The sequence below is a fragment of the Streptomyces sp. NPDC059256 genome (genome assembly GCF_042753785.1).
Lineage (GTDB): Bacteria > Actinomycetota > Actinomycetes > Streptomycetales > Streptomycetaceae > Streptomyces.
The window spans coordinates 560,357-663,063 of the sequence record NZ_JBHYZO010000003.1; the positions used below are offsets into that span (position 1 = coordinate 560,357).

Below are 102,707 nucleotides of genomic sequence, written 5' to 3' on the forward strand. Positions count from 1 at the left end.
CGTACGCGACAATGGACGGATGACCACGTCTGCCCCCTCCTACCCGAAGCTCGCCATCGGTCCGCACGCGGTGACGCCTCCGGTGGTGCTCGCGCCGATGGCCGGGATCACCAACGCCCCCTTCCGGACACTGTGCCGGGAGTTCGCCGAAGGCGTCCGCACCTTCGGCGGTCGGACGGCGACCCCGGCGGAACCGGGCAGCAAGGGGCTCTTCGTCAGCGAGATGATCACCACTCGGGCGCTGGTCGAGCGCAACGAGAAGACCATGCAGCTGATCCACTTCGATGAGAACGAGACCCCGCGCTCCATCCAGCTGTACGGAGTGGACCCGGTGACCGTCGGCAAGGCCGTCCGCATGATCGTGGACGAGGACCTCGCCGATCACATCGACCTCAACTTCGGCTGCCCCGTCCCCAAGGTGACCCGCAAGGGCGGTGGATCGGCCCTCCCGTACAAGAGGCCGCTGCTGCGCGCGATCCTGCACGAGGCCGTGGGGAACGCAGGCGCCCTTCCGGTCACGATGAAGATGCGCAAGGGCATCGACGACGACCACATCACCTATCTGGACGCCGGACGGATCGCGGTGGACGAGGGGGTCACGGCCATCGCCCTGCACGGTCGCACCGCCGCCCAGCACTACGGCGGTACCGCCGACTGGGACGCCATCGCGCGGCTCAAGGAGCACGTCCCGGAGATTCCGGTGCTCGGCAACGGCGACATCTGGTCGGCGGACGACGCCCTGCGGATGGTGCGCGAGACCGGCTGCGACGGTGTGGTCGTGGGGCGCGGCTGTCTGGGGCGCCCCTGGCTCTTCGCCGATCTGGTCGCCGCCTTCGAGGGCGGCGGGGGACCCGCCGCGGCACCCACGCTCCGCGAGGTCGCCGCCGTGATGCGCCGCCATGCCGAGCTGTTGGGGGAGTGGATCGGCGATGAATCCCGTGGCGTGATCGACTTCCGCAAGCACGTGGCCTGGTACCTCAAGGGGTTCGCGGTCGGCTCCGAGATGCGCAAGCGCCTGGCGATCACCTCGTCGCTGGCCGAACTCGACGACCAGTTGGGGCTGTTGGAGCTGGACCAGCCCTGGCCGTTGGGGGCGGACGGACCGCGGGGGCGTACCTCGGGCAACAACCGGGTGGTGCTGCCGGACGGCTGGCTGAAGGACCCCTACGACTGTGCGGCACTCGGCGCGGACGCCGAGTTGGACACCTCGGGCGGCTGAGCCTCCCGGCCCCCTGCCCCGGCCCCCCTGCCCCTGCCCCGGCCCCCTGCCTCGGTTCCCGGCTTTATGGCACTCCGGGCCACACTCGGGTAGCGGACCGCTGGTCACCCCCAGACGCCCACGACCATCGATGGTGCGCTCGCTCCTTCCGCGCCGATTGTCCGGACCGAGCCCCTCCGGCTGCCGCTGTGGGGTTTGATGCCTGCGGTCGGGTGAGCGTGTGGGTGTGTCCCGGGCGGGGGTCGAGCGAGGCATGGCGGCGAAGCGGGGGCTGGGGCGCCGATTCGGGCGGCTGTGGGGCGCGTACGCCATCAGTGCGTACGGCACCTCGCTCGGGTTCGGCGCGTTCCCGCTGCTGGCGATTGTCGTGCTGGACGCGGGGCCGGCCCAGCTGGCCGCACTGTCCGCGGCCGGGCGGGCTGTTGGGGCGCTGGTCGCGTTGCCGCTCGGCCCGTGGGTCGAGTTCCGCCGCAAACGGCCCGTCATGGTGGCGATGGACCTGACCCGGTTCGCGGCGCTCATGAGCATCCCCGTCGCGTTCGCGCTCGGATGGCTCGGCTTCGCCCAACTCCTCGTCGTCTCCGTCGTCGTCGCTGCGGCCGACATCGCCTTCAGAGCGGCCAGCGGCGCCTATCTCCGGGCGCTGTTGCCCCCGGGGGACCTCCTCGTCGCGCACGGCCGGTTCGAGTCCACGACCTGGAGCGCGACCATGCTCGGACCGCCGCTCGGAGGGGTGGCGGTCGGGATGTTCGGCCCGGTGACGACCGTGGCCGCCGACGCGGTCAGCTATCTGTTGTCGGCGCTGGGCATCCGCAGCATCGGCGGGACGGAACCGCGCCCCGAACGGGCCGGTGCCCAGCGATTGCACCCGCGCGAACTGTTCGAAGGATGGCGCCACATCCTCACCCACCCGGTGCTGCGCCCGCTGTTCCTCAATGCGATCGCGGTCAACGGCCTGATCATGGCCTCCGAACCGCTGCTCGCCCTCCTACTGCTGCGCGGCCTCGGATACGCCCCCTGGCAGTACGGTCTCGTCTTCGCAGCCCCGTGCGTCGGCGGTCTGGTCGCCTCGCGCCTCGCCCATCGGCTCGTGGAGCGGTTCGGACCGTACGAGGTGTTGCTCGCCGCCGGAACGCTGCGTGCGTGTTGGCCGCTGGGTCTGGCGTTCGTCCAGCCCGGCGTCTTCGGGATCGCCCTGGTGATCGTCGTCCAGTTCGGCCTGGTGACCTGCTGCGGTCTGTTCAATCCGGTGCTGGCCACCTACCGGCTCCACCATGCCGACCCGGACCGGGTCGCCCGCACGCTGGCCGCTTGGTCGGTCAGCACCAGCCTCTCGATCGCGGCCCTGACCGCCGGGTGGGGGCTTCTTGCCGCCTTCACCGGTCCGCGCACCGCGATCGCCGCTGCGGGAGTCCTCCTCCTGGCCACCCCGCTGCTGCTGCCGCGGAGCAGGAGCGTGCTCCTGAGCGCCGAGGGGTCAGACCGCGGATCGGATGGATCGGATGGCTTCGATGGCGCGGGGGTGGTGGCTCCCGGTCCGGATGGTGGACCGACCTCCTCCGGGAAGGCGTGATTAACACCACCCTTGATAAGGGTTGCGCTCAATTGAGCGCACATATGATTCCCTCACCTCTCATAAGGGCGGCACTCAGTGCCACCCTCTCTGGCTTCATTCGCTGAAGTCGAATACCACCCAGCGTCGCCGAACGGGATGAACCGCTCGCACCGTGTGCCCGTGCGTTCAAGTTGTGAACACATGTTGGGCGGGCCGCTGTGTGCCCTTTGCTTGGCGGTCACTTTCGATCTGGTGGCGGACGAGTGGTTACAGCCGTATGACGGCCAAGTGGGCGTGCCCAAAAGCCTTTGATATGGGTATGTTCCTCGCCGTCAGGGCAGCCACCGAGCTTCGGGGAGAGTCGAGAGCCGTGCCGGAAAACCAGGATCGTCAGGACCTTCGCGGGCAGAAGTTCGTTTACGACTTCACCGAAGGCAACAGGGATCTGAAAGACCTCCTCGGGGGCAAGGGTGCCAACCTCGCCGAGATGACCAACCTCGGGTTGCCGGTCCCTCCCGGCTTCACCATCACCACCGAGGCGTGCAAGGTCTACCTCGACAGCGGAACGGAGCCCGCGGCGCTGCGGGACGAGGTGAGCGCACACCTCGACGCGCTCGAACAGCGCATGGGCAAGAAGCTGGGGCAGGCGAACGACCCGCTCCTGGTATCCGTACGCTCCGGTGCGAAGTTCTCGATGCCCGGCATGATGGACACCGTCCTGAACATCGGTCTGTCCGACGAGTCCGTGGTCGGACTCGCCCAGCAGGCCGGTGACGAGCGCTTCGCCTGGGACTCCTACCGCCGACTGATCCAGATGTTCGGCAAGACCGTCCTCGACGTCGACGGCGACCTCTTCGAAGAGGCACTGGAGGACGCCAAGTCGGCGAAGAACGTCACCGTTGACACCGATCTCGACGCGGCCGACCTCAAGAAGCTCGTCAAGCAGTACAAGAAGATCGTGAAGTCCGAGGCGGGCCGGGACTTCCCGCAGGAGCCGCGGGAACAGATGGACCTCGCCATCAAGGCGGTCTTCGAGTCCTGGAACGGCGACCGCGCACGGCTCTACCGCCGCCAGGAGCGCATCCCCAACAACCTCGGCACGGCCGTCAACATCTGCTCGATGGTGTTCGGCAACCTGGGCCCCGACTCGGGCACCGGCGTCGCCTTCACCCGCGACCCCGCCTCCGGCCAGCAGGGCGTCTACGGCGACTACCTCCAAAACGCCCAGGGTGAGGACGTCGTCGCGGGCATCCGCAACACCGTTCCGCTCGCCGAGTTGGAGTCGATCGACAAGGCGTCGTACGACCGGTTGATGCAGATCATGGAGACGCTGGAGAACCACTACCTCGATCTGTGCGACATCGAGTTCACGGTGGAGCGTGGTCAGCTGTGGATGCTCCAGACCCGTGTCGGCAAGCGCACCGCGGGTGCCGCCTTCCGGATCGCCACCCAACTCGTCGACCAGGGGCTGATCGATGAGGCTGAGGCGCTCCAGCGCGTCAACGGCGCCCAACTCGCCCAGTTGATGTTCCCGCGCTTCGACGAGGACGCGAAGGTCGAACTGCTCGGCCGGGGCATCGCAGCCTCGCCCGGTGCGGCCGTCGGCAAGGCGGTCTTCGACTCGTACACCGCGGTCAAGTGGTCCCGCTCGGGTGAGCAGGTCATCCTCATCCGCCGGGAGACCAACCCCGACGACCTGGACGGGATGATCGCGGCCCAGGGCATCCTCACCTCCCGGGGCGGCAAGACCTCCCATGCGGCCGTCGTCGCCCGCGGCATGGGCAAGACCTGTGTGTGCGGTGCCGAGGACCTGGAGGTCGACACCAAGCGGCGCCGGATGACCGTGAACGGCACGGTGGTCGAAGAGGGCGACGTCGTCTCCATCGACGGTTCCACCGGCAAGGTGTACCTGGGCGAGGTGCCGGTCGTCCCGTCCCCGGTCGTCGAGTACTTCGAGGGTCGGATGCACGCGGGTGCGGACGACGCCAACGAACTGGTCGCCGCCGTGCACCGGATCATGGCCTACGCGGACCGGGTGCGCAGACTTCGCGTGCGCGCCAACGCCGACAGCGCCGAGGACGCCCTGCGGGCACGGAGGTTCGGAGCCCAGGGCATCGGCCTGTGCCGCACCGAGCACATGTTCCTCGGCGAACGCCGCGAGATGGTCGAGCGCCTGATCCTCGCGGACACCGACGAGGAGCGCTCCACCGCCCTGGAACAGCTGCTGCCGCTCCAGAAGGCCGACTTCATCGAGCTGTTCGAGGCGATGGACGGGCTGCCGGTGACGGTACGGCTGCTCGACCCGCCGCTGCACGAGTTCCTGCCGGACATCACCGAACTGTCCGTGCGCGTGGCACTCGCCGAGTCGCGCAAGGACCACAACGAGAACGATCTGCGGCTCCTCCAGGCCGTCCACCGGCTGCACGAGCAGAACCCGATGCTCGGACTGCGGGGGGTGCGGCTCGGGCTGGTCATTCCGGGCCTGTTCGCCATGCAGGTGCGGGCCATCGCCGAGGCCGTCGCCGAGCGTCTGAACGCCAAGGGTGACCCGCGCGCCGAGATCATGATTCCGCTAGTCGGGACCGTGCAGGAGCTGGAGATCGTCCGGGACGAGGCCGAGAAGGTCATCGCCGAGGTACGGGCCGCCCGGGGTGTCGAACTGAAGTTGGCGCTGGGCACGATGATCGAGCTGCCGCGGGCGGCGCTGACCGCCGGACAGATCGCCGAGGCCGCCGAGTTCTTCAGCTTCGGCACCAACGACCTCACGCAGACCGTCTGGGGCTTCTCCCGCGACGATGTGGAGGCGTCGTTCTTCACCGCCTACCTGGAGAAGGGCATCTTCGGGGTGTCGCCGTTCGAGACGATCGACAAGGACGGGGTGGGGGCCCTGGTGCGCAGCGCGGTGGAGGCCGGCCGCGCGACCCGTCCCGATCTCAAGCTCGGTGTCTGCGGCGAGCACGGCGGAGACCCGGAGTCGGTGCACTTCTTCCACGAGGTCGGACTCGACTACGTCTCCTGCTCGCCGTTCCGCATCCCGGTGGCACGGCTGGAGGCGGGCCGAGCGGCTGCCCAGTCGAAGGGCAGCGACTCCCGCTGATCGTCTGTCCGCGCCGGCCCGTCAGCGGGCCGGCGCGGTGACACCGGGAGTGGGCGCGCCCGACTCAACGAGTCCGTGAATCCGTAAAGGCGCCGCGAGGCATGAGCGGTCGTCGTCCACCCGTCTCCGTGTGGGCGTGTGGTGGCCATGGAACCGCGGCCGTGGGCAGCCCGTGCGCTGGGGCGTTGAGATGCGTTGAGTGGCGTTGGATAAAGTTGACTCACGCCGCCCGGGGGGTGGTGCCCCAGGGGGCCGCCGCACCGCTCAACTTCACTTCTGTGCGCGCTTCTTTAACACATAGAGAGGGTGGACACGCCGTAGTGCGCGTCCACCCCTGGTGTTTCTTTCGACACATTCGTCAAGGCCAGTTGCTCCCGTGAATATGAAGATTTTGGCTGATCTTGACGGAACCTTATTTCTGTCGTTCGTTCAGCAAAGAACAGGAGGGGCGCGGCACGCGGATCCCCATCCACGTACCGCGCCCCATTACCCAAGCCGGACAGGGAGCCGCACCCTCTGTCACCCGCCGCCGGATGTGCGAAGCCCCCCACGGTCCTCGTCACGTCCATCGGAGACAGAAGGAACCTGCCCGACGCCGTACAGCCTTTCGTTTCGCACCCAACCCCGGCGAGACATTTCAACTCTGGCTGAAACTCCGTGGTAACCGGTTGTGATGGCGTGCATACTCAGTGATCGGGGCGATTGCGGGTGCAACAGTGGGGGTTCAGTGCTACGTATCCATTTCACTGGGGACGACCTCGCCAGAGTGCGAATGGCCGTCAGACCGGATGCGTTGTGGGAAACGATTCTGAGCTTTCATCGATTGAGAGAGCGGCGTCGTGCTCAGATGTTCGGAGAATGGCGGTCGGAAACGCGATCGCGGTTGAATGGTGAAACGAGCCTGCTGGCCGCGCTGGTGCCGACGCGCGGCTATTTCCCCGACTTTCTGACGCCTCCGGAAGGCAGCGGCGGCCTGGAGCCGGGACTTGAAGCGATACGCGCCACCGCGCCCGACAGACTCCAATGCGAACTGAACCGGGTGTCAGCAGCGCGGGTCGCCGACAGCGATCGGACGGCCGAGCGCGCGGCGGAGCGTCCCGCTGAGCGTTCCGGTCGGCTCGCCGCCCTCGCCCAAGGCGCTCCGGAGCAGCTCGCCAAGCTCATCTCCGTGCTCCGCAGCTACCACAGCGCCGCCATCGTGCCGTACTGGTCACAGATCCAGGCCCGCGTCGAGGCGGACCGGGCCGTACGGGGGCGGGCGCTGCTCGACGGCGGCGCGGCCGAACTGCTCGGCTCGCTGCCCCCCGTGCTCCGCTGGCGCGCCCCCGTGCTGGAGTCCGACTACCCCGTCGACCGCGAAGTCCATCTGAACGGTCGGGGGTTGCTGCTCCAGCCGTCCTTCTTCTGTCGCGGCACCCCGGTGGTCTACCGCGACCCCAAGCTCCCCCCGGTGCTGGTCTATCCGGTCGCCCACACCCCCGATCCCGCATTCGGCGAGACGAGCGGCTCCACCCTCGCCCCGTCGCTCGGCAAGCTCGTCGGGCACACCCGCTCGGCCGTTCTCCAGGCGATCCGCTATGGATGTACGACCAGTGAACTCGCCCGGAGGGCAGGTGTATCGCTCGCCTCCGCCAGCCAGCACGCCGCGGTACTGCGCGAGGCGGGCCTGGTCCTGACCCTGCGCCACGGCAATGCCGTACTGCATACGCTCACCCCCCTGGGCGCCGCCCTGCTGAGGGGAGGGGCGCCGGCGGAGGTGGCGGGCTGAAGGCCCCCGCCCGGTCAATCCGTACCCCCACACGAAGGTGGTCACGGGCACGGAGGGTCACGAAGGTGGTCACGGGCACGGAGGTCGGCACGGGCCGCTGATCCCGCTGCCGTGTCAGGGTGCCTTCGCCGCCCGCCCCGGTGCAGCCAGTCGAAAGCGCAGCCGACAGATGACGGCGGCCGTGTCCCGGCGCACCGCACGGGCCAGCACCGCACCCCGTTGGTTCTGGAGCAGCCGCTGCCACAGCCGGTCCGGCTCCACCTCCGCGATCAACACCGTCACCCGGGTGCCCGGGTGATAGCGGTAGATCTTGCTCACGTACTCCGACACCGGCCGTCCGATCGTGCGGCGCCGGGTGGCCAACTCCACCAGCTCCACCCCCGGGTTCCACCGCTCCCAGTCGCGCCGCAGGGTCCGTGCCGCGGCCCGGTCGTCCTCGTCCTGGTGGACCACGGTGACCGCGCGTACCTCGTCCCCCAGTGACACCGCCGCGTTCACCGCTTCCCGGGTCAGCCGCGACAGATGCGATACGGGAACGATCACCAGCGAGCGGGAGCGTTGCGGCGCCGCCGGCACCCGCCCGAGCTCCATCCGCTCGTCGAGGCTCCCGTACGCCCCGTGGACGCATTCGAACAGCACCACCAGCACGGGCAGGGCGATCAAGACCGACCAGGCACCCTCGGTGAACTTCGTGGCGCTCACCACCAAGGCGCTGACACCGGTGAGCACGGCGCCCAGACCGTTCAGCAGCGCTTTGAGCCGCCAGCCCGCTGAGCGATCGGTGCGCCAGTGGATGACCATGCCCGTCTGACAGATGGTGAAGCCCACGAAGACACCGATCGCGAAGAGCGGCACCAAGGTGTTGGTGTCCCCGCCGGAGAAGAACAACAGCACCCCTGCCACGGCGGCGAGCGCCACCACGCCGTGGCGGTGTACCTCGCGGTCCGCCTTCAACTGGAACAGGTGCGGCAGGTAGTTGTCCCGTGCCAGCAGCGACATCAGCACCGGCAGCCCACCGAAGGAGGTGTTCGCGGCCAGTGCGAGCAGCACCACCGTGGCGAACTGCACCAGGTAGAAGCCCCAGCCGTGGCCGAGTGAAGCGTCCGCGAGTTGGGCGAGGACGGTCACCCCCTCGACCGGCTGGAGGTGGAAGCGGCCGATCAGCACCGAGAGCCCGATCAGCATCATGCCCAGCAGCGCACCGAGGGCCACTTCGGTCCGCTGGGCGCGGCGGGCGGCCGGGGTGCGGAAGGACGGTACGGCGTTGGCGACCGCCTCCACCCCGGTGAGTGCCGAACAGCCGGAGGCGAACGCCTTCACCAGCAGGAGCGCTCCCACGGTGGTCGCACTGTCGCCGACGACGGACGCATGACCGGCCGCAGCCTCGGTGGACGCCGGTGCGCTGCGGAACAGGCCCACCACGATCAAGGTGAGGATCGAGCCGACGAAGACGGCCGTGGGCACGATGAACACCCGGGCCGAGTCGACGATCCCCCGCAGGTTCACTCCGGTGACCAGGAGGAGCACGGCCAGACAGAGCAGGAGCCGGTCGTCGTAGAGGGCGGGGAAGGCCGACGTCAGGGCCGCCACGCCGGCGGTGACCGAGACGGCGACGTTCAGCACATAGTCCAGCACCAGCGAGGCGGCGGCGACCAATGAGGTGCGGCGGCCCAGATGGGCCCGCGCGACCGCGTAGGCGCCGCCACCGTCGGGGAACGCGGCGATGACCTGACGGTAGGAGGCCACCAGTACGGCGAGCAGTGCGGCGATCGCCAGGGTGACGGGCAGGGTGTAGCCGAGCCCCACGCCGCCCGCCGTGGCCAGGACCAGGACGATGGCCTCGGGACCGTAGGCGACCGATGCCATCGCATCGAGGGACAGCGCGGCGAGACCCTGCACGGCGGTGAGCCGGTGTCGTTCATCGGGGACGGGCCGTGACGGTTCGGGCGGCCCTGCCGTGTCTGCGGAGTCGGCTGGCATGGACAGGGCGGTCATGGTCTGCGTACCTCCGGGGGTGGTGCCCTGAGATGGGGAGGGCAGCCCCAGCGTGGTGGCGTGTTCGGCGGCAGCCGCGCCCCTTTGTCGCGGTCTTGGCGCTCAGGGCCCGTGACTTCACACGACCTTGACGCGACGCACGCCTCTCATGGCACGGGGCGCATCCACGCAGCGAACGCAGCGAACGCCGCGAACGCAGAGAGCACAGAGAGCACAGAGAGCACAGAAGGCAGGGGCGCAGGGAGCGCAGGGAGCACAGGGGACGCGGTGACCATGGACACGGACACGGCAGGCGACATAGAGAGGGCAGGCAGCACAGGCGACTCAGAGAACACGCAGAGAACATGCAGACCCGACATCAGAGCGAGGGGAGTCCCTCGTACGCCACCCCCGTCAGTGTGGCGGACGCCGTCCACAACCGCTCGGCCGTTTCATCGTCCCCGGCCCGGGCCGCCCGCCTCGCCGGTGCCGGGGCACCTCGCCAGCCGGCGATGCGTGGGCCGGTGAAGGAGTCGGGCCGCACGCCGGGTGCGGTGGCTGCGTACAGGGTGGGCAGCGCTCCTGCCGCTGCCGGTTGGGCGAACAAGCGGTTGCCCAGGGACATCACGCCTTCCGTCACCCTGGCCCCCGCCATTCGTGGCCCCGCGCCTTGCAGATTGGTGTCGGAGTATCCGGGGTGCGCCGCCGCTGCGACCACGTCGGAACCCACCGCCGCCAGCCGCCGCGCCAACGCGTGTACGAAGAGCAGATTCGCCGTCTTGGACCGCGCGTACGCGATCCACCTGCGGTACGGGTGCTCGCTCTGGAGGTCGTCCAGGTCCACCCCGGCCAATCGGTGCATGAAGCTCGACACGCTCACCACCCGCGCGCCCGGTGTCGTCAGCAGCCTGGGCAGGAGAAGGCCGGTCAGGGCGAAATGGCCCAGGTGGTTCACCCCGAACTGCCGCTCGAACCCGTCGACGGTCCGCCCGAACGGAAGCGCCATCACCCCCGCGTTGTTGATCAGCAGATCGAGACGGTCGTACGGGTACCAGGCCGCGAACTCCCTCACGGACGCCAAGTCCGCCAGGTCCAGTCGATGCACCCGGACATCCGCCCCGGGCACCCGCTCACGCACCCAGGTCGCCGCCCGGGCACCCCGCTCCTCGCTCCGGCAGGCGAGGACCACCGCCGCGCCCCCACCGGCCAGCGCTTCGGCGGTGCAGAGCCCGATGCCGCTGTTGGCACCCGTGACCACCGCTGTGCGCCCCTGCTGATCCGGAATGTCGGCAGTGCTCCAACCGGCCATCGCGCCCCTCGCTTCCCAAGATCCTCAACCGCTGGTGAACACCGGGACGAACCCCGACGATCGGTGTGCGGCCGGCCCGCCGACCAGCCTGCCGTACGAGGGACGTTCGGGTAGTGTGACCCTCCCGTGCCATGAACGGACCGAGGAGGTGAGACGCATTACCGCTGTCGCCAGTCGGGTGCTCTCCACCCCGTGTCCCCGCCCCCTCGTCCCTCGACGTGGAATGCGCTGACGGACGGAGCGCCCTTCGGTTCCCCGAAAGGCTTTCATGTCCCTTCCGTCGTTCCCGCCCCTCGACGACATAGTCCGCACCCTGCGGACTGCCGGCTGTGTCTTCGCCGAGGACGAGGCGGACCTCCTCCTCTCCGCGGCCTCCGGGCCCGAAGCCCTCGCCACGATGGTGGACCGCCGTGCCCTGGGCCACCCGCTTGAGCACATCGTCGGCTGGGCGGCCTTCGCCGGCCTGCGGATACGGGTGGACCCCGGGGTGTTCGTCCCCCGACGCCGTACTGAATTCCTCGTTGAGCAGGCCATTTCGCTCACCCGGCCGCACGCCGTCGTCGTCGACCTGTGCTGCGGTTCCGGGGCCTTGGGCGCCGCGCTCGCCCACTCCGTACGACCCATCGAACTCCATGCCTGCGACATCGACCCGCGGGCCGTGCGCTGCGCCCGGGGCAATGTCCGGTCGGCCGGCGGGCGAGTGTACGAAGGGGACCTGTACGCGCCCTTGCCCGCGCGGCTCGGCGGGCGGGTCGGGGTCCTCCTGGCCAATGTGCCCTATGTGCCGACCGGTGAGATCGAACTGCTCCCCGCCGAAGCCCGGGTGCACGAGGCACGCATCGCCCTCGACGGGGGTACGGACGGGCTCGATGTACTGCGTCGGGTCACGGCCGAGGCGGCGAGCTGGCTCGCGCCAGGCGGCTCCATGCTCTTCGAGACCAGCGAGGAACAGCTGCCGACGGCTCTGGAGATCGTCAACCGAGGCGGTCTTGAACCCCGGGTGGCCGTGGATGACGACCGCTGGGCGACGGTCGTCATCGGTACGCAACAGGGGTGATCGCCGCGGCGGGAGGGCCGGATGGCGAGATGGATGGACGATGCAGCGGCCTGCTCCGTAGGGTCGCGACCGTGCCCGACATATCGCTGACCACGCTCGTACTGCTCTGCCTCGCCGCCGCGGCGGCCGGATGGATCGATGCGGTGGTGGGCGGTGGCGGGTTGCTGCTGTTGCCTGCCCTTCTGCTCGGTCTGCCGCAGACCTCGGCCGCCCATGTGCTCGGCACCAACAAGGCCGTGTCGATCGTGGGCACGACCGGTGCCGCGATCACCTATGCGCGCAAGGCACGGGTGCCGGTGCGGACGGCGGTACGGATCGGTCTGGCCGCGCTCGCGGGATCGATGGGCGGCGCGTTCTTCGCCGCCGGCATCAGCAGCGATGTGCTGCGGCCCGTGATTATGGTGGTGCTGCTGGCCGTCGCCGCGTTCGTCCTGCTGCGACCTTCGTTCGGGACGGCGGCGGACGGGGTGGGGCGGCCCGTGACCAGGGCGCGCACCATCACCGCGATCGTCCTCGTCGGCGGTGGCATCGGCTTCTACGACGGACTCTTCGGGCCCGGTACGGGCACCTTCCTGGTACTGGCGCTGACGGCCGTGCTCCATCTCGACCTGCTGACGGCATCGGCGACCGCCAAGATCGTCAATGTGTGCACCAACGGCGGGGCACTGGCCATGTTCGCCTACCAGGGCACGGTGCTGTGGCAGTTGGCGGCGCTGCTCGCGGTCTTCAACTTGATGGGCGGGATGTTCGGGGCACGGATGGCGCTGCGCAAGGGCAGCGAGTTCGTGCGCGGGGTGCTCCTCGCGGTCGTCCTGACACTGGTCGCCAAGCTCGCCTTCGACCAGTGGTCCGCCTGAGGTCCTCCGTGCTCAGGCCGGACGGACGCCGATGAGATGGGCGAAGGCGACCACGTTGCCCCGGTAACCGGTCTTCTCGCTGAAACCGCCGCCACAGGTGATCACCCTGAGTTCGGCGCGCTTCGTGGATCCGTACACCTTTCGGTCGGGGAAGGCGTCGGCCTCGTAGACCTCGATCGCATCGATGGTGAACACGGCGGTACGGCCGTCCCGGCGTGAGACCTCGATGCGGTGGCCCTTCTTGAGGGCGCCGAGAGCGTAGAAGACGGCCGGTCCCTGTGCGTTGTCCACATGGCCGGCGACGACCGCGGTGCCCTTCGCGCCTGGCGTCGTGCCCCCGCCGTACCAGCCGGCGAGGTTGCGGTCTGCCGCAGGCGGCACCTCAAGACCGCCCGCGCGGTCGAGGCCCAGCCGCATCAGGGGGGTGTCGACGTCGATGTCGGGGATGCGCAGGCGCAGCGGCGGTGACGGCGGCAAGGGGTCGGCGGCTGCGTCGGTGTGCGCCCGCGGACCAGCGGCGAACGCCTGAGCCGCGGAAGGCACCGGCGGAGTCAGATCCCGGGAGCCGTTCTGCACCAGATAGACACCGGTGCAGACGGCGGCGGCCAGCACCCAGCCCTTCGCCTTGGTGCTCATCGATCCTCCCGTGGAGCCCGGTCGTGGGTACGCCCCGTTCCCGGCAGGCTCAGGACCTGCCGGGAACGGGAAGCGGGGTGTGGTCGCGGCCTTGGCCGCAGCCGTCAACCGCCCTGGACGCCGCTCGCCCGGCGTCGCAGGAACAGTGCCCCGCTGACGGCGGCAGCGGTGAGTACGGCCGCTCCCGCCGCGATCTGTACGGTGTCGGGGCCCACGCTGCCTCCCACACCGGTCCTGACATGGCCGGTCGGCTGCTCCTGGTGCTGCCCGCTGGATTGCTCGTCCCTGCGGTGCTGCACGGTGACATCACCGCTGGCCCGCTTGCCGTTCTTGCAGCGCACGCTGATGCCGTACGTGCCGGCCTCGGTCCGCTCCGGGATGCGGAACTGGCCCTCCACGGTGTCCTTGTGCGTTCCGGGCGAAAGATGGAACTCACCCGCGCCGAGCGAACGGGCATCGCCCACCCCATGGCCGTTGCGACCGCAGGCGGTGGTGTTCACGGTGACGGTGGCGCCCGGTTCGGCGGTGGCCGGGAAGACCTCCAGGGACTCGTGGTCCCCGGCGTACGCGACGGGGCCACCGACGCATATGACGGCGGCTGCCAGTGCGGCACTGGTCAGCAGACGGGCGGTCGTGCGCATGGTCGTCCTCCGAGGAAACGCATGGGTGGGGTCGTCTCCTCCGAGGAAAGTCGGCCCTGGCGTCCCACGCCTGCTGATGGACCATCAGATCGGCTCCACCGGGCGGGTGTGTTCCCTCAATGGCGAGAGGAAAGTGCAGGTCAAAGCAGTCATCGTGGTCATCGCGCGGGGTCGCGCCGAATGGGTGATACGGGACGGTCAGGGAGTGCGCAGAGATTCAGCGGGCGGAGTGAGGCGCTGGCTCGGTCTTCGGATGGGGCGGGTGCCTGCTGGGGCGCCGGGGGCGTTTGCGTCTTCGAGCTGGCTGCGGACTCGGGGGTCGGGGCGCTCGGGGTGCTGGGTGAGGCTCGGAAGGGCTCGGGGTGCTCGCCATCGCAGGGTGATGTCAACGGCGCCCCTGCCTTCTACCCCGCCGTGCAGACCCTGAGGTGGCGGCTCTGGGGAGGGCCTTTGACCTGGTCCTACTCGGGAGGTGCGTCGGTCCGGGTGATGGGGTGTGTGGTCGTCATCACCGTGTTCGGGTGAAGGTGAGCTTGACCTCAACCGAACTTGAGGTATCACCCTCTCACTCATGGATCTCATCACCCGTGAAGCCTCCCGGACGTCCACCGCCGTCAAGACGCCCCTCAAACTCGTCGTCATCCTCGCCAGCAACCGGGAGGGACGGTTCGGCCCGGTCATCTCCGACTGGTTCCTGGAACAGACGGCGGGGCGTCGGGACTTCTCCGTCGAACTGGTCGATCTGGGCGCGACCGACATCGGCACGTACCTCGGCGCCAACCCCGCCCCACAGGTGGGCGAGGCACTCGCGGCGATCACACCGAGACTGGCCGAGGCTGACTCCTTCATCGTCATCACTCCCGAGTACAACCACTCCTTCCCCGCCTCCGTGAAGAGCCTCATCGACTGGCACTACAGCGAATGGCGGGCCAAGCCCGTGGGGTTCGTGTCCTACGGAGGTATGTCCGGCGGACTGCGCGCGGTGGAACAACTGCGTCTGGTCTTCGCCGAAATGCACGCCGTCACGATTCGCGACACCGTCTCCTTCCATCAGGCGAGCGCCCACTTCACCGACGACGGACGGCACAAGGACCCCTCGGGGTGCGAGGCCGCTGCGAAGGCCCTGTTGGATCAACTGGCCTGGTGGGCCGAGACCTTGCGGGACGCCAAGGCGGAGCACCCGTACGCCGGGTAGTCACACCGTTGGTAGTGCACAGGGGAAGGGCCGTGTCTGTGCCCGTTCCCGTGCCCGAGTTGAGTGGAGTCGATCGCTGGAAACGTCCGGGGCATCCCGAGGCATCGGGCGGTCGGCGAGTCGGCGAGTCGGCGAGTCGGGGGGCGCCCCAGGAGGTGGCCGTAAGGGCCACTCCGGGGACGCCCCCTGACTGTCGCACTCGACGCGGCTCCTTATGGTCTGACCTGCGTGCCCTTCCTTGCTCCCCGGCAGGAGGGCTACGGAGGTCCGACCCTGCCCCTGCCCCGATTCGACCCGACCCTGCCCCGATCTGATCCGACAGGGCGGGGGCGGTCAGAAGCTGCGACGCCTGGCGGATGTCTGGGGGCATGGCCAATGGACCTGTCGGTCCCTCAGGCGCGACGGCCGAGGAGTGCGAGCAATCGGGTCTGGGCGCCGTCGCCCGGCGGCGGCTCGATGGGCGGGGCGAACAGCCCCGTCTGGGAGAGCGCCGACGCATACGGCGTGACCTCGTCCAGTGCGAAGTGCACCAGCGCTGCGGGCAGTCGCTCCGGTGCGCCGATCGCCCGGGACAGATCCCAACTGTGCACCACCGCATCGGTGATCATCTGCGCGCAGTAGGCGACGGCAGGAGTCTCCCCGTACGACAGTCCGACCGTGCGTTCCAGCGCACCCGGTTCGGAGAACGCCTTCCGCGAAGCGCGGGCTGCGGCGTCCCAGACGGCGCGCGGGCGGGTGCCGAGCACATCGCCGTCGTACGCATCGCCCACCTCCGCGATGGTGGCTCCCTCGGTCACCAGTTCCGGCACCCAGAGTTGTTCCGAGGTCAGATGGTTGACGAGATCACGGACTGACCACTCGGAGCAGGGCGTCGGCTCACCCCACTGGTCGGCCTTCACCGCGTGCACCCGTTCGGAGAAGAGCGCGAGGGCCTCGGAGTGGCGCGTGAGGAGCGTTGTCACATCGATGTCCATGCGCTCACTGTTGCGGTCCACGAAGGGGGATGCGAGCGTGCCGGCGCGTGTCCCGACAGCTGTGACACGGCTGCCGAACAGCTCGGTCGACCGTGGGCAACGGAGCCGGGCGAAGGCCGCCAGAAGGCCCCGATGGGTGCTGGAGGCGTGGGGCGGCGGCCTGCGCAGGGACAGGGGGTGCGCAGCGGGTGGTCACCGGAGGGTCGGGGACCTAAGGACGGCGACCGTGGTCATTCGCCGCTCGCGACCAGCGCTTCCTGGATGCCTTTCTCCTTGGCGCCCAGATAGCGGGGGTCCGGCTCGAACGCCGCGTCCAGCGCCGCCTTGCCGGCTGCGAGCACCTCCCGCACCCCGCCGTAGTACCAGGTGGAGTCCTGCGGTTCGGTCACACCGATCCCGTACGACTCGACCCCCGCCGAGCGACAGAGCGTCACCGCCCGATGGATGTGGAAGTCCTGTGTCACCAGTACGGCTCGATCGACACCGAAGATCTTCTTCGCCCTGACGCACGAGTCCCAGGTGTCGAAGCCCGCGTAGTCGCTGACGATGCGGGCATCAGGCACCCCGCGCTCGGTGAGGTAGGTCCGCATGGCGTCGGGCTCGTCGTACTCGACCCGGCCGTTGTCCCCCGTCACCAACACCACCCTGACCTTGCCCCCGCGATAGAGCTCCGCCGCCGCATCCAGCCGGTGTGCCAGGTACTTCGTTGGCTTGCCCTTCCACAGCCCTGCCCCGAACACCACCGCCACATCCTGGCGGGGTACTTCGGCGACGGTGGTGACCCGACTGTCGGCGACCAGGTGCATCCAGGTGGCCGGGGCAAGCCCGACGACGGACGCGATCATGGCCGCCTGTACCAACCGACGTTGTGCCCGACGAGACCTCAAGAGCCCCGGCCGTGACAGCTTGCGCAGGGCTGACGGCTTGGCCCGATCGCTGAGGCCAGACGGGTTCCACCGGAGTCGTCGTTGCTTCATACCTGGTCAGACGACTCCTGACGGTCATTGGTTCACCGTCCCCCCAGGGAGGGAGGGGCTGCCATCGTGTCACCGGTGGGCGCCCAGGCCGCGGGTAGCAGCGACCGTACGGCCGCCGACGCATAGACCGCCGTGGCGAGCCAAGCCGCGGCGAACCCATCGGGATCGGCGGGCAGCAGCCGCCCGAGAGCATCGTGTTGTCGATCCGCGGCCGTGTCCAGCAGCGCCCGCACACACTCGGCACCCGTGGCGAGTCCCACCGATTCCAGTCGGCGCGGGAGTTCACCATCGGCGCTGGCCGCGGTGATAGACCGACCGCCCGCGACGGCACGATCCACCGCACGACGCAACAGGTCCAACTCGATCGGCAACTCGGGCGAGCCCGCTGGAAGAGAGGACGGCCGCACCTGGCCGCCGCCCACCCCCAATCGCTCGGGCGCAACGGAGTCGGGAGTCGGCGCGGGAGATGCTGCGATGACCCCTTCCCCATCCGCGTGGTCGGCCGGCGCACCGGTGGTGTCGACCGACGGTCCGGACGCGGCGCCGGCGCCGGCGTCGGTGGTGCCCGGACCTGCGGGCACAGCAGGTGGTGACCCGGCCGGGATGTGCGAGCGATTGAGCCGACGCAGCCCCAGATCGGCGCGGAACTGCTCACCGTCGTGCCCTGTCCAAGCCGCCGCCAGGGCCTGGACGGCCCCCGGTCGATCGGCTACCACGCGCACGATCATCCGCAGGGCCAGCCCCGGTCGGGACCTCAGCAGACGGAGGTTGTCCGCGTAGGCCAGTGCGGACCGCTCGTCGGGGGCCAGCAGACCCACCTGGGGCCCGTCGGTGATCCGCAACCCCCTGCCCTCGATGGTGCCGGCCACGAAGAGCAGATCGCCCCCTGCCGGGCGGGCGTCGGCCGGCTGCTCCAGCCAGTCGAGCGCGGCGGCCAACTGGTGAGCAGGAGGACGCTGCCAGAGCGCGTCCAGCGGCTGTTGATGCCAGCGGGCGCCCGAAGCACGCACCGATCGGACGCGGGACCCGCCACCGACCCTTCCGTCCGCCGAAACGGTGGGCCCGGTGAGGATCACCGAGCCGCCGTCGCCCCACTCCCGCAACGGGAGCGCGCACCCCCCTGGCACCGGGGTCTGAGCTGCCTGCGCTGCACGCTGGGCATCTCCCGGCGCCACATCGGAGATGGTCAGCAGGGTGCCGTCCGGTGCCAGCCCGTAGGTGACCGCCCCGGCGTACCCGGACGCCGTGACGATCGGCTCGGTGAACAGTCCGTAGAGCCTGAGCGGACCGGACGGCTGGTAGGAGCGACGGGCCGGGGTGATCGCCTCGGCGGGACGACGCAGCAGCCCGAGCAGCCCGGCCAACTCGGCGGACAGCTCAGGCAGTCGGAACGACGGGTCCTCCGAGCGGGCCTCGTCGAGCCGCCGTGCGATCCGCACCGCAGCGGCGGCCGGCAGATGCAGCCCGGCCAAGCGTCCCGAGTGCGCCGCGTGCAGCAAACCGGCACGATGGACCGCGCCGGCGCCACTGACCCCGCTGACCAGGACGGCGGTCGCCGCGTTCCGCAATGCGGCCATGGCCCGCGTCTGCGCGGGGGTCAACTCGCACGGGACCGTGCCGTTCGCTGCTGCGTCGAGCGAGGAACCGTCCCTCTCCTCGGGTTCCGTAGGCGTCTCGGGCCGCGGTGCCCCCTCCGCGACGGCGGTAAGGCGCTCCGGTGAAGGCGCCCCATGAGCCGCGGCATCGGCTGTCGGCTGCGCGTCGGGCCCGGTCCCCGTCGTGCCGTCGGCCAGTTCACCGGCCGGTCCTTCCCCGTCGGCTCCCGGCGTCGGTTCCAGTGCCAGCGGGGCGCTGGAGAGGAGCGTGGCGCGATGGAGACAGGCCGGGGCCAGTAGACAGGTGCACACGGCGTCGTCCGCGTGCGCCACGACTCCACCCGTGGTCCGCAACGTCACCGAAGTGTCCTCGTCCACGATGACGCGGACCCCGTCGGACGTCGTCTCCACCGGCCAGCCGGCCACCTTTCCCATGGCCCGGTCCACGCGTCCGCGCAGTCGAGGGGGCAGCAGGTCCAGCGCCTGTGCGGCCACCGCCGCAGAGACGGGTGGCAAGGGTGGGGATGCGGTCGTCATCGGTGTGTACCTCCCACACGTTCGCCGACCCAGCGGGCCAGCTCCAGAGGGCTCAGGGCGGCGACGGGCATTCCTGCCGCCACCAATCGACCCGCGGTGCCGGTCGAGTACCGAGGTCTGCCCTCGTCGTCGAGCGAGGCACAGCCGAGGACGTGGCACCCCGCGTCGACCAGCGACCGAACCTCGGAGAGCAGCGGACCGATCGGGCCGCCCTCTTCGAAGTCACTGACCAGAACGACCAGCGTCCGGGACGGCACGGTCACCAACCCGCGTGCGTGACGCAGTCCGCGGGCGATGTTGGTGCCGCCGCCGACGCTGACCTCCAACAACAGGCTCAGTGGATCGTCCACCTGGTCGGTCAGGTCCAGCACTTCGGTGGAGAAGGCGACGAAGTGCGTACTGAGTGCCGGGACGCCTGCCAGCACCGAGGCGGTCAGCGCCGACCAGATCGTGGATGCCTCCATCGACCCTGACACGTCCACCACCAGCACCAGACGCCAGTCGGTGGAGCGACGGGCGCGCGTACGGAAGACGGGGCGCTCGGGGACGACCGTCACCACACCGGTGTCCGTGTCCCGCCGGGCCGTGGTCAGATTCGCCCGCAGGGTGCGGGGCAGATCCAACGGGCCGCCCGGTCGGCTGGTGGGGCGAGGGTGAGTCAGCCCGGTGAGCGCGGGGCGCAGCCGGTTGGCGAGCGCCGCAGTCAACTCGGCCACCAAACGGGCCACCAGCGGACGCAGCCGGGCCAACTGCTGCTCGGGAAGCCCGCCCGCGTAGGACAGCACCGTACGCAGCAACTCGACCGACGGCCGTGCCGCTGCCGGGTCCATGGCGAGCGCTGCATCGAGACGGCCCGCATCCGCTGCCGCGGCCAGCACTTCCTCACGCACCCCCGGTCCGAACAGGACGGCCAACTCGTCCGACCAGGTGCGCACATTCGGATACGAGGCATCCGTACCGCCACCGCCGCAGCCCTCCCCGCTGCGGGACCCCTCGCCGCGTCCGCGCCCGTACAACTCGTCGAGCGCGGTCGCGTACCGCTGGGCCTGGCCGGTCAACTCCGCGCCACGGCCCAACAGCAGGCGCCATCGCTCGCTCGCGCCGAGGGCTCCTCCCTCCACGGCCGGGACGGGCTGCCGTGTCTCCCTACCGGCCGCTGTCGTACCGATGCCACGGCCGTTCTCCCGGTGACCGTCATCGCCGGCGCCGCGCATGGCCACCGGGGTTCCGGTCGACGAGGGGAAGCCCTTCGGCGCTCCTGATGCACCGCTGTGCGCAGGCGGCACCTCCCGTACCTCGCCCGGCGCACTCCCGGCGCCGGGCGAGGTGCGCCGCTTCGGTGGCACACCGGCAACCAGCAGGCCCGAGGCTGTCAGCGCCTCCCTGCCGGCCAGGTCGGCGAGTGCGAGTCGAGCGGACATCGCGGGATCCACCCCCCGCAGGGTGCCGACCTGCGCGCCCGTCCGGTCTTCGACGACCGAGAGCAGCCGGGAGCGGGCCGCCGGGGAAAGGACGTCGAACCCTGCTCTGAGCGCCGGCAGACGGTCCAGGAAGGCTCGGTCGGCAAACTGCTCCACCCGCTCCAGCAGTGGATCCAGCGCTCTGCCGGTCTCCAACAGAGGGCCGGCGGCAAGAAGGGCCCCGCGCAGACACTCCGCCAACTGCCCGCGGAGTTCCGGGGTGCTGGCGCCATCCGCACGGGAGGCGAGCCCCGTCCCGAACGCGTGCGGATCCCACTGCCCCAGCAATACCCGGGCCGCACCCGCGGCGCCGCGCATCAAGGGAGTGCCCCCGGCCTCCAGCCGGACGAGGGCGTCCGCCAGCCGCAGCCCGCCCCCCACGGAGGACGCCTGTCCGGCCAGGGCGACCAAAGCCCGCGCATCGTCGGGATCCGTCGAGCCCGCGAGCCCGTCCAACGCCCGGACCCCGGCCGCCGCCAGCTCCTCATGGGCGGCGGTCACGGCCTGCTGTTCCCAACCGACGTCCAGCCCCGGCACATGGCCCGAGCGGATGCGGTCCAGCAGGGTCATCCCGGCCAGCAGTTCGGGCAAGGTGCCGGTCGCCGGTAGTTGCTCGGCCGCCGCCGCCAACCGTTCCACGGCCAGAGCGGGCAGCACACAGCGCGTGGCCTCCGCCAGACCGTCCAGTGCCTCGGCCGCCGAGGGGCCGCCCTGTCGCCGCTCCTCAGCCCGCCGCTGCCGCAACACGCCCGCCGCGGCCTGTTCCAGGGTCACGCCGTGCATTCCTGCCACATCGAGCATGGCGGCCGTCGCAGGCGACCAGTCCACCACCCAGCGGCTGGTCAGCGCTGCGGCGTCGCCGACTCCGGCGACCGCGGACTCCTCGCCGTAGGGGATACGACAGACCGCGAGTCGACGCAGGGCGACCTCCCGCCGACGGTCCAACTCCCCACGGAGGACGTCAAGGCGCAACTCCCGACGATCCGGTTCCTCGGGGCGGGGCAGTTTCAACTCGCCCAGCAGGCGTTCCACCGCGGGTCCCAGACCCGAGCGCGGGGTGCCCGGAGCCAACCGCCCCCGACGCCTTCCGACGAGCACCTTCTCCATGGCGGCGGCCACCACGCGACCGCGCCCCAACAACCTTCCCTGGGTGAGCACGGTCTGCGCCGCCTCCGCCAACTCGCCGCGCCCGGCGGCCGGCAGCCCCCGCAGCGCTGCCAGGTCCCGGGCCACCCGCACCACCTCCCGGGCATCGGCAGGTCCGCTCGGGTGCCCGGCGCCCCTGATCTCCGCGCAGATCCGCACCGCCGTGGCGGTGAGGAGATCATCGAGAAGCCGTGGATCTCCTGCCGCGGCGAAGACGCCGTGCTGCCACTCGGGGTCGCGGATTCCGGCCGGGTAGCCGGATCGCTCGTCGAGCAGCGGATAGGAGTAGGGCACCAGTGAGGTGCTCACCTCCATGGCCTTCGTGGGCCCGTCATCGGTCGACGGCGGAGACAACTCCCAGCCCACCAGTGCGGGTGAGTGGAAGGACCCCACCACCGCCGCCGTCCTACGGCCCCGGAACTCGGCCAGTCGGCTTCGCATATGGGCCTCGCGCCGCAGATCGTGCCGGTCGACCGGACCCGCGTCCGAGCGCAGGGCCCAGCCCACGAGCAGGGCCGCCCGCCGCAGTGCCTCCGGGGTGCTGCCGGGAGCGGCCGACTCCACCAGCCGGTCCCACAGGTCGTCGCCGGGGCGACCGGAGGCCCGGGCGTGCAGGGCGGCGCTGAGCGCACCCGCCGAAGAGCCCTCCGGCGCGCTTCGCCCGTTCACCTCGGGCAGTTCTCGTCCGCTGCCGTCCCGGCCTTCGCGAGCCCCGAGCGGCAGATCGAACGGGACCACCGGGACATCGGCCTGCCGCGCCCAACGGATGGCCGCCAACTCGGGCGAGAATTCGGCGAACGGCAGGAAGACCAGCCCGTCGCCACTTCCGGCGAGCGCGACGGGAGGCACGGTCGCGGGGTCGGCGAGATGATCGATCCAGGGCGCGAACTCCACCGGCAACTCGATCAACAACACCTCCGGATCAGCCGCGGCCAGCAATGCCGGCACGGCCGCGGCCAGTGCGGGGGAGTGGTGTCGCACACCGATGAGGTAGGGGTCGCGACACCCGGCGAGAGCCGCCAACGCCCCCTCGGGCGCAGCGATCCGCCCCTCCTCCCCAACCGCCTCACCGTCCGCCCGGGGTGAGGCCGTCACACAGGGGTCACCCCAGGTCATCGCGGAGCTCCCACAGCGTCCGCCACAGTGGTGAGCCTGCCTCGGCCCGTCGGCGCACCGGACCGTCCCAGTAGCCCAGCAGACGGGCGTGGTCGGCGGGATCGTCCTTGCGCACGGTCCCCAGCAGATGCCCCGGGAGGGTGCGCACCACATCGCGGCCATTGCTCAGATAGGCGGCACCCAGCCCCATGGAGGCCGCCACGTGCACTGCTTCCGCCGTGGACATCACCGTCGACGGGCGCTCCACCTCCCACCCCTCGGCGCTCCGACCGGAGCGCAGGTCCCTGAAGGCGGTCACCAGCGCCTCCAACACCGTGTCGTCGACGCCGAAGGCCGCCCCGGAGCGGGCCAGGGCCGCGGTCGCCTGGCTGCGGACGAGAGCCGTCTCCGCGTCGAGATCGGCGATCGGGCCGACCTCCTCGAAGTTGAAGCGGCGCTTCAACGCCGCCGACATCTCCGAGACGCCGCGGTCACGGAGGTTGGCGGTGGCGATCAGGGTGAACCCGGGCACCGCGTGCACGGTCCCCTCGCCACCCTCCCCCGACAGCTCGGGCACGGACATGCGCCGCTCGGAGAGCAGCGAGACCAGGGCGTCCTGCACCTCGGGCAGACAGCGCGTGACCTCCTCGATGCGGGCCACCGCCCCGGTGGTCATGGCCGTCAGCACGGGGGAGGGGACCAGCGCTTCCCTGCTGGGTCCCTTCGCCAACAACAGGGCGTAGTTCCACCCGTATCGCAGCTGGTCCTCGGTGGTGCCCGCGGTGCCCTGAACGGTCAGGGTGCTGGCACCGCACACCGCAGCGGCGAGCAACTCGGACAGCATCGACTTCGCGGTGCCGGGCTCGCCGACGAGCAGGAGCCCCCGCTCTCCCGCCAGGGTCACCACGCACCGCTCGACCAGGGCGCGGTCACCCACGAACTTCCGTGAGACGACCAACTGTGAACCGTCCGCGGCCCGCAGTGGCTCGTCGCCCGAGCCGCAGATGAACAGCACCACCGACCGGGGGGTCATCCGCCAGCCGGGAGGTCTGGCCCCCTGGTCGTATCCGGCGAGGAAATCCAGTTCCTGTCGGTAGCGGTCCTCCGGCAGCTCCACCTGCCGTGGAGCGCCTGCCGTCCCCGCTCCCTCTGTCGTGTCGCCTTCGATCGCACTCATCGTCCACCCCTCCTGGCCTTGCGCCCCGTGAACTCCTCGAAACCTGGCACATCGCCGTCCAGGACCCGTCGCCACGCCGCCCGGAACAGCTCTCCCACCGTGTGGTCCGGGGCGAGGAAGCCGCTCGTCGCACGGGAGAGCAGCGCCTCCTTCCAACCCTCCACGGGAAGCCTCGGCGCCTTCTCCTCCAGCCAGGCACCGGGCAGGAAGAGCGACCGTCCGGCCCTCGCCCGCTTGCCGTCCACGACCAGGTCGGTCGCGGCCAGTTCCTCCCGCGCCTTCTTCAGACGGGCCGGCTTCCACCCCGTCCACTCCGCCTGGCTCCTGTCCGTCGGATCGGGGAGCGCCAGCAGCATCAGATACAGCACGGCCCCGTCCTCGCTGAGCGAGAACCGCTCGGCGACCGCCGGCACCAACTCCGGTGCGCTGCGCAGTGGGTCCTGCGCCGGGCCCGTCGGTCCGTCATCGGTCAGCAGTGCCATGAAGTCGGCACTGAGCAGTGTCCGCAGGGCCTGCAGCAAGCTATTCTCGCCGGCCGCGGCCGTCAGGAGTTGGAGGTCGGGATGGTCGGGGCCCGCGGCCTCGCCGGTCACCAGCGGAGCCGACCTCACCCACACCCCGTCCCAGTCGGGGTAGTAGTGCAACGGTGCGAGCACCAGGGCCTCCGACACCTCGAACAGGTGCTCACTGCCGGTTCGGCTGCGCGGAGGGTGGTTGTACGCCTCGCGCAACTGCATCGAGGTCGCGTTGCCCTTGGCGTCCCAGTTGACTCCCAGGTCGAGCAGGAGGCCCGGATCCGCCAGCCGCGTTCGCAGCAGGCGCAGCGTGACCGGCAGGACCTCCCGCAGTGGGTCACCGAAGGGGAGCCGGTAGGCGAGCCAGCGCAGCGTTCGTACGTACGACAGCAGTGTCTGGCCGGTGAGCAGCTTCTCGGGGGCGAGCGCCGTCAGCGAGCCCTCCTTCCACTGCTGCTCGGTGCTGCCGGTCAGCTCGGGCTGCGCCTCCGGATTGAGCGCGCAATCGAGCGCGCGGCCCGGTCCGATCTCCTTGACGGCACGGGCGACCAGCCAGGAGGGTGCCACCCGTCGCTTGCCCCAGGCGGCCAGCCAGGCATCGACGAGCTGACCCGTCTCGAAGCCGTCCGTCCACAGCGCGGTCACGCGCAGGGGGTCCACCGGCAACTGCAATGCGGTGAACCGTGTGCGGTCCCTCGGCGAGAGGTGTTCCAGCACCGCGCGACCCACCTTGGCGTCCGCGCTCTTGAGCCCCAGCGGTGCCAGGTACTCCGCGGGCAGGAGTCCCTCGCGACCGTAGTTGCCCAGACCCGGGAGTCCCAACTGGAGCAGGGCGCCCGTAACGGGACTCACCCCGACCTGATCGGCGAAGTCCCTCGCCCGGTCCGGGTGGTAGGGCAGGGGGCCGAGCTCCCGCACGGTGTCGATCAGCTGCCGTACCACGTCGGCCCGGACCGGATCGCAGGGCGAGCCCAGTACGTCCGATTCGAGCTCGGTGTAGCCGTCCCACGGGCCGAACGCCCCGGCGGGGTCGTACTCGACGCAGATCCACTCCGCGTACTGATCGTTGACCGCCGTGTTGGAGAGCACCAGCAATCGGCGCGCACCCGAGCGGAGCACCGTCCCGATGAAGTCATCGGTGTCCTGCTGGGCCGCTCCGTTCCACCAGGAGCGGAGCTTGGCGACCCGTATCCGTCCCTTCGGGTCGACCAGGACGGCGTCCCCGTCCGCCCGGACCGCGAGGGCGGCTTCGAGGAACTCCAGGAGCGCCTCCCGGTGCGCCGGCGGCGTCGCGGGCGAAGCCGCCCGCACGGCCATGGCTCCCAGCCCCTGACCGGGCAGGTCGAGCCAGCCCACCTCGGTCTCCTTGACCGGAATCCGGGCCCCGTCGGCTTCCGGTGCGAGCAGTTGCCCGACGGCCACCACCTGCCCCAACGCGGTGCTCTCGTGCTCCCCCCAGGAACGCCACCTGCCGTAGTAGCGACGGGTGCTCAGCAGCCCGCCGAGCGCCTCCTGGAGCGGGCCGTCCTGGGCGTACTTCGCCGTCGGACGGGTGAGCGGTTCGCCCTGGGCGACGCGCTCCGCGAGAGCGGTGATCTGCGCGGCCTGGCGTGCAGCCACGCCCAACAGGCTCGCCACACCGGCCAGCAGCCCCGGATGGGTGATCTCCGGCAGCAGCTTGGCGACGGCCTCTTCCGCCTTGTGGCCGGCGGCCACCGCCGCGAGCAGTTCCCCCGCACGCTTCTCGGTGAGGTTGCGCAGCGCGAGCGAGCCGCGCTCGTCACGGGGGCGCAGCGCGTGCCAGTAGCCGACGGGTGCGATGAGCCTCGTACCGCCCGCGTACTCCTGCTCGTTGGCGCCCTCCATCACGAAGGCCAGGCACAACCCGGCGGCGTCAAAGAATTCGATCTTGGTGTGGTAGCCGCGGGATTCGCGCGGATACAGTGCGGCGCCTCCGGGCAGTCGCAGCGGCGGCATCGGTATGTCGTTGCTCAGACGCTCGACGTCGGCCGACGGGCGCACCGGAACGGGCTTGCTGCGGGTGCCGTCCACCGAGCAGGCGGTGAGCGTACGAGCCGCGGGATCGAACCGCACCCACCAGCCGACCACGCCCCCGGCGCTGCCGAAGGGCGACGACTCCAGCCCCGGCCGCACCGGCAGCAGCCGGCAGGAGCGCTCCACGAGCACACAACCGCTGCCGTCGCTCAGAGCCGAGTCGAAGAAGGCTGGCACGGTGATGCGGCCCCGACGGGCCGACGCCGGGTCGTAGTCCCACCACTGCCCCTCGTGCAGTACCCACAGCGAGGTGCCGTCCGATGCGACCGGGCGCCACAGGTCCGCGAACGAGGTGTCGCCGGCGTGCACCGGACGGGCGCCGAAGGTTCGGCTTCCGTCCGAGAGCTCAAGCGATGGATGTTGGTGGGAGGGGTGGCTCTCCGGCAGCATTCCGTCCGGTTCGAAGGTCTCCGGACCACCCCCGGACCAGCGGGCTCTGCGTTCGGCATGGTGGCCGGTGACGGTGAGCCACTGACCTCCCACGTAGCGGACGAGCGGCGGGCCCAGCGGCTGGCCGTTCCGACGCGTGGGCAGGGAGAGGGTGTGAAGGTCCAGCACCTTCTCCGGCCCCACCGCCGCGGCCTGTGCGCCGCGCCGGACCACCAGCGTCGGCCAGGCGTCGGCCAGTTGGATCCGCTCCGCGTCCCGCTGCCGTGCGCTCGGCGTCTCCACTGGACCCAGCGCCGTCAGTGCCTCGTCGAGGGCGGGCCATCCCAACTCGTCGACGATGCCCGAGCGCAGGGTGTGGGCCAGTGCGGCGGCGGGGGAGAAGGCCGTGATCCGGCTCACTGCATCCGGCGCCGCGGACAGGGCGGACCAGGACGAGAACCCTGACAGCCGCTTCACCAACTCGTCCAGCCCCGGCAGACCCAGGGGCTTGGACAGGTCGTCGGCCCGCTCGGTGAGCCAGTCCGCGATGACCGACCGCAACGCCTGGTGTTCGGTGACGAGTTGCAGGCGCGCCGTCGAGTCACCGGTGCCGACGAGCCGCTCCAACCCGCTGCGCAGTATCCCTGCGAACCGGGCGTCGGCGACGAGCGCCGTCAGATCGCGGCGGCCTTCCGTCGAGTCGGAGAGCCAGCCCTCCAGCTCAAGGCCGCCCATGTCCTCGGCCGGTGGGGTGACGGGGATGCCCCGCGCGAGACAGAGATCGAGCACATCCAGATCGGCCGATGTCCGCCATCCGTCGCGCAGCACCTGCACCGGAGTGCCATCGGCGATCAGTTGATCCGCCAGGCGCTCCACCAGCGCCAGTTCGGCGGGCAGCCGCCGCGCGTTCCGCCAGCCGCGATCCCGGTGCCGCAGCCACTTGGACAGCCATGGCGCAACGGGCACGGCGCCGGTCAGGAGCAGATCGAACGCCCCGCACCGGTCCAGCAGCGAAAGCCAGGCCCCGTCGAACTCCGTGGGTTGGTCGCCGCCGGTCTTCGGGAAGATCGTCAGCAGCCTTTCCCGTGTCACCGCGTCCTGCTCGGCGATGACGGCGAGCGCAGGCAGGGCGGACTTCCAGAAACTCTCCGCGGCGCGGTCCATCGCCCCCATGTGGAGGATCTCGCGCAGGAGCGAGCGCTCCTCCTCGCCCACGTCCAGGCCGGCGCTCTTCGCGAGCCGCCGCAGGTCCTCCAACATGCCCGCGTAGGGGGCGAGTCCGGACGAGCACCGCTGCGAGGAGATCAGCCGGAACTCCGCGTACGCCTGCGGGTGCGGCAGCCGCTCGCTCAGCCCCCTGACGTACTCCCGAAGGGCCTTGCCGCTGAGTGCTCCCGCCCCGGCGAACTCAAGGAACACCTCCCGCAGTCGATCTTCGTCGATGGGCAGTGCATGACGCTGTTCTGCGGCCCGGGCCTTACCGAAGAAGACGGACGCCTGCTGCTCGGCCTCGGCGGCCAGGAACAACCTGCCCACCTGCTCGTAGAAGGTGGGCAGGAACTGCGGAACCGAGCGGTCCAGCCGCTCCCCGATCTCATCGAAGCCCTCTTTGGCCAGGCCGGGCTTGGTGCCCACCAGCCGTGTCAGCCGCTCCATCTCCTGCACCACGGCCAGGGCGTGGTGCCCGTTGGCCGGGTCGTTCACCAGGGCCCAGGCGGGGAAGCCCAGCGACTGCGGCTTCACCCGACCCACCGGGGCCGAGCGGCCACCGGAGAACCCCAGATACTCCAGTGCCAGGTCCTCGGCGGAGCCGAGTGCCTCCGGCACCAGACGCACCACCGTGCGGCCGTCGAGCGTCGGGTGCTCGTACGCCCGGGCGGTCAGTGTCACGCCCTGCTCGGCGCCTGCCTCAGGCGTTCCGTCCCCCGCTGTCGCATCGAGGGGGAGTACCGCCCCCGCCTCCAACAGCGCCTCCCCAGCGCCGAAGCCGTCCGCGCCCTGTGCCTCGTGCCCGCTCACCGAACCCCCACCGTGCCCTTCGCTCACTTGCTCCCCCACCTTGTTCATCGCAGTGCGTCCGCCGCGTTCTCATCGGCCACGACCTTGCCCGCGTACACCAGGGCCGCCATCCGCTCGCCCTCGGACCAGGCCACCGGCCCCACCTCGTCCAGCCCGAGCCTGCGGCCGTCCTTGTCCCGCCACTCCAGGGCCCCGGTGACCGCCTCGGCATCCGGATAGTCGGCCCCCAACCAGTACCGCGCCTCCAGCACCCGGCCGCCTTCCACGAGCGGACACAACGCCTGACCGCCCCGGACCCGGTACCCCAGGGACAGTGCGCGCGAGATCGCATGGCGCAGCTGTTTGAACTTGGCGTCGGCGTACTTCGGCCAGGAGTGGCCGCTCGCCTCCTCGGGGCGTCGCCACACCTCCCGGAACAACTGCTGAACCTTCTGCTCCACCCCCAGTTCGACCGCGAACTCCCTGAGGTCTTCGAGGTCGTCCAGCAGCACCGGATGGGGAATCAGCACGCTTTCGCAGGCCAGCCACACCGAATCGCCGTCCAGGTCGACCATGCCGATGCCCCGCTCGGGGTCGGCGCCCCGCAACAGACCGGCGCGCTCCATGTCGGCGCCGCCGTCCGCGCCGACCGGTGCGACCACCAGGTCCCGCAGCGCCGACTGCCAGGCGGGGTCCGGCCACACCTGGGCGAGCACCGCCACCGGTATCGGCAGCGAGCGCACCAGCCAGGTGTCCACCTGCTCGACGCACTCGCGCTCATGGCGCTCCAACCATTCGGCCAGCTGCCGAAGCCGCACCACCTCGGCGTCGTCGCGCAGCTTGGACGGAACCTGTTTCAACTCGCGGCCCGCCGCATTGCGACAACGCACTTCACTACCGTCAAGCGTCACGGCATAGCCGCCGCTCGCTGTCTCGATCCAGCCCATGGCAAGACCGCCTCCCCGACGTACCGGTTTCGATGTCGCTGACACTAGGTGAGGGGTCTGACACCGCGCTTCCCAGTGGGCGGGGCTGTGGATAACTTCGCGCGAACGCTGTTCCTCGCCCCTCTCCAGCCCCTCTCCAGCCCCTTTGCCGGGCACGTCCGACCGTGCGGGCCATTTCTCCGCACCCTCGCCGTCCCCACCCGCCCTCGACTCCGGTTACCTTCGGTGCATGGCAGGCCCCACCAGCACCACCCCATCCGGGCCCGGCACTCCGGGCCCCTCCAGCGATGCCGCGCCGAGCGACACCGGCAGCGGTCGGCACAGCAACCCCAGCAGCGCCGCAAGCCCCGGCCACACCGGCACCTCCGACCACACCCCCAGCCTCCCCGGCTTCCCCGGCCTCTCCGGCTCCCCCGACTACAACGAAGCCGCCACCGCCCGGTGGGCCCCCGAGCCGGACAAACGCCCGGGCCGCACGGCATTCCAACGGGACCGGGCGCGCGTACTGCACTCCTCCGCACTGCGCCGACTGGCCGGAAAGACCCAGGTCGTCACTCCGGGCACCCGCAACCAAGCCTGGGACGCCAGCCCGCGCACCCGGCTCACCCACTCACTGGAGTGCGCACAGGTCGGCCGTGAGCTCGGTGCCGCCCTCGGTTGTGACCCCGACCTGGTGGAGGCCGCCTGTCTCGCGCACGACATGGGCCACCCGCCCTTCGGACACAACGGAGAGGCCGCACTCAACGACTTCGCCAAGGAGTACGGCGGCTTCGAGGGCAATGCCCAGTCCCTGCGCCTCCTCACCCGCATCGAACCCAAGAGGTTCGTGCACGACGACCATGGCGACCTGGTCAGCGTGGGCCTCAACCTCACCCGGGCCACGCTCGACGCCGCCACCAAGTACCCGTGGCCCCGCGGTGGCCACCCCACCAACCCGGACTCGGTGAAGTTCGGCGTGTACGAGGACGACGTGCCCGTCTTCGCCTGGATCCGCGAGGGCGCACCCGAACACCGCATCTGCTTCGAGGCCCAGGTCATGGACTGGTCCGACGACGTCGCCTACTCCGTCCACGACATCGAGGACGGACTGCACGCCGGTCACATCGACCCCAATCTGCTGCTCGCCGAGCCCGAGCGCGCCGAGCTGTGGCGGATCGCGATCGGCCGCTACGTCCCCGCCGACACCGAGCCCCAGGAGCTGTCCGACGCCCTGGACCGGCTGATCGGCCAGGAGTGGTGGCCGCACCACTACGACGGCTCGGCCGTCGCGCAGGCCCGGCTCAAGGACGCCACCAGCCAGCTCATCGGCCGGTTCTGTCTCGCCGCAGAGGGTGCCACCCGGCAGGCGTACGGCACCGGCAGACTCACTCGGTACGCGGCGGAACTCGTTGTTCCGCGAGAGGCGCGGATGGAGTGCGCGGTACTGAAGGCCGTGGCCGACTGCTATGTGATGCAGCGCGCAGAACAGGAGGCACTCCGAGCGGACCAGCGCATCGTGCTCGCCGAGCTCGCGGAGGCTCTCACCGCCTGGGCGCCCGACACCCTCGACCCCCAGTTCCGCGCGCTCTTCCACGCGGCGAAGGACGACCGGGCGCGCGGTCGGGTGATTGTGGATCAGCTGGCATCGCTCACGGACGCCTCAGCCCGCACCCTGCACGCCCAGCTCACGGCCCGGCGCTGAGCCCGCCGAGGGCCGGTCCGAAGACGACTGCGCGGGACACGCCAGGACCACTCCCTCTTCCGCCAAACCGGTCCGTGCGGGACGCTCCCTAGGGCTGCGCAGCACAAAAGCACTGCGTCGACCCGTCGAATCGTCCTGCACCAGACGCAGCACCGAAGCAGCACCAGGCGCACACAGGAGGCATCAAGTGGTCGACGGACATCGCACATTCGTCATCATCGGCGGCGGGCTCGCCGGGGCCAAGGCCGCCGAGACGCTCCGTGCCGAGGGGTTCACCGGACGAGTGATCCTCATCGGCGACGAGAACGACCATCCCTATGAGCGCCCACCACTCTCCAAGGGCTACCTCACCGGGAAGGAGAAGCGCGACAGCGTCTTCGTCCACGAACCGGCCTGGTACGCCGCGGCGGACGTCGAACTGCACCTCGGCCAGACCGTCGTCTCCATCGACCGCGCCGACAAGGCGGTCCACCTCGGGGACGGCACGGTCCTCCACTACGACAAACTGCTGCTCGCCACCGGTGCCGAACCGCGCCGCCTCGACGTACCGGGCACCGAGCTCGCCGGTGTGCACCACCTGCGCCGGCTCGCCCACGCCGACCGGCTCAGCCGGGTCCTCGGCTCTCTCGGCCGGGACAACGGCACCCTGGTGATCGCCGGCGCCGGTTGGATCGGCCTTGAGGTCGCGGCAGCCGCCCGCGGATACGGCGCCGAAGTCACCGTCATCGAACCGGAAGCCACCCCGCTCCACCAGGTCATCGGCCCCGAGCTCGGCCAGGTCTTCGCCGAACTGCATCGCGACCACGGCGTCCGTTTCCACTTCGGGGCCAAGGTCACCGAGATCACCGGCCAGGACGGAGCGGTCCTCGCGGTCCGCACCGACGACGGCGAGGAGCACCCGGCGCACGACGTACTCGCCGCCATCGGTGCCGCTCCCCGGACCGCGCTCGCCGAAGCAGCCGGCCTCGACCTCGCCGACCGGGCGCACGGCGGCGGGATCGCCGTCGACGCGGCCCTGCGCACATCCGACCCCGATGTCTACGCAGCCGGTGATGTCGCCTCCTCCCTCCACCCCCTCCTCGGTACCCGGCTGCGCGTGGAGCACTGGGCGAACGCCCTCAACGGCGGCCCGGCCGCGGCACGCTCCATGCTCGGCCTGGACGTCAGCTACGACCGCGTCCCCTACTTCTTCTCCGACCAGTACGACCTGGGGTTGGAGTACTCGGGGTGGGCGCCGGCCGGCTCCTACGACCAGGTCGTCCTGCGGGGTGACGTCGGCAAGCGTGAGTTCATCGCCTTCTGGCTCAAGGGCGGTCGGGTCCTCGCGGGGATGAACGTCAATGTGTGGGATGTCACTGCCCCGATCCAGGACCTGATCCGATCGGGCGCGCGGGTCGGCTCCGACGCCTTGGGCGACCCTTCCGTACCGCTGGCGTCCCTCGTTCCCTGACCGCTGATCCCGGTGGCGTCTGACCGCCGTGCCGAGCATTCGACGGGATCGGGACCGACCAGGCTCCGCCGCCGTACGCGGTGGGGCCGCCCCTCGGCGGGACTCCGCACCCCCGAGGGGGGTCCTGCCGCGCCGGCAGTTGTCCACAGCCAGCGATAGGTGTCGGCGCGCGGCCGTAGAATTCACGCGTGGCAGGCAGGATCAACGATGACGACGTCAAGGCGGTTCGGGACGCGGTCCCGATCGACGCCGTCGTTTCCGACTACCTCCAGCTGCGCGGCGCGGGCGGTGGAAACCTCAAGGGCCTCTGCCCCTTCCACGATGAATCGACGCCATCCTTCCAGGTCAGCCCCAGCAAGGGCCTCTTCCACTGCTTCGGCTGCCAGGAAGGCGGGGACACGATCGCCTTCGTGATGAAGATCGATCACCTCACCTTCTCCGAGACCGTCGAGCGGTTGGCCGCCACCGCCGGAATCACCCTTCGCTACGAGGAGGGCGGGTACAACCCCAGCCATCAGCGGGGCGAGCGGATCCGTCTGGTCGAGGCGCACAAGGTCGCCGCCCAGTTCTACATCGACCAGTTGGAGACCAGTCCGGAGGCGGAGACCGGCCGTGCCTTCCTCGCCGACCGGGGCTTCGACCAGGGCGCAGCCCAGCACTTCAGCGTCGGATACAGCCCCCAGGGTTGGGACCACCTCACCCGCTTCCTGCGGGGCAAGGGCTTCAGCGACAAGGAACTGCTCCTGTCCGGGCTCACCCAGGAGGGTCGGCGGGGCCCGATCGACCGCTTCCGGGGCCGGTTGATGTGGCCGATCCGCGATATCTCCGGCGATGTCGTCGGATTCGGAGCCCGCAAGCTGTACGAGAGCGACAACGGCCCCAAGTACCTCAACACCCCCGAGACGGGCATCTACAAGAAGTCGCAGGTGCTGTACGGCATCGACCTGGCCAAGAAGGAGATCGCCAAGTCCCGGACGGCCGTGGTCGTCGAGGGGTACACGGACGTCATGGCCTGCCACCTCGCCGGCATCACCACCGCCATCGCCACCTGTGGCACGGCCTTCGGCGGCGACCACATCAAGATCCTCCGCCGGTTGCTGATGGACAACGCCACCGCCGAGGTGATCTTCACCTTCGACGGGGACGCCGCGGGTCAGAAGGCCGCGCTGCGCGCCTTCGAAGACGATCAGAAGTTCGCCGCCGAGACGTCCATCGCGATCACCCCGGGCGGCATGGACCCCTGTGAGCTGAGACTTGCCGAGGGGGACCATGCGGTCCAGAAGCTGGTCGAGACCCGCACCCCCCTCTTCGAGTTCGCGATCCGGCAGATCGTGCTGCGCCACAATCTGGAGACGCCCGCCGGACGTGCCGCCGCGCTGGACGAGGCCGCCCCCATCGTCGCCGGCATCAAGAACGGTGCGATCCAGCACGAGTCCGCCGTGCAACTGGCCGGCATCGTCGGCATCCTCGACACCCAGTTCGTGGTGAAGCGGGTCGCCCAGCTCGCCCGCTGGGCGCGTGATCGCGGCGGAAAGGGACCTGCGCCCTCGCGCACCGGCGGGCGGCGCGAGCAGATCCAGGCCCCGGCCGTTGCTTCTTCCGGGCCCGCCCTCAATCTGCGCAGCCCCGCCCACCGCACCGAGCGCGAGTTGCTGAAGCTCGCACTCCAGAACCCCGATCTGGTGTCACCGGCCTTCGACGCCTACGGAGTGGACGAGTTCACTGCTCCGCCCTATGCGGCGGTCCGCCAGACCATCGCCGAAGCCGGTGGTGCCGAACAGGGCCTGATGGACGCATCGGGCTATCTCGCCCGGGTCCGGGAGACCGCGGCGGACGACACGGTTCGCGCGCTGGTGACCGAGTTGGCGGTCGAAGCCATCCACGCCAGGACCGTGGACGAGACGTATGCCGGCATGCAGTTGGTGCAGGTTCGGCTTCGAGCGGTCGATCGGCGCATCGCCGAGGTGCAGGGCACCCTGACCCGTCTCGGCAGCCACGCGGACCCCGAGCACCTCACCGCCGTGCAGAACGAACTGTGGGTGCTCCAGCAGTACGGGCAGTCCCTGCGCAACCGCGGGGCCGCTGCCCTCTAGTCGTGTCCGAGGCTTTCCGGGCGCATCGGACCGAGCGGGAACCAGAAGAAGGCCCCTGACGAAGGCTCCGGCGTTCCGTCGGCGTCCCACCCTGGAGCATCCCCATGATCCTCCCGGCTCCCTTCTCGTCACACCGTTCACTGGGGGACACCTCCTACCTGCCGTGATGCCGTTTCGGTAACCGGACGGTCACGCACGGATCCCAGAAAGTCGACGCACGCCCCTCGTGGTGACTGTGTGTCGTACCCCACACTGGGGGCGGTGCCTGAGTCTTCGGAGCGCGGCCGACCCATCGATCGTGGGTCACAAAACCCCGCGAATCCGCTCATCGTGTACGGGACGGACAGTGGCCCGGCTGCTTCCGTCCCCCTGCCGCACGCCCTTGACCCGGCAGCGATCACCCTGGAGGTCGCCCCCGTGCAGACCCAGACCCTCTCCGAGAGCCTGCCCGAACCACTGACCGGTTCCTCTCCACCTCCGACGGCCGAACTCCTGCCGGAGGCGGAGCCCCTCGCCGAGGTCCCCCCTCAGGGCCCGGCCGCACACCATCCCGAGACGGTGCCCGAAGCGCTCCGGGACGCGGTTCCGGACGAACCTTCCGACCGCGCGGCCATCGCGGCCATCGCCGGAGCAGCCATCGCCGATGTCGACGCGCCACCCACCGACGCCGCTGCACCAAGGGCCTCCAACGCCCCGAGCGCACGATCGACAGCCGACTTCGACCCGATCGATGAAGAGGCCGACGAGCGATCCGGGCGCACCCCCACCCCCCGCGCCGACAAGAGCGGCCCCTCCTCCGACCTCTTCCGTCAGTACCTGCGGGAGATCGGCAGGATCCCCTTGCTCAGCGCGGCTGAGGAAGTGGAGTTGGCGCGCCGGGTCGAAGCCGGCCTCTTCGCGGAGGAGAAGCTCGGCAGCACCCCGGACATCAACAACTCCCAACTCGCCGTTGACCTCGATCGACTCGTGGTGATGGGCCGCATGGCCAAACGCCGGTTGATCGAGGCGAACCTCAGGCTCGTGGTCTCCGTCGCCAAACGCTACGTCGGCCGTGGACTGACCATGCTGGACCTCGTCCAGGAGGGAAACCTCGGTCTGATCCGGGCCGTCGAGAAGTTCGACTACGCCCGTGGCTACAAGTTCTCCACCTATGCCACCTGGTGGATCCGCCAGGCCATGTCCCGCGCACTCGCCGACCAGGCGCGCACCATCCGTGTTCCCGTCCATGTCGTCGAACTGATCAACCGCGTCGTCCGGGTGCAGCGCAGGATGCTCCAGGAGCGCGGCTACGAACCCACCCCGGTCGAGGTGGCGGGTCAACTGGACCTCGCACCCGAGCGGGTCAGCGAAGTCCTGCGGCTGGCGCAGGAGCCGGTCTCCCTCCATGCGCCCGTCGGCGAGGAGGACGATGTGGCGCTCGGCGACCTCATCGAGGACGGAGACGCAGCCTCCCCCGTCGAGTCCGCCGCCTTCCTCCTGCTGCGCGAGCACCTGGAAGCGGTCCTCTCCACCCTCGGGGAACGGGAGCGCAAGGTGGTCCAGTTGCGATACGGCCTGGTGGACGGCCGGCCGCGGACGCTCGAAGAGATCGGCCGCATCTTCGGGGTGACGCGCGAGCGCATCCGTCAGATCGAATCCAAGACCCTCAACAAGCTCCGCGACCACGCCTTCGCCGACCAACTCCGCGGCTACCTGGACTGATCCGGCCCCCCGCCCCACTCGGCGCGCGACCTCAGCACCAGGACGCTCAGTCCACCTCCGCGACCGCCTCCGCGAACTGCGCCGAGTACAACCGTGCGTACGCACCACCCGCCGCGAGGAGTTCGTCGTGGGTGCCCTGCTCGACGATCGCGCCGTTCTCCATCACCAGGATCACATCGGCGTCCCGGATGGTGGAGAGCCGGTGCGCGATGACGAAGCTGGTGCGACCGTGCGCCAGCCGGGCCATCGCCTTCTGGATCAGAACCTCGGTACGGGTGTCCACCGAACTCGTCGCCTCGTCCAGCACCAGGATGACCGGATCGGAGAGGAAGGCCCGGGCGATGGTGATCAACTGCTTCTCGCCCGCGCTGACCCCCGCGCCGTCGGCCCCGTCGTCCGAGAGGACCGTGTCGTAGCCGTCCGGCAACGTACGGATGAAACGGTCGGCGTGCGCGGCGCGGGCCGCGGCTTCGATCTCCTCGCGCGTCACATCGCGGGAGGACCCGTAGGCGATGTTGTCCGCGATCGTGCCGCCGAACAGCCAGGTGTCCTGGAGGACCATGCCGATCACCGACCGCAGGTCCTGGCGGGAAATCTTCGCCACGTCGATCCCGTCCAGACTGATCCGGCCGCCGGTGACCTCGTAGAACCGCATCAGCAGATTCACCAGCGTGGTCTTGCCGGCACCGGTCGGACCGACGATCGCGACGGTCTGTCCCGGCTCGACGCTCAGTGACAGGTCCTCGATCAGCGGCTTCTGCGGCTCGTACCGGAAGGAGACGTTCTCCAACGAGACCTGTCCCGCCGGACGGGTCAACTGCTCCACCGACGGGCCGTCCGGCTCCTGCTCCTGGGCGTCGAGCAGCTCGAACACCCGCTCGGCCGAGGCGACTCCGGACTGCACCAGGTTCGCCATCGACGCGACCTGGGTCAGCGGCATCGAGAACTGCCGCGAGTACTGGATGAACGCCTGGACATCGCCGATCGACAGCGCCCCGGAGGCCACTCGCAGCCCGCCGACCACCGCCACCAGCACATAGTTGAGGTTGGAGATGAAGAACATCAGCGGCTGCATGATGCCGCTGTTGAACTGCGCCTTGAAGCCGGCTTCGTACAGTGCCTCGTTCTGCTCGGCGAAGTCCTTGGCCGACTCGTCCTGCCGCCCGAAGACCTTCACCAGCGCATGACCGGTGTACATCTCCTCGACATGGGCGTTGAGCTGCCCGGTCGACTTCCACTGCTCGACGAAGTGCGGCTGGGAGCGTTTGCCCACCTTGGTCGCCACGAACACCGACAGCGGCACCGTCACCAGCGCGACCAGTGCCAGCAGGGGCGAGACCCACAACATCATCGCCAGGACGCCCACGATCGAAAGCAGCGAGTTGATCAGCTGCCCCATCGTCTGCTGGAGGGTCTGCGAGATGTTGTCGATGTCGTTCGTGACCCGGCTGAGGACCTCACCGCGCTTGGCACGGTCGAAGTAGGACAGCGGCAGCCGCTCCAGCTTGGCCTGGACGTCGGCGCGCATCCGGTACACGGTCTGGTTGATCACCCGGATCGACAGCCGGGAGGAGACCAGCGCGAGCAGCCCCGAGACCAGGAAGAGACCCAACGCCACCAGGAGCACCTGGCCGACCGCGGTGAAGTCGATGCCCTGCCCGGGAGTGAACCCCACCGTGGAGAGCATGTCGGCGAGCCCGTGCTCACCCTTGGCCCGCAGTGCCGCGATGGCCTGTTCCTTGGTGCCGCCCCCCTCCATGTCCCGGCCCACGACACCGGCGAAGACCAGGTCGGTAGCCCGTCCCAGTACCAGCGGTCCCACCACGGAGAACGCCACGCTCAGCACGCCCGCCGTCAGCATCGCCCAGAGCAGCGCCCGGTCCGGCGCCAACTGCTTCAGCAGTCGTTTGCTCGATCCCTTGAAGTCCATCGAGCGTTCCCCGCCGGCCATCATCCGCCCGGCCGGACCGCCCATCGGCGCCCCGCCTGGACGCAGCCGCTCGCCTCGTCCGCTTTCCCCGCTCATGCGGCCTCAGCCTCCGTCAGCTGCGAGAGGACGATCTCCCGGTAGGTCTCATTGCCCGCCATCAGCTCCCGATGGGTGCCGCTGCCCACGACCCGACCCTCGTCCAGGACGACGATCCGGTCCGCGTCGCGGATGGTGGACACGCGCTGGGCGACGATCACCACGGTCGCTCCCGCCGTCTCGTTCGTCAGTGCGGCCCGCAGCGCGGCGTCCGTGGCGTAGTCGAGTGCGGAGAAGGAGTCGTCGAAGAGGTAGATCTCCGGTTGCTGGACCACGGTCCTCGCGATGGCGAGCCGTTGCCGCTGACCACCGGAGACATTCGTGCCGCCCTGCGCGATCGGCGCGTCGAGCCCGTCTTCCAGTTCCCGTACGAAGTCGGCTGCCTGCGCCACCTCCAGGGCCCGCCACAACTCCGCGTCGAGGGCGTCGGGGCGGCCGTAGCGCAGATTGCTGGCGATCGTTCCGGAGAAGAGATACGGCTTCTGCGGGACGAGACCCACGGTCCGTGCCATCAGCGTCGGATCGAGCTCACGCACATTGACGCCGTTGACCAGCACTTCACCGCCCGTGGCGTCGAACAGCCGGGGCACCAGCCCCAGGAGGGTCGACTTTCCGCTGCCGGTCGAACCGATGATCGCGGTCGTCTCGCCCGGATTGGCGACCAGCGCCACCTCACGGAGCACCGGCTCCTCCGCACCCGGGTAGCGGAACTCCACGTCCCGGATCTCCAGATGTCCGTGCCGCGGCAGCTCCACCACGGGGTTCACGGGCGGTACCACACTGGAGTCGGTGCCCAGCAGTTCCTCGATCCGCTCGGCGCACACCTCGGCCCGCGGCACCATCATGAACATGAAGGTGGCCATCATGACGGCGATCACGATCTGCATCAGATACGCGAGGAACGCGGTCAGCGCACCGATCTGTATGGCCCCGCTGTCCACCCGGTGCGCGCCGAACCAGACGACGGCGACCGAGGACACATTGACGACCGTGAGCACGATCGGGAACATCAGCGCCATCAGCCGCCCGGTCGACAGGGAAACCCCGGTCAGCTCGGCGTTGGCCGCGCGGAACCGTTCCCGCTCGTAGGCGTCGCGCACGAATGCGCGGATGACCCGGTTGCCGGTGATCTGCTCCCGCAGGACCCGGTTCACCGTGTCCAGCCGATCCTGCATGGTCCGAAACAGCGGGCGCATCCGCACGATGAGCACGGTCACCGAGATGCCGAGGACCGGTACGACGGCCAGGAGCACCGCCGAGAGCGTCACGTCCTGGCCCAGCGCCATGACGATGCCGCCGATGCACATGATCGGAGCGGTCACCATCATCGTGAACGCCATCAGCACCAGCATCTGCACCTGCTGGACGTCGTTCGTGGTGCGCGTGATCAGCGACGGGGCGCCGAAGTGGCCGACCTCACGGGCGGAGAAGCTCTGCACCCGGTCGAAGACGGCGGCACGGACATCGCGGCCCAGCGCGGCGGACGTTCGCGCACTGAAGTAGACGGCGCCCATGTTGCACAGGACCTGGACCACGCTGATCGCGAGCATCAGCACGCCGAGTCGGAGGATGTAGCCGGTGTCCCCCTTGACCACGCCGTTGTCGATGATGGCGGCATTCAGGGTGGGCAGATAGAGGGTGGCACTGGTCTGGAGCAGTTGGAGCAGCACCAGCAGGGCGATCGGTTTTTTGTACGGACGCAAGTGCTTCCGTAGCAGTCGTATCAGCACGCGCGGTCTCTCGGGCTCGGCAGCGTCGGCACAGGGTGCGACGTCTTTTCGGGGGGTGGTGAATTCCATCTTCCGTCACCCGGCTGTCGAACCCGGGGTGATTTCCTCAAGCCCGGGTCAAGAGATACCCACGTGGGCGCTCAGAGCGCGACGGCCCACCCTGCGCCCGGTCGGATCCTGTGGGTACGGCGTTCGACGCACGGACCGGTTGGTACGGGGGTGGGGGACGTCCGTATACGAGGGGTGCCGGCAAGGCACAGCGCGTCGAAGGCCACGAATTCGATCAGCCCGTCGCGACCCTGACAGCCGGACCGTGACCGTCCGGACCTCAACGGTACGAGTACGCAACCGTCCACGACCCCGACGGGCCAAGAGCACGAACGCTCAAGGCCCCGGGGCGCGAATGCCGCAGGCTGCGTCGCTTCGTTCATGCCGCGGGGTGAACGGCCGATCCACCATCCGGCCCTCGGGCATCCGCCCATCGGGACGGGTGCACCGGCCGACGGGACGACGCGGCGCAGCGACCTCACCGACCTCCCCGGTCTCCCCGAAAGGGTCGCACTCCCGGCAGCCGTCTGCTGAACCGGGGAGCGATCCGCTCAGCCGGTGGGAGCGGAGAACGCGCCCGGATGCAGTTGGTCCCGCGTGGCGCCGTACTGCTGGCGCACCGCCTGTCCGACGGCCAGCTCATCGCCGGGATCGAGCAACTGCACCACCGCGTCCTGCCACACCGGCGGCGCCGCAGGCGACAGCGTGCCCTGCGACACCCCGAGGGCCCACGCCGCCTGGCGGGCCGCGCCGAGCGCCGCGTAGTCCGCGGGCTGGGGAACGACCACCTGCGCCCCGAAGATCGCGGGAGCCGCCGACTGTACGGCTGCCAGCCCGGCGCTCGCGCCCAGCAGGAACACCCGGCGCACCTCCACACCACGCCCGCGCAGCACGTCGAGCGCGTCAGCCAGTGAACAGAGCATGCCCTCGAAGGCCGCCCGGGCCAGATGCTCGGGCTTCATGGATTCGCGGCGCATACCGCTGAGCGTGCCCGCGGTGTGCGGCAGCCGAGGTGTCCTCTCGCCCTCCAGATACGGCAGCAGGACGAGACCGCAGGAGCCGGGGGTGGACTTCATCGCCAGGTCGGACAGGGCGTCGAGATCATCGAGACCCAGCATCTCGGCGGTGCCCCGCAGCGCCCGGACGGCATTGTTGGTGTGTACCACCGGTAGGTGCATTCCGGTGGCGTCCGCGTAGGAGGTGATCATTCCGGTGGGGTCGGCGAGCGCCTCGTGATGGACGGCCATCACCGAACCGGAGGCCCCCAGCGAGACCACCACGTCCCCCACGGCGACGCCGAGCCCGAAGGCCGCGGCCATGGTCTCGCCGGTTCCCGCGGAGATCAACAGACCCTCGGGGGTGGTACCGGCGGAGTCGGCGGGACCGAGCACCTCGGGCAGCGCACAGTGGTGTCCGAGCGCCAGTTCCACCAGGTCCGGGCGGTAGGCGCCGGATCCGGCGGACCAGTACCCGGTGCCCGAAGCGCTGCCCCGGTCGGTGGTCCGCCGTGCGGGGCGACCCAACAGCTGCCACACCAGCCAGTCATGCGGCTGGAGCACGCTCGCCACCCGCCGCGCGGCCTCGGGCTCCGCACGGGCGAGCCAGCGCAGCTTGGCCACGGGATGGCTCGCCTGCGGTACGGAACCGACGGCCTCGGCCCACGCCTGTCGTCCGCCCAGCGCGTCGATGAGATCGGCCGCGGAGACCTGCGCCCGCTTGTCGTTGCCCAGCAGGGCAGGACGTACGAGGTTGCCCTGATGATCAAGTGGTACGAGGCCGTGCTGCTGGGCGGAGACCCCGATGGCCTGCACCCCTTCGAGCAACCCGCCGCCCGCTGCCTCGCCGAGCGAGAGCAGCCAGGACTGCGGATCTATCTCCGTGGCCTTCGGATCGACCGGATGCGGGGCATAGCCCTGCCGCAGCACGGCACCCGTATCCGTGTCACAGACGACGATCTGTGTGAGCGCAGACGAACTGTCCAAGCCGGCGACTATCCCCATGGGGGAGATTCTGCCCCACCGGCTGGCCGGCGTGGTCAGGTGTTGCTGGTTCCCCAGTCGTCCTCACCGCTTCCGCTGCGTTCCCGCAGGGACCTGACCCGCTCGGCGACCGACTCGGGCAGCCGGTCTCCGACCTTCTCGCTGACGGCGTGGAACGCCTTGCCCGCTGCCTGGCGCCCGTTGTGCGCGGCTGACTCGGCGGCGTTTCGAACGGCCGGGTTCTGTGAGAACTCCCGCACACTCTTGCGCAACTGCTCGTAGCGCTCGCGGCCGGCCCGCGTGCCGATCACATAGCCGACGGCGAGCCCGACGACGAACGTGAGCTTGTACCGCATGGGCTGCCACCCTTTCCTCTGCTTACGTTGGGTGCTTGCCCGTCTACCCGGTCCGGCCCGTGATCACCCTGGGCCATACCGATTGGCGGAGCACCCCCCTGCTTGCGCTAATGTATGTGTCGCAGCGAGCACACGCCCTCCGGGACGCCCCGGCCAGGTACGTTCGGTGCAGATGCAGCAATCCCCTGTAGCTCAATTGGCAGAGCAGCCGGCTGTTAACCGGCAGGTTACTGGTTCGAGTCCAGTCGGGGGAGCGCGATCCCCTGTAGCTCAATTGGCAGAGCATTCGGCTGTTAACCGGAGGGTTGCTGGTTCGAGTCCAGCCGGGGGAGCAAGAGAGCGAATCGGGACCCTGAGGGGTCCTTTTTCGTGTGCGTTTCCTGTGTCTTTTGCACGTTCTGGACGGCAAGTGGAACCGCGCGGAGGGCAGCGGTGTCTCCATGGTCGAGCGATGCCGACCATCCGAGGCAGGAGATCGTATGAGCGGCTATGCTGCGGCAGACGGCGCGCACATTTGTGCGCGACGCGCCGTTAGGGGCGGTAGCTCAGCCGGTTAGAGCAGCGGACTCATAATCCGTCGGCCGTGGGTTCGAGTCCCACCCGCCCCACCGTAAGCCGTAGGTGGAGAATCGTTCTCGCCTGCGGCTTTGGTGTTTGGCCGGGTGCTCGCCCGATCCAGCCGTGTCGCTGGACACTGCCGGCGAAACTGGTAGACGATCATGAATGGGGCCGGCCCCGACTTCTTAGTGGTGTGGTGCTCCGGGCACGGTGGGACGTTCGCGTAGCCGGGCACGAACAGCCAGGAGCGGCGTACTTCAGGTGCCGAGGGCGCGGGTTGGTGCTGGTCCGGTCGCTGTCAGGGTTCCGGTGGATCGGGGTCAGCCCCCGAACCGGACAGCCCCGACAGACCAGACACAGTCAGTAGGAGGGGGAGGGGCGGACGGGTGCCCGATCGGTACTCCTCGTACGCCGCGTTGGCCGCGGCGCGGGTCGAGGGCGTCGACTACTCCCGGACGGCCGTTTCCCCGGTCGGTGCCACCTGGGCGAGCATTGCGATCCACGGTGGCAGCATCGAAGCGGGCTCCGGCGAGGTGGCGCGGGACGTCGCGGGTGTCGGACTTCGCTTCTACGAGTTCGCGGGGCTCCTGGACTCGGGCAATCGCGAACTGCACCTCACCAGCTCCCGGTTCGACGAGCCCATGGCCCTCGACGTCGTGGGCGGGGCCATGGGAACGCTGTCCTTCCACGGGTACGCCGGTACCGCTGGTGTGGCGGAGACCGCGATCGGCGGCCTCGACCGTGTCGCGGTCCAGGAGGTGGCGACAGCCCTGCGGCGGGCCGGGTTCCAGGTGGTCGACGCACTCGGCGGGATCGCGGGCGACCATCCGGCCAATGTCTGCAATCGGAACTCCCGTTCGGCCGGTGTGCAGTTGGAGATGTCCCGAGCGTTGCGCGCCGGTTTCTTCCCCCGCGGTGATCTGTCGCAGCGGATGAGGGACTCCGGCCGCCGCACGGACTCGTTCCGGGCCTATGTCGCGGCCGTGCGGTCCGTCGTGGCGGACTGCGGGGCTCTTCCTCCCCGCTCTTCCCTCCACTCGTCCCGCTGGTAGGGGCGTCGTCGGCCGTTCTGACGGTGTTGTGGTGTCGTTCTGACGGTGTTGTGGCGTCGGCAGCCGTGGAAAGGATGGGGTAGTTGTTCCTACTCGACGGGGGTCCATTGTGAGTCTGACCGGCCAGATACTTCCGCTGGTGGGTGTCGCCCTGGGGGCCGGCACCTCCTTCCTGGTGGCCAGTTTGAACGAGCGGACGAGGTGGCGCAGGGAGCAGGCCGTGCGATGGGACGAACACCGTCTGACGGCCTATGCCGAGTACGCGCACGCAGTCAAGGAACTCGCGGCGCGCTATCAGATGATCGCGGCAGCGCGTGGTCTGACGTCGGGGCCCGTGCCGTTGGAACCGACGCCAGAGGTGCTCGCACAAGTGGGCGAGCTGGAGTCCCGGCGCTCAGCCTTGTCGGAGACCCTCGGGCTGCTCGGTGACACGGAGGCGAACACCGCGTCCCAGACCCTGGACCACTGTCTGTGGCGATTGGAGAGCCTTGCCCGGGGAGTCGTCACCGAGGTCGAACAGGACTGGGAGCAGGCGTATCTGGAGTTCCGGGAAGCGCGGAGCCGCTTCGTGGAGCACGCTCGGGTCAGTCTGGGCGTGCCGGGTGCCGTTTCCCGCGAGGTCTCCTGGCCGACGGCCTGGCGTCCCGCAGCCCGATCTTCGTCTTCGCAGTGACGTCGGGCGCCGGTGAATCCGCTGTACCCGTTTGGTCAGACGATTCCACCTACCGGGGAGGCCGTGGACGGGTAATGCCTTTCGGGTGCATCGGAACGATGTACCCGGAGGGCGCGCATGGGATGGATTTCTGATCCGACGCTGAGGAGCGGTCTCTCTTGAGTTAGCGGGATTCTTCGGCCGGGGCGTGAGGTGGGCGCGTCGAATTCGATGCTGAGCACGAGGCATGGTCCTTCATGCGCATCGAATGGAGTCATCCCGCATGCGTGGAAGCGTGGGGGCGGGCGATGCCCAAGGGAGTCGGCCCGGTGGATTCCCCGTTTCCTCTCATCGGTGACGCACCGGATATCCGACACTCCAGCACTGAATCCGCGGGCACTTCGCCGAATCCGTACATGGCCAGGGAGACCTTCAGACCGGGCGAGATGGGTTCGGTCTCGGCCAGGGACACGGTTTGACGCTCCCCGGACCCGTCGAGGAAGTCGACGCCCACGATGAACCTCCTCACCAGGTCTGTCGGGTTTCTCACTTCGACCTCGGCCACCGGGCGGCCCGTTGCTTCGTCCCGGGTGCAATCGATGAGGAGCGCGACTTCCTCGGTCACCTTCGTCTCCCGCTCCTCCACCCGATCCGATGCCCCGGCGAGGAAGACGATGGCGCCGGCGGCTGCCAGTGCCAGTACGACCACCGCCACCGATGACACCGGTCTCTTGGGGCCCGACGGCCCGTGAGAGGGGACCTGCTGTGGGGATCGGGGTGGGTAGTGGTGCGACACGGTGAGTCCTCGGTGGTGTGTCGGCCCGGTGAGGACCGTAGGTGCTGGGTGCTGGGTGCTGGGTGCTGGGTGCTGGGTGCTGGGACTGGGCTGTGGTTGCGGTCGGGTCCGGTGGGCAGGCGGGCGGCGTTGCGGCACCGAAGCCGTGCGCCTTGATCGCGGTCAGTCCTGCCCCGACGCCTGGAACGGGGTTGAGCACCGCAGATAGATTGGCTTAAAGAGTGCTTATCACATAAAGAGTCGCTGATAAGTGCCAGTTGAGGAGCTTGCGATGCTGTGACGAACCAGTTGGGGTCTCCCAGTATTGGCGGGATCAATTCGGTGGAAGGATCCCCGAAGCCGGCTTCATGATCCGTCTGCACAAAGGAGGCCGCTGATGGCCCAACCCATGTCCGCCGCCGCGTTCTTGCAAGCGCTGCGCGATGAAGGACTGAAGGTCGTTCAGGTGGGCGACTGGCGAACCCACAACCGGAACGCGAAGGGGCCCTGGGGGCCGGTGCACGGGGTGATGATCCATCACACCGTCACCAAGGGCACCGCCAACTCCGTTGCGCTGTGCCGGGATGGGCACAGCACCCTGCCCGGCCCGCTGTGTCACGGGGTCATCGACAAGGAGGGTGTGGTGCACCTGGTCGGCTACGGCCGCACCAACCACGCCGGCCTCGGGGATGACGACGTCCTGCGAGCGGTCATCGCGGAGAAGCCGTTGCCCGCGGACAACGAGGCGACCACGGACGGCAATCGACACTTCTACGGCTTCGAGTGCATCAATCTCGGCGATGGCAAAGACCCCTGGACCGCGGCGCAGTTGGAGGCGATAGAGCAGGCGTCCGCCGCGATCTGTCGGGTGCACGGCTGGTCGGCGCGATCGGTGATCGGGCATCTGGAGTGGCAGCCGGGGAAGATCGACCCCCGTGGTTTCACCATGGCCTCGATGCGGCAGCGCGTCGAAGCGCGGCTCAAGGTGGGCAAGCCGTCCGTGCCGCCCAAGAAGCCGCCGGTGACCAAGCCCCCGGTGAAGAAGCCCCCGGTCAAGCCCGTCTACGAGCCGTTCCCCGGCGCCGCGTGGTTTGTGATGGGCCGCAAGTCGCCGATCGTCGCCGCCATGCGCAGACGGCTGATCGCGGTGGGCTGCAACCGCTACCAGTCCTCGGCCAACCCCGATGTGCTCGGCTCGGGCGACAAGGCGTCGTACGAGGCGTGGCAGCGCAAGTGCGGCTACACCGGGGACGCGGCCAAGTGGCCGCCCGGCAAGACCACCTGGGACCTCCTCAAGGTCCCCAACAGCTGACCTGGGACGGTTGATCCGAGAGGCGTGCCGCTCGTTGCACGATGGCCCGCGCCGGTGGGGTCTTCATCGGTGCGACGAGTGGTACGCCGCTCCTGGGGTGGTCCGGTCGAAGGGCTCGATCGAGTCCGCGGCGGCCGGACGGGCTTGGGGGTGCGGGCGGGCGGCTCGATGGTGCGCGCGGCGTACGGATGGCATGGGTGGGTACGAGCGGGCCATTGTGGTAGGAGTGCACCCGAGTGAATTTTGATCGAGCTGAAGAATCATGATTCCACTGGGATGTGAATTGCTTGAGCGCTCAGATGGATTGAATTGAATTGATGTATTGCGCAAGGCTTTCTGGGCTCGGCAATTCCGGTAACAGGGGCTATTTTCAGGCCAGATGCGCTGCTACGCTCGCCCATATGCCAGCGCTTGATCCAAAGTTCAATGACATTATTGCCGCGGGTGTTGTAGCTGCCAGCGGAGTCGCAATTCCTGGACTCTTCGTCCCCGCTCTCGACATGGCAGGCGTGGGAGCCACGTGGACCGTCATGGTAGGCGCCATAGCCGATAAGGCCGGACTCGATCTGACGCCCGCGGCCATTGCGAAACTCGTTGCCGCCGGGGTCACCGCAGTCTCCGGGTATGTACTCGGCTCCAAGATCCTCACCTGGGCCGCCACCCCGCTCATCCTCGCCTTTCCGGTCGCCGGTGTTCCGGCCGCCATCGCGGTGAACGCCACCCTCAACGGCCTCTTCACGCTGCGCCTCGGACTCGCCTGCGCGAGCAAGTTCTCCCGGCCCGACTTCGATACCTCGGACGTCCTCGATCTCGCCCTGGGCATCGGAGGATTCCTCATCAAGATGCCCACGAGCGCGGAGCTCAGCCTCGTCCGTGAACTGCTGTCCTGATCTGAACTGACCTGACCTGGGTACGTGGGTCCTGGGTACTTGGGCAGACGAGTTCTCGTACCGCCCCCGCGGTGTGAACCTCACACCCCTCGACCGCGCAGTCGCGTCACCACCTGGGCCTTCGGGGCGTAGGCCCGCGGGAGGATGAGGCCGGAGGCCAGGGCCTCCAACACGCGTTCTTCTGCCTGGTGGTAGTCGGCCGCGTCCGCGAGCAGGGTCGATGCGGAGGCCGTGGGCAAGGCGATGACACCGCCGTCGTCGAGGAGGACCGGGGCTCCGTCCGACACCGTCACCCCGCCGATCCCCACTGCGCCGCCGACCTCTGCCACATGGACCCCGCTGCCGGGGCCGGCCGTTGCCTCAGCCGACGCCCAGATGCGCAGGGCGAGCCGCTCCAGTGCCGATACGTCCCGCACGTTTCCTTCCACGAGTGCGCCGACCGCGCCCCGGGCGAGGGCGGCCGTCGTCAGGATCTCGCCCCACACCGCCCCCGGCACACAGTCGGCGCCCGTGACCACCAGCACCCGCCCCGCCAGGTTCTCGCCGAGCACCGCCCGGAGCGGGCCGAGCCCGTGGCTGCCGGGGCCGGGTGCCATCCGGACCGTGCGCGCGGCTCCCAGCACGGCCGTGCCCGGGCCGCGTTGGAAGGGGCGCAGCGGGGGCGTCAACCAGCCCTCACCACCCTGGAGTTGCAGGACATCGGCGAGGGCTGCCGTGGCCGGCAGTCGTTCCGGTACGGGAAAGGAGAAGAGTTGGGTGGGTGAGGTGGTCATGTCGCACTCCGCTCGGAGAGTTTGAACTTGCGGATCTTCCCGACCGAGGTGCGCGGCAGTTCGGCGACCTGCTCGAAGCGGACGGGCCGTTTGGACTTCGCCAGCCGGGCCGTGCACCACGCAGGGAGGTCGTCCAGTGCCTCGGGTGCACTTCCGGGTGCGCGGACGACATAGGCGACGGGCACCTCGTCGCGTACCGGATCGGCCTCGCCGACCACGGCGGCCTCCAGCACCGCCGGGTGCTCCGCGAGGACCGATTCGATCTCGACGAGCGACACGTTCTCGCCGGCGACCTTGAGGACATCGCCGCGTCGGCCGGCGAAGAAGAACCTGCCCTGTTCGTCGACGGTGGCCCGGTCACCGGTGGCGAACCAGCCGTCGTCGAAGGGGTAGGAGTCCGCCGTGGCGTGGGGCGCGTCGAGGTAGCCGGCGAAGAGGCTGCTGCCCGGCCGGCCGCCGACGAAGACCTCACCTTCCTCGCCCGGTGCGAGCGCGGCCCCCGTCTTCGGGTCGCGGACCTGTACGCGGCAGCCGAGCGTCACCCGTCCCATCGATGCGGGTTCCGGTGCGACGGCCCGGTTGGTGAGCACCGCGGGCACGGTCTCCGTCATGCCGTACAACTGCCGCGGGCGGCAGCCGATCAGCTCGGCGAAGCGCTCGTACTGCTCGTCGGTGATGTTCTGGGCGTACCAGCAGTGGACGATCCGCAGCCCCGGGACCGGGGTGGCGCCGCGGGCCAGCACCATGCGGATCGGGGCGGCGAACAGGCTGAGATGGGTCACCCGGTGGCGGGCGGCCTGGCTGAGGAGCCGGCTCGCGGAGAAGGCGGGCATCAGGACGACGCTCGCGCCTGCGCTGATGGCGGGGGCGAAGGAGTAGTACTGGGCGTTGGCGTGGAAGAGGGGGAGGACCACGAACTGTCGGTCCGTGGACCGCAGGGCTGCGGCTGCCGCCATCACATCGCCCGCGAACGCGTAGTTGGCCTGGGTGATCATCACGCACTTGGGTTCGGCGGTGGTGCCGGAGGTGAACATCAATCCGGCGAGGTCCGCGGGTTCGGCGCCCGCGGCGGTCACCGAGGTAGCTCCGTACAGACTCATCGGTGCGCTGGCCGTGAGTTCCACCTCCACCGCTTCGGTGCCGGTCTGCGCGGCTGCGGTGCGGTACTCGACCGCTTGGGCGGGACCGTGGAAGCCGAGGACGGCATGGGTGCGGCGCAGTTGGGCGGCGAACTCCTGGGCGCGTGCGGAGGGGTCCGAGCAGACCATCGCCGCGCCCAGTCGGGCGAGCGCCAACCAGAGGGCCACGTACGCGGGGCAGTTGGGCAGGGCGATCCCCACCCGTGAGCCGCGGGTCACCCCGCGTTCGCGCAGACCGCCCGCGACCCGGCCGACCAGGGCGTCGAAGGCGCGGTAGGTCCAGGTGGTCACCTCGCCGTCCGGTGCCTCCCAGATGAGGAACGGCCGCTCGGGCACGGCGGCGACGGTGTCGGCCCACCGGGCCGCGAAGGTGGGCGGGGAGTTCACCATGTCCTGCCTCCGGTGATGAGGGGGTGGGGTGGCGAGGTGCGGTACGGCTGTACGGATGGGCTGTTCCAGCAGCCGCGGGGCCTTCGGCGGACGTGATACGAGGTGCCGGAGGGGACTTGGGTGTCCGGGTGGGAGGACCGTCGAGCAGCGGTCCTCCCACCCGGACGGGTTCGGCTCGGTCGGGGACGACCTGCCGTGGCCGATGAGACCGTGGCCGATCAGACCGTGGCCGATCAGACCGGGACCGATCAGACCGGGACCGACTCGATCTCCGCTGCGACCGGCTCGCCGTAGCCACCGCCGCCCGGCAGTTCCAGCCGTACGATGTCGCCCGGCTGGAGCGTGATGCGGGCCTGGGTGCGGACGGGCTCACCGTTCACCAGGAAGCGGCCGGTCGCGCCGGCGCCACCGCCGAAGACACCCAGTGGACCGCGGGCGAGTCGGCTGGTCACCGCGTTCAGCACCCACGGCGACGGGGAGTCGACGGTGAACTCGATGGTCTGGCCCATCCCGCCCACCTGGGCGCCCTTGCCACCGGAGCCCCGGCGCAACTCCTTGCGCAGGAAGCGGATCGGCGCGGACGCCTCCACGACCTCCAGCGGTACGGCCGACACACCCGTCGGGTACGAGGTGGTGGACAGACCGGGCTTGGTCGCCCGGGCGCCGACTCCGCCCGCGTAGGTGAACATGGCCGTGATGAACGGCTTGCCCTCCGCGTCGTGCCCGCTGACCTGCATCGTCCACACGGCCGCCGAACCCTCTGCCATCACGGCATCCGGCAGCGCCTGCGACATCGCCTGGAGCAGCGGCATCGGCAGGAACATGCCCACCACATGCCGTGCGGTGCACGGAGACGGTGCCACCGCGTTGACGATGCTGCCCTCCGGCGCCTCCACCAGGATCGGCCCCAGCGAGCCGGCGTTGTTGGGGACCTCCGGGTTGAGCAGGCTGCGCAGGGTGAACGTCGTGTACGCGTGGGTGTAGTTCTTCACCACGTTGATGCCGAACGGGCTCGGGCCCGACGAACCGGCGTAGTCGACGAGGATCTCGCCCTTCACCGAGTCGATCGTCACCGCCACATTGATGGTGATCTCCGAGCCGTCCGCCAGGTCCAGGATCGACGATGCGCGGTAGGTGCCACCGGGCAGCTCGCGGATCGCACGGCGGGTGGCGTCCTCCGAGCGGCGGATCACCTCGTCGGCGAGCTCCTCGATGTCGTCGAGGTCGTAGGAGTCGAGCAGGGACTGCAAGCGTCCCGCGCCGACCTCGCCCGATGCCATCTGGGCGTGCAGGTCACCGGCCATATGGGTGGGCTGGCGGACATTGGCGAGGATGAAGTCCCACACCGGCTCGTTGCGCCCGTTGGCCGTCGTCAGCTTGCTGATCGGAATCCACAGGCCCTCTTCGAACACATCGCGGGCACCCGCGCCGATGCCGTACCCGCCGACGTCGGTGTGGTGGATCGTCGAGCCGAAGAACGCGATCACCCGGCCGCCGCGCCACACCGGCACCAGCACAGTGACGTCGAGCAGCTGCCCGGCCGTCTGGTATGGGTCGTTGGTGATCAGTACGTCGCCGGGCTCCAGCGAGTCCACGGGGTGGCGGTCGAGGATGTTCTTGCAGGCGATGGCGAGCGAGTTGATGTGTCCCGGCGTACCGGTGACGGCCTGGGCGACCATGCGACCGCGCCGGTCGAACAGTGCGTTCGCGAGGTCGCCCGCCTCGCGCACGATGGGGCTGAACGCGGACCGTTGGAGCGCCTTGGCCTGCTCGTTGACGGTGGCGATGAGCGAGCCCCACAGGACTTCCAGCTCGATCGCATCGAAGGTACGGGTCACTTGGAGTCCTCCTTGGCGGTGGCGGTGGCGGTGACTGCCGTGGCGACGATCGAACCGTCGGGTGCGACCTCGCAGCTCCAGCCGCCGGGGATGACCGAGGTGGTCTCCCGCTCCTCGACCAGGGCGGGACCGTCGAAGCGGTCACCGGCGCCGAGTTCGGCACGGCGGTAGACGGGCACGGACACGGCGTCCTCACCGCGGCGGAAACGGGCGTCGCGGTGACGGTTGGGCACCGGGTTCCCGCTGCCGGCGGCGACGGCCGGCACCTCGAAGCCGGGTGCGTCCGACCAGGCGGCGACCCGCCAGGTCACGACCTCGACCCCGACATCGGGAATCCGCAGGCCGTAGATCTTCTCGTACTCGCTGTGGAACAGCTCCAGCGTCTCGTCCAGGGTCGCGGGCCAGGACGAGCCCTCGCCGACCCACAGGGTGATCTCATTGCCCTGGCCCTCGTACCGGGCGTCCAGGCCGTAGCGGTACTTCACGTCCTCCGCCGCGGCTCCGGCCGCCGCCAGGATGCGCCGTCCTTCCTGGCGCATGTCCTCAAGCAGCAGATCACGATCGGCCGCGACCTGACCGTCCAGGGAACGCACCATGCTCCGGGCCAGGTCGATGCGGACGGGGCTGACCAGGGTGCCGAACGCGGAGAGCACGCTCGCGTTCACGGGGAAGATCACCCGGGGTGCTTCCAGGAGCGTCGCCACACCGCAGGCGTGCACGGGGCCCGCGCCGCCGAAGGCGATCAGCGCCACTCCGCGCAGGTCGATCCCGCGCTCCACGGCGTGCATCCGGGCGGACGCGGCCATGTTCTGGTTGATCACCTCGTAGACGCCGACCGCGGTGTCATCGCTGCTGGCGCCCAGCTTCTCGCCGAGCGGGGCGAACGCGCCGCGCGCCCGCTCCAGGTCGAGCGGCATTTCGCCGCCGAGGAAGTACGCCGGGTCCAGCAGACCCATCACCAGGTCCGCGTCGGTGGTCGCCGGGATGGTGCCGCCGCGGGCGTAGCTGACCGGGCCGGGGTCGGCGCCCGCGGAGTCCGGGCCCGCCTTGAGCAGACCGAGGTCGTCGACCCGGGCGAGGCTGCCGCCGCCCGCGCCGATCTCGACCAGGTCCACCGACGGGATCGAGCAGGGGTAGCCGGAGCCCTTCTTGAACCGGTAGACGCGGGCGACCTCGAACTCGTTGGTCAACTCGGGCTGGTAGTGCTCGATCAGACAGGACTTCGCGGTCGTGCCGCCCATGTCGAAGCAGAACAGCCGCTCCTCACCGAGCCGCTGTGCGTACCAGACACCGGCCAGCGCACCGGCCGCCGGACCGGACTCGACGAGCCGGATCGGCACCTTGCGGGCGTCGTCGGCGGAGACCACACCACCGTTGGAGAGCATCATCAGCACCGAGGCGCCGAAACCGGTGGCGGTCAGCCACTCCTGGAGTTCCTGGAGGTAGGGGCCGATGACGGGCATGGTGGCCGCGTTGCAGACCGTGGTGATCATCCGCGGGTACTCACGGATCTGCGGGGTCACCTCGTGCGAGGCGCACACCGGGACGCCGAGCCGTTTGGCGAGGCCCTCGGTGACGAGCCGCTCGTTCTCCGCGTTGGCGTACGAGTTGAGGAGACAGACCGCGACCGCTTCCACGTCGTGCTGACGCAGTTCCTCGGCGAGCGCGTCCAGACCGGCCTCGGTGGGGCGGGTGCGGACCGAACCGTCCGCCGTGGTCCGCTCGTTGATCTCGAAGACCAGGTCGCGGGGGATCGGCGGGGCCGGGAACTCGATCTGGAGGTCGTACATGTCGTAGCGGTGCTCGCTGCGGATCTCCAGCGTGTCACCGAAGCCGTCGGTGGTGACCAGCGCCGCGCGCCCGGTCTTGCCCTCGATCAGGGCGTTGGTGATGAGGGTGGTGGCATGGACGATGGGGCGGATGATGTCACCGGGAGAGATCCCGGCCTTGTCCAGCGCGGAGAGCACACCGGTGCGAACGCCACCGAGGGGCGCGGACGGGGTGGTGAGCGTCTTCTCGACAACGACACGGCCGGTTTCTGCATCCAGCAGGACGACATCGGTGAAGGTGCCGCCGATGTCCACGGCAAGGCGCCAATCAGTCACGTCTGGCCTCTTCTCTGGTTGGGGTGATGACGGGTGTACGGGCGCCGATTGCGCGGTGCACGCCCCGATGTGCGGGACCGTGCTGCGGGGCGGTGCGGTCAGGGGGACGAGGGATCGGGTGGGCGGCCATGGCTTCAGGCCGCTTCGGTGCGCGCCGGGAGCGCCGTCACGTCCGGGTGGTCGTCCACCGGCCCGGCCTCGGGCTCGTCCTCGCGGCCCGCGGTCACCGCGGTCGCCGCATCCAGGTGCCAGAGCCATTCGGTGGGCAGGCTGTCGGCGGGGTAGATGGCCTCCACCGGGCACACCGGCTCGCAGGCTCCGCAGTCGACGCACTCGTCCGGGTGGATGTAGAGCATCCGTTCACCCTCATAGATGCAGTCCACGGGGCACTCGGCGATACAGGTGCGGTCTTTGACGTCGACACAGTTCGTACCGATCACATAGGTCATGGGCACCTCCCGGGCCTGTTGCGATGAGGGGTGGGACCGGCGGTCAGACGATGACGGGCAGTCAGGGAATGACGGGCGGTCTGGCGATGGCGGGCGGGCGTCCGGAGGAAGGCGGTCATGCGACGGTCCAGTGGTCGCGGCCGGCCAACAGCGCGTCCAGGTCGCCGGGGCCCGAGGCATCGGCCGCCCGCTGCAACTGCTCGGCGACCTGTCGGTCGTACGAGGGCCGGGACACCGAGCGGAAGACGCCGATCGGGGTGGGCCCGCCGTTCTCCGGCAGTCGGGAGAGGGAGAAGGCGATGGCCGGGTCGTCGGCGTGGGCATCGTGAACGACCTCGTCGGCCGGGACGCCGTGCACGGCGGCCGGATCGATCGGGCGCAGTGATCCCGCCGCGTCCCGCACGATGGTGCGCTCGCCTTCGGCCCCGTACCGCAGCGGCTGCCCCTGTTCCAGGCGCAGGAGGTGGTCGTCGCGGGTGGCCGGGTTCTTGAGCACCTCGAACGCGCCGTCGTTGAAGATGTTGCAGTTCTGGTAGATCTCGACCAGGGCCGTGCCCTCGTACTCGGCGGCTGCGCGCAGGACCGACGTGAGGTGCTTGCGGTCGGAGTCGACGGTACGGGCGACGAAGCCCGCGCCGGCGCCCACCGCCAGGCTCACCGGGTTGAACGGGGTGTCCAGCGAGCCCATCGGCGTGGACTTGGTGATCTTCCCCGGTTCGCTGGTGGGGCTGTACTGGCCCTTGGTGAGCCCGTAGATCCGGTTGTTGAACAGCAGGATCCTGAGGTTGACGTTGCGGCGCAGGGCATGGATGAGGTGGTTGCCGCCGATGGAGAGGGCGTCGCCGTCACCGGTGACGACCCACACCGACAGATCGGGCCGGGAGACCGAGAGCCCGGTGGCGATCGCCGGCGCCCGCCCGTGGATGGAGTGCATCCCGTAGGTGTTCATGTAGTACGGGAAGCGGGAGGAGCAGCCGATCCCGGAGACGAAGACGATGTTCTCGCGGCGCAGCCCGAGTTCGGGGAGGAAGCCCTGAACGGCGGCGAGGATGGCGTAGTCACCGCAGCCCGGGCACCAGCGCACCTCCTCGCCTGAGCGGAAGTCCTTCGCGGTCTGCTTGGTCGCGACCCCGGCCGAGGTGGCGATCAGGGGCAGGGGCACCCGCGCGGGGTTCGCCACCGGAGCGGAGAGCAGGCTTTCAGACATCGGAGATCACCTTCTCGATGGCGGTCCGCAGATCGCCGGCCTTGAACGGGGTGCCGCGCACCTGGGTGTGCGAGATGGCGTCGACGAGGTAGCGACCGCGGATCAGGAGCGCGAGTTGGCCCAGGTTCATCTCGGGGATGAGGACGCGGTCGTAGGCCGCGAGGACCTCACCGAGATCGGCCGGGAAGGGGTTGAGGTGCCGCAGATGGGCCCGGGCGACCGAACCGCCCGCGGCCCGCACCTCCGCACAGGCCGCGGCGATCGGGCCCGCGGTGGAGCCCCAGCCGATGACCAGCACCCGGGCGTCACCGTCCGGATCGTCCACGACGGTCGGCGGCAGCTCGCGGGCGATGCCGTCGATCTTGGCCTGTCGGGTGCGGACCATGAACTCGTGGTTGTCGGCGTCGTACGAGATGTCCCCGGTGCCGTCGGCCTTCTCCAGCCCGCCGATGCGGTGTTCGAGCCCGGGCGTGCCCGGCACGGCCCAGGGGCGGGCGAGGGTCTCGGGGTCGCGGAGGTAGGGCAGGAAGCGCGGGCTGCCGTCGGCTGCCGTCCCGTTGGGGCCGGTCGCGAACTCCACCCGGAGGTCGGGCAGCGTCGACGAGTGGGGTATCCGCCAGGGCTCGGAGCCGTTGGCGAGATACCCGTCGGAGAGCAGCACGACCGGTGTGCGGTACTTCAGGGCGATCCGCACGGCCTCGATGCAGGCGTCGAAGCAGTCGGCCGGTGAACTCGCCGAGACCACCGGCAGCGGCGACTCGCCGTTGCGGCCGTGCAGGACCTGGAGCAGATCGGCCTGTTCGGTCTTGGTGGGCAGTCCGGTGGAGGGGCCGCCGCGTTGGATGTCCACCACGATCAGCGGCAGTTCCAGGGTGACGGCCAACCCGATGGCCTCGGCCTTGAGCGCGATACCGGGTCCGGAGGTCGTCGTCACCCCGATCGACCCGCCGAAGGAGGCACCGAGCGCGGCACTGACCGCGGCGATCTCGTCCTCCGCCTGGAAGGTGGTCACTCCGAAGTTCTTGTGCCGGCTGAGCTCATGGAGGATGTCGGAGGCCGGAGTGATCGGGTACGAGCCGAGGAACAGGGGCAGCCCGGCCTGTCGGGCTCCGGCGACCAGCCCGTAGGACAGGGCCAGATTGCCGGTGATGTTGCGGTACACACCCGAGGGCGAGGGCGCCGGGGCGATCTCGTAGGAGACGGCGAACGCCTCGGTCGTCTCACCGAAGTTCCAACCGGCGTGGAAGGCGGCGATGTTGGCCCGCATGATGGCGGGCTTCTTCGCGAACTTCGACGTCAGATGGGCGATGGTGCCCTCGGTGGGGCGCTGGTACATCCAGGAGAGCAGCCCGAGCGCGAACATGTTCTTCGCCCGCTCGGCGTCCTTGCGGCTCAGCCCCGAGTCCTTGAGCGCCCCGACGGTCAGCGTGGTCAGCGGCACCGGCTGGACGGTGAAGCCCTCCAGCGAGCCGTCCTCCAACGGGTTCGCCGCGTACCCGGCCTTCGTCAGATTGCGTCCGGTGAACTGGTCGGAGTCCGCGATGATCTGCGCCGCTGGCCGCAAATGGCCGACATTGGCCTTGAGCGCTGCCGGGTTCATCGCGATCAGCACGTCGGCGCTGTCCCCCGGAGTGGCGACCGAGTGGTCCGCGAAGTGCAGCTGGAACGCCGAGACACCGGGCAGGGTGCCCTGAGGGGCGCGGATCTCGGCGGGGAAGTCGGGAAGGGTCGCCAGGTCGTTGCCGAAGGTCGCCGTCTGCGCGGTGAACCGGTCGCCGGTGAGCTGGATACCGTCGCCGGAGTCTCCGGCGAACCGGATCACCACGGAGGGGACGGCAAGGACCTGCTTGGACATGATCGCGACTCCTGATCGCAGGGACGGGCTCGGGAAGACGGTCGGGGAAGACGCCGGCTCCCCGGGCGGGTCAGGGGGCGACTCGCGGGTCGTGCTGCTGGAACGGGTCGTTGCGGGTGGTGAACGCGCCCTTGGCGCGGTCGGTGCACGGGGCGGTCCGCGGGGGCGCGGTCCCTGGTGGCAGGGCGGACCCGAATCGATTGCGGATGCGGATACGGATGCGGATACGGAATCGAGGCCGGGCGGATCCGGGGGAGGGCTCACCCCGGAGCGTGGTCGCCGAGGTCGCACGCCGTGTGGCCCGGGCGGGAGGGCCGCAGAAGCCGAAACGGCACCGGGTGACCTTGTGGGCCAGGGCGGCGGCCCGAGGGCGGGCCATCCGCAATGCCGCGGTTCAGATGAGGAGTTGGGGGCCGACCCCCGGGTCGCACGTGCGGTGTGCGGAGCCCCGGGGGACGGCCGGTTCAAGGGCCGGGAACCCCCGGCCTGGACGGGCCGGTCTCAGCTGCCGTGGACCGCGTCCCGCAGTCGCGTCACCAGCTTCTCCGGCTGCGCAGAGCCCCAGACGTTGCGGCCGAAGGCGACACCAGCGCCGCCCGCCTCCACCACGCCCTTGGCCAGCGCCACCACCTCGTCCTCGCTCTCGGCCTTCGGCCCGCCGAGCGCCACCACCGGCACCGGGCACGCCGCGACGACCTCGGCGAACTCCTCGGGCGGACCCGGGCACACGGTCTTGATGATGTCCGCACCCAGTTCGGCGCCGATGCGGGCGGCCCTGGCCACGTTCTGCGTGGTCCACGGCACCGCACGACCCCAGCCGCCGGGGATCATCTCGGCCATCACGGGCAGACCGAGCTGCTCGCACTCCGAGGTGAGCCGCGCCAGCCGCTTCAGCGACAGATCCTCGTCGGGGGCGCCGGGGAACGCGAGCACCACCAGACAGTCCGCACCGATCCGCAGCGCCTGCTCGGGCAGGTGCATGATGTCGTTGACATCGCTCTGCGGCATGTCGCCGAGTTCGGATGAGCCACCGTCGACGCGCAGCACCAGGCCGGCCGAGGCGAAGGTGTCCGCGTAGGCGCGGGCCAGGTGCCACGTGGCGAGCACCGCGTCCGGCCTGCCAGCCGCGATCTGGTTCATCGGCTCGCCCAGCGGCGGGCCCTCACCCATGTACGCGGCGTGGTCGATGGCGACGAAGACCGCCCGCCCGTCCGCCGCGAACATCCGGCGCATCCGCCGGAGCTTGCCCCCTCCGAGGGCCGAGAACGTCTGCACAGTGCTTCCTTTCATCGCTGACTGCTCTGCGGTTCGAGTACCGGCGCCGAAGGCCGGTCCATCTGCCGTGCCGCAGGTGCGGTGGTCATCGGGGCCACCGTCGCTGCGCGGTGGTCTGCTGGTGGAAGGTGCCGCTGTCCCAGTAGTCGATGCGGTGCGCGATCTTGCCGTCCTCGACCCGGAACCGGAACAAGCCCCGGACGTTGATCTCAGGACGGTGACTGGCGCCGGTCCAGACGAACGTCATCCGATAGGCGAGCGCCGCCCTGTCCCCGTCGACCAGGAGGTCTTCGGTCTCGTACCGCAGGTTCTGGAACTCTTCGAGGAAGCCGGCCAGCCGCTGTCGGTAGGCCGCTCTGCCGTGAAGGCTCTTGCCCAGCGACGAGGTGTGCTCATTGTGGAAGTCCTCGGTCACCAGGTCGGCGATCCGGTCGGGGTCCCCGCTGTTGAGCGCTGCCACGAATCTCGCCACCGCCGTCCTGGTGATGGACTCCAGGTCCGCGACGGCGCTCACTGCTCCGCGTCAGCACCCCACAGGGTGCGGACCTCCTCGAAGACCTGCTGGTTGTGGGAGATCTCGACGACATTGCCGTCGGGGTCGGTCAGGGCACAGATGTAGCCGACCGGCGGGGGCAGCTCCATCGGCTCCCAGTGGAGACAACCCGCCTCGCGGGCCCGTGCCGCCGTGTTGTCGACGTCCTCCCGGTTCGGCACCTCCATGCCGAGGTGGGCGAAGGGGGAAAGCTGCGGCTGCTTCTTGCCCTTGTCCTTGTTGAACCCGACCAGGACCAGCACGAACGGGGTCTCCACCTGTCCCGCGTTGGACAGCCAGGCGTTGGCGCCGTCGTTGTCGCTGTGCCGTGCGACGACGACCAGCGGGGTGAAGGAGGTGTAGAACTCCACCGCCGCTTCCAGGTCGCTGGTCGGCAGCGCGATATGGGTCCAACGGGCCTCAGTGAGCTTCTTGTCGAGCACGGATGCTCTCCTCTCCTACGAATCGTCGGCGTTCAGCCGATCCGGCGATCGGTCGTGCCGTCGTGGCGTCCTGGCGGCGTGGCGCTGTTCAGTCGATCGGGCCGTCGAACTCATCCGGCGCGAGCGGTGTGGCCACGTCTTCACGGATCTGCCTCATCATGTGCCGGGCCCGACCCTCCCAGGTGCTGGAGGGGCCGACGCGGTAGAAGGGCGACCGGAGGTTCTCCATCAGGACGGTCACCATGTCGGTGTCCTCCTTGTTGGTCAGCTCCAGATTGACCAACTCGCGCTCCTGGAGCTCGACGTCCTCGGTCAGCCCGTAGATCCGGGAGACCAGGCGCGTCTTGTCCGGGGCGATCGGATCGGCCCGCACCATGATCAACTGGGACGCGTAGGGCAGCGGGGTGAGGTTCGGATAGATGAACTCCGCGTAACTGCCGCGCAGATCGTCCTCGTCCAGGTCGGTGCGGCCCAGCGAGAGGTCGAAGTTCTCGCTGTGGGGCTTGTAGCCGCTGGTGGTGCGCCCCTCGAAGCGCACGATGGTGTCCATCTGCTTGCGCACCTTGTTGAGCCGACGGTGCACGAAGCGGACGTGGTAGTCGTCGTTGGAGTTCTCGACGAAGACCTTCCAGTTCATGTCGAACGTCTCGTCGAGCTCACGGTGGTAGCGGTGGTAGTTCCCGATCTTGTACGCCTCGTACCGAGGCAGCAGCGGCGCGATCCACTCATCGAAGGAGGGCGCCTTGTGGGACAGACAGGCGAACACCAACTTGTCGAACGCGATGTGCACCCGGATCGGCACCAGCCCGTAGCTCTGCATCGGGAAGTCGGCGCCGTACATCCGCTCCTTGTCCGGGATGGACAGCAGCTTGCCGTCCAGGCCGTACGTCCACGCGTGGTACGGGCAGGCGAACGCCTTGCCGCAGTTGCCGGCCGGGTCGAAGGCCACGCCCGACGCACGGTGCCGGCAGTTGTTCAGGAATCCCTTGACCGAGCCGTCGCGCTGCTTGACGATCAGCACTGACTGCACACCGATCTTGCCGGTGATGAAGTCGCCGGGCTTGACGAGGTCCTCGGTGTCCCCGAGCCAGACCCAGGAGCGGCCGAAGACCCGGATCATCTCCAGATCGAACAGTTCCTGGCTCCACACCTCCCAGGGCTGGAGCATGTCGCTGGGAAGCGGCGACTCGACGAGTCCGTCGCTCTCGCGGCCCTTGGCGGCGCGGGCCTCGGCGACCACCCCCTCGTGCAGGGCGAGTTCCGAAGCGTTCATCCGGTCCAGCACGGCTTCCTCCCCAACACCTTCGTTGCTTTGCGATGTGCTCGAAGGTAGGTCGGTGCCGTACGGGGACGATATGTGCTTGAGGCACGAACATCGGCCCCCCGCGCTGCCCCCCGGCCACATCGGTGCACCAGGGCGGGCGTGCAAGTCTCGGGCGATGGACTATGTGAACCTCGGCGGAACGGGCCTGCGCGTCAGTCGCCTCGCCCTCGGCACGATGATGTTCGGGGCGTGGGGCAATCAGGATCACGACGCGTGCGTGGACATGATCCACGCAGCCCTCGACGCGGGAGTCAACTTCATCGACACCGCGGACGTGTACGCCTTCGGAGAGACGGAGGAGATCCTCGGCCGCGCCCTCAAGGGCCGGCGGGACTCCGTGGTGCTGGCCACCAAGTTCGGCGAGCACATGAACCATGACGACCCCCTCACCCGCGGTGCGTCCCGGCGCTGGATCGTCCGGGCCGTGGAGGACAGCCTGCGCCGACTCGGCACCGACCACATCGACCTCTACCAGCTGCACCGACCGGACCCCGGCACCGACCTCGACGAGACCCTCAGCGCCCTGACCGATCTGATCCGGGCCGGAAAGGTCCGGGCCATCGGCTCATCCGCCTTCACCGCGGAACAGATCACCGCAGGCCAGTGGATGGCAGAGCGCCGTGGCCGGGAGCGCTTCACCGTCGAGCAGCTGGCGTACTCGGCGCTGGCCCGGCACGCCGAGGCGGGCACGCTGCCCGTCTGCCAGCGCTACGACCTGGGCGTGATGGTGTACAGCCCCCTCAACGGCGGCTGGCTCACCGGCAAGTACCGCGCGGGCACCAAGGCTCCCGCCGACTCCCGTGCCGTGCGCAACGCGGAGCACTTCGACCACGCCCAGGAAGCGGTAAGGGATCGGAAGTACGCCCTGGTCGAGGAGATCGCGGCCCTCGCGGACGAGTCCGGTCACACCATGATCGAGCTGGCGATCGGCTTTGTGCTCGCGCACCCGGCGGTCAGCTCCGCGATCATCGGCCCGCGGACCATGGAGCAGCTGACGGGCCAGCTGGGAGCGGCCGGGGTACGCCTCGGACCGGATGTGATGGACCGGCTGGACGCCCTGGTAGCCCCGGGCACCGATGTGAACCCGGCCGACGCGCCGTACGCCCCGCCCGCACTGACCGACCCGTCACTGCGCAGGCGCGACCACGCGAGGGCGCTGGGGGAGGGGTGAGCTGGGGGCGTCTGGGGTGTGTCCCTGATGGTCCGCCCGCTGCGGCGGGGAGCCGGGGCAACACGTCCGTGACGCCCACCCGGTGATGTCGCCCGATCGTGTTGCGTCGGCTCGGTGTCGCGCCGTGCCGTCCGGACCGGTTCTACGCTCGTGCACTCCGAGTGGCTATCCGCAGGGATCGAGGCATGACGGTGTGTACAGGGCCGGTCTGGAGCATTCCCCTGGCCGGGGGACGGGTGGAGGTCCCTTCGAGCATCGAGGGGGTTCGCGCCGTAGTGGAGTCGGGGCGGCTGGCGGAGTTCGATGCCGAGATCGCCCGGACCCCGGCCAAGCACCTCGTGTATGTGATCCTCGGCTGGGCCCTGCCGGCGGGCGCCGAGGACACGGACCCGGAGGTCGTCGGCCGGCTCAGGAGCGGCGACTTCACCGGTGTTCTGGACGGAGATGGGGAGCCGGTCACCCCGACACATCCACCGCTGGACGAAGCAGCGGGTGAAGTCGCGCCCCCGGTGTGGTCAACGGGTTTCCCCGTCGGATCGAAGACGTTCCCGGCGACGATCGAGGGCATCCGTGCTGTCCTGGACGACGACAAGACCGCGGAGTTCGAGGCCGAGATCGCCGGCACTCCGGGGCACGAATTGACCTACACCGCACTGCGCTGGGGGTATCCGCCGGAGGACCTTGCGGAGGAAGACGCTCTGATCGCCGAGCTGAAAGCCGCGGAGGATGCCATTGCCGGCAGCCGAGGGGCTGAGGGCGCATGACTCGCTACCGCATTCAGTACGCGGGCGAGGCGGAGAAGGTCCGCAATCAGATGCCTGCGACCTTTCGTGCCAGATTCGATGCCGCGATGGCGTCCACCTTGGGCAACGATCCCTATGGGCACGGCTCAAGACCAGCAGTACCGGGGCAGGAGCCGGCCCGGCGTCATGCGACGGTGGCGGGTGCGATCGTCCGCTACTACATCGGAGGATCGCCTTCTCTGGTGGTCACCGCCGTCAAGATCATTCACGGCTGACGTGGGGCCGGATTCCCCGGACCCGCGTCAGCCCGGCCCCGTACCGCGTCCTCGTTGTGCTGGCTGCACCATGGCGCGCCCCTGGATAGGGTCGAATCTCCCTACGAAGGAGCAGCCGCCGTGTCGACGAACATCGTGATCGCACAGACCACCATCGACAACGAGACGAAGGCGGCGGAGTTGGCGCACGGCGCGGTGGACCGCCGACTCGCGGCGTGCGCGCACATCGACCCCGCCTTCACCGCGGTCTACCGCTGGCAGGGTGCGGTGCAGCAGGAACGGGAGTGGCGGATCTCGTACAAGACGACCCGCGACCGGCTGCCCGAGCTGGCCGAGTGGGTGGCGACCACCCACAGCTATGACGTGCCGGAGTGGATCGTGCTGCCGGTGGAAGGTGGCTCCCGGGAGTATCTGGGGTGGGTGGTGGGGGAGAGTACGGAGGCATAGCCCACCTGGCCGCTCGCTCACCCGCACCAGGACCCACCGAGCAGGGCTGACCCTCAGTGGAACGCGCGGTGGTGCCGGGCCGCGCCTCGTTGAGCCGTCCAACAGCCACGGGGGCCGGTAATGGGTCCACGCCGCTGGCTGGTTCGCTCCCTCGGCAAGGGGAACAGGGGCGTCTATCCTGCCCCCTGGCAGATGGGGGCGGCACAGAGTGGGGGGATCAGTGTGGCCGGCTTTTTACTGTTCGTCGCGGCGGTTCTGAGCATCATCGGGGTGACGACGGACCGGGACACATTCACTGAAGTGAGTTGGATTCTCTGGGGCCTTGGCATCCTGCTCCTGGTCAGCGGGGCCCTGCGGCGCAGACGGCGGGTGTCGGTCGATGAACTGAGAGTCGGCGCAGCGGCGGGCGATTCGAGGGCGCTGCGCGGACTGGCGATGATGTCCAAGATCCAGGGGGACTTTGACGAGGCGGAACGCCTGCTGCGCATGGCCGTCGACAACGGCGATGTCGAGTCGATGTGGGAGATGGGCAGGCTCGTGGAGCACCGCGATGGACTTGAGCAGTCGGAGCCCTGGTTCCGTATGGCGGCCGAACGAGGCCACTTCGTCGCCAAGCGGTTCTTCCGCCCTGGGAACCCCCTCAACAGGGACGGCAGCAATCCCCTCTAGGGCCCGTCCTGAGGGAGATCCAGCGCTCGCATCGGGCCCGAGGCGCTCTTCACTGACGACTCGTCAGTTCACTTTGCCTTAGAGTGAAATCGAGGTTCATCACGCCGTGTTGGGCCCCGTTCCTGGGCGGCAGTACGTCTTACCTCCGCAACTGCTCCATCCGTGTGGGAGGCCATGTGTGCTGGAGCCGAGTGCGAGCCTCGGGGTACGCCGATGGGCCCGGGGTGGGCGGTATCGGCCGTCCTCTAGTCCTGGAGCAGCGACAGCACCTTCGGCCAACTGTCGGAGCGTGCGTGGGCGTCCGCGGCCGGTGTGCCGCCCATGTCGTAGGTGTCACCCGTCAGCGGGTGCTTGAAGGACCTGCCGAGCGCGGTGTACGGGGGTGTGCTGACGCCGTGCCCGGCATCCGGGTAGATCAGCGCCCGGTGTCGGTCGCCCGAGGCCCCCTGCTGTTCGGCGATCTCCTCGGCCGCAGGCGCCGCCGGCCACAGACCGTCCTGGCCGCCCGCGATGGCCAGTACCGTGCCGCGCACCCGCTGGAGCGGAATGGGCGCATGGTCGACCGGCTTGCCGTCCTTGGTCCAGGCAGGCACGTTCTTGGGGAAGCCGGGGTTGGTCTGGTGGCTCGGGGCGTAGGCGACGACGTCCTGGAACAGGTCCGGGTAGTAGTGGGCGAGGAGTTGCGCGGCCTCGCTGCCGCGTGAGGCCCCGATGACGGCCAGACGCTGCGATCCGGCGCCCTGCTCGCGCTTCAGCAGCCTGGCGGCGGTGACGAAGTACTCCAGCTCGATCCGCTCCAGTGTGTCCGGGCGGGCGGGGCAGCCGAAATAGCACAGGGCGAGCACGGGGTGTCCCCGGGAGGCCAGCAGCGCCGGGGAGAACTTGTCGCCGGGGCCGCCTTCCGAGCCGCCGAGGCTGAGCACCGGCGGGAGACGCTTCGCCCCGCTGGGCGGCAGATAGAGCGAACCATCGACCCCGTCGTCGGCCACGGTCAGTGCCTTATGGGTGACACCCTTGCGCATCCAGGTGCGGATCAACGTGTGGGCCGCGATCTGCTTGTCGTCGGCGTTGACCGTCAGACTCACCTCGTACCCCGCCTGGGCCTCCGGCCACGGCGGGAAGAACCACGACTCGTCGGCTGTCCCCGAATCCGGCTTCATCGACCAGAACAGGCCCATGCCGTCGGGCTTCTGATACGTCCCCGAACGCGGTTGGGCGCGCGCCAGATCCACGGTCCCCGCCTTGTCCGCGGTGAATGTGGCCCGCCCGGTCCATGACACACGCTCGTGGCCGGTGGCCTTCGAGGTGATCGTCACCTCCTGGCCCGCGTTGAGCCCCGTGACCTTGATCCTCACCGGCTCATCGGCCAGGGCTATCGGCCTGTCCACCCGGAGCCGCACCTCGTCGCCGCCCTCGGCGCCCTTGCCCCCTCCGCTGCACCCGGCAACGAGCAGTAGCGCGAGCCCGCCGCAAGCAACGGCCATCCGTAGTCCCGGCTTCATCGTCCCCGTACCCCCGATTGATCCGCCGTCCCCTGTCGTACGAGGAAACCGGATGCGGGCGCGGAATGGTTCCATGGGGCCGCCTGGGAGCCGGTGATAGCTGCTTGTTGGACGGTGGTTGGTGCGGCGTGTGGGGGGTGTGCGCGGTGAGTGGAGAAGGGGGGTGGTGCGGACTGCCGCGGCTTCGGAATGACGTCGGCTGGTTCCGAGCCACCGAAATCGATGGGTCGTTCGGTGAGTGTGCCTTGAGAGGTCAGGTTGGCAGGGTCCAGCTCGGCCCCTCGGGAGTGTCGAGGCGAACCCGCTGTTCGGTGGGGGTGACGGTGAGGGTGAACGCGGACTGGGGAGGTGAGCCCGCCGCCTTCCAAGCATCGATGGCGGCTTCGACATCGTCCCAGAGCCGGTGGGGTCCGCCCTGACGTACACGGAATCCGCCGCCGCTGTCGTCGCTGGGGACCAGGGTGGCGAAGGAGCCGCTACCGACGTCGATGGTGTGCACCAGCCAGGGGCCCCCGTCCACTCTGGTGGAGATGCGCTGGGCTTTGGGCGCGGCGAGTTGGGTGAGGAACAGCGGGACCCACTCCTGGAAGACCTCCTGGCCGTGGTGGGCGGGGCGTTCCTCGGCCGGTTGCCGCAGCAGACTGGAGAAGTCGCCCAGGTCGGGGGCGGCGTGGGGACGGGCGATCATGAAGGAGACGGTGCCGGGCAGGAACGTGCCGAAGGCGGTGCCGTCCTCGCCGACGGTGAGACGGGCGAGGCCGGAGCCGTGGAGCCAGCCGGAAATCGTGGTGAGGATCGTGCCTCCGGGTTTGACCTGGCGGAGCCAGGCGGGCGGGATCGTTCGCACGGAGCAGGTGGCGATCAAGTGGTCGTAGGGCGCGCCATCGTCGTCCCCTGTGAGGCCGTCGCTCTGGATGAGCCGAGGGCTGTACCCGGCCGTGGTGATCGCAGTGCGGGCGCGGGCGGCAGAGGCGGGGTCATACTCGATCGAGGTGACATGGTCGCCGCCGAGACGGTGACACATCAGCGCGGTGGAGTAGCCAGTGCCCGTGCCGATCTCCAGGACGCGGGCGCCGTCCTTTGGGTCCAGGTCCTCCAGCATCCGTACGACGAGGCTCGGGAGGGTGGAGGACGACGTCGGTTCCCCGCCGACCGGGCCGTCCACATCGCCGGGGTGCACGCCGCCGTCGAGCTGGGTGACCAGGGTCTCGTCCGTGTACACCTCCTCCAGCCAGGTGTCGGAGCCCTGGGTCTCGGGCTGTACTGGGGCCCACACGGTCCCCTGGGGGCCGTCGCCGCGACGGAAGAAGGCCGGGACGAAGAGCTCCCGGGGCACCGCCAGGACTGCTGCCCGCCATGCGGCGGAGCGCAGCAGTCCGGTCGCTTCCAGCCGGTCGGCCAGTCGCGTGCGATGCCGGGATGCGAGCCTGTCGGGGGCGGGGTCTGTCATGCGGGGAGTCCCTTCGGCCCATTCTTCTCCTCGAAACATGGCTTGGCAGGGCTGCGCACTCTCCATGCGCGCCCATGGCGACCGGTAGGGCATGAGGGGGGTGTCAGCCGCCACCTATCGGCGGTCAGAGATCAAGCCGCACTCTTCGAGCGGGCGTAGTCGTCCAGTTGCTCGACGGCGTTCCTGGCGGAGGCGGTGTCGACCGGGCGGAGCGCATGGGCCACCTCGGCGAGGCGGCATAGGACACGGCCGGATTCGACCTCGTCCAGATGTCCCAGGGTTTCCACCGCGTACGCGGCGCCCTCCTCGACCTCATCGGCCTGGACCAGGGTGTTGGCGAGCATCAGCCGGTACAACGCCCGGTTGCGGCCGTAGCTGCTCCTCTGGTGGGCCAGAGAGGCGCGGAAGAAGGGGACGGCGGCCTGGTGGTTGCCGAGTTCGTTGTAGAGGAGACCTTGGCAGTACTCCACTTCCGTCGGCCCGTGGAAGGCGGCCCATTCGGAGGAGGGACGCCCGCGTCCCTTGTGGTCGAGGAGGCGCATGGCATCGGCGAGGCGGCGGCCTGCCGTCTTGCCGTCGGCCATCCCGGACAGAGCGCGAGTCTCCCGGCAGGCCATGATGGATCGGAGCACCGGTGATCCGAGACGGGTGGCGCGCTCTTGGCCGGCGCGGGCCAGATCGAGGCCGTCTTGTGGTCGGCCTTCGCAGGATGCCTGCAAGCTCATCTGGGAGAAGACCAGGATCTCCAGGTTGGCGTCCCCGAGGGTGGCAGCCGTGGTCAGGGCCTCGCCCCAGTAACGGCGGGCGGTGTCCTGGTGGTTGGCGTCGTAGTGCAGCCAGCCGCACCATCCGGTGATCTCCCCGGCGAGGAGCTTGAGTTGGCGACCGATCGTGTCGGGATAGGTGCCGGTGTCGATGACTCGGATGACTCGGCGCAGGTGCCGGAGGGCCAGTGAGCGGACGGCTGCGCCGCCGTAGGCATCGTCGAGTTGGAAGAGGGAGTGCAGACCCTCGCGGAGTTCGAGGAGGTGGGTCGTGCCGACCGAGCCGGATGTACCCGGAGGCGTGAGTGGCCGCAGATGGGCGGGGAGACTCACGGAGGCTGCCGCACCGAGGGAGTCGGTGAGGAATGCGCGACGGTCCACGGAAGTGCCTCTCTGTGTGTGAAGAGGTTCACCTCCCAAGGTGACACCTGGCGGTGGTCCAGGGAACCCGAGCTCGGTCGGACAGATTCCGAACATCGCGTGCAGAATCCGCCAGGCGCGCCGCCGTGGCGCGGGAGGCGCGGGCTGGCGCCACCGGCGTAATTGGCGGTCGGTCAGTGCGGGTGACTCATGCAGGACATCCGCCGTGGCCTGGAAGGCCCGTAGGAAGTCCGCGGGCTTCGCCCACCCTTGCAGCAGACAGGCGTGTTCGAACGATGTCAGATCAGACACCTCATCACCTTCCGTGGCTCGGTCGAGCACAGAAGGTAGCGGGTTTGGGCGGATCGGGAAGTCCGATTGCGGTGAAAAGTCCGGAGGCAAGGTCTGTCCTGGCTTCCGACTGCCCGTGCTCCAGGGGAGTTGGCTCGTCTGTGAGCAAGCCACTGAGGGGAGCCCGGGGCGTGAGTGGTCAGCAGAACCCGTGCGGCAGGGGGGCGACGACCGACCCGCCCGTGATCTGGTCCGCAGCAGTCGGGCGGCCCGCCTACGCGCAGTCCCTGCGGCGGGCGCCGGAGTCCGTCCGAGCCGCACGTCGTCTGGTCTCCGCAGCGCTTCGGGCATGGGGGCTGGAGGAACTGGAGGACACGGCGTGGGTCGTCGTCAGCGAACTGATGTCGAACGCCGTGGTGCACGCCCGGCTGAGAACGGTCCGCGTGACCGTGACCCTGCTGGACGAGGGTGTGGTGCGGGTGGCCGTGGTGGATCGGTCCCGGCAGGTGCCCCGGGTCAAGGCGGCCGACGTCGACGATGAGTCCGGGCGGGGGCTGGCGATGGTGGCTGCCCTGTCCTGCGGCCGGTGGGGCGTCGACCCCCTGCGGTGGGGCAAGCGGGTCTGGGCCGATCTGGAGGCGGAGCGCGGATGACGCCCCAGGCCACGGTGTGCCCTCCGCCCGGCGACGATGGCTGACCCCGAGGGCCCCGTCTATCGGGCGGAGGTCATTGCCGAGATCGTTGCCGAGGCCCAACAGGGCAAAGAAGAAGGGACGGGGGCGGCTCAACTGGTGCTCGGGAGGTTCAACACGCCTTATGCGGGGCGCGCGTTGCGTTGGACCTGTGTGCAGGCGTCCCGTATCGCCAACGGATTGGACCCCGATCCCGATGTGCCCTGGTCCACCGCACTGACCTGCATAGATCCCAACGATTGGCTCGACCTCGGGGACGTGCCCACGCAGTTGCGCAACTGGGTGGCGGATGAGGAGGGGCGAGTGGCCGTCTATCGACGGTTGCGGGACGGCGACTCCTTCACGCTCACCGCGTCGGACTGGTCGGGGCGATACGTCCTGGTCGTACGGACCGTTGAGCCGGGAGCGGATACCGACACTGCCGCGCTCAGCCGCCCGGATGACGCCAGGGTCGGATGAACAGATGCCGGGTGGGCTTGGGTGGTGCGTCCGCTCCGCAGTGCCCACCTATGTGCGCACTCGATGTGAAGAGGGGAACGAGATGGAACCGGACATCAACTGGGACCGTGTGCGGCGGCTGAAGGAATGGCTGGACGCGGAAGCCGTCCCGACCGCGGCGGGCGACGCCAGATTGTTGCGGGTGCTCAAGATCGGTGAGGAGTACGGCGAGGTCGCACAGGCACTGCACGGGGTGTTGGGTGCCAACCCCCGCAAGGGATTCAGTCACACCTGGCAGGACGTGGAGAAGGAGTTGTGCGATGTCATCGTGACCGGCATGGTCGCCCTGGCCACCATCAGTCCGAACGGTGAGGAGTTGCTCGCCGAGCGGCTTCGGCATCTGGTGGCCCGGGCGCTGCCGGACGAGCGAGAGGCGTCGGAGGCGGGAACCTTGGTCCCGGGTGGGGTGCTCGGGGACGGTGAGTCCTGACGGCTAGCGCTCGGGTACGGCAGGTTGTCGCGGTCAGCGGTCAGCGGTCAGCGGTCAGCGGTCAGTCGTCGGCGGTCGGCGCTGTGGTTGGCCGCGTTGCGGATAGGCACGCACTCGGCCGGGGGAGATCCCAGCCGAGTGCGGTGTGCGGGGCGGACACGGCACTTCGCCGTGACGCCTTGTCCCGTCAGCTGTCGGACTCCGCCGCGGCGGCCTCGTCCGCGGCGTCCTTCTCATCCGCGTCCGGCGCGCGCCACATCACGATCTGGTTCCCCCACGGGTCCAGGAACGAGGCGTGGTGCCCGTTGAACTCCTTCCAGAAGCTCTGCTCCCACAGCGCGGTCGCGCCCAGCAGCACCGCCTTGTTCAGGTAGTCACCGGGAGGGGCGTCGACCAGGATGTAGACGCGGGTGTGCAGGCCCGAGCGCGGCTGCGTCGGCAGCGGGGCCGGGTCGGGGTACTGCTCGGTCTCGCTGAAGATGCCCAGGTGCAGGCCCTCACCGGGCACCACCTGGTGGAAGACGCCCTGCGGGCGCGGGTTGATCGTCCAACCGAACAGCTCGCGGTAGAACTCCGTCGACGCCTCGACATCGGGGGTGGGGAGATCGACGAAGATCAGGGTGTTGGTCATGGCGGTTCCTCGGGCTTTCTCGGTCGTGCCTGGTGGTTCGTGCAGTACGCGATGGGCCGCCGGAGCCGGGACGGTGTCGGCGGCCCACGGATCTACGCCTTCGCCTCGGGGGCGTGGCCGCTCTTGAAGTAGGTGCCCTTGTCGCGCCAGAGCACGACTTCATTGCCCCAGGGGTCGCGGAACGCCGCGTACCGGGCCTCGAACTCCTCCCACGGCTTCTCTTCCCAGAGCACCGAGGCGCCGTTGGCCACGGCCTTCTCCAGATAGGCGGGCGGCTCGTCGACCATGACGTAGATCCGCGGCACCGGACCGCCCGTGGAGGGGCGTTCGTCCAGGTGGATGCCGAGGTTGGGCTTCACACCGGGCAGCACCTCGGAGAACTTGCCGGCCGGGCGCCGGTTGAAGGTCCAGCCGAACAGGTCCGCGTAGAAGACCGAGGTGGCCTCCACATCCGGGGTCGGCAGATCCATGAAGATCACGGGGTTGGGCATTTCGACTCCATGCTCGATGCTCGTTCGGTCACCGCGCGGCACTCGCGCGGGCCGTTCCCTGCTGTGCGGCGCTGCGCCGCGCGTTTGCTCAGACCGCTGCCGGGGCGGCCGTTCGGGCTTCTCGTTCGGCGACCCGTGCCACGCCCGCGTCCCCGAGGGCGAGGAACTGCCGCAGCCCCTCCTCGTACACCGGATCGGGTTCCGGCTCGATCAGCGTCATCCGCGGTCGGGGCCAGTCGCCGCCCCGTCCCTTCCCCGGCGCCGGCCACCAGCCGGCACCGGCGCCCGCGGCGAGCGCCGCGCCGTAGGCGGCGACGTCCACCGGATCGGGCACCTCCACCGGCACTCCCAGCACCGATGCCTTCACCGAGCACCACAGTCGGCTGAGGGCCGGCGAACCCGCGCAGACCAGGGTGTGGATCGGGGCCTGCTTGGCGGCCAACTCCAGGGCGATGTGCGCCAGTCCGTACGCGGCGCCCTCCAGCGCCGCCCGGGTGATGTCACCCGGGCCCGCCGATGCGGACAGACCGTGGATCTCACTGCGGAGCGCCCGGTTCCAGCGCGGCGCCCGCTCGCCCTCCAGATAGGGGATGACGGTCACGCCCCGGGCTCCGGCAGGCACATCGGCCGCCAGCGCCAGCAGATCGGGCACCTCACGTCCGGTGAGACTGCTGAGCCACTCCAGCATCAGACCGTGGGCCGCGACCGGTCCGCCGACGATGTCGAGTCCCGGTACGGCGCTGGGCAGCGCGTAGTGATCTGCGGCCGGGGAGCCCGCGGCGACCGCGACGGCCAACCCTCCGGTGCGCCCGCCCGGGTCCATGGCACGGCCCGGCTCGTCGAGCCCGCCCGCCCAGAACGCGAGGTACGCGTCCTGGGCCCCCGCCACCAGCGGCGTACCGACGGCGAGACCACTGCCACCGTCGGCCGTTCCGACCAACGAACCGGTCGCGGCGACGGGCCCGTAGCCGTTCAGCAGCGGATCTCCCGGCCAGCGCGACTGGTGCCGGTCAGCGCCGAGTTCGGCCATCACCCAGTCGTACAGCTGCCAGACCACCGCGTCGGACCCGTACTCCTCGCCCAGCAGCGCACTCTGGGCGTGGTGCTGGTCCACCGGGGAGCCGGTCGCGCCGGCCGGGTGGCGGCAGGTCAGCGCGGTCGCGCTGCTGGTGCCGGTCGCGATCGTGGTGGGGCTCTGGCCGCCGAAGCAGAGCGCCACCGGGTTCGCCGCGGCGGGCAGTTGGGCCGCCAGTCGGCGGACCGCTTCCGCGGCGCCGGCCAGCCAACCCTGTGGGTCGGCGTGGCCGGGTTGCCAGGAGGCGGCGCCCGGATAGCCGGACGTGGCGCTGCCGAGGGTGCGGCCTTCGGGGTCGAGGGCCAGCGCACGGGCGGAGTTGCTTCCCAGGTCGACCCCGATGACGACCGGAGCGGACGCGGGCGACACGGTCAGCCGCCCACGAGGACTCGGTACACCGGCGACTTCGCGGCCAGCCGCAGCGCCTCGTCCACCTCGGTGAGCGGGAACTCCGCCGTCACCAGGGCGTCGAGGTCGGCGCCGAGCCGTCCGGAGGCGATCAGCGCCGCGGCCTCGGTCCAGTCCTGCGGCTCATGGCTGAAGACACCGAGGATGGTCAACTCGTGGTGGTGGATCAGATCCGGGCTCACTCCCTCGGACAGATCCTTGGGGAACGCGCCGAACAGAACGACCGTACCGCCGTCATCGCACATCGCCACCGCCGTCTCCAGGGCGCCGGGCGCGCCCGCGGTGACGAACACCAGGTCCTGCTTGCCGCCGGTGGCCACCGCTTCTTCGGGGGTGCTGGTCCAGTCGGCGCCGGCTTCACGGGCCTCGGACAGCCTGGCCTCGCTGATGTCGATGAGCCCGACCGAAGCGGCTCCGCGGAGCTTGGCCAGGGCCAGGTGCAGTCGGCCCATGTACCCGGCGCCCACGACGGCCACCCGGTCACCGGCGCGCAGTCCGCCGAGTCGTGCCGAGTGGGTGACGCAGGCCAGCGGCTCGCCCATGGCCGCGTGCCGCAGCGGCGCGGAGCCGGTGCCGAACGCCTGCGCTGCCGGCACCTTCACCAACTGGGCCAGTCCGGCGCCCATCGAGATCGTTCCATCGGTGAGTGCGCCGCCCTGTGGCTGCTTGCACAGCGCGGAGCGGCCCCGCCGGCACGAGGTGCAGGTGCCGCAGCGGGTCAGGAGGTCCAGGGTGACGGTGTCGCCGACCTGGGGGACGCCCGGCAGCACCGCGACCTGGGAACCGACGGCCACGACCTCGCCCGCGACCTCATGGCCGGCGGCGACCGGGTAGATGGGCTTGGTGCCCAGGTAGAGCCGGCGTTCCATGGTGCACAGACCACAGGCGCCGATCTTGACGAGCACGTCCTGAGGACCCGGTACCGGATCGGGCTCGTCGCGCAGTTCGACCTGCTCGGCCGCGGTGATGACGGCGATCTTCATACGGACACTCCCAGAGGCTAGAGGGAAGGAGGACGGTGGGTCTTCGGGCGTGCTCAGTGGGCGGGGACGATCGGCCAACTGGGGCGGGCCGGCACTCCGGACCGGGCCAGCAGGTCCGCGGAGGCCCCGGCGGCCTCGCTGTGGAGGGCGGTTTCGTCGACGGTGGTGCACTGGTGGTCGCGGACGACGGCCCGGCCGCCGACCAGGACATCGCGCACCGAGCGGCCGTCGGACGACCACACCAACTGGTGGGCGATGTCACCGCGCGGCGCCCACTGGGGCCCGCTGGTCGCATGGACCACCAGGTCGGCGTACTTGCCCGGCTCCAGGGAGCCGATCCGGTCGGCCATGCCGATGGCCTCGGCACCGCGGATCGTCGCCAACTCCAGGGCCGCCGCGGCTCCGAGGGCGACGGTCGGATCGACACGCATGTCCTTGGCGAGGCCCGCGGCGAGCGCCGCGGTGCGCAGGATGTCGGAACTGTCCCCGGCGTTGCCCGAGTCGGTGCCGAGGGCGAGCCGCCCGCCGCGTTCGAAGAGTTCGCTGTGGCGGCCCGCCTGGGTCACCCCCTGGCCGAGGCGGAGATACGCCCACGGGCAGTAGGCGACGGCGGTACCGCTGCCGAGCAGGGCTTCGACCTCGCTGTCGGCCAGCCAGACCGCGTGCGCGAGCAGCAGGTGTGGCCCCAGCACCCCCAGATGGGCCAGATGGTCGACCGGGCGGCGCCCGGTGGTCTTCAGATAGTGCTCGGGGTCGGACTGGGAGGGGGAGAGGTGCATCGTCATCGGGGCGCCGGTGGAGCGGGTCAACTCCGCGGCCCCGGTGAGCAGTTGGTCGGATGCCAGACCGTGGCCGACGAGGGTCACCCAACCCTCGATCTGCCCGCCGACCGGATAGGTCTCGACGATCTCGCGGAGGCGGTCGAGGACTTCGGGTGCGGAGGCGGCGAAGGGTGCTCCGGGCACATCCCAGCCCCAGGTGCCGATGGTGCCGCGGATGCCGGCCGTGTGCATGGCGTGGGCGACGGGGTGGGGATGGGCGACGGTACCGGCCTCCACCAGTGTGGTCACCCCGTTGCGAAGGTTCTCCACGCAGGTCAGCAGGGCGGAGAGGGTGTCGTCCGCGGCCGTGTGGGCGGCGTGCAGGGGTACGGCCCAGGCGTCGATGGAGGCGCCGGGCGCCAGGTCGTCGGGTATCCAGGCACGGGCCAGCGGATCACCGGTCTGGTGCTGATGGGCGTTGATCATGCCGGGGGTCACGACACAGCCGCGGGCGTCCAGTTCGGGGGTGCCCGGCCAGCGCTGCCGCAGTTCGGAGGTGGCGCCGACGGCGAGGACGCGGTCCCCTGCGATGGCGACGGTTCCGCCCGTGAGGATCTCACGGCGGGCGTTCATGGTCACCACATCGCCCCCGGTGACCAGCAGGTCCGGGCGTGGTGTGCGGGAACTGTGGCCATCGCCCGGCTCGGTCCGTGATGCGGTGCCCGGCTCGGTCCGTGATGCGGTGCCCTGCTCGGTGTGCGTCGTCGGGTGCGCTGCGGTGGTCGTCGCGTACGGACCCCCTGCCGGCACGGCAGTGGGCCGCACGGCAGCACTGACGCTGCCCGGCACACTGCGGACACCTCGGTCGCTTGAGTCGGCGTCTATCACCATGACCAGGGAGATTAGGTCGCCGGCGCCCGCTGAACATCGTGGCCGGGAGCACAATCAACCGCGCGTGGTCCATGCCGGGAACACGATGCGGGCGCCTCCCCCGGCCGACAACCTGGCACGCATTCGTCCAAAGTGTCCAGGTAGTGAGAGGGAGTAGCCGCGATGCGTGCCGCGACGTCCGAACAGGGCCCCGACGACAGCTCCGGCGCCGAGCCCAGGTTGCAGCCCGGCTGGCTCAGCACCGAGCCCTATCCACAGCTGATCGGCGGCAAGGAGGCCACTGACGGCACGCCGCAGCCGATCACCGACCCGTCCACCGGCGAGCAGCCGGCGCACTTCCTCGCCGCCACCGAGCAGGAGGTGGAGGCGGCCATCGCCGCGGCCCGCGCCAGCTTCGACAGCGGCGTCTGGCGGCGGATGCCAGGTCCGCGCAAGGCCGAGGTGCTGGAGGCGGCAGCGGCGGCGATCCGTGCCGATGCGCCCAAGCTGGCCGCGCTGGAGGCCCTCGACACCGGCAAGGGGGTCTCGGGTGCGCTCGTCAACGATGTGTACGAGGCCGCCAACGCCTTCTCGTACGCTGCGGCCGTGGCCCGTACGGCACACGGTGACGCCCGTCGTGCCACCTTCCCGCCTGAGCTGCTGCCGGGCGGCGGTCCGCAGATCCTGACCGTGCGCCAGCCGGAGGCCGCGGGTGTGGTGGCCGAGTTGCTGCCGTGGAACGGTCCGTTGATGACCGGCAGCCAGCGGATCGCATCCGCCCTGGCCGCGGGCTGTTCCATTGTGGCGAAGCCGCCCGTGGACGCCGTGATCACCCTGGTGGAGCTCGGGCGCATCCTCACCGCGGCCGGACTGCCCGCGGGTGTCCTCAATGTGGTGCTGGGCGCGGGCAGCAGGGTCGGCGAGAAGCTGATCACCGACCCGAGGATCGATCTGATCAGCCTGACGGGCGGTACCGACACGGGCCGTCATGTGATGGCCGCAGCCGCCCGCAATCTGACCCCGGTCCATCTGGAGCTCGGTGGCAAGTCACCGGTCGTGGTCTTCGCCGACTCCGATCTGGAGCAGGCCGTGGGCTGGGCGATGATGGCCGCCTTCGTGAACATGGGCGAGGTCTGTGTCGCGGGCAGCCGGCTGCTGATCGAGGAGTCCGTCTACGACGAGGTGATCCACGGGGTCGCCGAGGCGGCGGCCCACCTGCCGATCGGCGATGCGCTCGACCCCTCGACCTTCATCGGTCCGCTGATCAACGCACGGCACGCCGAGCGGGTGCGCGGCTATGTGGAGCGGGCCGTCGGGTCCGGTGACGCCAAGCTGATCGGCTCGCCGTCGGTGCCGGACGGCCTCGGTTCCACCTTTGTGGCGCCCACCGTCCTCGGAGGGGTGCGTAGGGGCTGTGAGCTGGAGCAGGAGGAGGTCTTCGGGCCGGTGCTCGCGGCGATGTCGTTCAGCTCCGAGGCCGAGGCGATCGAGCTCGCCAACGGCACCAGCTACGGCCTCAACGGCACCGTCTTCACCCGTGACCTGGAGCGCGCCTTCCGCTTCGCTGACTCCCTGGACTGCGGCGAGGTCAATGTCAACTGCCATTTTGCGCCAGATATGAACGGCGGCCGTGGCGAGCCCCGGAAGTCGAGCGGATTCTCCCGTACCGGGGTCGACGCCTACACCCGGATCAAGGCCGTGAACGTACAGGTGCACAGCGGGTGAATCCTCGCTTTGTGCTCCTGAAACAAAGACCCGCATGGTCTGGCGTCCCTACCTTCTGAACGTCAGACCATCAGTCCGAAAGTCCGGAAGGAGTTGTTGGCGATGGCGATCACCGGCATGAACCACGCGGTCCTCTACGTGCGAGACGCTCGCAGGACCGCCGCTTTCTACCACGAGGTCCTCGGCTTCGAGACCATCATCGAAGGCCCTCCGGGCAGCTTCGTCTTCATGCGCGCACCCGCATCCGACAACCACCACGACATCGCCTTCTTCACCATCGGCGACAAGGCGACGGCGTCCGAGGCGGGCGCCAAGACCGTGGGGATGTACCACATCGCCTGGGAGGTGCCCTCGCTGGAGGCGCTCGCCGAGGTCCGGGAGCGGCTGCTCAAGGCCAATGCCCTCAAGGGCGCCAGCGACCACGGCGCCAACAAGAGCCTCTACGCCCTCGACCCCGACGGGCTGGAGTTCGAGGTCATGTGGCTGGTCCCGGCCGAGCACTGGGGCGATGAGGCCCACCAGGCCATCGTCCGGCCGCTGGACATCGAGGCCGAGATGCGGCGCTTCGCCGTCGCGAGCGGCTCCTGACGGCCATGGACCCCATCCAGTTCGCTCCCGTCTCCCGCACCACGGTCTCCGAGAAGGTCCGTGACTCGCTGCTGGAGAGCATCCGGGACGGTGCGCTCGCGCCGGGCGCCCGGTTCCCAGCGGAGCGGACGCTGTGCGAACAGTTCGGTGTCGCGCGGACCTCGGTACGGGAGGCGGTCCAGGGGCTGGTCTTCCTGGGCTGCGTCATCAAGCGCGGCAACCGCTTCTTCGTCGCCGAGAACCTGCCCGACGTCCCGTTGGGAGGGGATGACCGGCGCAAGCGCAACATCTCGGAACTCTTCGAGGTGCGGCAGGTCACCGAGGTCGCCATCGCGCGACTCGCGGCCCTGCGCGCGAGCGAAGCGGAACGCGCCCAGATCGCCGCGCTCGCGGCGGAGTTCGGCCCCGGGCTGCAACTGGAGGAGTTCCGGGACCTCGACCGGAGGTTCCACCTGGCGCTCGCCCGCGCCTGTGGCAACCCCACCCTGCACGAGCTGTACCGCAAGGCGTTGGACGCGGTGTTCGCATCCGAGGACTTCTCCTCGCTGCTGGACGCCGAGAACAACGCGGCGGCGGTCCGCGAGGTGATCGCGGAGTCGTCGATCGCCCATGTCCGCATCGCCGACGCGGTGACCAGCGGCGACCCCAAGGCCGCAGCCCTGGCCGCAGCCGAGCACCTGGGTGAGGTCGAGAAGCACATGATCGCCCGCATGTTCTGACCGGCGCCCCCGCCGCGAGGGGTGGGGGACCGGCACCACGGCGGGCCGCGAGGGCCGGACGACCGGCCCAACAGAGAGGACGTTCAACCGTGAGCGACGCAGAGCACGTCTGGCCGTTCGACGAGTCCGAGTTCACCGAGATCAAGCCCGGCTTCCGTCGACGCGTCTACACCGGGGACGACATGATGCTGACCTTCTGGCGCATCGAAGAGGGCCGCGGTCCCACCCCGTACGACAACCACCCCGACAACGAGCAGTGGGGCATCGTCCTCAAGGGGAAGCTCGACTTCCGGATCGGCTCGGACGAGCGCAAGGTACTCGGCCCCGGCGACGTCTACTGGGCGCCCAAGGGCCATGACCACGGCGACAGCCTGTTCATCGGCGACCCCGAGCACGGCGAGACCTGGATCCTCGACATCTTCACCCCGCCGCGGGAGGAGTACCGCAACGGCTGACCGCCCGTCAGCCCGCTGCACTCCGCCGCACCGAGTCACCACCACAACCGTCCCGCCCGGCCGGTCCGTTCACCGGACGCCGGCGCGGCGGTCCACCGACGACGCCACGCGCGAGTCCCGCGACCCGTCGGCCGCACCACCCCTTCCCACCTTCACCAGCACTTCCACCCAGGGGCGACGAACCCCTTTACACGCCGGAGGAATCCCGTGAACATCGGCAGCCTGCTGATCGGTTCGGACAACGTCGAGACGATGAAGTCCTGGTACCGCTCGGCCTTCTCCGTCACCGAGAACGACGGCGGCGCCTTCCCCTTCGGCGCGGTACAGCTCTTCATCGAGGAGCACAGCGAGGTTGCGGGCCCCAACAAGGACGCCGCCCGGATCATCATCAACGTCGACGTGGAGGACTGCCGCGCCCTGGAGGCGCACCTGCTGCCCCTGGACGTCACCTGGGTCCGCAAGGTCGAGCAGATGCCCTTCGGGCTGATCGGCACCCTCGCCGACCCGGACGGCAACTACGTCCAGATCATCCAGTGGGGCGCCAACCCCGAGTCCCACAAGGACTGAGGTACACCCCGCCCACTCCGCACAGGGGTGCATCGGGTGCTCCCCGGCCAGGAGGCACCACACCGGCACCACCGCACATCAGCAACACAGCAACACCGCACATCAGCACCACCGCACATCAGCAACACAGCGACACAGCCACACCCCTGATTTCGGGCCGCGGCCCCGTCGATCCGATGAATCCGACGGAACCAGTGGCTCCCCCCACTCCTGCAACTCCCGCAGCACACACGTACGACCACAGGACCGATGGACGACCACCGGCGCGGTGCCGGCACCGTCCACACCCTCATCCGCTCCGTCGCCGACGGCGGAGCGACCGGTTCACAGGCCGCCGTACGAGATGCCTGATCCGCGCCGAGTCGTCTGGAGACACTGCCATGAAGAGAATGCTGAGAGCCGTCGCAGGACTGGTCGTCGTACCAGGACTGATGCTGACCGCCTGTGGAGACCCCCAGACTGACGGTCCCAAGAAGGAAGCGACCAAGGCCGCCGAGAAGGGCACCAAGGCCGTAACGGGTGCCCAGGCCGGCACCCTGCCCAAGGGCGAGCCCGATGTGAACGGTGACGGCAAGGTCGTCATCGGTGTGATGAGCCCCGGCGACACCAAGGACAAGGGCTACTACCAGAGCTTCGTCGACGAATCACAGAAGTTCGCCGATGAGAACGGCTGGAAGCTCACCATCGTCGACAAGATCAACCCGGCCGCCGCGGTGCAGCAGGCACGCAACCTCTGTCGGCAGCGCGTCGACATGGTCGCGATCGGCGCCAGCGAACTCAAGGACGCGCTCTCCGCCTCCACAGAACCCCAGTGCAAGGGCGTCACCTGGTACATCAGCGGTGGCATGGGCGTGAAGCAGACCCCGGAGTTCACCCAGTCCCTCGATTTCATCAACGAGAGCCTCTACGCCGCCGGATACGCGGCCGGACTCGTCCTCAAGGACAACGGCGGCAAGAAGGCCGGCTACATCACCGGCCCCGACCTGGACTTCGCCCGTGCCGTAGCCAAGGCGTTCAGGGCCGGCATCAAGGCCGTCGTCCCGGACGCCGAACTCATCGAGAACTACACCGGTGACTTCAACGACTCCGGCAAGGCCAACGAAGCCGCCAACGCCCAGCTCTCCCAGGGCGTCAAGGTGATCTACCCCTATCTCGGCGGTGCCACCGACTCGGTGACCCGGATCGCCAACAAGAAGGGCGTTCCCGCCCTGACCCCGGGCACCGACCGCTGCGGCGACTCCAGCGGAGTGAAGTACGCGATCTCCGTCGTCTTCAGCCCCGGCGCCTACTTCGCCGGAGCGCTCAAGGACTTCAAGGCGGGCACCCTGCGCATGGGCGTCGCCCGTGAATGGCACCTGGGCAAGGACCCCGTGCCCTACGTCAAGCTCTGCGAGCCGAAGGGCGATCAGGAGGCGCAGCTCAAGAAGCTCATGGAGGACATCGGCAGCGGAAGGCTGAACGTCGATGACGCCGTCGCCGGCAAGCAGTAGCCCCATCGCACCGGCCCTCACCACGGTGGGCACGGCGGAGACGGACACGCCCGTCCTCCAGATGGTCGGCATCAGCAAGAGCTTCGGGCCCGTCTGCGCCTGCGGTGACGTCGACCTCAATGTGGCGGCCGGAGAGATCCACGGTCTGCTCGGCGAGAACGGCGCGGGCAAGAGCACCCTGATGAAGGTCCTCCTCGGACTGGTCACCCCCGACGCCGGGCAGATCGTCCTGCGCGGCAAGCCCGAGATGATCTCCGACCCGCTCACCGCGGCGGCCCGCGGCATCGCCATGGTCCACCAGCACTTCAGCCTGGTGGGCAGGCTCACCGTCTGGGAGAACATCGCCCTCGGGGACCGAGGCGGCGTAGACCGCGACCAGATCCGCACCGTCGTCAGGGAAGTCGGCGAACGCTACGGCCTCGCCGTCGACCCGGACGCCAGGGTGGAGGACCTGTCCACCGGCGAACGACAGCGCGTGGAGATCGTCAAGTGCCTGCGGCGGAACCCGGACGTCCTCGTCCTCGACGAGCCGACCTCCGTGCTCACCCTGGAGGAGTCACGGGACCTGTTCACCGTGCTGCGCCGGGTGGTCGCCGACGAGGGCAAGGCCGTGATCCTCATCAGCCACAAGCTCGATGAGATCATCCATGCCACCGACAAGGTCACCATCATGCGGCAGGGCCGGGTGGTGGGCCGCAGGATCACGGCCGAGACCGACGAACGGGCCCTGGCCCGCGAGATGGTGGGCCGCGAACTGTCCAAGTGGACGGCGGCCACCGCGGTCGGTGTGATGGACGCACTGATCGAGCCGGGCCAGACCGAGCCGGTGAGCGGTCCGCACCTCGAAGTGGCCCAGGAGCCGACGACTGCCGATGAGCCGTCGGCCTCCGAGCCACCGGCAGCACAGGATTCGGTACCGGAGGGGTCCGTGGCGGCGGACCCCTCCGGGGGCACCCCTGCCGCGGCCACCCCGGACCCACAGCCCACGGCCGTACTCCTGCGCATCAAGGACGCCCACGCCGTCAGCCCCGAGAAGATCCCCCTGCTGCGCGGACTGAGCCTGGAACTGCGCGCCGGGGAGATCCTGGGCATCGCCGGGGTCGAGGGCAATGGACAAGCCGCCGTCGGCGACCTCTTCTCCAGCCTGCTCCCGCTCACCTCCGGCACCGTCGAGGTCAACGGCTCCGCCGTGGCCGCCGGCCGAGCCGGAGCCATGCACGCCGCCGGTGTCGGAGTCATCCCCGAGGACCGTCACGCCTCCGGTTGCGTCCTCGACATGAGCGTCGCCGAGAACCTTGTCCTCGCCGACCTCCAGGGCATCAGCAAACGCGGCTTCCTCAGCCGCGGTCGACTCAACGAGCGGGCCCGCGCCCTCATCGAGGAGTTCGAGATCGCCACCCCCTCGCCCGACACGCCCATGCGGCTCCTGTCGGGCGGCAACCAACAGAAGGTCGTCCTCGCCCGCGAACTCTCCGCCCGCCCCCGGGTGCTGGTCGCGGCCCAGCCCACGCGCGGCCTCGACATCGGCGCCATCGAGTACATGACCGAGCGCCTCCACGAAGCAGCCAAGAGCGGCATCGCCGTACTGCTGCTCTCCACCGAACTCAGCGAGATCCTCACCCTTTCCCACCGGATAGCGGTCATCCACCGCGGAACGATCGTCGGCGAGATGAACCGCTCCGACGTCGACGTCGAGCGCCTCGGCATGATGATGGGAGGCCAGCACGCATGACCAAGCTCCTTGAGGCCCCGCATGCCGCCCGCACCGCGGGGCCCCCGGGCCCCGTGGCACCCCGGACCCGGCCGCCGATCACCCAGCGACTGCGGACCCCGGCCCTCTACGCACTCTCCCTCTCCCTGGCCTTCGGCATCGCAGGACTCCTCGTCGCCGTCGTCGGCAAGTCCCCGGTGGACGCGGCCGTCGCCATGTACGAGGGCAGCCTCGGCAGCGGCTCCTCGGTCGGCCAGAGCATCGACCAGGCCGCGCCCCTGCTGATGGTCGCCATCGGATCGGTGATCGCCGCCCGGGCCGGCATCTTCAACATCGGCCAGGAAGGGCAGTTGATCATCGGGGCCGCCGTCGGCGCCTCGGTGGGACTGTTCATGCCCGGCCCCGGCTGGTTCGTCCTGACGATGATCCTGCTCTGCGCCGCGATCGGCGGCGCGCTGTGGGCCTCCATCGCCGCAGTCCTCTACTACTGGCGCGGCGTCGACGTCGTCATCGCCACCCTGTTGTTGATCTTCGTCGCCAACCAGGTCGTCTCCTTCGCCGTCAACCGGCCCTACCTCCTGCGAGAGCAGGCCGTCGCCGGCCAGACCACCGCCTCCCAGTCCGACATGCTCCGCGAATCGGTCTGGCTGCCCCGCTTCGGCGAGTACCCCGGCTTCAACATCGGCGCCGGCATCTTCATCGCCGCACTACTGGCCGTCGGCGTCTACCTCGCCCTGACCCGCAGCCGCTGGGGCTTCCGCATCCGACTGCTGGGCCTCAACGCCAAGACCGCCCACCGGGCCGGCGTCGGCGCAGTGGTCGTCGGCGGTGGCGCGCTCCTCGCATCCGGTGGGTTCGCCGGACTCGCGGGCGGTGCCATGCTCACCGGTAGCGGCTACCGCATCCAGGACGGCTTCGCCGACAACGTGGGCTTCGACGGACTCCTCGTCGCCCTCGTCGCGAAGGACAACCCGCTCCGCGCCATTCCCGTCGCCCTGTTCTTCGGCGCACTGCGCGCCGGTGGCGGATTCCTCGCCTCCACCGGCATCCCCCGCTACATCGTCGCCGTGGTCACGGCCCTACTCGTCCTCGCCGTCGTCTTCCCCACGGCCTTCGCCGAGATCCAGCGGCGCCGAGTCGCCCGTACCACGGACGCCTGAGGAGGCATCATGATCGACGAGGCATCCGTGATCCTCGCCAGCGCCGTACGGCTCACCGTGCCCCTGGCCTTCGCGGCCTGCGGCGAGTACATCGCCGAGCGGGCCGGCACCATCAACATCTCCGTCGAGGCCATGATGCTCGGCGGTGCCTTCAGCGCCGTACTCGGAGCCACCATCACCGACTCGGCGTCCACCGGCCTGATCTTCGGCATGGTGGCGGGCCTGATCATCGGCTTCGTCCACGCCCAGTTCAGCCATCGACTGGGCGTCAACACCTATGTCGTCGGCCTGGTCCTGAGCGCCCTGGTCCTCGGGCTCACCAGCTTCCTCCTCGACTCGGTCAAGCTGGACGCCAACAACCAGGTCAACGCCGTCAACATCCCCTACATCTCCGACATACCACTCCTCGGGCCCGTCCTCTTCTCCCACCGCTGGCCCGTCTATCTGCTGATCGTGCTCATCCCCTTCGTCTGGTGGCTCGTCCAACGCAGCCGCTTCGGGCTGGAGCTGCGCGCAGCCGGCGAGAATCCGCAGTCCGCCGACGTCACCGGAATCGACGTCCGCAAGCGCCGCCGGCAGGCACTGCTGATCTGCGGGGTGCTCTCCGGACTCGGCGGCGCCTACCTCGCCGTCGGCGAAGTGGGCATGTTCAACCAGAACATGACCGCGGGCCGTGGCTTCGTCGTCATCGCGGCCGTCATCTTCGGCGGCTGGACCCTGCGTGGCACCATCACCGGCTGTCTGGTCTTCGGCGCCGCCGACGCCATGCGGCTCGCGCTGCCCGCGCTCGGCCTCCAGCTCAACGCCCAACTCCTCATCGCCGCGCCCTATCTCCTGGCGCTGCTCGCGATGATGTTCCTTGCCAAGAGCCATCGGGCGCCCGGCGCCCTCGGCATTCCCTTCGTCCGGGGGACCGCGTGAAAGCCGTCATGCACACCCGCCACGGCGGGCCCAGCACCCTTGAGCTCCGCGAACTGCCCGATCCCGAGCCCGGTCCCGGCGAGGTCCTGATCGCCGTACGGGCGGCGGGGGTCAATCGGCTCGACCTGCTCCAGCGGCAGGGGCCGGGGGTGCTGCCGGGCTTCAGCCTCCCGCACATCCCGGGCATGGACATCTCCGGGGACATCATCGGCCTCGGCCCGGGAGTCAATGGCCGGCACATCGGCGACCGGGTCGTCGTCAACCCCGGTGTCGCCTGCGGCACCTGTGCCCAATGCACCATCGGGCAGGACGCCTACTGCTCGCACGTCCAGATCATCGGCGGCAACCGACCGGGCGGGTACGCCGAACTCGTCGTCGTACCCGCCACGCACACCCATGTCCTGCCACCCGGCACCAGCCATGTCGCCGCCGCCGCACTGCCGACCGCGTACGGCATGGCCTGGCAGGCCCTCGTCGTCCGCGGTGAACTGCGCGCCGACGAGACCGTACTGGTCCACGGCGGTGGCAGCGGAGTGAGCATGGCGGCCGTTCACATCGCCCGTCGCATCGGCGCCCGGGTCATCGTCACCTCGGGCTCCGACGAAAAGCTCGCCCACATGGCACAGATCGGCGCGCACGCCACCATCAACAACCGCACCGAGGACGTCGCCGCCCGCGCCCGTGAACTCACCGACGGGACCGGGGTCGACCTCGTACTCGACCACGTCGGCCCCGCGCTCTTCCAAGCCTCGCTGCACTCGCTGCGGCTGCGCGGCCGGCTCGTCTTCTGCGGGGACACGACCGGAGCCACCGCCGCCTTCCATCTGCCGCACGCCTTCCACTGCGGCATCACCCTGTTGGGAGCGGGCTCCTGCGGATTCGCCGACTTCGGCGCGATGATCGACTTCTGCTTCGGTGACGGTGGCGGCATCGAAGGCGAACTCGAACCGGTCGTGGACACCCTGCTGCCCCTCGCGGAAGCCGCCGTCGCCCATCACCGGTTGGAGAGCGGAGAGACCAAGGGCAAGATCGTTCTCCTGCCCGGGAACGCGGCCATCCGGTCATCCGGACAGCGCACCAACCCCGTCGCACGGGCGTCCAAGAGCACTCCCGCTGTTTCCTCGTCGGCCGCTTCGACCGCTTCGGTTTCTTCGATCGGACGGCGCATCGCAGGAGCCATCGACGAGCGGCCCCGAGCCATCGACGAGCGGCCCCCGACCGCCCCGCCGCAGCCCGAATCGGCCGCAACGCCCAAGGTCCCGACGCACTCGTGACCACCCTGGAGATCGCCCTCGTGTTGGCTGCCGGCCTCGCCGCCGGCACGCTCAACACCGTCGTCGGCTCGGGCTCGCTGCTGACCTTCCCGGTGCTCGTCGCCCTCGGCTACCCACCGGTCGTCGCCAATGTGTCCAACACGATCGGGCTGACTCCGGGGTCGATCAGCGGTGCCCTCGGCTGCCGTCGCGAACTCCTGGCCCAGAAGGACCGACTGCTCCCGCTCTCCATCGCCGCCGTGCTCGGCGGGCTGGCCGGCGGACTGCTGCTGCTCAGCCTGCCCGCCGACTCCTTCCGCGCGGTCGTCCCGCTCCTGGTGCTGCTCGCCGCGCTGCTGATGGCCCTCCAACCCCGGCTGACCCGACTGGTCGCCAACCGCCGAAGCCGAGCGGCCGGGCAACTGGCCGCCACCACCGGCGTCACGGCGGTCGCCGCCCCGCGCACGGTCGGCAGACTGCTGCCGCTCTCGGTCTTCGCCGTCAGCGTGTACGGGGGCTACTTCGGCGCAGCCCAGGGCGTGCTGCTGCTGGCCCAGCTCGCCATCGTCCTCGATGACGACCTCCGTCTCCTCAACGGCCTCAAGAACCTTCTCCAAGCACTGGTCAACCTGGTCGCTGCGGTGCTGTTCGCACTCACCGCGGACGTGGCCTGGTTGCCGGTGCTGCTGGTGGCCCTGGGCTCGATACCGGGCGGTCTGCTCGGTGCCGCGCTCGGGCGCCGGGTGCCCGCGTCCGTACTGCGCGCCGTGGTGGTCACGGTGGGCACGGTGGCGGGGGTGGCGCTGCTGCTGACCTGAGCCACCGACTCCCCCGGACTGTCGACCGGGGCGATCGCAACGGCTCACCGGACGCAGACGCCGGCAACCGGAGGAGGTACGTGCGGATGTACGACGACGAAAGGCAAGGAACATGCTGCGTTGGCTGACAGCGGGTGAGTCCCATGGACCCGCACTGACCGCGGTGTTGGAAGGCATGCCCGCCGGGGTGGAGATCTCGACCAAGGACCTGGCCGACGCGCTGGCCAGACGCCGGCTCGGCAAGGGCCGCGGGGCGCGGATGCTGCTGGAGCGCGACCAGGTGGAGATCAACGGAGGCGTGCGCCACGGCCGGACCATGGGCGGTCCCGTCGCGGTCCGGATCGCCAACACCGAGTGGTCCAAGTGGTGCGAGGTGATGTCCCCGGAACCGGCGGACGAGGACGGACGCCCCTACGACGAGCCCGGACGCTTCCCCGACCGCGGACGGGCCGCCTCCCTGACCCGCCCGCGCCCCGGTCACGCCGACCTCGCGGGGATGCAGAAGTACGACTTCGAGGACATCCGCCCGGTGTTGGAGCGGGCCAGTGCCCGGGAGACCGCGGCGAGGGTGGCGCTCGGCGAGGTGGCCCAGGCGTTCCTGCGTCAGGTGCTCGACGCCGAAGTGATCAGCCATGTGGTGCGGATCGGGGCCGTGGCCCTGCCCGACGGGCTGGTCCCGGTGCGCGGTTCGCGGGACGCGGTGGACGCCGACCCCGTGCGCTGCCTGGACCCGGCGACCTCGGCCGCCATGGACACGGAGATAGACGAGGCCCACGCCGACGCCGACACGCTCGGCGGTGTGGTGGAGGTCGTCGTCTACGGACTCCCACCGGGCCTGGGCAGCCATGTCCACTGGGACCGCCGCCTCGACTCACGGCTCGCGGCCTCCCTGATGGGCATTCAGGCGATCAAGGGCGTGGAGGTCGGCGACGGATTCACCACCGCCGCGCGCCGCGGCTCGGTCGCCCACGACGAGATCGAGGGCGTCGGCGGCACACCGGGACGGCTCGAAGTGCGTCGGATCACCGAGCGGACCGGTGGTATCGAAGGCGGGATGACCACCGGTGAAGTGCTGCGCGTACGGGCGGCGATGAAGCCGATCTCCACCCTCTCGCGCGCACTGTCGACCGTGGACGTCCGCACCGGGGACCCGGCGAAGGCGATCGCCCAGCGCAGCGATGTCTGTGCGGTCCCGGCGACCGGCGTGGTCGCGGAGGCCATGGTCGCGCTGGTGGTGGCCGATGCCGTCCTGGAGAAGTTCGGCGGTGACAGCGTGGGGGAGACGCGTCGCAATGTCGAGGCGTACCTCGCGGCGGCCCGGGTGATCGTGCCGGATCCTTCGGTGGCAAACCAGCCGAGCGGCCCGGACACCTCGGACACCTCGGCCGGCCCGGACGGCTCTGCGGAGTCGACGGATCCGGCGGACCCGGTCGAAGCGGCGGACGCGGAGGCTGACGCGGAAGGCGCGGACGGGTCGGGGCGGAGCTCCTGATCGTCGTGACCGACAGGACGACGTCGACGAAGGCGATGCGCGAACCGCGCATCGCCCCTGCGGCATGTGCGTCGCCCGGGGTGTTCCCCCGGTCCTGCCCGGGGACGGGTCGACCGCGCCACGGCGAACGTCCGCTCGGGGGTGGGGTCCCGTCGGTGCGCACGGGGCCCCGCCCGTGCGCACCGCGCAGGTGCTCAGCCGGACAGCAGCCGCTCGCGCGCCCGGCTGTCCGAAGCCATGTCGATCGCCGTCCACGCCATGGCCAAACCGCCCTCCAGCAGTGCGCGATCGGCCTCCGGCCGGGCCGCGTACTGCGCGAACTCGGCCTGGTGGAGCCCTGCCGCGCCCGATCCGATGGACACCAGCGGCTGGATGGACGGAATGGCCAGCGACACGTTCGCCATATCGGTCGAACCGGCCTGGCGGTCATCGGCCGGGCCCACCGGCGGAAAGGTGCGGCCGAGTGCCAGGGCGTTGCGCTCGTAGGCGGCCAACAGATGGGGATCGTGCTGGAAGTGGGAGTAGGCGGGCGAGGTGGAACCGATCGTCAGCTTGGTCCGGGTCGCCACCGCCCCCGCTTCGAAGCACTCGCGGACCCGTGCCTCCAGATCGGTCAACGCGGGCAGGGTGGCGGCCCGTACGTAGTACGCCGCCTCGGTGAGCTCGGGGATCACATTGGGCACCTGGCCCCCGGTGGTGGTGATGCCGTGGACCCGCTGGTCGGGGGTCATGTGCTGCCTCAGCAGTCCGAGCGCGACCTGCGCGACGGTCAGCGCGTCGGCCGCGTTGAGCCCGTCCTCCGGGCAGGCCGATGCATGGGCGGCCCGTCCGTCGTAGCGGATGCTGAGCTGCGCCCGGGCCAGACAGAGCGGATCGAGACGCTCGCGCGGTGCGGGATGCACCATCATCGCCGCATGGACGCCGGAGAACGCGCCGCGCTCCAGCATCAGTACCTTGCCGCCGCCGTTCTCCTCGGCAGGTGTGCCCAGGAGCCGTACGGTGATGCCCAGGTCATCGGCGACCGCGCCGAGAGCCAGGGCGGCGGTGACCGCCGCGGAGGCGATGACGTTGTGTCCACAGGCATGGCCGATGCCGGGGAGCGCGTCGTACTCGGCGCAGATCCCGATCACCAGGGGCCCGCTGCCGCGCTCGGCGACGAGAGCGGTGGGCAGTTCGCAGACGCCCGTGCGCACGGTGAAGCCGTGGGCTTCGAGCACCTCGCCCAGCCAGCCGCAGGCGCGCTCCTCCTCGAAGCCGAGTTCGGGATGGGCGTGCAGCCGATGGCTGAGCGCCACCAAGTCCGGTGCGGCCCGATCCACCACCACCCGCGCGGCCAGCTTCACCGCGGCGGTCGTGGCGCCCTGCGCCGGCACCTTCTGGGCGGTGAGAGGCGGAATGCCCGGCACATTCTGATCATTGGATATTGCGTTATCGGCGCACATTTCGGCATCGTGCCACGAAGCAGGCAGGGTCCGCGATACTCCTACTCCTCATACTTTGAGAAGTTTGTGATGGGGGAGCTGTCCACCCAGGACGCTGCAACAGCCACCCTTCGCGTAATTCAGGAGGTAAAGGGCGTAGCGCAGACGAACGCGACGGGATACGTTCCGGATACCGGTATCGGTATGGGTACCAACACCGATAACTCAGATACGGGGATTCCGGCGATGACGGACATCACCAGCGATCGCGGCCACCACCGCGGCCAGCCGGAAGCACCGTTTACCGAGCAATGCGGAGCACCATGAGCCAATCCCTTGTCAGAACCGCTCGCCCCCGCCTGACGCCCGCGGCTGCGGAGGCGTTCGAGCGCAAGCTCAACAACCTCGCCCTGTCCGGCGACGGCTGGCTGGTGGTACTGCGTGCGGTCGCCCAGCAGACCGGTCGCCCGGCCCGGCTGGTGGGCGTCCACGGCGGGGTGCTGGCCGCGACCGACGACGGCACGACGGCGATGACACCCGTGAGCGTGGCCCAGGTCTTCGCACAGGACGGGTGCGCCACGATCACGTGTGAGCCGGGGTGGCACGGCACCGCGCGGGCGGTCCGCGCCGGTGAACGCCGGGTCGGCCTGCTGCTCCTCGGCGGTGCGGAGGGCCAGGCCAACCAGGACGACGATCTGATCCTGCGGGCGGCCTCCACCGCCATAGCCATCGAGGCGATCCGACGGGACGCGGTGGCCGCCGCCTCCACCGAGACCGCCGGCCGGCTCATCGACGAACTGCGCTTCGGTGCCCTGCGCAACCACGCGGAGGTGCTGCGGACGGCCGCCCGGTTCGGCCTGCGGCTCGACCGCCCCCATGCAGCGGTGGTCTTCGCCTACGGGGGGCCCAATCAGCGCACCTGGTCGACGGCGCTGTCCTGGTTGGAGATGCCCGTACGACAGGACGGACAGTTCGGGCTCGCCGTGTTGGAGGGCGACATCGACCGGGAGATCTCCCGGATCAGGGTCCGTCTCCAAGGCATGGTTGGCGAGGAGATGGTCCTTGCCGCCGCAGGCCCGATCGTCTCCGACGTACGGGAGACCTCCCGCTCCTTCCGGGACGCCGAAACCGTCCTCGGCCTCCTGCGCCGACGCCCCGGGGAGGTGGAGTTGAAGTTCTCCTCGCTCGGCCTGGCCCAACTGCTCTTCGGCGTCTCGCCGGAGCGGCTACAGGCATTCGTCGAGCAGCACCTCGGACCGATCCTGGAGCGCGAGGAGTGGGTGAACACCCTGAGCGCCTGGCTCGCGACCAAGGGCAGTCGGGCGGCCGTCGCGGAACTCCTCCACCTCCACCGCAACTCGGTCGGCTATCGGGTGGGACAGATCAGGGAACTCCTCGACGCCAATCCGCTCGACCCCGAGGTGACGCTGCGCCTCCAGGCGGCCCTGACCGCGAGGGAACTGCTCTCGGTGCTGGGCGAGGACAAGACCAGCCGCAGGGGAAACGGTTCCTCTCCGCTCTATCCCAGCTGACGCAATCGCGCAGAGTCTTCGGGGGCGGCCAGTGCTCTGGGCGGCGGAGGTGTCGGCCCGGGCGACCCGGGCCGTGCCGCTGAACCCTCCCATGGCTGCTGAACCATCGGCCCTCCCCTTCGGCCTCCCATCGGAAGCCTCGTCCGTAACCGCCTTGTCCATGGCTGCCCCCGTCGGATGAGTCCGCCAGCTGTTGTGGCACTTGGCCCCTCCGTATCGCCCGCACCGCATTAAAGTCACCAGGTGACCTCCCCGCCGGAAGACCCGACACGCATGCTCGGAGACGACGACCGCGACAAGGCCGTGGAGCGACTCCAGGAGGCGTACGCCGAAGGGCACATCTCGCACGAGGAGTTGGACGAACGCCTTCAGCGCGCCCTCACCGCCAGGACGCGCGGCGAGTTGGCGCCGGCACTGGCCGCGCTCCCCGCACAGAAGGCGGCCACCTCATCCACCATCGCCGTCGCCAGCGGACGGATCAAGCGACGCGGTGTGTGGCGGGTCCCGCGGAACCTCAAGGTCGAGTCCGCGTTCGGAAGGGTGCACTTGGACCTGTCCCGGGCGGTCATCGAGCATCCGGTGATCGACATCGAACTGCAGCTCGGCACCGGCAGGGCCAGGATCACGGTGCCCCGCGACGCGATCGTCGATGTCGAGGGCCTGCACACCGGGTGGAAGGACGTGCGCTACAGAGCCCGGCAGAGCTCCCGCCCCGACGCACCGCAGATCCGGATCTCCGGGGCCATGGGGTTCGGACGGTTGAAGATCCGCCACGCGAGGCGTTGAGGCCCCTGTCCGACGCGGCACCATCCGGCCGGCACTTCTACCGGCCCGCTCGACGAACGTGACCTAGTCCAGGGTCTGGATCAGTTCGCTGCGCGTTGAGGTGTGCACCACTCGGCCGTGTGCTCCGTTGACGATGGGCAGGTACGGCGGGACGTGCCCGCACTCGACATCGGCGATGATCGGGACGTTCAAGGGGCCGAGTGCGTCGAGCACGGCTTGGTGCTGGGTGAGTGAGTCGGTGTCAGGTGCCGCTGTCCGGGCGACGAGGATCGCGTTCGCCGTGTCGAAGAAGCCGGCCAGTCGCATCCCGTGCAGGTTCCTACAGATGGCGAAGGCGTCGTCGCCTCCTGCTTCGACATACACGAGGAGACCTTCCGGAGACTCGGCCTGTGCAAAGGCTGAGACATCGAGGTAGGGCGTTCCCGTGAGGTTGCACAGCATCTCGATACAGCCCCCGATCAGACGCCCCTCGACTTCCAGATCCCCCTCGCCGTCCAGCCTGGTCCACCTGCCGGGCGTGTCGAGCGTGAAATCGCGTACCTCCGGGTGGGCGCGGTAGTCGTCCCAGCCCGTGGCTCGGTAGCGGTGGGGTGGGGTCTGGGTAAATCTGTGTCCCTGCGGAGCAGCGGCAATGTCGAGCCATGACAAGAGTCCCTCGGGCACCCGATAGGGCGTGTCCATCAGGTTGTTGCCGTGCACGGTCGCCATCCCGGTCAGGAGGGTCAGCGGTGTGATGATGGTCGACATGTCGGAGAACCCGACAAGCCAGGTCGGCTCGGCGTCACGCAGCCGCTCCCAGTCGAGCAGGGGCAGCAGGTCGATCGCCGTCTCCCCGCCCCAGGGCGGTACCACCGCCCTGATGCCGGGATCCATCAGCATGGACATCAATTCGCTGGCGCGGTCGGCCGCAGGGGCACTGACATGGCCGGCACCATCCATGCACCGGCCAACAACTACCTCGTATCCCCGGGCCTCCACCTCGCCGATGGCCACGTCGAGGCGCGCACGCAGCTCCTTCGGGACTCCGCTCGAAGGGGAAGTGACGCCGACGCGGTCCCCGGGACGCAGCGGGGATGGATATCGAACAGGCATGTGCCGGATTCTGACACGACGCTGTTGCCGCACCTAACGAGTTCTGGCACGCCCTGCGCCGGCAGGCACTCATCTACCGGGCGCTGGCCGAGCACGAGAAGACCCAGGCGTACCCGGAGGCCATCTCGGTGTGTGCCACACGGGTGATCGGGGTGCACCAGTGAGGCTCCACGAGACTCCTGGCAACCGCATCTGCGAGCCTAGAAGTAATCCAATCTTGTAAATGCGTGTCGAATCGGCCTACGGTGTCGCATATGCAGTCCTACACCATTGGTCAGGCGGCGCGTCTGCTCGGCGTCAGCCCCGACACCGCTCGCCGCTGGGCCGACGCCGGCAAGGTGGCCACCCACCGCGATGAGAACGGTCGACGGGTGATCGACGGCCGGGACCTCGCGGCCTTCTCCATCGAGATCGCCCAGAGCGGTGGCGATGAAGAGGAGCCCTACACCTCCGCCCGCAACGCCTTCCCGGGCATCGTCACCGCGGTCAAGCTCGGCGATGTCGCGGCCCAGGTCGAGATCCAGGCCGGACCGCACCGGCTGGTCTCCTTGCTGACCAGGGAAGCCGTGGAGGAGTTGGGGCTCGAAGTGGGTATGCAGGCCACGGCCCGGGTGAAGTCGACCAACGTCCATATCGACCTGGTCTGAACGCACCTGCCTGCCCATCGACGCGGACCGATCAGCACGGACCGATCAGCGCAGAACGGCCCGCACTGACCGATCAGCGCAGAACGGCCGGCACCCGGCCGATCCAGCGCACACAGACCGGCAAGACCGGCTGGTACAGGCCGATCGACGCAGACCCATCGCAACGCAGAACGGCCGGCACCGACCGGTTGATCCGCCACTCATCGTCAGGAGTCACCCCCGATGCCTGCCTTCCCCACCGCACGACGCACCACCGTCTCCCTGACGCTGGCCGCTGCCCTCCTCGTACCGCTCACGGCCTGCGGCAGTGACGACGGCGGGGAGAGCAGCGAGACCCGCAAGACCGGCGCCGCGAGCACCCCTCCCGCAGCCCAGCTCACCGTGCTCGCCGCCGCCTCCCTCACCGATGTCTTCAAGACGGCCGGTGCCGCCTATGAGAAGGACCATCCCGGCACCAAGGTGACCTTCTCCTTCGCCGGCTCCCAGGAACTGGCCGCACAGGTCCGCCAGGGAGCCCCCGCCGACGCCCTCGTCACCGCCGACACCAAGACCATGGACGGCCTCGGCTCGGACACCGGCACTCCCACCGTCATCGCGAAGAACCGACTCGTCATCGCCACCACCGAGGGCAATCCCTACAAGATCGACGACCTCAAGGACCTCGCCGACACCAAACTCAAGGTGGTCCTCGCGGCGCCCGAGGTCCCGGTGGGCCGCTACAGCAAGAAGGTCCTCGACGCCCAGCAGATCAAGGTGAAGGCCGTCTCCCAGGAGCCCAACGTCCGCGCGGTCCTCAGCAAGGTCGAACTCGGCGAGGCCGACGCGGGGCTCGTCTACCAGACCGATGCCGCCACCGCCCCGGACAAGGTGGACGCCATCACCATCCCGGATGCCCAGAACGCCATCGCCGAGTACCCGGCCGCGACCCTGAAGACGTCCGAGCACCCCGAGGCCGCCGCCGCGTTCGTGGCCTGGCTGAGCACCCCCGCCGCCCAGAAGATCCTCAAGGAGGCCGGATTCCAGCAGCCGTAGGTTCCCGGCGCAGCCGCGGCCGTTCGGCGCGTGGAGTCGGACGGACGGGTGCGCACCGGGTACACCTCGTACACCAGCCGCCCTCCGCACCATCGCCCCAGGGACCCGAGAATCCGGATGAACCGCCGCCCCCGCGCCCGTGCGCCCCTCGCGCTCGCGCTCCCCGCGCTCCTCGCCGTCGCCTTCCTGTTGCTCCCCCTGGTCGGCATCCTCGCCCGAACCGAATGGGCCCAGTTGGGGACCCATCTGACCAGCCCGGCCGTCACCGAGGCGCTGCGGCTCTCGCTGTTCGTCTCCTTCTGGGCCCTCGGTCTGTCGCTGCTCCTCGGCGTTCCGCTGGCGTGGCTGCTGGCGCGGGTCAGCTTTCCGGGCAAGGTGCTGGTCCGTTCCCTGGTGATGCTGCCGATGGTGCTGCCGCCCACCGTCGGCGGTGTCGCCCTGCTGCTGGGCTTCGGGCGCCGGGGGTTGCTCGGGCCCTGGCTGGAGGACACCTTCGGGATCGTCCTCCCCTTCCACACCTCAGGGGCGGTCGTTGCCGCGACCTTCGTCGCCATGCCCTTTCTGGTGATCAGCCTCGAAGGGGCGCTGCGGGGGCTACGGCCCAGCTATGAGGAGACCGCGGCCTCGCTGGGGGCATCGCCGGTGCGGGTCTTCTTCACCGTCACCCTGCCGATGGCCGCACCCGGGCTGATCGCGGGGGCCGCTCTCACCTGGGCCCGTGCGCTGGGTGAGTTCGGCGCGACCATCACCTTCGCCGGGAATCTGCCCGGCGCGACCCAGACCCTGCCGCTCCAGGTCTACCTCCTCCTCCAGGACGAACCAGCCGCCGCCACCTCGGTCTCCCTCCTTCTCCTGGCCATCGCCATGGTCGTACTGATCGCGCTACGGGGCCGTTGGACGGGGGGAGCGACAGCGGACCGCGAGGGCGGCCGGGACAGTAAGGCGCGCAAGGGCAGCAGGGACAGCGGAGACAGTAGGCACAGAGGGGACAGAGGGGACAGAGGCGACAGCAGGGATAGCGGAGACAGCAGGGACAGCGGGGACCCACAGGACGAGCACAGCTCCGAGGGCTCCCCAGGCACCGTGGACACCAGGGGTTCCCAGGGCACTGCGGCTGCCCAGGGCTCCGATGGCACTGCGACCCCCGGGTCCCTGCCGTGGGCTGTGGGGCCGAAATCGGCCGACGAGCGCAACGATCCGGCCCGAACGCCAGCGGTGCCCCGTCCCGTGGAGCCCGGTGCCGAGCCGTCCGAACCGTACTCGCTCCACGCGGATCTCACCGGGTTCACCCGATTCATCCTGGAGGCTCCGCCCGGGACGACCATCGCCGTCGTCGGCCCGAACGGCGCCGGCAAGACCACTTTGCTCCGGGCCCTGTTGGGGCTGACCGACCGTGCCCATGCCGTCCTCCACCTCGGCGATACCGATGTCAGCGCCCTACCGCCCCATCGCCGCGGTGTCGCCTGGGTTCCGCAGAGCGGTGCGCTCTTCCCCCATCTCAGCGCGCTGGGGAACACGGTGTACGGGTTGCGCGCCCATGGCATCTCTCGGACAGCGGCGCGAACTTCCGCACAGATGTGGCTGGATCGACTCGGTGTGGGACCCCTTGCTCAGCGTCGGCCTGCCCAGCTTTCCGGGGGGCAGGCGCAGCGGGTAGCCCTCGCCCGGGCCTTGGCGGTCCGCCCCCGACTGCTGTTGCTCGACGAGCCCTTGGCCGCATTGGACCAGACGACCCGGGCCAGGGTCCGGCACACGTTGCGCGGCCATCTCGCCGGTTTCGGCGGGGTGTGTCTGATCGTCACCCATGACCCGGTGGAGGCCGTGTCGCTCGCCGACCGGGTGCTGGTGCTGGATGAGGGCCGGGCCGTCCAGTACGCGCCTCCCGTGGAGGTCACCCGTCATCCCCGATCACCTTGGGTCGCCCGGATGCTGGGCCGCAATGCCTGGTCGGGCACGACGACCGAACAGGGGCTCGAACTGTTCGGCGGCGGTCGGTTGATCGTCGCCGAGCCGCTGCCAGCGGGGCGTGAGGCGCTGGCGATCATCGGCCCCGAAGCCGTCTCCGTGCACCGGGAGCGGCCCGGTGGCAGTCCCCGGAACGTCTGGCCCGGCACGGTCCGGGAGATCACCGCGTCCGGCAGTCGACTGCGGGTGCTGATCGGCTCGGCCGAGGCACCCGACCTGGTCGCTGAGATCACTCCGGCAGCGGCGGTCGATCTGGGCCTGGCGGAGGGTGTGAACGTCTGGACGAGTGTCAAGGCGACCGAGGTAGAGCTGGTCGCTGTATGACGGGAAATCATCGGTAGCGCAGAGCTATGGAAGGTGTCCGGCAGTCCTGTGGGGCCGTTCGGATCGAGTGCGTGTACCGCGAATGGCCATGGTTCGCAGGGGTGTCGGGAAGACCGTCGAACGCCCCCTCCTGTTCGAAAAATTATGTTCGAATAGTTGTGCCTTACCTGCTGTGACCGTGAGTAAATCGGTCAACTCTGAGCAAGCCTGACGGGCCCGAAATTCCCCTCAGTACCCCAGTGATTCCAGGCGAGTTGGTGACTCTTGTTCCCAACACATGGTTGTGCGAAGGTGAGCTTCCCCACGTCCGAACACGGCCGCTAATGCGCAACCGTTTGATTGGTTGGCGGTATAGACCACATGCTCGAACCCCCTTTCTTGCATGCCGTGAACTCAATGACCACAACGAACTCAATAACCGAAAGCACGGTTCCGTAGGCCAGGTCCGGACGGCACTGCCCAACCCCCCACTGCAATGCCAAGGATGGAATGACCTCTTATGCAGAATCCGCGAACTCATACCACCGCTCCACCCGGTCGCACCGGCCTTGACTCGGCCGCGTCCGACGAAGGGCTGGCAGCGGCGCTCAGGGCCAACGACGGTAGGGACGAGGCCCGTTCCGTGGCGGTACTGATCGCACGACACTGGGAACCGGTCTTCGACTACGCCTCGATCGGCACACCTTCCCAGAAAGCGGCGGCCATGCTCGCCACCGCCGCATTCAGCAAAGCGCTGGAAAACTTGCGGCAGGTCCGATCAAGTGCCGCAATCCGTCCGATGCTGTTGATGCATGCCCGTCGTATCGCCGAGGGATGGGCGACCGATGAACGCATAGCAGCGCTCCCCGAACTTCGGAATCCGCAGACCGGACATACGGTCCCCGTCGATATGTTTACGGTCGCGGAGAACCGCACACTGACCGCTCGGGCATTCCAGGCATTGCCCGGGCCCGCGCAATGCCTGCTCTGGCATGTGGAGGTGGAAGCAGAAGAGATATCGCTACCGGCCGGTTTACTTGCCATGGATGTACGCGGCGCGCCGGCTCAGCTCGAACAGGCACGAAAAATGTTTCGAGCAGGCATCCTGCGCTTCCATCTCGAACTTGCGCCCGAGAACGATTGCCGGCACTACAACCGCCTCATCGACGTGTCCATGCGCCGGGGAGGCGCCGTACTGTCGGACCTCCGGCGGCATCTGGAGCGCTGCCAGCACTGTCGGTCCGCGGCGGAGCAACTGGACCACAGGGACGGCCGGCTGGCCCTGCTGATCGCGGAGGGGATGCTCGGTTGGGCCGCCCAGCCCTATCTGGACTCCCGTCCGGGTCGGGGCGAGGCGGGTCACCAGAGCAGGGACGTCGAGTGGCGCGGGCCGACCAGCCACGCCCGACGGCGCTCCCGCGACAGCGGGACCACCTCGCCCACGGCCCGCCGACGTGGACTCTCGCCGCGAGGCCGCACCGCAGCGGTCGCCGGTCTGGGGATCGCCACCGGTATCGCGGTGGTGGCGGCCGTCGCCACCGAACCGTGGGCGGGCGGCGGGATGGCGGGCTATGCGATCCCGGAGGGCACGATCTCCGCCGATCCGGTGCCCGGCGCCGCCCCACCGGCCGGTCCCGATCCGTCGGCGACCTCCGCGGCGGGCCATCCGGTGGGCCCGCTCACCACCAGACTGCGCAGCACCGCATCCGGATTCTGCCTTGACGTTCGAGGTCAACGCGCGTCAACCGGGGCAGATGCGGTCCTCGCCGCCTGTGCGACCTCCGTGACCCAGAAGTGGGTCTATGAGCAGGACGGGCGGTTGCGCAGCGCCGCGGCACCCGAACTCTGCCTCAACTCACGGGCCCTGGACGGGGTCACGGTCCTCGGGAGCTGTCCGGCCACCACGGCCAACGACGCCTCCCACATCCGGTACGACCTGACTGTCCTCGGCCAGTTGGTCCCGCGCTGGAACGAGGGGCTCGCCGTCGCCCCCGCCGCTCCGAGCGCCGGTGCCACCGTCGTGGTCAAGGTCCGTGACGGTTCGAACGACCAGCAGTGGACGACCGACCGCAACAATGTGATCACTCCGAGGATCAAGCCCGGCAACGCCAACGTCGGGTCCACCCGAGAGGTCAACGACCCTCCCCGGCCGACCCGGTCGGCCGACTCGTTCGAAGGCGGAGCCTCGCTGCTTCCTCCTCCGAGCGGGCCGGACGCCACCCGGGCGCAGCGGGGCGCCTCGCGCCAACTGGGCGCGCAGGCGCCACCCGTGGCCGATGAGCATCCGATCACGGTGATGGGTGGGGTGGGACCGGTGGGGGAGCGCAGCACGGCCCGTCGGCCCCAGACACAGCCGTCGACGGGGCCGTCGTTGACGCATCTCGGGCCCGGGGCGGTCGCCCCGGCTGAGGTCGGGGTCGTGGGTGCACGGCATCCGGCCCGGCTGCCGCCGTCCTCGGAAGGGACGCGCACGGTGTCCTGAACGCCTTCGGCCCTTGGAGTGGAGGGCACGGAGGACGCAGGGAGCGGCGCGGTGGGATCGGGACCCACCGCGCCGCTCGGCATGTCCGTACGACTCGCCGATGGCGGCTCGTTGGCCCCCACTCGGGCGGCCTCTTGACCTCCGGGCGTTGTGCTCCTCCACACCCCGAAGTCACCGGGCCTGCCGTCACACGGTCCGGGGCGGTCAACTGAACGTGGGCACCTCGCCCGTCTGCTTGTCCAGGTCGAAGACGGAGAACACCGCACCCTGCGGATCCGCGACCGTCGCGAACCGTCCGAAGGGACTGTCCATCGGCCCCCAGATCACCTTGCCGCCCAACTCGATCACCTTGGCGACGGCGGTGTCGGCCTCGGGCACGGAGAAGTAGACGTTGATGAACGGCGGGAGGTCCGAGGGGAACTCGTCCTCGACCTTCATCCGCCCGAGCGCCGGATCGGCGCCGACGCTCCAGAGGTGGAAGTCGACGCCCTCTTCGTCCATGCGCTGCACGGTGAAGGGGAAGACGGCGGGGAAGAAGGCGTCGGTCCTGGCCACGTCCCGGGAGCACACGTCGGACCATGCGTACGCCCCGTGGTCCCCGTTCTTGGTCTCGAATCCCTGGTGTTCGCCCGGTTGCCAGGCGCCGAAGGCGATGCCGGTGGGGTCCGTCGCAACGACCATGGTGCCGAGGTTCCCGACGGCCATGGGCTCCACGACGAGCGTGCCGCCGTTCGCCTGGATCTTTGCGGCGGTGGCGTCGGCGTCGGCCGTGGCGAAGTAGAGGTTCCAAGCCGGGGGAGCGTCCACTCCCGGCATGGCGGGCATGAGGCCGCTCACGGATTTCCCGTTCGAGAACGCCGTCGTGTAGCCGCCGAACTCCTCGACCGGGTCATTGAAGGTCCAGCCCAGCAGTTGACCGTAGAAGTTCTTGGCGGCCTCGATGTCGGGGAACATCGCGTCGACCCAACAGGGAGTGCCGTCCGGTCGTACGGACATGGGGGTGCCGCCTCTCGTGTCTGATGCCTCGGGTGTCTCAGATGTCACGGATCGCTCGGGTGTCTCGGCCGGCTCGGGGTCAGGGTCCCTCTCTTCACGCTAGGGGCCGTAGCGCGGAGACGCGCGCCGAATCGAGTATTCGAACAAAATTCGCACAAATGTGATCTTGGTTGTCTCGGGGTGGTCGCCGAGGCGGTCGCGATGCCCTGACGGGGGACGCCCTCGAAACTTTGTGCGTTGCTGTCTGTAACGTGTAAATCACTTTCAGTGAGACTGGCGGCATATGCGGCCTCCGGAGGGGCAGAACCGCTCCAGGGGTTCCCCGCAACGGGAGGAGTGCCGTGCTCACTGACCTTCTCAACTGGCTCACACGGATAGGGAGACGAGTCGGCGGTGCGGACACCACTGCCGACACGGCCGCGGGCGGCGCCGACACGGCCGGCCCACCGAAGGCCGCGCGCGTACCGGATTCAGAGCCCCCGGTCTTCACCGCGGACTTCACCTCCACCGCACAATGGGTCGCCGGCCGCTCCTGGGCCTATCCCCGCGGCGGCCCCACCAATCCCGGGGACAACAAACTCGACTACCTGGTGCCCGACCCGGCCTACAGCCGCGCCGGCACCTTCCGGGCCACCCGCCGCCCCGACGGACTGTGGGACGCCGGGCTGCTGACCACCGAAGGCAGCAACGAGGGGTTCATGGTCCGGGCCGGTGATGCGCTGGAGGCCCGGGTCCGACTGCCCGACGTGCTCGGGGCGTGGCCCGCGATCTGGACCTGGCTCGACGGCGACCAGGAGATCGACATCTTCGAGTACCACCCCGACAACCCCGATCTGCTGGAACTGTCCAACCGGGTCAGGGGCAGCCACCGGTACTACCGAGACCCCTCGATCGGCCCCGGGGGCTGGGTCGACCTGCGGGTGGAGTTCGGCACCCGCTCGGTGGTCTGGTGGGTCAACGGCGTACGCGTCTTCGCGGATCACCGTGGAGTGGGCAGACGCTGGCGCGCCTATCTGATCGTCAATCTCTCGGTCTGTGCCGGGCGCTACCACCCGGCACCCACCCCCGACACCTCGGAGATGTCCTTCGAGGTGGAGTACCTCCACGTCTACCGCCCCTGAAGCCCCTCGGACGCCCCCGGGCGCGAACAGGGGCCCGGACACGGGGGTGGGGGGGGGGCGGGGGGCGGCGCGGGCGGGGCCCCCCCCCCCCCCCCCCCCCCCCCCCCCCACCGAAGGGCCGGGCCGGCCCCCCC

The 102,707-nt window shown here is 69.7% G+C and carries 80 protein-coding genes, 3 tRNA genes and 1 pseudogene; 46 read left to right on the plus strand and 38 right to left on the minus strand.

Annotation, left to right across the window (positions count from 1 at the left end; all coding sequences use genetic code 11):
* The first annotated feature begins 19 nt into the window (after positions 1–19).
* The 4 genes from dusB (at position 20) to ACFXJL_RS10405 (ending at position 7,639) form a co-directional block, all read left to right on the plus strand.
* Positions 20–1,219, plus strand: coding sequence for a tRNA dihydrouridine synthase DusB (gene dusB / locus ACFXJL_RS10390; protein ID WP_358879089.1), 1,200 nt, complete (start codon positions 20–22; stop codon positions 1,217–1,219).
* A 253-nt stretch (positions 1,220–1,472) separates the two neighbouring features.
* A complete protein-coding gene (locus tag ACFXJL_RS10395) occupies positions 1,473–2,792 on the plus strand; it encodes an MFS transporter (protein WP_384690984.1) in 1,320 nt (439 codons plus the stop codon).
* Between the two features lie 259 nt (positions 2,793–3,051).
* A complete protein-coding gene (gene ppdK / locus ACFXJL_RS10400; RefSeq protein ID WP_358879091.1) occupies positions 3,052–5,871 on the plus strand; it encodes a pyruvate, phosphate dikinase in 2,820 nt (939 codons plus the stop codon).
* A gap of 727 nt (positions 5,872–6,598) precedes the next feature.
* Entirely contained in the window at positions 6,599–7,639 is a 1,041-nt protein-coding gene (locus ACFXJL_RS10405) for a winged helix-turn-helix domain-containing protein (protein ID WP_358879092.1), read from the plus strand.
* Between the two features lie 114 nt (positions 7,640–7,753).
* Here ACFXJL_RS10405 and ACFXJL_RS10410 read toward each other — a convergent pair whose 3' ends face one another.
* Together ACFXJL_RS10410 and ACFXJL_RS10415 are read right to left on the minus strand one after the other, a co-directional pair.
* Complete coding sequence (locus tag ACFXJL_RS10410; protein ID WP_384690988.1) at positions 7,754–9,634, minus strand: APC family permease; 1,881 nt, start codon at positions 9,632–9,634, stop codon at positions 7,754–7,756.
* A 358-nt stretch (positions 9,635–9,992) separates the two neighbouring features.
* Positions 9,993–10,922, minus strand: a complete 930-nt coding sequence (locus tag ACFXJL_RS10415) for an oxidoreductase (protein WP_384690991.1) — start codon at positions 10,920–10,922, stop codon at positions 9,993–9,995.
* A 268-nt stretch (positions 10,923–11,190) separates the two neighbouring features.
* Between ACFXJL_RS10415 and ACFXJL_RS10420 the strand changes: the two genes are divergently transcribed.
* Positions 11,191–11,979, plus strand: a complete 789-nt coding sequence (locus ACFXJL_RS10420; protein ID WP_384690994.1) for a putative protein N(5)-glutamine methyltransferase — start codon at positions 11,191–11,193, stop codon at positions 11,977–11,979.
* Between the two features lie 71 nt (positions 11,980–12,050).
* Positions 12,051–12,836 carry a sulfite exporter TauE/SafE family protein gene (locus tag ACFXJL_RS10425; RefSeq protein WP_384690997.1) on the plus strand — a complete coding sequence of 262 codons (786 nt, stop codon included), beginning with the start codon at positions 12,051–12,053 and terminating at the stop codon, positions 12,834–12,836.
* A 12-nt stretch (positions 12,837–12,848) separates the two neighbouring features.
* Here ACFXJL_RS10425 and ACFXJL_RS10430 read toward each other — a convergent pair whose 3' ends face one another.
* Positions 12,849–13,472, minus strand: coding sequence for a class F sortase (locus tag ACFXJL_RS10430; protein ID WP_358879096.1), 624 nt, complete (start codon positions 13,470–13,472; stop codon positions 12,849–12,851).
* Between the two features lie 104 nt (positions 13,473–13,576).
* Complete coding sequence (locus tag ACFXJL_RS10435; protein WP_358879097.1) at positions 13,577–14,113, minus strand: hypothetical protein; 537 nt, start codon at positions 14,111–14,113, stop codon at positions 13,577–13,579.
* A 571-nt stretch (positions 14,114–14,684) separates the two neighbouring features.
* Between ACFXJL_RS10435 and ACFXJL_RS10440 the strand changes: the two genes are divergently transcribed.
* Positions 14,685–15,308 carry an NADPH-dependent FMN reductase gene (locus ACFXJL_RS10440; protein ID WP_384691002.1) on the plus strand — a complete coding sequence of 208 codons (624 nt, stop codon included), beginning with the start codon at positions 14,685–14,687 and terminating at the stop codon, positions 15,306–15,308.
* A 392-nt stretch (positions 15,309–15,700) separates the two neighbouring features.
* Here ACFXJL_RS10440 and ACFXJL_RS10445 read toward each other — a convergent pair whose 3' ends face one another.
* The 7 genes from ACFXJL_RS10445 to ACFXJL_RS10475 form a co-directional block, all read right to left on the minus strand.
* Positions 15,701–16,282 carry a TIGR03086 family metal-binding protein gene (locus ACFXJL_RS10445; protein ID WP_358879099.1) on the minus strand — a complete coding sequence of 194 codons (582 nt, stop codon included), beginning with the start codon at positions 16,280–16,282 and terminating at the stop codon, positions 15,701–15,703.
* A gap of 230 nt (positions 16,283–16,512) precedes the next feature.
* On the minus strand, positions 16,513–17,127 hold the full coding sequence (locus ACFXJL_RS10450; RefSeq protein ID WP_384691005.1) for a vancomycin high temperature exclusion protein: 615 nt from the start codon (positions 17,125–17,127) through the stop codon (positions 16,513–16,515).
* A gap of 164 nt (positions 17,128–17,291) precedes the next feature.
* On the minus strand, positions 17,292–19,391 hold the full coding sequence (locus ACFXJL_RS10455; RefSeq protein WP_384691007.1) for a hypothetical protein: 2,100 nt from the start codon (positions 19,389–19,391) through the stop codon (positions 17,292–17,294).
* On the minus strand, positions 19,388–23,113 hold the full coding sequence (locus ACFXJL_RS10460; protein WP_384691010.1) for a DUF5682 family protein: 3,726 nt from the start codon (positions 23,111–23,113) through the stop codon (positions 19,388–19,390). The genes ACFXJL_RS10455 and ACFXJL_RS10460 overlap by 4 nt, the downstream gene beginning before the upstream one ends.
* Positions 23,100–24,269 carry an AAA family ATPase gene (locus ACFXJL_RS10465; RefSeq protein WP_384691013.1) on the minus strand — a complete coding sequence of 390 codons (1,170 nt, stop codon included), beginning with the start codon at positions 24,267–24,269 and terminating at the stop codon, positions 23,100–23,102. The genes ACFXJL_RS10460 and ACFXJL_RS10465 overlap by 14 nt, the downstream gene beginning before the upstream one ends.
* Positions 24,266–29,254: a hypothetical protein gene (locus ACFXJL_RS10470; RefSeq protein WP_384691015.1), complete on the minus strand. Its 4,989-nt coding sequence runs from the start codon at positions 29,252–29,254 to the stop codon at positions 24,266–24,268. Before ACFXJL_RS10470 ends, ACFXJL_RS10465 begins: the two co-directional genes overlap by 4 nt.
* A gap of 17 nt (positions 29,255–29,271) precedes the next feature.
* Entirely contained in the window at positions 29,272–30,153 is an 882-nt protein-coding gene (locus ACFXJL_RS10475) for a DUF4132 domain-containing protein (protein WP_358879105.1), read from the minus strand.
* Between the two features lie 229 nt (positions 30,154–30,382).
* Here ACFXJL_RS10475 and ACFXJL_RS10480 point away from each other — a divergent pair, with 229 nt between their 5' ends.
* The 4 genes from ACFXJL_RS10480 (at position 30,383) to ACFXJL_RS10495 (ending at position 37,078) form a co-directional block, all read left to right on the plus strand.
* Positions 30,383–31,834, plus strand: a complete 1,452-nt coding sequence (locus ACFXJL_RS10480) for a deoxyguanosinetriphosphate triphosphohydrolase (RefSeq protein ID WP_384691018.1) — start codon at positions 30,383–30,385, stop codon at positions 31,832–31,834.
* A gap of 187 nt (positions 31,835–32,021) precedes the next feature.
* Positions 32,022–33,284 carry an FAD-dependent oxidoreductase gene (locus ACFXJL_RS10485; protein WP_358879107.1) on the plus strand — a complete coding sequence of 421 codons (1,263 nt, stop codon included), beginning with the start codon at positions 32,022–32,024 and terminating at the stop codon, positions 33,282–33,284.
* Positions 33,285–33,472: 188 nt separating this feature from the next.
* Positions 33,473–35,377, plus strand: a complete 1,905-nt coding sequence (gene dnaG, locus ACFXJL_RS10490) for a DNA primase (RefSeq protein ID WP_384691021.1) — start codon at positions 33,473–33,475, stop codon at positions 35,375–35,377.
* A gap of 261 nt (positions 35,378–35,638) precedes the next feature.
* A complete protein-coding gene (locus ACFXJL_RS10495; protein ID WP_384691024.1) occupies positions 35,639–37,078 on the plus strand; it encodes a sigma-70 family RNA polymerase sigma factor in 1,440 nt (479 codons plus the stop codon).
* Between the two features lie 46 nt (positions 37,079–37,124).
* Here the strand turns inward: ACFXJL_RS10495 and ACFXJL_RS10500 are convergent, their stop codons facing one another.
* The 4 genes from ACFXJL_RS10500 to ACFXJL_RS10515 form a co-directional block, all read right to left on the minus strand.
* Positions 37,125–39,053: an ABC transporter ATP-binding protein gene (locus ACFXJL_RS10500; protein WP_358879123.1), complete on the minus strand. Its 1,929-nt coding sequence runs from the start codon at positions 39,051–39,053 to the stop codon at positions 37,125–37,127.
* 47 nt (positions 39,054–39,100) lie between these two features.
* Entirely contained in the window at positions 39,101–40,834 is a 1,734-nt protein-coding gene (locus ACFXJL_RS10505) for an ABC transporter ATP-binding protein (RefSeq protein ID WP_384691027.1), read from the minus strand.
* A 599-nt stretch (positions 40,835–41,433) separates the two neighbouring features.
* Positions 41,434–42,882 carry an FGGY family carbohydrate kinase gene (locus ACFXJL_RS10510; protein WP_384639182.1) on the minus strand — a complete coding sequence of 483 codons (1,449 nt, stop codon included), beginning with the start codon at positions 42,880–42,882 and terminating at the stop codon, positions 41,434–41,436.
* A 35-nt stretch (positions 42,883–42,917) separates the two neighbouring features.
* Positions 42,918–43,217, minus strand: coding sequence for a YtxH domain-containing protein (locus tag ACFXJL_RS10515; protein ID WP_358879112.1), 300 nt, complete (start codon positions 43,215–43,217; stop codon positions 42,918–42,920).
* A gap of 181 nt (positions 43,218–43,398) precedes the next feature.
* Here ACFXJL_RS10515 and ACFXJL_RS10520 point away from each other — a divergent pair.
* From ACFXJL_RS10520 to ACFXJL_RS10540, 5 genes are all read left to right on the plus strand, one after another.
* Positions 43,399–43,471: transfer RNA gene (locus ACFXJL_RS10520), tRNA-Asn, on the plus strand.
* 5 nt (positions 43,472–43,476) lie between these two features.
* A tRNA-Asn gene (locus ACFXJL_RS10525) sits at positions 43,477–43,549 on the plus strand.
* Positions 43,550–43,751: 202 nt separating this feature from the next.
* Positions 43,752–43,825: transfer RNA gene (locus tag ACFXJL_RS10530), tRNA-Ile, on the plus strand.
* A gap of 336 nt (positions 43,826–44,161) precedes the next feature.
* Positions 44,162–44,827 (plus strand): poly-gamma-glutamate hydrolase family protein, encoded by a 666-nt coding sequence (locus ACFXJL_RS10535; protein WP_384691030.1) that lies wholly within the window; start codon positions 44,162–44,164, stop codon positions 44,825–44,827.
* A 109-nt stretch (positions 44,828–44,936) separates the two neighbouring features.
* Complete coding sequence (locus ACFXJL_RS10540; protein WP_358879114.1) at positions 44,937–45,500, plus strand: hypothetical protein; 564 nt, start codon at positions 44,937–44,939, stop codon at positions 45,498–45,500.
* A gap of 253 nt (positions 45,501–45,753) precedes the next feature.
* Here ACFXJL_RS10540 and ACFXJL_RS10545 read toward each other — a convergent pair whose 3' ends face one another.
* Complete coding sequence (locus ACFXJL_RS10545) at positions 45,754–46,203, minus strand: hypothetical protein (protein WP_384691033.1); 450 nt, start codon at positions 46,201–46,203, stop codon at positions 45,754–45,756.
* Positions 46,204–46,651: 448 nt separating this feature from the next.
* Between ACFXJL_RS10545 and ACFXJL_RS10550 the strand changes: the two genes are divergently transcribed.
* On the plus strand, positions 46,652–47,566 hold the full coding sequence (locus ACFXJL_RS10550) for a peptidoglycan-binding protein (protein ID WP_384639169.1): 915 nt from the start codon (positions 46,652–46,654) through the stop codon (positions 47,564–47,566).
* 530 nt (positions 47,567–48,096) lie between these two features.
* A complete protein-coding gene (locus tag ACFXJL_RS10555; RefSeq protein ID WP_358881760.1) occupies positions 48,097–48,456 on the plus strand; it encodes a hypothetical protein in 360 nt (119 codons plus the stop codon).
* An 80-nt stretch (positions 48,457–48,536) separates the two neighbouring features.
* Here ACFXJL_RS10555 and ACFXJL_RS10560 read toward each other — a convergent pair whose 3' ends face one another.
* The 11 genes from ACFXJL_RS10560 to ACFXJL_RS10610 form a co-directional block, all read right to left on the minus strand.
* Positions 48,537–49,229 (minus strand): hypothetical protein, encoded by a 693-nt coding sequence (locus ACFXJL_RS10560; RefSeq protein WP_384691036.1) that lies wholly within the window; start codon positions 49,227–49,229, stop codon positions 48,537–48,539.
* A complete protein-coding gene (locus ACFXJL_RS10565) occupies positions 49,226–50,758 on the minus strand; it encodes a class I adenylate-forming enzyme family protein (protein WP_384691039.1) in 1,533 nt (510 codons plus the stop codon). The genes ACFXJL_RS10560 and ACFXJL_RS10565 overlap by 4 nt, the downstream gene beginning before the upstream one ends.
* A 248-nt stretch (positions 50,759–51,006) precedes the next feature.
* Entirely contained in the window at positions 51,007–52,596 is a 1,590-nt protein-coding gene (locus ACFXJL_RS10570; RefSeq protein ID WP_384691041.1) for a hydantoinase B/oxoprolinase family protein, read from the minus strand.
* Complete coding sequence (locus ACFXJL_RS10575; RefSeq protein WP_358881764.1) at positions 52,593–54,701, minus strand: hydantoinase/oxoprolinase family protein; 2,109 nt, start codon at positions 54,699–54,701, stop codon at positions 52,593–52,595. Before ACFXJL_RS10575 ends, ACFXJL_RS10570 begins: the two co-directional genes overlap by 4 nt.
* Positions 54,702–54,835: 134 nt before the next feature.
* Positions 54,836–55,150 (minus strand): ferredoxin, encoded by a 315-nt coding sequence (fdxA, locus tag ACFXJL_RS10580; RefSeq protein WP_329018431.1) that lies wholly within the window; start codon positions 55,148–55,150, stop codon positions 54,836–54,838.
* 115 nt (positions 55,151–55,265) lie between these two features.
* Entirely contained in the window at positions 55,266–56,357 is a 1,092-nt protein-coding gene (locus tag ACFXJL_RS10585; RefSeq protein WP_384691044.1) for a 2-oxoacid:ferredoxin oxidoreductase subunit beta, read from the minus strand.
* Positions 56,350–58,212, minus strand: a complete 1,863-nt coding sequence (locus tag ACFXJL_RS10590) for a 2-oxoacid:acceptor oxidoreductase subunit alpha (RefSeq protein WP_358881767.1) — start codon at positions 58,210–58,212, stop codon at positions 56,350–56,352. The genes ACFXJL_RS10585 and ACFXJL_RS10590 overlap by 8 nt, the downstream gene beginning before the upstream one ends.
* 501 nt (positions 58,213–58,713) lie before the next feature.
* The gene (locus tag ACFXJL_RS10595; RefSeq protein ID WP_329018423.1) at positions 58,714–59,487 is read right to left on the minus strand and encodes a hypothetical protein; all 774 of its coding nucleotides are present in this window, start codon (positions 59,485–59,487) and stop codon (positions 58,714–58,716) included.
* Positions 59,488–59,572: 85 nt separating this feature from the next.
* Positions 59,573–60,001: an ester cyclase gene (locus ACFXJL_RS10600; RefSeq protein WP_384691047.1), complete on the minus strand. Its 429-nt coding sequence runs from the start codon at positions 59,999–60,001 to the stop codon at positions 59,573–59,575.
* A complete protein-coding gene (locus ACFXJL_RS10605) occupies positions 59,998–60,462 on the minus strand; it encodes a VOC family protein (protein WP_358881769.1) in 465 nt (154 codons plus the stop codon). Before ACFXJL_RS10605 ends, ACFXJL_RS10600 begins: the two co-directional genes overlap by 4 nt.
* A gap of 88 nt (positions 60,463–60,550) precedes the next feature.
* Positions 60,551–61,735, minus strand: coding sequence for an aromatic ring-hydroxylating dioxygenase subunit alpha (locus ACFXJL_RS10610; RefSeq protein WP_384691050.1), 1,185 nt, complete (start codon positions 61,733–61,735; stop codon positions 60,551–60,553).
* A 166-nt stretch (positions 61,736–61,901) separates the two neighbouring features.
* Between ACFXJL_RS10610 and ACFXJL_RS10615 the strand changes: the two genes are divergently transcribed.
* From ACFXJL_RS10615 to ACFXJL_RS10635, 5 genes are all read left to right on the plus strand, one after another.
* Complete coding sequence (locus tag ACFXJL_RS10615) at positions 61,902–62,957, plus strand: aldo/keto reductase (RefSeq protein WP_384639152.1); 1,056 nt, start codon at positions 61,902–61,904, stop codon at positions 62,955–62,957.
* A gap of 185 nt (positions 62,958–63,142) precedes the next feature.
* On the plus strand, positions 63,143–63,721 hold the full coding sequence (locus ACFXJL_RS10620; RefSeq protein ID WP_384691053.1) for a hypothetical protein: 579 nt from the start codon (positions 63,143–63,145) through the stop codon (positions 63,719–63,721).
* Positions 63,718–63,975: a hypothetical protein gene (locus ACFXJL_RS10625; protein WP_383543419.1), complete on the plus strand. Its 258-nt coding sequence runs from the start codon at positions 63,718–63,720 to the stop codon at positions 63,973–63,975. Before ACFXJL_RS10620 ends, ACFXJL_RS10625 begins: the two co-directional genes overlap by 4 nt.
* 120 nt (positions 63,976–64,095) lie before the next feature.
* Positions 64,096–64,422, plus strand: coding sequence for a divalent-cation tolerance protein CutA (cutA, locus tag ACFXJL_RS10630; RefSeq protein ID WP_384640942.1), 327 nt, complete (start codon positions 64,096–64,098; stop codon positions 64,420–64,422).
* Positions 64,423–64,722: 300 nt separating this feature from the next.
* Positions 64,723–65,091, plus strand: a complete 369-nt coding sequence (locus ACFXJL_RS10635; RefSeq protein ID WP_358881772.1) for a sel1 repeat family protein — start codon at positions 64,723–64,725, stop codon at positions 65,089–65,091.
* Between the two features lie 245 nt (positions 65,092–65,336).
* Here the strand turns inward: ACFXJL_RS10635 and ACFXJL_RS10640 are convergent, their stop codons facing one another.
* From ACFXJL_RS10640 to ACFXJL_RS10650, 3 genes are all read right to left on the minus strand, one after another.
* Positions 65,337–66,575: an acyl-CoA thioesterase/BAAT N-terminal domain-containing protein gene (locus tag ACFXJL_RS10640; RefSeq protein WP_384691057.1), complete on the minus strand. Its 1,239-nt coding sequence runs from the start codon at positions 66,573–66,575 to the stop codon at positions 65,337–65,339.
* A 271-nt stretch (positions 66,576–66,846) separates the two neighbouring features.
* Positions 66,847–68,043, minus strand: a complete 1,197-nt coding sequence (gene tgmC, locus ACFXJL_RS10645; RefSeq protein ID WP_384691060.1) for an ATP-grasp peptide maturase system methyltransferase — start codon at positions 68,041–68,043, stop codon at positions 66,847–66,849.
* A 131-nt stretch (positions 68,044–68,174) separates the two neighbouring features.
* Positions 68,175–69,188 carry a hypothetical protein gene (locus tag ACFXJL_RS10650; RefSeq protein ID WP_384691063.1) on the minus strand — a complete coding sequence of 338 codons (1,014 nt, stop codon included), beginning with the start codon at positions 69,186–69,188 and terminating at the stop codon, positions 68,175–68,177.
* A gap of 461 nt (positions 69,189–69,649) precedes the next feature.
* Between ACFXJL_RS10650 and ACFXJL_RS10655 the strand changes: the two genes are divergently transcribed.
* The 3 genes from ACFXJL_RS10655 to ACFXJL_RS10665 all read left to right on the plus strand — a co-directional run bounded on the left by ACFXJL_RS10655 (position 69,650) and on the right by ACFXJL_RS10665 (position 71,078).
* Positions 69,650–70,111 carry an ATP-binding protein gene (locus ACFXJL_RS10655; RefSeq protein ID WP_384691066.1) on the plus strand — a complete coding sequence of 154 codons (462 nt, stop codon included), beginning with the start codon at positions 69,650–69,652 and terminating at the stop codon, positions 70,109–70,111.
* Between the two features lie 36 nt (positions 70,112–70,147).
* Positions 70,148–70,609: a hypothetical protein gene (locus ACFXJL_RS10660; protein ID WP_384691069.1), complete on the plus strand. Its 462-nt coding sequence runs from the start codon at positions 70,148–70,150 to the stop codon at positions 70,607–70,609.
* Positions 70,610–70,691: 82 nt separating this feature from the next.
* Positions 70,692–71,078, plus strand: coding sequence for a MazG-like family protein (locus ACFXJL_RS10665; RefSeq protein ID WP_384691072.1), 387 nt, complete (start codon positions 70,692–70,694; stop codon positions 71,076–71,078).
* A 187-nt stretch (positions 71,079–71,265) separates the two neighbouring features.
* On the opposite strand, the gene ACFXJL_RS10670 is transcribed toward ACFXJL_RS10665, so the two are convergent.
* The 5 genes from ACFXJL_RS10670 to ACFXJL_RS10690 form a co-directional block, all read right to left on the minus strand.
* Positions 71,266–71,709: a VOC family protein gene (locus ACFXJL_RS10670; RefSeq protein WP_358881781.1), complete on the minus strand. Its 444-nt coding sequence runs from the start codon at positions 71,707–71,709 to the stop codon at positions 71,266–71,268.
* 92 nt (positions 71,710–71,801) lie between these two features.
* Positions 71,802–72,200, minus strand: a complete 399-nt coding sequence (locus ACFXJL_RS10675) for a VOC family protein (protein WP_358881782.1) — start codon at positions 72,198–72,200, stop codon at positions 71,802–71,804.
* A gap of 88 nt (positions 72,201–72,288) precedes the next feature.
* On the minus strand, positions 72,289–73,644 hold the full coding sequence (locus ACFXJL_RS10680) for an FGGY-family carbohydrate kinase (RefSeq protein ID WP_384691076.1): 1,356 nt from the start codon (positions 73,642–73,644) through the stop codon (positions 72,289–72,291).
* Positions 73,645–73,646: 2 nt separating this feature from the next.
* On the minus strand, positions 73,647–74,666 hold the full coding sequence (locus ACFXJL_RS10685) for a zinc-binding dehydrogenase (protein WP_384640911.1): 1,020 nt from the start codon (positions 74,664–74,666) through the stop codon (positions 73,647–73,649).
* A gap of 53 nt (positions 74,667–74,719) precedes the next feature.
* Positions 74,720–76,276, minus strand: a complete 1,557-nt coding sequence (locus ACFXJL_RS10690) for an amidohydrolase family protein (protein ID WP_384691080.1) — start codon at positions 76,274–76,276, stop codon at positions 74,720–74,722.
* A 204-nt stretch (positions 76,277–76,480) separates the two neighbouring features.
* On the opposite strand from ACFXJL_RS10690, the gene ACFXJL_RS10695 reads away from it, so the two are divergent.
* From ACFXJL_RS10695 to aroC, 12 genes and pseudogenes are all read left to right on the plus strand, one after another.
* The gene (locus tag ACFXJL_RS10695) at positions 76,481–78,022 is read left to right on the plus strand and encodes an aldehyde dehydrogenase family protein (protein WP_329018359.1); all 1,542 of its coding nucleotides are present in this window, start codon (positions 76,481–76,483) and stop codon (positions 78,020–78,022) included.
* 102 nt (positions 78,023–78,124) lie between these two features.
* Positions 78,125–78,610 (plus strand): VOC family protein, encoded by a 486-nt coding sequence (locus ACFXJL_RS10700; RefSeq protein ID WP_329018358.1) that lies wholly within the window; start codon positions 78,125–78,127, stop codon positions 78,608–78,610.
* Between the two features lie 5 nt (positions 78,611–78,615).
* Positions 78,616–79,329 carry an FCD domain-containing protein gene (locus ACFXJL_RS10705; RefSeq protein ID WP_358881786.1) on the plus strand — a complete coding sequence of 238 codons (714 nt, stop codon included), beginning with the start codon at positions 78,616–78,618 and terminating at the stop codon, positions 79,327–79,329.
* A gap of 89 nt (positions 79,330–79,418) precedes the next feature.
* Positions 79,419–79,784 carry a cupin domain-containing protein gene (locus ACFXJL_RS10710; RefSeq protein WP_329018352.1) on the plus strand — a complete coding sequence of 122 codons (366 nt, stop codon included), beginning with the start codon at positions 79,419–79,421 and terminating at the stop codon, positions 79,782–79,784.
* A gap of 207 nt (positions 79,785–79,991) precedes the next feature.
* Entirely contained in the window at positions 79,992–80,351 is a 360-nt protein-coding gene (locus ACFXJL_RS10715) for a VOC family protein (RefSeq protein ID WP_384691085.1), read from the plus strand.
* Positions 80,352–80,731: 380 nt separating this feature from the next.
* Positions 80,732–81,841 (plus strand): BMP family ABC transporter substrate-binding protein, encoded by a 1,110-nt coding sequence (locus tag ACFXJL_RS10720; RefSeq protein WP_384691089.1) that lies wholly within the window; start codon positions 80,732–80,734, stop codon positions 81,839–81,841.
* Positions 81,816–83,573 carry an ATP-binding cassette domain-containing protein gene (locus tag ACFXJL_RS10725; protein ID WP_358881789.1) on the plus strand — a complete coding sequence of 586 codons (1,758 nt, stop codon included), beginning with the start codon at positions 81,816–81,818 and terminating at the stop codon, positions 83,571–83,573. The genes ACFXJL_RS10720 and ACFXJL_RS10725 overlap by 26 nt, the downstream gene beginning before the upstream one ends.
* The gene (locus ACFXJL_RS10730) at positions 83,570–84,712 is read left to right on the plus strand and encodes an ABC transporter permease (protein WP_384691092.1); all 1,143 of its coding nucleotides are present in this window, start codon (positions 83,570–83,572) and stop codon (positions 84,710–84,712) included. Before ACFXJL_RS10725 ends, ACFXJL_RS10730 begins: the two co-directional genes overlap by 4 nt.
* A gap of 9 nt (positions 84,713–84,721) precedes the next feature.
* Positions 84,722–85,633, plus strand: coding sequence for an ABC transporter permease (locus tag ACFXJL_RS10735; protein WP_329018338.1), 912 nt, complete (start codon positions 84,722–84,724; stop codon positions 85,631–85,633).
* A complete protein-coding gene (locus ACFXJL_RS10740) occupies positions 85,630–86,907 on the plus strand; it encodes a zinc-binding dehydrogenase (RefSeq protein ID WP_384691095.1) in 1,278 nt (425 codons plus the stop codon). Before ACFXJL_RS10735 ends, ACFXJL_RS10740 begins: the two co-directional genes overlap by 4 nt.
* Complete coding sequence (locus ACFXJL_RS10745; RefSeq protein WP_358881792.1) at positions 86,904–87,704, plus strand: sulfite exporter TauE/SafE family protein; 801 nt, start codon at positions 86,904–86,906, stop codon at positions 87,702–87,704. The genes ACFXJL_RS10740 and ACFXJL_RS10745 overlap by 4 nt, the downstream gene beginning before the upstream one ends.
* 112 nt (positions 87,705–87,816) lie before the next feature.
* Positions 87,817–89,013, plus strand: a pseudogene (gene aroC / locus ACFXJL_RS10750) (chorismate synthase); the annotation flags it as partial.
* Positions 89,014–89,390: 377 nt separating this feature from the next.
* On the opposite strand, the gene ACFXJL_RS10755 reads toward aroC, so the two are convergent.
* On the minus strand, positions 89,391–90,602 hold the full coding sequence (locus tag ACFXJL_RS10755; protein WP_384691098.1) for a M20 family metallopeptidase: 1,212 nt from the start codon (positions 90,600–90,602) through the stop codon (positions 89,391–89,393).
* Positions 90,603–90,707: 105 nt separating this feature from the next.
* Here ACFXJL_RS10755 and ACFXJL_RS10760 point away from each other — a divergent pair, with 105 nt between their 5' ends.
* From ACFXJL_RS10760 to ACFXJL_RS10770, 3 genes are all read left to right on the plus strand, one after another.
* Positions 90,708–90,944 (plus strand): hypothetical protein, encoded by a 237-nt coding sequence (locus tag ACFXJL_RS10760; protein WP_358881193.1) that lies wholly within the window; start codon positions 90,708–90,710, stop codon positions 90,942–90,944.
* A complete protein-coding gene (locus tag ACFXJL_RS10765) occupies positions 90,941–92,149 on the plus strand; it encodes a helix-turn-helix domain-containing protein (RefSeq protein WP_358881192.1) in 1,209 nt (402 codons plus the stop codon). The genes ACFXJL_RS10760 and ACFXJL_RS10765 overlap by 4 nt, the downstream gene beginning before the upstream one ends.
* A gap of 243 nt (positions 92,150–92,392) precedes the next feature.
* Positions 92,393–92,935 carry a DUF1707 domain-containing protein gene (locus ACFXJL_RS10770; protein ID WP_358881191.1) on the plus strand — a complete coding sequence of 181 codons (543 nt, stop codon included), beginning with the start codon at positions 92,393–92,395 and terminating at the stop codon, positions 92,933–92,935.
* Between the two features lie 63 nt (positions 92,936–92,998).
* Here the strand turns inward: ACFXJL_RS10770 and ACFXJL_RS10775 are convergent, their stop codons facing one another.
* Positions 92,999–94,027: a S66 peptidase family protein gene (locus ACFXJL_RS10775; RefSeq protein WP_358881190.1), complete on the minus strand. Its 1,029-nt coding sequence runs from the start codon at positions 94,025–94,027 to the stop codon at positions 92,999–93,001.
* 245 nt (positions 94,028–94,272) lie between these two features.
* Between ACFXJL_RS10775 and ACFXJL_RS10780 the strand changes: the two genes are divergently transcribed.
* The 4 genes from ACFXJL_RS10780 to ACFXJL_RS10795 all read left to right on the plus strand — a co-directional run bounded on the left by ACFXJL_RS10780 (position 94,273) and on the right by ACFXJL_RS10795 (position 100,456).
* Positions 94,273–94,674 (plus strand): helix-turn-helix transcriptional regulator, encoded by a 402-nt coding sequence (locus ACFXJL_RS10780; RefSeq protein WP_329027458.1) that lies wholly within the window; start codon positions 94,273–94,275, stop codon positions 94,672–94,674.
* 222 nt (positions 94,675–94,896) lie between these two features.
* The gene (modA, locus tag ACFXJL_RS10785) at positions 94,897–95,706 is read left to right on the plus strand and encodes a molybdate ABC transporter substrate-binding protein (protein WP_358881189.1); all 810 of its coding nucleotides are present in this window, start codon (positions 94,897–94,899) and stop codon (positions 95,704–95,706) included.
* A gap of 117 nt (positions 95,707–95,823) precedes the next feature.
* Complete coding sequence (locus tag ACFXJL_RS10790) at positions 95,824–97,995, plus strand: ABC transporter permease (protein ID WP_384691104.1); 2,172 nt, start codon at positions 95,824–95,826, stop codon at positions 97,993–97,995.
* A gap of 499 nt (positions 97,996–98,494) precedes the next feature.
* The gene (locus tag ACFXJL_RS10795; RefSeq protein ID WP_384691107.1) at positions 98,495–100,456 is read left to right on the plus strand and encodes a ricin-type beta-trefoil lectin domain protein; all 1,962 of its coding nucleotides are present in this window, start codon (positions 98,495–98,497) and stop codon (positions 100,454–100,456) included.
* A 204-nt stretch (positions 100,457–100,660) separates the two neighbouring features.
* Here ACFXJL_RS10795 and ACFXJL_RS10800 read toward each other — a convergent pair whose 3' ends face one another.
* Positions 100,661–101,452 (minus strand): VOC family protein, encoded by a 792-nt coding sequence (locus ACFXJL_RS10800; protein ID WP_384691110.1) that lies wholly within the window; start codon positions 101,450–101,452, stop codon positions 100,661–100,663.
* 341 nt (positions 101,453–101,793) lie between these two features.
* On the opposite strand from ACFXJL_RS10800, the gene ACFXJL_RS10805 reads away from it, so the two are divergent.
* The gene (locus tag ACFXJL_RS10805) at positions 101,794–102,573 is read left to right on the plus strand and encodes a beta-glucanase (protein ID WP_384640868.1); all 780 of its coding nucleotides are present in this window, start codon (positions 101,794–101,796) and stop codon (positions 102,571–102,573) included.
* Positions 102,574–102,707 lie beyond the last annotated feature (134 nt).

Bases quoted from the DNA above. Each gene is read 5' to 3' on its own strand.
- dusB (WP_358879089.1), top strand. From the start codon at position 20: ATGACCACGTCTGCCCCCTCCTACCCGAAGCTCGCCATCGGTCCGCAC.
- ACFXJL_RS10395 (WP_384690984.1), top strand. From the start codon at position 1,473: ATGGCGGCGAAGCGGGGGCTGGGGCGCCGATTCGGGCGGCTGTGGGGC.
- ppdK (WP_358879091.1), top strand. From the start codon at position 3,052: ATGACGGCCAAGTGGGCGTGCCCAAAAGCCTTTGATATGGGTATGTTC.
- ACFXJL_RS10410 (WP_384690988.1), bottom strand. From the start codon at position 9,634: ATGACCGCCCTGTCCATGCCAGCCGACTCCGCAGACACGGCAGGGCCG.
- ACFXJL_RS10415 (WP_384690991.1), bottom strand. From the start codon at position 10,922: ATGGCCGGTTGGAGCACTGCCGACATTCCGGATCAGCAGGGGCGCACA.
- ACFXJL_RS10420 (WP_384690994.1), top strand. From the start codon at position 11,191: ATGTCCCTTCCGTCGTTCCCGCCCCTCGACGACATAGTCCGCACCCTG.
- ACFXJL_RS10430 (WP_358879096.1), bottom strand. From the start codon at position 13,472: ATGAGCACCAAGGCGAAGGGCTGGGTGCTGGCCGCCGCCGTCTGCACC.
- ACFXJL_RS10435 (WP_358879097.1), bottom strand. From the start codon at position 14,113: ATGCGCACGACCGCCCGTCTGCTGACCAGTGCCGCACTGGCAGCCGCC.
- ACFXJL_RS10440 (WP_384691002.1), top strand. From the start codon at position 14,685: ATGGATCTCATCACCCGTGAAGCCTCCCGGACGTCCACCGCCGTCAAG.
- ACFXJL_RS10445 (WP_358879099.1), bottom strand. From the start codon at position 16,282: ATGGACATCGATGTGACAACGCTCCTCACGCGCCACTCCGAGGCCCTC.
- ACFXJL_RS10450 (WP_384691005.1), bottom strand. From the start codon at position 17,127: ATGATCGCGTCCGTCGTCGGGCTTGCCCCGGCCACCTGGATGCACCTG.
- ACFXJL_RS10455 (WP_384691007.1), bottom strand. From the start codon at position 19,391: ATGACGACCGCATCCCCACCCTTGCCACCCGTCTCTGCGGCGGTGGCC.
- ACFXJL_RS10460 (WP_384691010.1), bottom strand. From the start codon at position 23,113: ATGACCTGGGGTGACCCCTGTGTGACGGCCTCACCCCGGGCGGACGGT.
- ACFXJL_RS10465 (WP_384691013.1), bottom strand. From the start codon at position 24,269: ATGAGTGCGATCGAAGGCGACACGACAGAGGGAGCGGGGACGGCAGGC.
- ACFXJL_RS10475 (WP_358879105.1), bottom strand. From the start codon at position 30,153: ATGGGCTGGATCGAGACAGCGAGCGGCGGCTATGCCGTGACGCTTGAC.
- ACFXJL_RS10480 (WP_384691018.1), top strand. From the start codon at position 30,383: ATGGCAGGCCCCACCAGCACCACCCCATCCGGGCCCGGCACTCCGGGC.
- ACFXJL_RS10500 (WP_358879123.1), bottom strand. From the start codon at position 39,053: ATGGGCGGTCCGGCCGGGCGGATGATGGCCGGCGGGGAACGCTCGATG.
- ACFXJL_RS10510 (WP_384639182.1), bottom strand. From the start codon at position 42,882: ATGGGGATAGTCGCCGGCTTGGACAGTTCGTCTGCGCTCACACAGATC.
- ACFXJL_RS10515 (WP_358879112.1), bottom strand. From the start codon at position 43,217: ATGCGGTACAAGCTCACGTTCGTCGTCGGGCTCGCCGTCGGCTATGTG.
- ACFXJL_RS10550 (WP_384639169.1), top strand. From the start codon at position 46,652: ATGGCCCAACCCATGTCCGCCGCCGCGTTCTTGCAAGCGCTGCGCGAT.
- ACFXJL_RS10555 (WP_358881760.1), top strand. From the start codon at position 48,097: ATGGTAGGCGCCATAGCCGATAAGGCCGGACTCGATCTGACGCCCGCG.
- ACFXJL_RS10560 (WP_384691036.1), bottom strand. From the start codon at position 49,229: ATGACCACCTCACCCACCCAACTCTTCTCCTTTCCCGTACCGGAACGA.
- ACFXJL_RS10565 (WP_384691039.1), bottom strand. From the start codon at position 50,758: ATGGTGAACTCCCCGCCCACCTTCGCGGCCCGGTGGGCCGACACCGTC.
- fdxA (WP_329018431.1), bottom strand. From the start codon at position 55,150: ATGACCTATGTGATCGGTACGAACTGTGTCGACGTCAAAGACCGCACC.
- ACFXJL_RS10585 (WP_384691044.1), bottom strand. From the start codon at position 56,357: ATGTCTGAAAGCCTGCTCTCCGCTCCGGTGGCGAACCCCGCGCGGGTG.
- ACFXJL_RS10590 (WP_358881767.1), bottom strand. From the start codon at position 58,212: ATGTCCAAGCAGGTCCTTGCCGTCCCCTCCGTGGTGATCCGGTTCGCC.
- ACFXJL_RS10610 (WP_384691050.1), bottom strand. From the start codon at position 61,735: ATGAACGCTTCGGAACTCGCCCTGCACGAGGGGGTGGTCGCCGAGGCC.
- ACFXJL_RS10615 (WP_384639152.1), top strand. From the start codon at position 61,902: ATGGACTATGTGAACCTCGGCGGAACGGGCCTGCGCGTCAGTCGCCTC.
- ACFXJL_RS10620 (WP_384691053.1), top strand. From the start codon at position 63,143: ATGACGGTGTGTACAGGGCCGGTCTGGAGCATTCCCCTGGCCGGGGGA.
- ACFXJL_RS10625 (WP_383543419.1), top strand. From the start codon at position 63,718: ATGACTCGCTACCGCATTCAGTACGCGGGCGAGGCGGAGAAGGTCCGC.
- ACFXJL_RS10640 (WP_384691057.1), bottom strand. From the start codon at position 66,575: ATGGCCGTTGCTTGCGGCGGGCTCGCGCTACTGCTCGTTGCCGGGTGC.
- tgmC (WP_384691060.1), bottom strand. From the start codon at position 68,043: ATGACAGACCCCGCCCCCGACAGGCTCGCATCCCGGCATCGCACGCGA.
- ACFXJL_RS10660 (WP_384691069.1), top strand. From the start codon at position 70,148: ATGGCTGACCCCGAGGGCCCCGTCTATCGGGCGGAGGTCATTGCCGAG.
- ACFXJL_RS10665 (WP_384691072.1), top strand. From the start codon at position 70,692: ATGGAACCGGACATCAACTGGGACCGTGTGCGGCGGCTGAAGGAATGG.
- ACFXJL_RS10670 (WP_358881781.1), bottom strand. From the start codon at position 71,709: ATGACCAACACCCTGATCTTCGTCGATCTCCCCACCCCCGATGTCGAG.
- ACFXJL_RS10675 (WP_358881782.1), bottom strand. From the start codon at position 72,200: ATGCCCAACCCCGTGATCTTCATGGATCTGCCGACCCCGGATGTGGAG.
- ACFXJL_RS10685 (WP_384640911.1), bottom strand. From the start codon at position 74,666: ATGAAGATCGCCGTCATCACCGCGGCCGAGCAGGTCGAACTGCGCGAC.
- ACFXJL_RS10695 (WP_329018359.1), top strand. From the start codon at position 76,481: ATGCGTGCCGCGACGTCCGAACAGGGCCCCGACGACAGCTCCGGCGCC.
- ACFXJL_RS10700 (WP_329018358.1), top strand. From the start codon at position 78,125: ATGGCGATCACCGGCATGAACCACGCGGTCCTCTACGTGCGAGACGCT.
- ACFXJL_RS10705 (WP_358881786.1), top strand. From the start codon at position 78,616: ATGGACCCCATCCAGTTCGCTCCCGTCTCCCGCACCACGGTCTCCGAG.
- ACFXJL_RS10720 (WP_384691089.1), top strand. From the start codon at position 80,732: ATGAAGAGAATGCTGAGAGCCGTCGCAGGACTGGTCGTCGTACCAGGA.
- ACFXJL_RS10725 (WP_358881789.1), top strand. From the start codon at position 81,816: ATGACGCCGTCGCCGGCAAGCAGTAGCCCCATCGCACCGGCCCTCACC.
- ACFXJL_RS10730 (WP_384691092.1), top strand. From the start codon at position 83,570: ATGACCAAGCTCCTTGAGGCCCCGCATGCCGCCCGCACCGCGGGGCCC.
- ACFXJL_RS10735 (WP_329018338.1), top strand. From the start codon at position 84,722: ATGATCGACGAGGCATCCGTGATCCTCGCCAGCGCCGTACGGCTCACC.
- ACFXJL_RS10760 (WP_358881193.1), top strand. From the start codon at position 90,708: ATGGGGGAGCTGTCCACCCAGGACGCTGCAACAGCCACCCTTCGCGTA.
- ACFXJL_RS10765 (WP_358881192.1), top strand. From the start codon at position 90,941: ATGAGCCAATCCCTTGTCAGAACCGCTCGCCCCCGCCTGACGCCCGCG.
- ACFXJL_RS10775 (WP_358881190.1), bottom strand. From the start codon at position 94,027: ATGCCTGTTCGATATCCATCCCCGCTGCGTCCCGGGGACCGCGTCGGC.
- modA (WP_358881189.1), top strand. From the start codon at position 94,897: ATGCCTGCCTTCCCCACCGCACGACGCACCACCGTCTCCCTGACGCTG.
- ACFXJL_RS10790 (WP_384691104.1), top strand. From the start codon at position 95,824: ATGAACCGCCGCCCCCGCGCCCGTGCGCCCCTCGCGCTCGCGCTCCCC.
- ACFXJL_RS10795 (WP_384691107.1), top strand. From the start codon at position 98,495: ATGCAGAATCCGCGAACTCATACCACCGCTCCACCCGGTCGCACCGGC.
- ACFXJL_RS10800 (WP_384691110.1), bottom strand. From the start codon at position 101,452: ATGTCCGTACGACCGGACGGCACTCCCTGTTGGGTCGACGCGATGTTC.